Below are 115,343 nucleotides of genomic sequence, written 5' to 3' on the forward strand. Positions count from 1 at the left end.
CCGGAGGCGGAGGTAGCGCGGCTCCATGGTATTGGCCCCAATGCCCTGGTGCTGCTGAAACAGGCCATGCAGGCAAAAGGGCTGACCTTTGCCAAAGCAGGGAACAGCAAACGTTAATCCCGCGCTTTTTCCCCGGCGGTCTTTGAGCTGAGCCACAGGCCGGCCAGCACCAGCAGACCGCCGGCTATCTGCCAGCCCGTTACCTTTTCCCGCAGGAAAATAATGGCGATAACCGCACCGATAACAGGGTCCAGGTTCAGAAATGCGCCTACCTGTGCGGCAGGCAACAGTTGCAGCGCTTTATTGTAAAGGATATAGCTCAGGGCGGAAGCAAACAGCCCCAGGTAGGCAATAGCCGCCCAGCCCTTCCAACTGATGCCGGAGATAATATGATCTCCCGGCTCCAGGGCCAGCGCGGGCAGCAGCAGCACCGTTCCGGCAAATGTGCTGAAAGCGGTGACCAGCACCGGGTCTATATGACGGATACTCCTGGAAAGAATGGTATATACCGTCCATGAAAATACGGACAGTATCATCAGCACGCTTCCCAGCAGCGGGTTCCTGCCGGCAGCATGGCCATTGGTAAAGCCTACGAGCACTACACCTGCTACAGACAGCACAATGCCCAGCGCCTGCGTGCGGGTGAGCCTTTCCCGCAGGAACAGTACCGCCGGCAGGGCAATGGCTACCGGCAGTATGCCCTGTACCAACGCGCCGGCAGCAGCGGTGGTATATACCAGGGAGCTGTTAAAGAATGCGTAAAAAAGTGTGATGCCCGTTAGCCCCATAAAGCTCATTTTTACATAAGGCAGGGGCCGCGTGGCCTGCCTGATCTTCACCAGGAAAAAAGGCAGCAGGCAAACGGAGGCGATCCCGTTCCTCAGGAAAGCCAGCATGAACGGCGTTACTTCCTCCACCGCTATTTTGGTAGCAGTAAAGGCGCTGCCCCAGATCAGCATGACCAGCAGTATGTTCGCCAGCCCTTGGGTGCCGGGGTCTTTCAATGAAATGTTCATAACAAGTACATTAGGACAAATATAAGCTGCCGGTCTTATACCCGCACTACATCAGGCACGCTAATTGCGGCTGCTTTACTCCGCATGCAAATCAAACACAAGGTCCTGATGATGAATAGAATAGTAGCGCTACTGGCAGTGCTTTGCTGTAGCCTTTCCTGCCTGGCGCAGTTCAGTGACTCTACCTATTACTTTCTCAAGTATGCCTCTACGGGTTCTATCAATCACACGAAAGACGGTAATTCCTACCTCCTGAACAATGCCTTTGCCTTTAAGATCAGTAAGGAAAAAGTGTCGCTCAATGCCTCCGCCAGCTATGTATACGGCAAGCAGGACCATAATCCCACCAACGACGATCTTTCTGCCGCCCTGGATTTCAATCTCTATAACGATAACCGGAAATTCTATTACTGGGGCCTGGCCAATTATGACAAAAGCCTGTCCCTGAAGATCAACAACCGCTTCCAGGGAGGGCTGGGCGTGGGCTACGACGTGATACACCGCCCCAATGCCACGCTGAACCTGAGTAATGGCATCCTGTTCGAGAACAGTGACCTGTTCCTGAAAGACACGATCCCGGATGTGTACCACACCTTCCGGAACTCGTTCCGCGTGATGTATAAATGGGTGATCCGGGACATCGTGGTCGTTGAAGGGTCCAACTACCTGCAAAACTCCCTTTCCAATGGTAGCGATATCATTATTAAAACCAGCAACAGCCTGTCCCTGAAACTGCGCTCCTGGCTGCTGCTCACCGCGGCCGTTACCTACAACAAGCTGAACCGTACCGACCGGGAAAACCTCCTGATCACCTACGGCATTACAATGGAGAAATATTTTTAGGTGGCACAATATTTTATTTATATTAAGTTAAACGTTCCACTTAAAGTATGTATAGCCGCTCACCCAAAAAGCCGTTCACTTATATCAAACAGATACTGCTGCTCCCATTCCTCCTGCTGCCATGCTGGGTGGCGGGGCAACAAAAGGAAACGGACCTGCAGAAGCGGAGATATTATGAAGAGGAGGAAGACTCCGTATTAAAACGGGATATTATCGGGATATTAAAGCACACATTCCACATTAAGCGGGGAAATGTCCCCAAAAAAAGCGACAACGGGAAAATATACTATTCCCTGATACCGGTGCCCACCAATATACCCGGGGGCGGCACGGCGCTGATCACTTCTACCAATGCGGCCTTTTACCTGGGCCCCCGGCGCAGCACCTTCCTGTCCAACGTATCGTTCTCCCCTTCCTTCTCCTTTAGCGGGCGCTTTTCTTTTTCCTTCCATTCCAACCTGTGGCTGGAAGGCAACCAGCATAATATCACAGGCGACATGCGCTTTATCGTGAACCCGCAATATACCTGGGGACTGGGCAAAGGTGTGCCGGATAATGAAAAGCAACTGCTGGACAACAACTACGTGCGCTTTTACCAGACCTTTATGCGCAAGATCGGGCCACGGCTGCTAGCGGGACTGGGCTACCACCTGGACTGGCATTACTCCATAGAGCTAAAGAACAACGACTCCATGTACCTGCCCACTTTTGTAAAATACCGGTACGGCACGGAGCCAGGCAGCCACTCCCTCTCATCCGGTATCTCCCTGAACCTCCTGAAGGACAGCCGGCAAAACTCCATCAACCCGCAGTCCGGGTACTATGCCAATGCCGTGCTGCGCCTGAACCCGCGCTTCCTGGGCAGCGATGACTACTGGTCTTCCCTGTACGTGGACTACCGGAAATATTTTCATTTCGGACCTTCCTGGCAACAGCATGTGCTGGCCTTATGGGGGTATTACTGGACGGTGCTGGGCAACAAAACCCCGTACCTGGACCTGCCCAGCATTGGATGGGAACCTAATAACCGGAGTGGCCGGGGCATCGAGCAAAACCGTTACCGGGGCAAAGGGCTTTTTAATCTGGAGGCGGAATACCGGCGGGATATTACGGCCGACGGCCTGCTGGGCTTTACCGTTTTTGTGAACATGAATACCGTTACGCAACCGGATAAATACCGGTTCACCGGTTTCCATCCGGCAGCCGGCGCAGGCCTGCGCATCAAGTTCAACAAGCGCTCCAATACGAATATTGCGCTGGACTTTGGCATCAGCCGGCACGACCGGATATTTTACATTAACCTGGGAGAAGCATTCTAACAATGCGAGGCTGCATTCCTGCTTAATAAGTTGGCTCGATGGTAGGCGCCCTGGCTTCTTCTACCTCCAGGCACCTTCCTTCTACGTTCCTTCCCTGTAGTTCTTTCATAGCGGTCATTGCTTCGTCATCCTGCTGCATGGTCACAAATCCAAAGCCACGCGAAGCACCGGTGAACCTGTCGGAAATAACCCTGCAGGAAACCACAGGACCATATTCGGAAAACAACTTTTTCAGGTGATCTGCTGTAATGTGTGACATTAAATTTGATACATACAGGTTCATAGTACACTAATTTAAGAAATGAACAAATGGCCGGTCTTGTGTTACTTTACCACTCTTTGTATAGGAATGTATGATGGCCGGAACATGCACTTGCCGGCAGTTAGCTGTCAGAAACCAGCTATAAGAAAAGCATCCAGTAAATGGCTATGACATCCTAAAGGTACGGATAATCTTTTTAACCGGCCATGTTGTTTTGAATGCTCGGCCTGCCTGTACGTGGCAGTATTTTTGTGGCGCATGCACCAAAAGAACGATATGGAAACCGGCATCACCGCTACCATTACCGTACAAACCCCGCCGGAGAACGCCTTCCGGGTATTTACCGGTCAACTGGCCTACTGGTGGCCCAAAGCATATACCTGGAGCCAGGACAAACTGGAACATATAGAGATTGAACCACGGGAGGGTGGAAAATGTTATGAAACAGGGCCACATCATTTCCGCTGCGACTGGGGCCGTGTACTGTCTGTGCGCCCGCCTTCCGCTATTACTTTTACCTGGCAGATCAGCCCGGCCCGTGTACCGGAACCGGACCCGGGCAAAGCAGGTAAAGTAAGCGTCAACTTTGAGCCCGCCGGAAACAATGCTACTACCGTAAAACTGGTGCACAGCGGTTTTGACCGCTACGGCGAGGGCTGGGAAGACTATACAGCCGCCATGGGCAGCGAACAGGGTTGGCCCTACATACTACAGGCGTTTAAGGATGCAGTGGAGCGTTAACCTGTTACTACGCTTATGAATTAACTATTAAAATAACGCTTATGAAAACGAAACAACTATTCCTTTTGTCCGCCCTTTGCCTGCTGGCGGGCAATAGCCTCTTTGCACAGGATCGCCGCCACGAGATCAGCCTGGGTTACGGGCTGGGCACTACGAGCGATTTCCTGGATGCCTTTTCCGATGTGCTCGCCACCGCTGTAAGCGGCGGGGAGATCAGCCAGGATAATGAGAACTATTCCGGCGCCGTGCATCTCTCATACAAATACCTGGTGATGGGGCGGCTGGGAGTGGGCGGCACATTGGTGTATGAGCATGCCAACGCGGACGCCTGGCAGGACGGCGTGCACACCGGCCGTATCAAAAGGGACTATTACACCATTGCCGCAGAAGTGGACTACCGTTATGTGCGGCGCCCCTTCTTCACCCTGTACTCCGGCCTGGGTCTGGGCTATACCTCCCATAATGAAAAGTACCAGCCGGGCGGCGGTGCGGAATCATCGGAAAGCACAGGGCATTTCAATTTCCAGGTCACCGGCATCGGGGCTCGGTTTGGCGCCCGTGTGGGCGGCTTTGCGGAAGCCGGCTTTGGCTATAAGGGACTGTTCTGCGTAGGCGCCTATGCCCGGTTTTAAGGCATAGTGAAATTCGTGTAAATTTCACTATTTTAACCAGCCTAAACCACTACCCATGAACACGTCAAGAAGAGACTTCCTGAAAAAAGGCGCCGTGGCGCTGGCAGGCAGCGCCCTGCTGCCGGGCGCCGGCAGGCTGCTGGCCACCGCAAAGATCAAAGCCATCACCGGCGTACAGTTGTACTCCGTGCGCGATGATATGAAGCGGGACCCTGCCGGCACCCTGCAGCAAATAGCCGGTATGGGATATAAGTACGTGGAACATGCCAACTACGTGAACCGCAAATTTTACGGCTGGGCGCCCAAAGCATTCAAACAGCGGCTGGACGACCTGGGTCTGCTGATGCCCAGCGGCCATACGGTGATGGCTAAACGGCATTGGGATGCAGCAAAGAAGGATTTTACAGATGAATGGAAATACACCGTGGAAGATGCCGCCACCGTGGGTCAGCAATATGTGATCAGCCCCTGGCTGGACGAAGAGCTGCGCAAAACCTACGACGGCTTCATGGCCTATATGGACGTGTTCAACAAAAGCGGGGAGCTGTGTAAAAAGTCAGGCATGAAGTTCGGCTATCATAACCACGACTTTGAATTCAGCGTAAAGCTGAACGGCCGGCAGCTCTTCGACCTGATGCTGGAAAACACCGATCCCTCCCTGGTGGCCCAGCAACTGGATATCGGCAATATGTACCATGCCGGCGGCATTGCGCTGGATATAGTAAAAAAATACCCCGGCCGTTTTGAGCTGATGCATGTAAAGGATGAGATCAAATCAACCAAAGGTGAAATGGGCGGAGACTATGAAAGCACAGTGCTGGGCAAGGGCGTGATCCCGGTAAAAGAAGTGATAGACCTGGGCAAAAAGTCCGGCGGCACCACGCACTTTATTATAGAGCAGGAGTCCTACCAGGGCAAAACGCCGTTGGAATGCGTGAAGGAAGACCTGCACATGATGCAGCAATGGGGGTATTAAACCCTCCATTGCTTATTCATATACCCGTATCACCTGCCCGTTGATCACTCCTTCCACGCTCTTCAGGTAGGCGTTCACCAGTTTCTGCATCGGCACCGGGTTAAAGCCCGGAAAGAGGTGGCCAATGGCGGCATAGGAATCCGCCGCCAGTCCCGGGCTTACGACGTTGATCCGCAGGTTCCTTTGCAGTTCCGCAGCAGCCGCCATCCCAAAGCTGTGTATGGCCCCGCTTACAACGGATGCAGCGGCAGTACCGCGCGCCGGCTCATCCGCCAGAATGCCGGAGGTTAGCGTAAAAGATCCCCTATCATTCAGGTAATGCTGCCCGATAAGCACGAGGTTCACCTGCCCCAGCAACTTACTCCGGATATCCGGCAGCAGGCTTTCCTCCCTCAGCGTTTGAAAGCTTTCCATGTGGGAGGAGCCGGCGGTAACAATACAGGCATCCAGCGCCGGCGCCTGTTTGAACAGGTGCTCAATGGAGGCGGCATCGGCAATGTCCACCTGCAGGTTGCCGCTGCTGCGGCCCGCGGTGATCACCTCATGCCGGACCTCCAGGGCTGCTTTTACCTGCCTGCCGATGGCGCCGGTAGCGCCTACCAGGAGAATTTTCATATGTGATCAGTTTAGTAAGCACCTACAGTAAAAACCGGTTCATTCACAATATCGCGCAGGCGCTGCTGCCAGTTGTCCAGTTCCTGCCGGCGGCCGTCCTCCGTCATCCTGGCCGGGCCATACACTACCTGCGGAGGCAGTACGGAAAAGCCGTTGAACTCAAGTATGCCGCGATGCAAGGGGCGCAGTATCCCGGCCAGGTCACCATGTAAACCTCCCTCAATATAGGTTTCTTCCGCTCCGCCGGTCGTGAGGCTTAGCATGGCCTTCTTGCCATTCGAAATACCGTTCTCATAAAAATGCCCGTTCCCATACATACGGCCCATGGCAAACACCCGGTCCACCCAACCTTTAAGGATGGCCGGTACACTAAACCACCACAGCGGGAACTGCCAGATCATCAGGTCGCACCATTCCACTTTCTGCTGTTCCGCGTCGATGAACGATGCAAAGCCATTCACCTCCGTAGCGTGCACCTCTTCCAACTGCTGTTTGAAGAATGCCGGGTTATGCACGCTGGTAAAGTTAGCACGGTCGGAAACAGGATCAAACTGCATGGCGTACAGGTCGGAGGTCTGCACCTGGTGACCGGCGGCTGTCAGCGCCTCTACGGCGGCTTTAAACATGGCATTGTTCATGCTTTTGGGCTCCGGGTGCGCATATACGATTAACACATTCATAGTAGTATTATTTTATTAACCGGGGCAAAATTATCCTCATATGGTTAATTTTGCAGCGAGGCAACCCGTTGTACGCCACACACAAAAATGTAAGTAATGGCAAAGAGAAAGATGACGTCTACGAACAGCATTAACCGCGAAAAACTGAATGACCTTTGCGGCATGGAATACGCCATAGACCTGCTGGGCGGGCGCTGGAAGCTGCTGATCCTGTACAAGCTGGAAAACAGGGCGCTGCGTTTCATTGAGCTGAAAAAGATACTGCCCGGCATTACGGACCGCATGCTTACCCTGCAACTGCGGGAGCTGGAAAAGGACGGGCTGCTTCACCGCACCGTTTACCCGGAAGTGCCGCCCCGGGTAGAGTACCGGCTGACTGACAGCGCGGAAAAACTGATACCGGTGTGGAAAGCGCTGGAGCGGTGGGGTGATGCGCACAGGGAGGTGCAATTGCCTGGGTAAGGACAATAAAAAAGCCCTGGCTCGATTGCCAGGGCTTAAAGATGTCGGTGTTTGAAAGGTCCATCGCAAAAAATTACTCAGCATACACATGTATGCGATTTAATTCATTCCCAATACGGTGAATTGCTTCTTCTATTTTCTTGGCTTGGCTTACAGAAGGGTGTTTAACACCTGTCACGTATTGGCGCAGCAAACTAGCATTGAGTCCTGCTAATTCAGCCACAATTGAAATTTTCAAATAATTAAATTTCTCAAATAAAGCGGAGAGGTCATATTTACGTTCAAATTTGACGTCCTTCGGGTTTAAGCCGTGAAATTCCTTCAGGGCCTTTTTAATGTTTTCTTCTAATGTTTCAAGGTTATCCGCTTCATCGATGATCAGATTATCTTCGCAATGTACTCTTCCAAGAAAGCCTACATCTGCTTTTTCGATAATCAATTCCATTGCATGCATAATTTTCTCCTCCTTTTGATTTAGGGCAGATTTTTCAGTTTTTGGTAATAGATAAACGGTTTAGTTAATTCGAGCTTACTTTCAAAAAAATTGAAGATTCAGAATTAAGCGTTTTATATAAGGAGCAAGCGGGCTATTTCAGCCCCGCTTGCTTCCAAATTTCATTCAGTGTACCAGGGGGAATATCTTTTTTCCCATGTGCAGGTACCGTAACCTTCTTTGGTTTGGTTGGGTGGACTAACTGGATATGACTACCCTTCTGTACTTTTATTATCCAACCATCTTTCTTTAAGATTGATAAAACTTCCTTGAAATGCATCTGTAATTTTTTTGCTAACTATATATATCCTTTCTTCCAAAAACATAGACAGCAGATCATCCAATGCATAACATGCACTTCATGCCGGCCCTGGTTTTTCTGCAGTAGCGACCAAAGCCGATTTCCAATATTTCAAAGAACCTTATCAAAGGTAACAAAATTGTTACCTTCCGCCAAATTTTTTTATTCTTTTACCTCCCCATTCCTCCTGTAACTATACACCGTCAGCACCCCGCCCAGCAGCACGATCAGCGCACCTATCCACGGCGTAGCCCCCAGCCCCAACGCTGCATGGTCTACTACAAAACCACCCACATAAGCGCCAATGGCCACACCCAGGTTAAAAGCAGAGATGTTCAGGGAGGACGATATGTCTTCCGTGCCCGGCAGGTATTTTTCCGCCAGTTGCACAATGTACAATTGCAGTCCCGGCACATTGGCAAAGGATAACAGGCCCATGGCAAACAGGGTGATAACAGCCGGCGCCTGGTAATGAACGGTGAATGTGAACAGCAGCAACACCAGCGCCTGCAGCATAAACAGGCGGATCAGCACCCGGGCCGGGTTGATGTTGGCCACCTTCCCTCCTATCATATTGCCCAGTGCAATAGCCACGCCGTAGACCAGCAGCAGCCAGCCCACCGCGCCGGCGGAAAAACCGCTGATCTTTTCCAGCAGCGTAGCCAGGTAGGTAAAGGTCACGAAAGTGCCGCCGTAACCCAAGGCCGTAATGGCCAGCACCAGCAATATGGGCCCGCTTCTCACTACCTGCAACTGGTCCTTCAGCCGCAGCGGCGGACCTTGTTTAAGATTCCCGGGCAGGAGCAGCAGGGTGGCAAAGAAACCGATCACGCCCAGCAAGGCCACGCCCACAAACGTAGCGCGCCAGCCAAAATGCTGCCCGATGAAAGTACCCAGCGGCACGCCGGCAATAATGGCGATGGTAAGCCCGGCAAACATAATGGCAATGGCCGTGGCCTTCTTATCGGGCGCTACCAGTGTGGCGGCAATGGTGGCGCCCACGCCGAAGAAAACGGCATGCGCAAAACCGGAAATGAACCTGGCCGCCAGCAGGGCGGCAAAACTGGGCGCCAGGGCGGAAGCAATATGCCCCGCAATGAAAAGTCCCATCAATCCCACCAGCAAAGGCTTCCGGGGCAGCTTACCCGTCAGCACGGTGAGTATGGGACCGCCAAGGGCCACGCCCATCGCATAAATGCTGACCAGCAGGCCGGAGGACGATATGCTTACGTGCAGGCTTTGTGCAATAGTGGGCAAGATGCCTACCGCCACAAATTCCGTGGTGCCAATGGCAAACGCGCTGATGGTGAGCGCCCACAATGCCGCGGGCAATCCTTTCCTGGCGCGGGTTTCCGCAACAGGCATACTTGTTACTACATCCATATGCTAAAAGTTTTTGTATTGCGGGAACAAAACTACCGGCATCTTAACTATTAGCATAATAAGTTAAATGATATATTTGCATCATTAAAATAATAGATTATGCTGCTCAATATGGAATGGTTCCGCACTTTTAAAACCATTTATGAAACCGGCTCCCTCACCGCCACGGCGCAGGCGCTGTATGTATCCCAGCCGGGCGTAAGCCTGCACCTCAACTCCCTGGAGAACTACGTGGGCTACAAACTGTTTGACCGTGCAGCCCGCAGGATGGTGCCTACGGAGCGCGCCAAAATGCTGTACAATTTCATCATTGAAGCAGTGGAGAAGCTGGAAGCGGCGGAACAGCATTTTCACAAAAGCGGAGATACCAATAAAGCCACCATCAGCATCGGCATGTGCCTGGAAACCTTCCAGTTCACCCTGGAGCAGTACATCGCCTCCCTGCCTTTTAACGTGACCATCAAATTCGGGGAATACCCGGAGATGCAGCACGACCTGGACAACGGCCTGCTGGACCTCATTATCTGCCCGCAGAAAGGACAGCAGCCCAACCTGGAATACGTGCCATTTTCCAGGGAAAGGATCATACTGGTAGGCGGCGGACAGGAAGACAGCCGCCCCTTTCAGCAACTGATCAGGAAAAAGAAGATCGCGGAGGCGGAAGAATGGCTCAAACAGCAGGTGTGGTACAGCACCGCGGCAGACATGGAAAACCTGCGCAGGTTCTGGCACCTGAACTTTAACCGGCACCCGGATTTCAAGCCCAATTTTATTGTGCCCAACAAATGCTCCATCGTGCGCTGCCTGAGCAACGGCAAGGGCTTTTCCATCATGCCCGATTTCCTGTGCAGGACAGAGCTGCAGGAGGGCAAGCTGAAAGAAGTGTGGGAAGGGAATCACCGCATAGAGAACACGCTGTACTTCGGCAAACGGAAAAAGACCATGTTTGCCAGGGAGATCGGTATCCTAGAAGGCTTCTTCCGGGAGCAGGCCGTAGAGCAGCAGGACATGCTCCAACCGGCCTAAGACCGCAAGAACCGGGTTTTCACGCGCCCCGCGCCGGCATAGCTTTGCAGTGTTCATGTAAAACATGCTTTGCTATGCACATAAAAAGTGAACCACCCATTTTATACTTCGGCACGCCCGTAGTGCTGATCAGCACGGTGAATGAAGACGGCTCTTACAACCTGGCGCCCATGTCCTCCGCCTTCTGGCTGGGCTGGCGCTGCATGCTGGGGCTGGCCGCCCCTTCCAAAACCACGCAGAACATTATTCGGAGCGGGCAATGCGTGCTCAACCTGCCATCCGTAGCGCAGGCCGCCGCGGTAAACCGCCTGGCGCGCACTACCGGCAGCAACCCGGTACCGGCCGGCAAGCAGCAGAAAGGCTACCGTTACGTGCGGGAAAAATTTGCATTGGCCGGCCTTACCCCCCTGCCTGCTGAAACCGTGGCCGCGCCCCGCGTACAGGAATGCCCGGTACAGATGGAGGCCGGCGTGGCGGCCGTGCACCCGGTAGCGGCGGACAACCCGCTGCAGCAGGGCCGGATCGTAACCATAGAGCTGCGCATACAGCGGGTATACCTGGATACTTCCATCCTGGCGGAAGGGCATACCAACCGCGTGGACCCTGACAAATGGCGGCCGCTGATCATGTCCTTCCAGCAGTTCTACGGGCTGGGCCCGCAGGTGCAGCCTTCCACGCTGGCGCAGATACCGGAAGCGCTGTATTACAGTCCCGATATAGACCGCGCCCGCGAGCTGGCCGTATGATCACAGCGCTGCCAGTTGCGTCACTTTTGCCTGCATATCGTCCTTCCCGCCATTCATACTATCTGCTTTCACCGCGTTGTCACAGGCCCACCTGAACAGCGCGGTATCCTTTTTTTGTTGCGCGATCTGCGCAATGCGGTAATAGGTATAAGCCAGTTGCTGCGGCAGGCGGTAAGGGCATTGCAGCGCGCGCTGGTAGTATTGCAGGGCTTCCCCGTGCTGCTGCTGTATGCCTTTCATACGCCCCAGGTAATACAGCAGGGAAAATTCCACGCCAAAGGTATCATCCGGCAATCCCTTGTCCAGGAAAGACTGCGCCAGCGCTGCCGCCTCCTGGATCTTTTGCTCCGTGAACAGTTTCAGCACCTGCTGTACCTTGCCCATGGCCAGCGCCTGCGGCCGCAGCGCTTCATCCCAGTGGATCACTTTAAAAAAGGGATCTACCTGCACCTTGCTGACTTCACCGTCTGCCGGCAACGTTATGCTGTTGACGCTGTTCCGCACCTCGATCTTTTCCAGTGCAGTGCGGCCGTCAGCATAGGTAACCAGCACTTCCAGGGGCAGGCGGTACAGGCTGTCCTTTTGCGTGAGCGTAAGCATTAGTTTGTTTTGTTGCTGCTCCCACCGGGTTTCCCAGGCAGGCGCACCGGTGCGCTCAAACCATTGCCGGTAGAACCACTGCAGGCTGCCGCCGTGCGCAGTTGCTACCTCCTGCAGGAAATCGCTCCAGCGCAGGCCCGTGCGGCTGTACCGCTCCCCTATGTGGCGCAATGCCTGGTGAAAACGCGCTTTACCCACGGTGGCCGATAGCAGCTCCAGCACCAGGAACCCCTTGCTGTCGCCCAGCAGGTGACCGTTGCTGCCATGCAGGTCATCCAGCGGCTCATCATTGCCCGCCGCTATATTCTTGAGGTAGCCAAAGCCGGACTGGTCCGGGATATAGCCGGGGTAGCCCGTTCTGCGGTACAGGATGGCCCGGCTGCTGTCAAAATGCTGCACCACCTGCAGGGAGCCGTACTGCGCCAGCCCTTCTGACAGCATATCCGCGCCTTTCCGTCCCTTGGAGATCACTTTGTTGCCCCACCACTGGTGCGACAGCTCGTGCCCGAACAGCGCGTAATTAAATTCCTGCAGCGCACGGGAAGGCATCAGTATACCGCCTTTGATACTGGCCCCTCCTATGCCGGTGCGCTCGGATACATAGTCCGGGAATTCCACGATGGAAAAACCGGGAATATCCAGGGGGCCAAACTGCCTTGTCAGGAAATGCAATACCTCCGATGCCTTGCGGGCCAGCGTATCCCCGTTCACGTTAGCGCTGAGCGTATAACAGTAAAAGGGAACATCCCCGCGGCTTTCCTGCCGCGCATAGTTCCCGATGTAAAGCGTGAAAATATCCGGCTGCTCATAATCGAAGGCGGATACTTTATAGCCGCCGCTGAAAGCAGTGTCCAGCGTGGCCGCCGCCATTACAGGTGTCAGTTCCCTATTGGTGGTAACGGTAATGCGGCCTTTGCCACGCGTGTATTTGGTGCTGCCATCCTCCGCGCGGGAAGACACCTGCGGGTACCAGGCGGACCCGTATCCGCAGGCCATCACAAAATTGCTGTCAATATAATACTGGAACGAGGGCCTGGCGCCGCGGTCGTATGCATAGGCAAACTCCAGCCGGGTGCCGGGGGCCTGTTTTTCCGCGAATTTAAAACGGTAGGCCATATCGCCATGCCGGTTCTGCGCCGTATCCATCACGGCTATTTTCACGCCGGCAGTGAGCAGGCGCAGCATGGGCGGGGCTTCACATTGGCTGATCACGATCTCCACGGAATCGGTGGCATAGGCAGCGGTGAGGAAAGACAAGGTACCCTTTACCGCAAAGGAGCGCTGCTGCAGGCTGGCCTGCACCTGCAGGTCGTAGTGCAACTGCTCCTGGGCGGACAAGGCAAACGGACAGCATAGCAGCAAAACGCTGCATAGCCTGACCAGGAAAATAGAATGGCGCATACTTTTTTACTGCAAAGGAACAATGGCTGAGGCAGGAAAAATTGAACCGTATTAACTTTTCAGGGCCATCCTGAACTTGTGGGGAGATACCTGGTAGCATAGCCGGAAAGAGCGGATCAGGTGGGCGGCATCGGCAAAGCCCGTAGCATAAGCGATAGCGGAAACGGACTGCTGTGTGCGGAAGAGCAGCTCCATGGCTTTTTTCACCCGTACCTGCAAATGGTACTCACCGGGCGTCAGCCCTTCCCGCTCCTTAAACGCGCGGGCCAGGTACACGGGATGCACATGTACCCTGGCGGCCAGGGAAGCAATGCTGTGATGCACATCCAGCTCATTTTCCAGGATGGCCTTTACCGCGGGCAGCCAGCGCAGGCGGGCAGGCACTTTAACAGCCATGCTTTCCGCCAGCCAGTGAAACAGGTATTCCTCCGGCAGCCCGGGAGCCAGGTCATTCACAAAACAGTACAGCAGGCGGTACAGGCCCGCAAAAGCGCCGGGCGGGTACAGGGTGGTTTTAGCGGGTAATACCCGCGCAGGCGCCAGCTCCTGCAGCGCCTCCCGCCGGAACTCGATGTTGAGGCAACTGCCGCCCTGCCCCCCGAAATGATTGGCATGGTCATAACCGGCAGGCCGGAAGATCACTTCGCCGGGCGCCACAATACGGTCCTCCCTCTTGTGCCGTTCCTGGTAATGACCGTTGATCAGCAGGCTGAGGTAGGCATTCTCATGATAGTGCTCCCGGATGCCGGTGAGCGGCTCGTAACGGGTAATATTCACCCGCAAGCAGGCATTTTCCTCCTGCTTGCGTTCCTCCCCGAAATAAGTACCTGTGGGCAATACAAGGGCCATGACCGTAAAATAAGCATTCGCGCCGTTTCTGCAAAAAAGGCCCTCGTAAATGGCTGCATGGAAGGGGGTGTAAATGCGACATCTGTACGGGTTGATTGTGACAACCTTCCCGCTTACCTTTACTGTATGATACACATATCCATCATCGTGCCCCACGGGGCCGTATTAGGCAGCGTAGAAGGCCCCCGGCAGGTGTTCAGCGAAGTGAACGAGCTGCTGGCCGCCTCCGGCAAAGATCCCATGTTCAAGGTACAACTGGTGGCCCTGGCCAGGGAAGTACCGGTATACAAGGGCATGTACACCGTGTTTGCAGATGCGGTGATTGCCGATGTCGCCAAAACGGATCTCATTATTATTCCTGCCCTGCAGGGTGACATGGAAAACGCCTTGCAGCAAAACCAGGGTTTTATTCCCTGGATACAGGACCAGTACAAGAAAGGGGCCGAGGTGGCCAGCCTTTGCGTAGGCGCCTTCCTGCTGGCTGCCACGGGGCTGATCACGGGACGCAAGTGCGCTACGCACTGGATGGCGGCCAACGATTTCCGCCGCATGTTCCCGGAAGTGAACCTGGTGGAGGACAAGATCATAACGGATGAATACGGCATTTATTCCAGCGGGGGCGCTTTCTCCTACCTGAACCTGGTCCTGTACCTGATAGAGAAATATGTTGGCCGGGAAATTGCCATGTTCTGCTCCAAAGCCTTCCAGATAGATATCCAGCGCGACAGCCAGTCGCCTTTTATTATGTTCCGCGGGCAGAAGGACCATGAGGACGATGCCATCCGCAAGGCGCAGGAATTCATTGAAGCGAACTTCGAGGAAAGGATCACCGTAGACCAGTTGGCCGGCATGCTGGCGCTGAGCCGCCGCAACCTGGAGCGCCGTTTCAAAAAGGCCACCGCCAACACCGTGGTGGAATATATACAACGGGTAAAAGTGGAGGCCGCCAAAGCCAGGTTTGAATCTTCCCGCGAAAATGTGAACGAAGTGATGTACAAGGTGGGCTACACCGACCCCAAGGCTTTCCGTGTAACATTCAAGCGCTTTACCAGCCTGTCGCCCGTACAGTACCGCAACCGGTACAACCGGGAACTGAGCGGCAACCACGTAAAAACCGGCGTGGCTTAAGCTTACACCCGCTCATTATGCTGTTCCCTTAGCTTGCGCAGGTAGAAGATCACCTGGTGATCCGTTACCTGGTGAAAATCTTCGTAAAATGCCCCTACTCCCCAGAACACTTCCGGCACCCGCAGGCAAACAATCTCGTCTGCCGCATCGGATAGCTGCAGGAAAGCTTCTCTTGATGCCACCGGGACCGCCACTACTATTTTGGACGGGCGCTCCCGGCGCAGCATTTCAACCGTGGCCAGCAGGGTATTGCCCGTAGCGATCCCGTCATCTACAATGATCACCGTTCTCCCGCTGAGCGGCTCCTGCCGGCTATGATCCTGGTAAGTGTGCTGCATTTCCTGCAGCCGTTCCCGCACACGCGCTACAGTAGCGTCTATATAGCCGGACGATACCCCTTCATGCGGGATTACATAGCTGTCTGCAAGGCTGGCTGCGCCAATGGCATATTCCTTATTACCCGGATGCCCTATTTTCTTTACCAGCGCCAGGCTCAGCGGCAGGTTGAGCTCTTTGGCCACCACGTAGCCCACCGGCACTCCTCCCCTGGGTATGGCCATTACTACGCCGTCGCCATCCCTGAATTTTTTCAGCCGGGATGCCAGTTCGTATCCGGCTGTTATCCTGTTGTGAAACATAACGTTGTTTTTTAAGTCCCGTACCTATGTTCCTGCAATTGGGATGCCACCCTTTTGTTGCGCGGGCTTAAAAAGGGCCGCCTCCTTTGGGGGGCGGCCTCTTTGGCTGTTGTCGGGGGTTAAAAAATAGCATACGTATCATCGATGGGTAATAAATACAGGGATGCGATGATCATTGATCACTTCCGTTATAAAGCTGCGCCTGAATGCCTGCGACATACCGGAGCGCCCGAATGAGCCGCATACCAGTATCGGGTTTTTGATATCGCTGATCCAGGTGTCAAAATATTTCTTCGGGTTCGCCTCCAGCACATGCAGGGTAAGGTCGCTGAAATGGCGGGCAGACAGCTCCTTGATATATTCCATATCCGGTATTTCCGGCCTGGGTTTTTCAGTAGCATACACCAGGATGGTCCTGTTATCGCACAGCTCGGGGAGCACGCAACTGAAGCTCTTGATAGCGAAAGCCGCATCTTCACCGCCGTCGTAGGACAGCACATTACTTTCCGGGAAATTGAACGTTTCGGGCGCTATGATCACCGGGCACTCCGCATTGTGCAGGGCCATCCGCAGGTATTCGTTCGGCGTTTCCGTGCCCAGGTTGGCGTAGAACATTTCACTGCCCAGCAGCAGCAGGTCGGCAAAGCGGGTTTCCTTTTTCAGCTCCGGCATGGCAAAGTCATAACGGTCCTTGTGCACGCGGTACTCGATGTGGTGCCGCACGCAGGCTTCCTCAAATGCCTTCACTTCCTGCTCCACTGTTTCCGCATTATAACCTTCCACCAGGGGAAGAAAGGCAGACGCACCTCCCTGCGCATAGCTGAGAGCGCTGGAATAGTCCACCTGCGGTAAAAAAACGCCGGTAAGCAAAATGGGCTGTAATTCATTCAGCCGGCGGGCAAATTCAAAAGCGCCTTTGGAAAAATGAGCCCCGTCAAAGGCAATGAGTATTTTCTTCATACCATTCGTTTTAAATAAAGTTAGGCAAGGAAAAAGGCGGCAACGATGATCTATGGCAGCAGGAAATATGATCCTCGTCAGTTCAGGGTCTGCTGATCCTTCACGTGGATAGCCTGCTGTTTCCACTCATCCAGCACCTGGATGGTCTTGAGCTGCAGTTCCCGGAATACGCCTATCGTCTTGAGCAGGTCCTGGAGCGCTTCCTCCTCGTTTTTCAGCAACTGCAGTTTCCGGAAACCCGGCAGCTTGTCCAGGCAACCTTCCAGGAAAGAGCAGATAATATCGGTGCTGCGCAGGAACTCCTCTGCAATGGCCTGTATCTGCCGGATATTGTCCGTGCTCACATCTTCGTAACTTTTATTATCCCGGGTGCCGGGCATCGCCGCCAGCTCTGCCGCAATATGCTGCTGCACATGATGCTGGTACACCGCCAGTATACGGTGATAGGTTTCCATCGTATCCAGCAGTTGCATATTCACAACCGGGCATCTCTTCAGCGCGTTAAAGCGTTTTTCCAGCCCATAGCCGGTAGATTGCAGCTTGTAAAGCAGTTCCGCCGCAATCGGGATATCTCTTTGCTGCAGCTTCAGCAGCAGCACCTGCGCATGCAGGCTGCCAGGGTCAAATGACCTGCTGTGCAGATCCAGTATCCTGGGCGTACCGTCTGAAGGAGCATAGTTCTTATAAATAAAGCTGCCATATTGTTCCAGCTCCTTAAAAGGATAGAAAACAAAGCCTTCGCAGAACTTTTTCTGTAATTCGGAATAGGAATACGAGGGAGACATACTGGTTCATTTTTTACAAAAGTGGGGGTAAAAAGCAGCGGAAATCAATGATTTCCATCAAGGCAGGCAGTGATAGTGATCAGCCGGTATATTTACCACGCTCAGCTTCACGTAGCGCAATAAAGCTTAACATTGTAATACGTAAAATACCCTTATATGACCTCCCCCCAACAAACGGTTGCTTCGGTGACAAAGCTGTTGCAGCTCGTCTTTTTTGCGGCTGCCATCCTGTATTTCGGCAAAACCTTGTTCATTCCCCTGTTCTTCGGGCTGCTGGTGGCGATGGTGATGTACCCGGTATGCAAGGGCCTGGAGCGCAAAGGCTGGTCCAGGACCCTGGCCACCACGGTGTCCTTATCCATCGTGGCGCTGCTGTTCCTCATGCTGCTGGCCTTGCTGGCCTGGCAGGTAAGCGCCTTCTGGCACGACTGGCCGCAGATAGCCCGCAAGCTGGAGATCCTTCTCCTGGACGTACAGACCTGGATCGCGGAACAGGCAGGCGTTACGCTGGATGTACAAACGAACTGGCTGCGCAACGTGGCGATGAACGCGGGGAACATTGTCAGCAACATGCTGAGAGGCACGCTCAGCACCACGATGAATGTTTTCTTCATGTTGTTCATGGTACCGGTGTTTGCGGCATTGTTCCTGTACCACCGCCGGGTTTTTGTGCAGTACCTGCGCGTAGTGGTGGGACCGGCATACCGCGAACGGCTGGACAGGATCCTGCAGGAAGTGATCCATACCTATTTTAACTATATCAAGGGCATGATACTGGTATATATTATCGTGGGCGCGCTGAACAGCATCGGGCTGCTGGCCCTGGGTATACGGCATGCCGTGCTCTTCGGGATGCTCACCGCTATTATGACCATTATCCCGTACATTGGCATTGTTGCCAGCGCCCTCCTGCCTATTTCCGTAGCCTGGACCACCAAAGGCTCCATCTGGTACCCGCTGGGCGTAGTAGGTGTGTTTTCCTTCGTGCAGTACCTCGAAGCCAACGTGATCTTCCCCAAAGTGGTAGGCGCCCAGTTGAATGTAAGCACCTGGGCCACACTGGTAGCGATCCTGGCTGGTGGCATCCTGTGGGGTGTTTCCGGTATGGTGCTGTTCATTCCTTTTGTGGCCATCCTCAAGATCGTAACAGACCATGTCGGGGAATGGAAGGGACTAAACCTGCTGCTGAGCAGAACCCCATGACCGGCATCATCGTTCCCATTGTCAGCCGTCATTTTTTAAGGGTGCCTGATCGTATAGCTTTGACGCTATCAAATACTTTCAGACGAATGAAAAAGATACTGCTGGCCTTTGATGGCACCCAATTTTCCCAGGGCGCATTTGAATTTGCCCGCCGCCTGCACGAGGCAGCGCCCATCCTGCTTACCGGCGCTTTTCTGCCCCAGGTGGATTTCTCCGCTGCCTGGAGCTATATTGCCGGCGACGGACCGCTGAATATTCCCACCGTGGAGCCTGCCACTTCCGAAAAAGTAGCGGCCAATATCCTGCAATTCGAATCGCTGTGCAAAGCAAACAACATTGATTTCAGGACACATAAGCATTTCCACAACCTGGCGCTGGCTGAACTGAGGAAAGAGACCCGCTTTGCCGACCTGCTGGTACTGGGCTGCGAAAGCTTCTTTGGCGGGCATACCGGTTACCTGACAGATATGCTGCACGATGCCGAGTGCCCCACGGTGGTGGTGCCTGAACAATTCCGGTTCCCGGAACAGCTTGTTCTGGCATATGACGGCAGTGCATCTTCCGTTTTTGCCATCCGGCAGTTTGCCTGCGTGCTGCCCGAGCTATGCAGGCTCCCTGCCACGCTGGTGTACGCCGGCGGCGAAACGGCCGCCCCTATCCCGGACGAGGATTATATTACGGAACTGGCCGCCCGGCATTTCAGTGATCTTGAGATCATGAACCTGGAGTTACCCGCTAACGGCGAATTCGCTTCCTGGCTGAACCGTATGCCCGCAGCCCTGCTGGTTGCCGGCGCTTTCGGCCGTTCGCTGTTCTCGCAGGCATTCCATGAAAGTTTTGCAGGAGAAGTAGTGGACCGTTATGCCACTCCTGTATTTATAGCGCATAAATAAAAAGCTATGCAACATCCGTTATCATATCCGCAGCCGCATCCACACCCGCATTTTCTCATCATGATGGAAAAGGCGCTGGCATGGGTATCCGCCATCGGGTTGCTGGCAGCCGCCTATCCTTTTTTAAAGGAACTGTACCAGTACCTCATGTGGCGCCTGTATGAAATATTCATACAGCACCAGCACCTGTTTTAAGGAGCGCTCATACCGTTTTCAGCCATTCATACAAGCGGTATACATCCTCCTTTCTGAACAATTGCGTGCCGGCGCTCATAGTAGCCGCCGTGCCGCAGGCCACGCCAAAGCGGAGCATGTCCGCCATGCTGCCGCCCTGCTCCAGCATCCACACCATTCCCGCCACCATGCTGTCGCCGGCGCCTACGGTGCTCAGCTTTTTTACTACCGGTGCCGGTACGGTGATGTGTTGGTCCCTGGTGATCAGCAAGGCGCCGGAAGGTCCCATGGACACCACCAGCACTTCGCAATACCCGTTGTCCAGCACCTGTTTGGCGGCAGCATACACTTCATCCAGTTGCAGGAAATCCTTGCCTACCAGGCTGCATAATTCGGAGAGGTTGGCCTTCAGCAGGTACAGCCCCTCTTTAGCCATCAACTGCAGGGAGGGGCCGGAAGTATCTGCGATGAAACGGGCGCCCATTTCCCTGGAGATATGCGCCAGCCGGGCGTAACAGTCATCCGGTGCGCCGGGCGGCAGGCTGCCGCTGGCTACAATAATAGCGGGAGCCGGTTGCAGCTCCTTTACGGCGGCCAGCACTTTTTCCAGCTCATCGCCGGTCAGCTCACCGCCCGGCATTACAAACCGGTACTGGGTATTGGTAGCGCGTTCGGTTACCATCACATTCTCGCGGGTGTTGGAGGCAACAGGAATAGCCGTGTAGCGGATACCGCTACCGGCTAACAGCTCCTGTAATATCGTTCCGTTGGTGCCGCCCGCAGGGAAAAGCGCCAGGCTGTCGCCGCCCAGTTCATGAAGCGCCTTGCTCACATTGATGCCACCGCCGCCTGCTTCAATCAACGGCTTTTCACAGCGCAGCTTTTTCTCGGGCACCAGTTTGTCTAGCGTGGTGCTTTTGTCTACTGCAGGATTAATGGTGATAGTAACGATCATTGTTTTAAAAGGTCAGTTTCATGTTTCAGCGCATCCACCAGCGGTGTGATATGCTCCCGCTTTACATCATTGTAATCTGTTACGGATATTTCGTCCTTGCTGCCTTTTGACAGCCGGGCGCCTATTTTCAGCAGCAGTTTGTCGCTCCAGCTCAGCTTGCTGAATTCAAGCTTGCCGGGGAAGAAATAGCAGCGGCATCTTTTATAAATATCTTCCGGTATGCTGGCCTTGATATAACCGGTCAGCCTGGCCGTTTCTTCCGGCTTCGTGCCGGACACCAGGAACAGGAAAAGCTGCTTCCCGGCCAACAGTTCCCGGTGCCGGTATATCCAGTTGCGCAACTGCAGCTTACCGATATACACGCTGCTGCCCAGGATAATATATTCCGCTGCCAACAGTTGTTCCTTCATTTCGCTACCGGCCGGCTCTACTGCACAATCCAATGCCGCACCCAGCCATATGGCGTACTGGCGTGTGGCGCCGTACTTGCCTTTATAGATGATCAGCCCTTTCATAAATATAAGTTAAGGATGGGTGATAAAAATGGGGATATCGGTGGTACGCAGCACACTGTCTGCATCGCTGCGGTGGAAGAAACGGGACATCCGGCTTCTGCCGTAGGCGCCATAGGTTACGATGCAATCTCTCCTGTGCATGAGCAGCGCCAGCATTTCCGGCACCGGGTCGCCGTTCAGGATGGTGTATCTTACCTCATCGTAGTGATGTTCCATATAGTCCTTGATGGAACTGTCCTTTGGCAGCTCGCTGTTGCCGCCTTCCGTTACATATATCACATTTACCGGCATATCAGAGAGACCGGGAAACAGTTGGGAGAACTGCCGGATGGCGTACATGGAGGAAAAAGTGCCGTTATAGGAGAAGATCAGCTCTTTCAGGGGATGTACCTTGTCCGGCAGTACCATTACGGGGCATTGCGCGTCTGCCAGCACATCTTTCACAAACTTCGGGGGATTGCTTTCGTACAGGAACGCAAAGGACGTGTTGTTGTTGATCAGCAGCAGATCCGCAAAACGGCTGGCGGCAATTACATCCGCTACCGGGAAACCGATGGTTTCGTATATCCTGATATCCTCGCCCCGGTTATCACAGGCGCGGTATACCCTGTCCACATGCTCTTTTCTCAGCCTGCGTCTTTCCTCCATGCTTTCCCGCACGACCTGCTCATACTGGAAAGTGGAAGTGCTGGCCACCGGCACCTGTTGCCCTACAATATCTTCCAGCAGTACAATGGTCAGCCGTCCCTGGGCCTCTTTGGTGATATACAGGAAACTATCCAACTGGTCTTCGGAGAAGTGCATGGCGTCAATAGCCGCAATTATTTTTTTCATCGTGATTGGGTTTTATCCGGCTAAGTTACCGGCCAGCCCCGGCGGAAAGAATGACACCGCTCAAAGCAGGCGCTGATTGTTGTCATGATGCTGTTTAGATAGCCGTACTGAACAATTGTGCTTCGGGCACTTTACGCCATAAACGGGCATCAAAGGCCATGCCTATATTGCGGATAAACGGGCGGCCTTCGGGGGTTACCTGTACCCTGCCAGGCCGTATTTCCACCAGCCCGTCCTTTTCCAGCTCCCGCAGCCGGTCCATGCTCTCCTGCAGGGCAATGCAGCGGATGCCCACAGGCTCCCAGGAGGTCTCAAACCGGCATAGCAGCGCCTGTATGTGCCGACGCAGCAGCAGGTCCTCCGCGTCCAGCAAATGTCCCCGCACTGCCGGCAGTGCACCATTGTTCACCATTTGTTGATAAGCAGCCACATTTTTTTCATTCTGCGCATACGCATTCCAGCAATCGCTGATGGCGCTGGCGCCCAACCCCAGCAGCAGGGAGGTACGGGCGGCTGTATACCCCATGAAGTTACGGTGCAGGCTTCCTTTCCTGAACGCGTCGTGCAATGCATTACCCGGCAGCGCAAAATGGTCCATACCAATCTCCGTATAGCCATGGGCGGTAAACAGCCGCTTGCCCAGCTCATACAGCGCGCGCTTCTCGTCATCGGCCGGCAGATCGGCTTCGGAGAACCGCCTTTGTCCCACTCCTTTTATCCAGGGCACATGGGCATAGCTGTAAAAGGAAATGCTGTCGGGCTGCAACTGCATGACCTGCTGCACGGTGCTTTCCATACCGGCCGGCGTTTGCAGCGGCAGGCCATATATCAGGTCAAAACCTATGGAGGAAAATCCCACCGCCCTGGCGTTATGCACTACCGCTGCCAGCGTTTCATAAGGCTGTATGCGGTTAATAACGTACTGCACCCGTTCATCCAGGTCCTGCACGCCCAGGCTGATTCGCCGGAAACCCAGGCTGTATAGCATTTCCAGGTGCGCAGGGGTGGTATTATTGGGATGGGCTTCAAAACCAAGCACCGCATCCGGCAGCAGCTCGGCGCTCCCGTAAATACCATCCAGCAGCTCTGCCAGGTGGCCGGGACTGAAAAAAGCGGGCGTACCGCCGCCCAGGTGGATCTCCCGTATGCGCGGCTTCTCACCGAACAACTGCAGGTACAACTGCCATTCTTTTAACAGCGCACGGATATAGGGCGCTTCCACGGCGTGATTCACGGTGATGTGCTTGTTGCACCCACAATACATGCACAGGCTTTCACAGAAAGGCAGGTGTATGTACAGGCTGATGCCGTCTTTTTCATTGGCAGCCCGGAAAGCGCCCTGCAGCCGGTGTTCCCAGTCCTGCACGGTAAAACGCGCCGTATCCCAGTAAGGCACTGTGGGATAGCTGGTATAGCGGGGGGCCGCTACATTATATTTCTGAATGAGGTTCATAATGGTATTTATTTATGACAACAACGTTCCACTACTTTGGGAGCGTCCGGATGCATGGAAGGACTGATATAGGGGATGCCAAGATTCATGCCGCGCATGATCAGCAGCAACCCCATGGCAGTGATCACTACCGGTACCAGCCGTTTTACACGATTGCGCAACTGCAGGCTGATGAGATGGCGGGCGCCGGTCACGGCGGCCATAGCCGGCAGGGTGCCGGCCCCGAAAGCAGCCATGAACAGGGCCCCTTCATAAGCGTGCGCGGTAGCCAGGGAGCCGGCTATGCCTAGGTACACCAGTCCGCAGGGCAGCAAGCCATTGAAAAAACCGATCGCGTACAGGGTGCTGAACTGCTGCCTGTGCAGCAGGCGGCCCAGCACCTTCCGCACGCCGCCGGTGAGCCAGCCAATACGCGCTGCTACCGGCATATGCCGGCCGGCCACATACTGCAAGACCACGATCAGCAACAACACGGTCCCCAGTGCAATAGACAGCCACTGTTGCAGCCCGCCCAGGTAGAACTGCCGCCCCAGCCAGCCGAAAAACAATCCCAGCAAGGCATAGGAAGTGATACGTCCTCCATTGTACAATAGGATGCCGGCCATTTTACGGCCACCTGCCAGGTGCTGTACCGGCAATGCCAACGCAATAGGGCCGCACATGCCAATGCAATGAAAACTGCCCAGAAAACCCAGTGAGAGGGCGGATAAAACAAGTGGCCACATTTTAATTAATTATTAATTCGCTTTCCTGAAAATAGGGCCTGCCATCCATCTCCCATTGCAGCTTCACCTGGTAACGCCCGGCAATGAAGCGCGCACGGTCCATTACCAGCCGGCCCTGCTCATCCATTTGTAAAGGCACAGAAAGGTCCTTCCCCGCATCTGCAGGACGGTAAAACAGTACCCGGCCCTCGAGCGAACGGCCGTGCAGCTCGCCGGGGAACAACAGCTCCACGCGGTTGCCGGCCTGCGTTACTTTCACCGGCGCCGACAAGCGGGCGGCATTCTCCCGGCCGTCTATTACCTCCTGGTATCGCAGCTCCGCCGCATAGTAATCCGGCGTAACCATGTCTATGCGGGTACGCATGCTTTTGATCACCAGCGTCAGCATGCCGGCGGCAAATAGTATGAATACAATAATGATCTTGTAACCCCAGTTCATAATGATGAAATATTTTGTTTGTTAATGACTACCGGCTGCTACCGGCCCCAGGAAAGTGGTCTTCAACTGTCCCACTTTTTGATGGCCGGCATACATGGTGATATGCACGGTGGATTTGCGCCGGGTGATGGCCTGGCGCGGCAGCACAATAAAGAATGTGCCTTCTCCCTGCCCGTCTGCCTTCACCGGCACCCGGTCATGGCCTACCATGATCAACTGCCCTCCTGCGTCGGTAAGGCGCAATTGCAGTTGCAGGTTATGCGCCGTTTTATTGACCAGCTTGATGCGGTACAGGTTGGAAACGCTGTCCACTCCCCGCTCCTGGTACAGCATGCCAGCCGCGCGCATTACGGTGCCGCTTACCGGCTGCCGGCTCAGCAGCAGGTAGCCGATAGCGCCCAGTATGGCGGTCAGCACCAGGGTATACACCTTCAAGCGCGGTGTAAAGCGCAGCGGCTGCTTCTCCGCAATCCCATTCTCAGAGGCGTACCGGATCAGGCCTTTGGGCAGGCCGGTTTTCTCCATCATGAAATTGCAGGCGTCTATGCAGGCGGTGCAGTTCACGCACTCCAGTTGCGTGCCGTTCCGGATATCAATACCCGTAGGGCATACTTTTACGCACTGCATACAGTCAATGCAGTCGCCAATCTGCCGCTCCTCGTTCTTTTTGAATTTTCCCCGCGGCTCTCCCCGCCTGTAGTCATAGGCTACTATCACGGAGTTCCGGTCCAGCAGCACGCCCTGCAAACGCCCGTAGGGGCATACGGTCGTGCATACCTGTTCCCGCATAAAGGCGAACACGCCATAGAACACCCCGGAGAAAGCGACAATTGTAATGAAGCCGCCTACATGCGCGGACAATGGGTCGCGCACAATATGCCCCAGTTCCTTCATGCTGATGATATAGGCCAGGAAAATATTAGCGATCCCGAAAGAGAGCGCAAAGAACAGGATATGCTTGAACGCTTTTTTGCGCACCTTGTCTGCGGTCCAGGGACCTTTGTTCAGCAGGCGCTGTGCAGCGGCATCGCCTTCTATCCAGTATTCTATACGGCGGAAAAGCATTTCCATAAAGATGGTCTGCGGACAGGCCCAGCCGCAAAAAAGCCGCCCGAAGGCCATGGTGAACAGCGCAATGAACAGGATGAACGCCATCATGGCCAGTCCGAAGAGGAAAAAATCCTGCGGCCAGAAGATGGCGCCGAACAGGATGAATTTGCCCTCCACCACGTTGAACATAAACAAGGGCCTGCCGTTTACCTGTATAAACGGCAGGCTGAAAAACAACACGAAGTATACATAACTCAGCATCACCCGGTAACGGTACAACTTCCCTTTGGGTTGTTGCACGTAGATCCAGTTGCGTTTCCCTTGTTTATCAACAGTGGCTATACTATCCCTGAACGTGTCTGCCTGTGCTTCCATGATCGTTATTCCATTGTGCCCTGGGGTTCCTTGCCATCCGGCGGGTGGGTGCCCTGCAGGGTTTTAATAAAACTGGTGAGCTGCGCGATCTGTTTGGGAGAGAAATCATCCTTCCAGGCTTTCATCCCTTTTTCGGGCACACCGTATTTGATGGTGCTGAACACCTGGTTCACCTTACCCCCGTGCAGCCAGTAAGCATCGGTCAGGTTGGGGCCTACCATGCCCTGGCCGGCCGCGCCGTGACAAGCCGTACAGTTCACCGCGAACAATTTCTGCCCGCTGGCAATATCACCGGCATCTGTCAGCAGTTGCACATTATTTTCGTCAATATTATTGGCGGCATTGGCCAGGTATTCCTGCCGGGCGGCTTCGGCTTTCGCTTCCGCAATGGCCAGTTCCTCCAGTTGCAGGGGCGCGCTGTGCGATACATGGTATACCCACAGGTATATAACGGCAAAGCCTATACTGAAATAAAAGCCCCATTTCCACCAGGGAGGCGTTGGGTTGTTCAGCTCCCGGATACCGTCAAAATCATGTCCCATGTCCTGCTCCTGCTCGGAGGCAGCGTCCACGGTGCGGGTCTTGTTCAGCTTCTCCCACCAGCTAATGGAGGGTTTACCGGGCGCCGGCGCCGGTTTGGGCTTACGCTTGCGCTCAATGCCTACCAGGTGCCGCAGCATCCACAACAAGGCAAAAATGACCAGCAGCTCCAGGGAAATAACAGATACCAGCAGGTAAAAAGATACCGGCGACATCCCGCTGATCGTAGTGGCGGCAACGGCTGTTTGCGCCTGCGCTTCCTGTGCCATACCCGTATTGCTAAGCAACAGACCGGTGATGATAATACCGGTGGCCATGGCAGCCGCTCCTCCACCTCCTTTCTTCATGCGCTCACGATAAATATCCATGGCGCCTATCACGGCATTAGCCAGCACGGCAATCGCAATGAGCAAGCCGATAATTATGGCCAGCAGCAACTGCACTACCGGGTTGTCAAGGGCGCCGGGCGGCTTGGGCTGCCCCTGCGCCGCGGCCGGCAGCACAATGCACAGTAAAAATGTTGCAAACAGGTATAAAGACTTACGGTTCATACGGTAACTGGTTTATAGCACTTGTGTATTATCATTATCCAGGGGAATGCGGCTGTTGTGCGCAATGGTCCTTTTATCTGCTTTCAGCGCCCACAGGGAGGCCAGCAGGAAAAAAGCGGTAAACAGCACCAGGGATACCATCGGGTACAGGCTTACGCCATCGATGCTCTGCAGGTAGTTAATGAATTTCATCTTGTTCTTCTTTTGCCATTAAAGATTTTTTCGGTTCGCCTTTGATATCTTTCCCGATCCTTTGCAGGTAGGCGATCAGCGCCACTATTTCCCGGTCGGGCAGCGTTTCCAGCTTATCGTTCTTCAGGGAGGCCGTTATTTCCCTGGCCTGCTTTTCCAGGTCGGCGTTGGCCTGCAGCTCGTAATTATGCGGGTAAGGCACGCCCAGTTTGCGCATGGCATGGATCATGGCCGGTGTCTTCGCTTTATCTATGCGGTCGTCCAGCAACCAGGGATAGGCGGGCATGATAGAGCCGGGCGACATGGACGTCGGGTCCAGCATGTGATTGTAGTGCCAGCTATCGGGATACTTGCCGCCTATACGCGCCAGGTCGGGACCGGTACGCTTGGACCCCCACTGGAAGGGATGGTCGTATACAAACTCGCCTGCTTTGGAATATTCCCCGTAACGGGCCACTTCATCGCGGAAGGGCCGTACCATCTGCGAGTGACAGGTGTAGCATCCTTCGCGGATGTACACATCGCGCCCGTGCAGTTCCAGGGGCGTGTAAGGCTTTACGCTGCTGATGGTGGGGATATTGCTGCGCACCAGGAAAGTGGGCACCATCTCAAAGATGCCGCCTATGCCTACTACGATCAGGCTGAAGACGGTCATTTGCACCGGCCTTCTTTCAATCCAGTTATGCCAGTGCGTTTTGCCGTATACCGGTATCACTTTGGGCAGGGGCGCTGCCTCTGCAGGCTCATTGGCCACAAAGGTGCCGCGGCGCACTGTTTTCGCCAGGTTCACGATCATCAGCACCATACCGCACAGGTATAAGGTACCGCCCAGGCCGCGCAGCGCGTACATGGGCACAATAGTAGTTACCGTTTCCAGGAACTGGTATTTGAGCTGTCCTTCCCCGGTAAAGGCTTTCCACATCATGCTTTGGGTAAAGGCCGCCCAGTACATGGGGATCACGTAAAAGATGATGCCCAGGGTGCCCAGCCAGAAGTGCGTGTTGGCCCATTTGCGGGAATAGAGCTGGGTGGAGAAAAGACGGGGCATCAGCCAATACAGGATGCCAAAGGTGAGGAAACCGTTCCAGCCCAATGCACCTACGTGCACATGCGCAATGGTCCAGTCGGTGAAATGGCTCACAGCGTTCACGTTCTTGAGCGACAGCATAGGCCCCTCAAAAGTGGCCATCCCGTAACAGGTAAGCGCTACTACGAAGAATTTCAGGATCGCGTCTTCCCTTACCCGGTCCCATGCGCCGCGCAGGGTGAGCAGGCCGTTCAGCATGCCGCCCCAGGAAGGCGCAATGAGCATGATAGAGAATACCGTGCCCAGGGACTGCGCCCATTCCGGCAGGGACGTATATAACAGGTGGTGCGGACCGGCCCATATGTAGATGAATATGAGCGCCCAGAAGTGTATGATGGACCAGCGGTAGGAATAAACCGGGCGGTTAGCGGCCTTGGGTATAAAATAGTACATCAGGCCCAGGTAGGGCGTGGTCAGGAAAAAGGCCACGGCGTTATGCCCGTACCACCATTGCACCAGCGCGTCCTGCACACCGGCATACCAACTGTAGCTTTTGAACAGCGACACCGGCATCTCGAAAGAGTTTACGATGTGCAGCATGGCCACGGCCACCCAGGTGCCGATGTAAAACCAGATGGCCACATACAGGTGGGCCTCCCGGCGGCGCAGGATGGTGCCCAGCATGTTGGCTCCGAATATCACCCATACTACGGTAATGGCTATGTCAAAAGGCCATTCCAGCTCGGCATACTCCTTGCCGGTGGTATAGCCCATGAGCAGGGTCAGCGCGCCGCCGGCAATAATGGCCTGCCAGCCCCAGAAATGCAGCTTGCTCAGCAGGTCGCTGTACATACGGGTCTTACACAGGCGCTGCAGGGAATAATAAACGCCCATAAAAATGCCATTGCCCACAAAGGCAAAGATCACGGCATTGGTATGCACCGGCCGCAGGCGGCCAAAAGTAGTAGGCGCATAGTCCAGGTTGAGCTGAGGAATGGCCAGCGACAAGGCTATCCACAGCCCGGCCAGCATGCCTGCCAGTCCCCATCCTACAGTGGCGTAGGCAAACCATTTTACCGTGCGGTTGTCATAAGAGAATTTTTCGAGCGACATAAGAAGATCTATTGTTTTGTTATTGCGTTGTGTTGTTTTTCTTCGGTGGCCGGCGCGTCATCAAACAGGATACGGCGGGCCGGGGAGTAATCATCCTCAAACTGGCCGCTCTTCACAGACCAGATGAAGGCCGCCAGGAAAGTGAGCCCTACCGTAAGGCTGGCTCCGAGTAATAATATGATGACACTCATGGTTATATTGATTAGATGGTCACAAAAGTATAGACCAGGTATCCGGGGAATGATGATCCTGCTCAGCCGGGCAACTGATCCTTGTCAGCCATTAGCGGCAATGGCTGCCGCAGCTTTCTGCCGGCCCATTCGCTCAGCCCCCAGGTAAGCAGGATGATGCTGATGGAGCTGGACGGCATCAGTATGGCGGCCGTTAGCGGCGACAATGCGCCCTGCACGGCAAAGAACAGGCCGGTGATGTTGTAGGCCAGGGAAATGATAAAGCTGGCCAGTATAATGCGCTTGTTGGCGCGGCACAACTGTATAAAGCGCGGCAGCAGCAGTAGCTGGCCCGCTTCCAGGATGCCGTCGCTGGCCGGTGTGAAATTGTTGCTGTCCTCCGTCAGCGACAGGCCGGTATGGCTTTGCTTTAAAGCGCCGGCATCATTCAGGCCGTCCCCGATCATCAGCAGCCGCTGCCCCTTTGCCTGCAGTTGCAGCACATAATCCAGCTTGTCCTGCGGCTGCTGGGAAAAGCGCAGTGTGGCTCCGGGGCCCATCAGCTCCTGCAACGTGGCTGCTTCCCCGTTATGATCGCCGGACAGCAGGCTTAAGGCATACCGTTCCCGCAGTTGTCCGAACAATTGCCTGATGCCGGCACGGTACCCGTTGCGCACGCTGAAACGCCCGCGCACCTGCCCGTTCACAGCCAGGTATACCACGCTGCCGGTAAAATCCCCGTCTGCACCGGCCCCGGTGAAGGCTGCATCGCCCAGTTGTATGCTGTTGCCCTGCACCTTCCCGCTGATACCCTTACCGGTATGGCTGGCAAAATCCGTCACCGGCAGCGTGCTTTCCCCGCAGTAAGCCCTTACCATCCGGCTCAACGGGTGGGTGGACTGTGCGGCCAGGGCCGCCACCTGCAGCCGCTCCGCTGCGCGGAGCGGCTGGCCGTAGAACACTACTTCCGCGCTGTGCTTACCGGTGAGCGTGCCTGTTTTATCAAATACAATGTGGTCTGTATCCGCCAGCCGTTCTATAGCGGCTGCATTGCGCAGGTATAAACGGTGCCGGCTTAATATGCGCAGGATATGCCCGTTGGTAAAGGATGCCGCCAGCAGCAATGCGCAGGGGCAGGCCACGATCAGGATGGCCGTTACGGAAGGCCATATGCGGGCCGGGTTGTAAAAAGCCCACCAGGCGGCGGTAACAATAGCAACCAGCAGCACTACGGCTGTGAAGTTCCGGCCCAGCAGGTGTATGAAAGAGGCGGGCTTGTCCTCCGCCTGCTGCAGCTCCTGCCGGTTCCATAAGCTGGTCAGATAGCTCTGCGCCACTTCCTTGATGGTGAGCACCTCGATATTGCCCTCCAGTTGCCAGCCGCCGGCATATATGATCTCGCCGATGGAACGGCGCACCGGGGCGGATTCCCCGGTTACAAAGCTGTAATCGATCAGCGCCTCCCCTTTTACCAGTATACCGTCAGCCGGTATCAGCTCATTATGATGGATGCGCAATGTTTGCCCCGTCCGGATATCCGGTAATGCTACCGGCGTTTCCTGTTCTTCGTTAATAACGGTAACGGCTACGGGAAAATAAGCGGTGTAGTCGCGGTCAAAGGAAAGGCCCTGGTAGGTTTTCTCCTGCAGGATGCGCCCGGCCAACATCAGGAATACGATGCCCGTCATGGCGTCGAAATAACCGGGACCGCCGGCGGACAATACATCCACCAGACTGCGCACAAAAGTGACCCCGATAGCCAGCGCCACCGGCACATCAATGTTCAGGAAACCATGGGTAATACCCTTCCAGGCGGAACGGAAGAATACCTGCGCGCTGTAAAAGAAAACGGGTAGGGACAGCAGCAGGTTCAGGTAGCGGAACAGCACGGTATCCATCCCTTCCGGTCCTGAAAAATACTCCGGGAAGCTAAGCAGCATGATATTGCCAAAACAAAACCCTGCTACACCCAACTGGTAAACCAGGCTGCGGTTGACACCAGGCCGCTTTTTATGCTGCAGGTCCTGCAGGCTGATATAAGGCTCATAGCCAACAGCCGCCAGCAGCTCCACCACCTTGCGCAGGGAGGTTTGCGCCTGCAGGAACACTACCTGCACCTCCTTACGGGCAAAATTGACCGTGGAACGCTGCACCCCGGCATCCAGGCGATGCAGGTTTTCCAGCAGCCACAGGCAGGAGCTGCAATGAATATGCGGGATATAAAAAGTGATATGCGTTTGCGTGTCGTCCCGGAACTGTACCAGTTGCTGCCGGATCTGCGCATCTTCCAGGAAAGCATATTTATCCCTGCGCACCTGCATGCGCTGCGATACGCCCGGCTTGTCGTTCAACTGGTAGTATTCGCAAAGGCCGTGCTCGTGCAGCATTTCATATACCAGCTTGCAGCCGTCGCAGCAGAATATCTTGCTGTCCAGCGCAATTGCATGGTTGTTACAGGTTTCGCCACAATGATAGCAGGCAGTTCTTACAGCGGTCATGAGCAGGTAGTTATTTCCAGGTACAGGGCAAAAGTAGCGGAGACCGGGCCGGGCAGGAATGATAAATGTCAAAGCGCCGGCTGATATATATCAGGCAGGTAACTGATTTTTGTCATTTAATCCAGTGCAGGCAAACGCCTATACCTGCTACGGTCACTGGTTTCCATGATTTTTTCATAGCTCAACATCTATCCCTCCTACTTCATACCTCCCACTTCATACCTCCTTCCCCATCGTATCCGGGACAGGATAGCGCCAAACACCAGGCATACCACTAGCAGCATCACCAGCCAGCCTACGAATGGAATAAGGGAAAGCAGCTTCAGGATAACGAAAATGCCCAGGGCTACCCATACCAGCCGCCACATTCCCCAGTGCTTTTCATACCGGCTGTTGAGCCAGTTGGCGATCACTACGGCCGACAACGCCGTGGCCAGCATCAACACAAGTATGTAGAGGATCAGCAGCAGCAGGCCCAAAGGCAGGCCCACCAGGGATGCGATGGCAATAGCAACGGCGATGGGCGTAAGCACCAGGAACAAAAAGCCATATCCCATTAGTTTGGGAACATTACTGCTAATGGCGGCGCCGGCCCTTTGCACGGTAGTGCTGAACAGGTACTGGATCAATAAGATAAACAGGAATGCCACCGCCAGGTACCACAGCAGCGCCAGGAAGGAAGCAAAGCCCAGGAACATCCAGTTGGGATCATCCATTTCCAGGGACTCATCGTACACCGCCTGGCCCTGTTTAACGGATTGCCGGAAATCCGTTTTGCCGCTGCTCCAGTAGCGCACCTCTTCCTCAAAAGCTGCTGAAGGGCCTATATTGATCTGGCGGGCAGATAAGGTGGACGGGCCGCCTACCCTGCCATTAATGCTCACTTCCCCGCCGCGGGCGTCCAGCGCGCCATTAATAATGCCGTTCATTTTCAGGGAGCCGGAGCCGGACCTGGCATATCCTTTTACGGTGCCTTCCATGCTCAGCTCTCCCCCGCTGGCCAGCAGGCTGCCGCCTATCACGGCCGCCCGTTCCACATGCACGGTGCCGCCGGTGATCACCAGGTCGCCGGCTATTGGCTGGCTGATGCGCAACTGGCCACCCGCACAGCGGATATCGTCCCCGGCATAGCCGTTATAGACGATCTCCCCACCGGCTACCAGTATATCGCTGGTAACGGAATCATTGATGAACACCTTACCGCCGGCCACTACCAGGTCGCCATGCACCGGCGCATTAATGGTAACAGTGCCGCCGGCAATATACAGGTCTTCATGAACGGGGCGATCGATGTTCACCTGCCGTCCGTATTGCAGTTGCTGCCCCGTGGCCAGCACCGGCAGCAACAGGCATAGTACAGGAAATAGCTTTTTCATATTGCATGGGTTAATGATGTGCAATAAAAACCGGCTGCGTCACCACCTTTACTACAGGTGTAGCATGGCTGGGCGAAAAGAAACTGGACATCATGCCCCGGCCATAGGCCCCCATCACGATGAACACCCGGTTCCTTCCCAGCAGGTACTCCAATAATCGCGCCCGCGTGTTGCCGTCTTCCAGCACTACCTGGTCTGTATGATCGTAATGCGCCTTCAGCCATTCCTTCAGCTTGTATTTATCACTGTTCGCGGCTTTGCCCGGTTCCGTTACGCTCAGGATAAGGGCCCTGCGGTCGCGCAGCTCGGGGAACAGGTAGGTGAACTGTTTAATGGCAAATACGGAAGAACGGCTGTGATCGCAGGTAAAGACGATCTCGTCAATCCCTTCAAAGCTTTCCGTTGCGATCACTACCGGGCATTCCGTATCCTGCAGCACTTCCTTTACAAAAGCAGTGGGCACCGTTTCCCGCTCATCGCTGAAGGAGGTGCTGGCGTCTATCACGATCAGGTCGGCAAAGCGGCTTTCCGCCACTATTTCCGTAATGGGCACGCCCCGGTCGCGGTGCACGGTGCTGTTAACGCCCCTGGCCTCGCAGGCGCGCTTAAAGGCCAGGATATTTTCTTCACAATAATTTTCCTTCAGCTCCCGCACGGAGGCGCCCGGTATGGCGGAGCTCACGGCCCTTTCCCGGATCGTTGCAACGGAACGGGCCTCCTGCTCCAGGTTCTCCAGGAAAATGCCGGTCAGCTTTGAATGGGTAAGGTTGCAGAGATAGCAGGCAAAATCCAGGCACTGCATATTCAGTTTCACTGCATCCGTTACATATAACATCTTTTCCATAAAAATCAGTTTTACAGGGTGTAAAAAAGCCCTGCCCGCATTCGCAAGACAGGGCATAGCATGCAAACCATCCCTATTTATTTTACATCGATATGCAGGCTGGTTTCCTTCTTTTTGGCTTCCTCCTTTTTGGGGAGCTTCAGCTTCAGCACACCGTCTTCGTAATGCGCGTCGATCTTGTCCATGTTCACGCTGTCCGGCAGGTTAAAGCCGCGGGAAAAGCTGCTGTAGTTATACTCCTGGCGGCTGAACTTTTCGCCTTTCTCTTCCTTTTTCTCCTCCCTTTCTGCGCTGATGGTGAGCACGGAGCCGTCCACATCAATTTTAAAGTCGCTCTTTTTTAATCCCGGGGCTGCCAGGGATACGTTATAACTGTCCTTATCCTCGCTTACATTCACTGCCGGTATGGTCAGCGCCGCAAAGGAACGGCCGCCGTTGAAGTCAAGGCCCCACTCTTTCCAGGGTTTGAAGAAATCATCAAATAAAGAAGGGAACAGGTTGCTGGCTTTGGATAATCCTTGAGATGCCATAATTACCTCCGTTTTTTTAAGGTTAAAAATTTTATGTAGCTAAATTATACCGCGCTGCGGCCTGAAAGAATGATCCCGCTCAAGCAGGAGGATGATTGTTATCACCACCGGTAACAGCCCGCCACAATCATGCCGTTGGCTGACAGCGATCATTGCCGCCGGGCGGGGCGCCGGCTATTTTTGAGGCAAAAAAGCATTATCATGGAAAAGATATTATTAGTGGTTTTCGGACCGGCGCCGGCGGCCAATTCACTGGACTTTGCCTGCTACCTCTCCGGCATGACCCGCTCCCGCATAAAAGGCTACTTCTTTGAAAGCAGCCAGTATGCGGACCGGCCGGTAATGAAGCAGGTGTATGGCATGCCCTACGTGGAAACGATCGTGTCCGGCGACCTGCCCGGCTACGAGACCATGCGGAGAACCATCGAGGACAATATCCGCAGCTTTCAGCATACCTGCGAGGAAAAAGGCATTCCCGCATCCGCCCACTATGTGCATACGCCCGTGCTGGACGAGATCATTACGGAAAGCCGCTTCGCCGACCTGATCATTGTAGATGCGGCCGCTTCCGATGTGCCCGGCTTTGAAGAAATGCCCGGTCCCTTCCTGAGGGACCTGATGATAAAGGCCCAGTGCCCGGTCATTATTGCACCGGCCGGCCATATGCCCGTGGAAGAGATCGTGTTCTGTTATGACGGCAGCCCTTCTTCCTATTTTGCCATGAAACAGTTCTCCTACCTGCTGCCGGAGCTTACAGAAGCGCGCGGCACCGTGGTGCAGGTAAGCAGGTCCGAAATACCGGCCGGGGAAAAGAAGCAGGTGATGGACTGGCTGAGCCGGCACTTCAACTATACCGACTACGTTACACTAAAAGGGAACCCGGAGGACGAACTGCTGGGTTACCTGCTGACCAGGCGCTATGCCATGGTGGTGATGGGCGCTTACAGCAGGAGCATGATATCACGCTTTTTCCGGCACAGCCATGCGGACCTGCTGATCAAAACGCTGGCCTACCCGGTTTTTATTACGCATTATTGAGGTAGCAGCGTGATTCACAAAAGGGTGAATAGGAAGCAGGCAGGATTAATTTTTTGAAAATGTAACCGATTACATATCTTTATTGAACAAATCGCATTATTTTCCACGTTTATAAAGATGTAACCGATTTCATGAAATTCGTTTATCTGTCTTTACTGCTATTCACCGTGCAAACGCTTGCCGCACAAAGTTTTATCAGCACCCGGGCGACAGGCAACAGCTTCCCCATAGTAGCCGCTACCGCCACCCCTATTTATGTAGATACGCTGGACGACTGGCTGGTGGGAAAGGCTGCCTTGCTTTTGCAGGCGGACATTGAACGGGTAACCGGCAAAAAACCCGCGATCATCCATGAACTGCCGGCCTCCGCTCCCCACCTCATCATCATCGGGACACTGCAAGGCTCCGCCCTGCCGGGCCGGCTGCAGGCGGCGCAAAAAACAGACCTGTCAGGCCTGTCCGGTCAATGGGAAGCCGGCCTGCTGCAAACGGTGGAGCAGCCGGTGGACGGCATCGGCCGGGCGCTGCTGATTGCCGGCAGCGACAAACGCGGCGCTGCCTATACCGCGCTGGAACTGTCCAGGCAACTGGGTGTATCGCCCTGGTACTGGTGGGCCGATGTGCCGGTAAAAACAAAAAGAACCGCCTTTGTAAAGGCAGGCGCCTACCATTTCCCTTCCCCTTCCGTAAAATACCGCGGCATCTTCATCAATGATGAAGCGCCGGCCTTCTCCGGCTGGACGAAAGAAAAATTCGGCGGGGTGAATCATCTTGTCTATGAAAAAGTATTCGAGCTATTGCTGCGCCTCAAAGGAAATTACCTCTGGCCGGCCATGTGGGGCAATGCGTTCAATGATGATGATACGCTGAACCCCGTGCTGGCAGATAAATGGGGCATCGTGATGGGTACCTCGCACCATGAGCCCATGCTGCGGGCGCAGCAGGAATGGAAGCGCTACGGCAAAGGCCCCTGGGACTATACGAAAAACGCGCCTGCGCTGCGGGACTTCTGGCGCACAGGCATCGAACATATGGGCGCACATGAAAGTATTGTCACCATCGGCATGCGCGGGGACGGCGACATGCCCATGACCCGGGGCACCGCTATTTCGCTCCTGGAAGATATTGTGCGGGACCAGCGGCAGATCATTGCAGCAGTGACCGGCAAACCCGCGGCGCAAACACCGCAGATGTGGGCGTTGTACAAGGAAGTGCAGGATTATTACGACAAGGGCATGCGTGTACCGGACGACGTTACCCTGCTGCTTTGCGATGACAACTGGGGCAACATCCGCCGGCTGCCAAAGCCCGGCCTGCCGCCCCGCAGCGGCGGCTACGGCATTTACTATCATTTTGATTATGTAGGCGGTCCCCGGAACTATAAATGGATCAACACGAATAACATTGCCCGCGTCTGGGAACAAATGCACCTGGCTTACCAGCACGGCGTGGACCGGGTCTGGATAGTGAACGTGGGCGATATCAAACCCATGGAGCTGCCCATCTCCTTTTTCCTGGATTATGCCTGGAATACCGCGGCCTGGCAGGCGGATAACCTGCCCGATTACTTTACCCAATGGGCCAGCGAACAGTTTGGCCCGGCACATGCTCCGGCCATCGGGAGCATATTACGCCGCTACGCGCAGTATGCCTCCCGCAGAAAACCGGAACTGCTGGACGCCGGCACCTATCACCTTACCCACTACGATGAAGCAGACCGTATACTGGCCCAGTGGAATGAGCTGGAGAACCAGGCGGAAAAAATAAATGAAAAGATCGCGCCGGCATACCGCGACGCCTATTCTCAACTGGTGCTTTATCCCGTAAAAACATTTACCAACCTGCACCGCCTATACCATGCGGTGGCAAAGAACCGGTGGTATGCCGCCCGGAAAAGCGTGCTGGCCAACGAGTGGGCGGATAAGGCAAAACAATACTACCTTAACGATTCCCTGCTCTCGCGCCAGTACAACCGGGAACTGGCAGGCGGCAAATGGAACCACATGATGGACCAGACCCATATCGGCTATACTTACTGGCAGCAGCCGGAAAAAAATACCATGCCGGCTGTAAGCTATGTAGGCACGGACACTGCGGCCGGCGCACCCGTTACGGACCCGGAGCCCCGTAACGGGAAGCCGGGTTACGTATCCCTACTGGCAACACAGTACGCCAAAGCGGTGAGCACGCCCGCCATCCAGTGGAAAGCCATCCCGGACATCGGCCGGGAGGGCGGTGGCATGACCAGCTTCCCCGTTACCGCTGCGGTAGATGCTATCGGTCCGCAAACGCCTCACCTGGAATACCAGGTGCAGGTAGCGGATACCGGCATGATGCAATTGCGGGTCTATTTCTCTCCGTCGCTGGACTTTTACCATGAGGGAGGATTGCAATACGGTGTTTCCATTGATGATGAACCTCCCCAGCTCCATACGCTCAACGCTGAGGAAGCCAACCAGCGGGTATGGGGCGCCTGGGTGGCCAACAACATCATTGTGAAAACATCCCGGCACCACATCGCCACTCCCGGACGGCATGTTATCAAATACTGGATGCGTTCCCCCGGCGTGGTACTGCAAAAGCTGGTGCTGGATAGCGGCGATGCGCTGCCCTCCTACCTGGGACCGCCGGCCAGGCATCCCTAACTATTATTTCATATATTCACTAAACAAAAAAATAAATTACCACTTTATGAACCTGGTGAAAGACACTGTCCGGATGGCCCCTGCCGTTTTAATGGCATTGCTGATGGCCGGCTGTGGCGGGGCCGGCTCCGGCAGCGCCACTGATTCCACTACCGCGAACGCCGAAGGAGACACGGCCCAAAAGTACCTGTCCCAACCGCTGGTGCAGCACATTTACACGGCAGACCCTTCTGCCCATGTGTTCAACGGGCGCATCTACATCTACCCTTCGCATGACACGGCTACCGGCACCCCGGAAGATGACCTGGGCAGCCATTTCAATATGATGGATTATCACGTGCTGTCCATGGATTCCGTTGGCGGCCCGGTAACGGATCACGGCGTAGCCTTGTCTGTCAGGGACATTCCCTGGGCGGGCCGGCAGCTCTGGGCGCCGGATGCCGCTTATGCCAATAACATGTATTACCTCTATTTCCCGCTGAAGGACAAACAGGATATTTTCCGCATCGGCGTGGCCACCAGCAACAAGCCGGAAGGGCCTTTCACCGCGGAGCCGCAGCCCATCAAAGGCAGCTACAGCATTGATCCCTGCGTGTTCCGCGACGATGACGGCACTTTCTACATGTATTTCGGCGGTATCTGGGGCGGGCAACTACAGCGCTGGAACAACAACCAGTATGATTCCACCAAAGGCAACCGGCAGCCGGAGGAAACGGCCATCCTGCCACGCGTAGCCCGGCTGGATGCCGGTATGAAACAGTTTGCGGAACCGGTGAAAGAGGTGAAGATCCTGGACGATACCGGCAACCTGTTCAAAGAAAAAGACAATGACAAACGTTTCTTTGAAGCCTCCTGGATGCACAAATACAAGGGCAAATATTATTTCACCTACTCCACCGGCGACACCCATAACCTCTGCTACGCCATTGGCGACAGTCCCTACGGCCCCTTCACCTACAAGGGCGTGATCATGACACCCGTGGAAGGATGGACCACCCATCATTCCATTATTGAGAACGGCGGCAAATGGTATCTCTTTTACCATGACGTGCAACTGTCCGGGAAAACGCATTTGCGCAATGTAAAGGTGACGGAACTGCACTATAATGACGATGGCACCATTCAAACCATACATCCTTAAGATGAGCAATACTATCCGCCTGCTCCCGCTGCTCCTGCTGCTGGCGTTCAAAGGCTACCCGCAGTCCCCGGGACTGAAAACCTACTACCAGGATTATTTTCCTATAGGCGTAGCCGTGTCCCCACGGGCTTTGCACAGCGACGAGGCCAAACTGATCCGGCAGCAGTTTAACAGCCTGACCGCAGAGAATGCGATGAAAATGGGGCCGCTGCATCCCTCGGAAGATACTTATTACTGGAAAGATGCAGACAGTATTGTAGCTTTTGCCTTGCGTAACGGTATGCGTATCAGGGGCCATAACCTTTGCTGGCACAACCAGGCGCCCCGCTGGTTCTTTACTAACAGCGCGGGCGACACCGTTTCAAAGGCGGTGCTGCTGCAGCGGCTCAAAGCGCATATCACCGCGGTGGTCAGCCGGTACAAGGGAAAGATCTACGCCTGGGACGTGGTGAACGAGGTCATTTCCGACAAGCCGGAGGAGTTTTACCGCAATTCTGAATTTTACCGCATCTGCGGCGAGGAATACATTGCCAAGGCCTTCCAGTACGCCCATGAAGCAGACCCGGACGCTTTGCTTTTTTATAACGATTACAACGAGATCGACCCGGTAAAAAGAGAAAAGATATACCGGCTGGTAAAAAACCTGCAGGCGGCAGGCGTGCCCGTTCACGGCCTGGGGCTGCAGGCGCACTGGGCCATCAACGAGCCTTCGGAATCGCAACTGGACAGCACGCTGCAGCGCTTTTCGGAACTGGGCGTGCAATTGCAGATCACGGAGCTGGATATTTCCGTATACCCGAAAGAGCATAGCGCCCGGAAAGCGCGGCCGGCAGACACGGCCACTACCCTTACACGGGAAAAGGAAGACAGGCAGGCGGCGGTATACAGGATGTGCTTTGCCCTGTTCCGCAAATACCGGGATGTGATCACGGGCGTTACTTTCTGGAATGTTTCAGACCGCCACAGTTGGCTCGACAATTTCCCCGTGCGGGGCAGAAAGGACTATCCCCTGCTTTTTGATAAAAACCTGCTGCCCAAAAAGGCATTCCGTGAAGTGGTGGAGTTTTAAGCAGATCCCTGTGATTTTCCCGGAAATTTGTTTAAGTTGCCGGCCGGTTTAAAAAATATTCCTATGCGCCTGAGACTCGTACATTGCCTGCTGGTTTTCATGACCTTGCCTGCCCTGGCCCAGACACCGAAGCAGGAACTGCATTTCAAGAGCAGCAAAAACCAGCTTATCACGGTATATAAAGGCACCATTTTCGTGAATGGCAACCGCACTTACCAGATGCAGGCGGACAGCATTATCTACAAAAGCAGGCGCAACCGCCTCCTGGAAGATAAAGGCAACGTATTCCTGTTCCTGGATGTAAAGGGAAGCACTGATAATGAAATGTATGTATTCGCCGTCAACAACTCCCAGGTGGATTCTATTTTGACGGCCATCAGCTCCAACATACGGGATATGGACCATGACGGTTTCCCCGAATTTGGCGGCCGCGCATCTACGCCGGCCTATCCCGCTGCCGATTCCGTGTATTACACGCCCTCCCGCTATTATGAAATTAAAAAAGGGCGCATTGAGCTGGATGCCGCCTATACCGAAAAGATGGAGAAAAGAATAAACGGCGTGTACCTGCCGGAGCCCCTGGACGGAAATGGCCGTTGCTGCAAAGTGATCCCGAAACGTTCCTGATCATAGTGTAAACGCCGCATAATACAGCGCGTGCGGGTAGTCCGGGTAAATGCCCGCTACCAGCACGCGCCCTTTGTAATACCGCAGGGCGTTAAAGAGGTCTTCCCGGCTGCTGACCGGCTGGTTATTCACTTCCAGTATGATGAATCCCGGCTCTATGCTGGTGGAACGGAAGATCCTGCCATGGCGCACCTTGATCACCCGCAGGCCGCCTTTCAACTGCAACTGCTCCTTTTCCTGCCGGAAAATGTCCATTACTTCAATGCCCAGCAACTGCAGCAGGCCCTCCGGGTCATTCGCTACACCGGCCGCGGTTTCCTCCTGGCCGTTGAGCGCCGTTTGCAACTGTATTTCCCGCTGCTTCCGCACTACGGTCACGATCACCTTGTCGCCCGGGTGATGCAGGATCATGGTTTCATGGAAAGCCGCAACGGATTCCACGGTCTTAGCGGCCACGCGGGTAATGATATCCCCCGGGCGTATACCGGCCTGCATAGCCGCCCCCTCCTTCACCAGGCTGTCTACATATACCCCGTACCGGTCCGGTACATCTTTCAGGAAAACACCCATGTAGGCACGATAGGCAGCGCCGTAGCGCAACAGGTCATTGCTTACTTTCCGCACCACTTCCACCGGGATGGAAAAGGCGTACCCCGTATAGCTGCCGTTCGGCGTAATAATGCCGGTATTGATACCGATCAGTTTACCATCCAGGTCCACCAGGGCGCCGCCGCTGTTGCCGTTGTTCATTACCGCATCTGTCTGTATAAAGGAAGAAATGCCGCCTTGCTCCTCCAGGGTGTTAATGTTCCTTGACTTGGCGCTCACGATACCTGCCGTTACCGTAGATGCCAGGTTAAAGGGATTGCCCACTGCCAGCACCCAATCGCCTACGGCAATGGAATCCGTACTGCCAAATGCCACAAAGGGCAAACGGGCTGCCGGTATCTTTAGCAGAGCCAGGTCCGTGAGGGAATCCATACCGATTACCTGCGCCTCAAAGCTGCGCTTGTCATGCAGGATCACGGCTATGGAACGGGCGTTTTGCACCACGTGACAGTTGGTAACGATATACCCGTCCCCGCTCAGCAGCACGCCGGACGCGCTGCCTTCCGGCGCACGCACATTCCGCCGGGCATTCGGCCACATATCATTGTTATAAAAAGTGGAAAAAGGATTTAAAGGCTGCCCCCGGAAACCCGGTTTGTACACCGCCACAATATGCACCACGCCCGGTATCACCTTTCCCGCCGCATAGCGGAAGCCGGGTGTTTGGGCGGCCGGCCCCCGTGAGGGCGCGGGCTGTTCCCCCGCAAGCGCCTGTTGCTGTCTTTCCTCCAGCGGTACAAAAGGCAGGCGGCCGGAGCTGATACGTACCTCTTTTTCCTGTGCAAGTCCCGGCAGGGCAGGCAGACAGGGCAATAAGAACAGGACGGATATAACCAGGGCTTTTTTCATAAAACATCAATTTGAGAATAAAACTACCCTGCTGTGCAGCCCCTTGCAATGATCCCTGTCAGCGCCGCTGCTGATACTTGTCAAAAACGGGCGCAGTGATAAGGATCAGTTATGCGCCTAATGAAGATCATTGCAGCCGCCCTGCCTGCCTGGCTATATTTGGGTACACTTATGGTATACTTAAAATATCAGTATATGAAAACAGATATCGAATTGCAAAAGGATGTCATGGATGAATTGCAATGGGACCCCGTGCTGCAGGCTGCGGAGATCGGTGTAGTGGTGAAGAACGGTATTGTTACATTAATGGGACATGTAAATAATTATAGCGAAAAGACCGCCGCCGAAAAAGCAGCCAAACGTGTGAAGGATGTAAAGGCGGTAGCCATGGACCTGGAGATCAGGCTGCCGTCTGAACATCTGCGCAGCGATGCAGATATTGCCGCCGCCGCCCTGAATGCGCTGAAATGGAGCAGCTTTGTGCCGGAAGACCGCATCCGGTTAAAGGTGGATGACGCCTGGATCACCCTGGAGGGAGAAGTGGAATGGCAGTTCCAGAAAGAATCCGCCTACCGCGCCGTGAGGGACCTGATAGGCGTGCGTGGTGTGGTAAGCCATATCAGCGTACGGCCCAGGATCACCCCCATCCTGGTGAAGGATGTCATCAAAAAAGCGCTGGAACGCAGCGCCGAAATAGAGGCCGACGGCATTAACATTATTACTGACGGCGGCCGGATCGTGCTCCGGGGCAAAGTACGCTCCTGGGGAGAACGCAACGAGGTGGAGCGCGCGGTATGGGCTACCCCCGGCGTCACAGAGGTAAAAGATGAGCTGATCATTGCGCCTTAAGCATACCTGGTCATGGAAGCTGCATATAAGATACGGACCTTTTTCGGGACGGCAGCAATGAACGACCCGGCCACCGCTACCCGCCGCGAGTACCTGCAGGTAGCGGCCCGGGGCGCCTATGCCGCCTCCACGATCTGCGGCTGCAACAGCAGGAAATACCACGGCTTGCTGGTAGCGCCGCAGCCGCAGATAGATAACGACCATCACGTACTGCTGTCAGCGCTGGAAGAGACCGTCCTGTGCGAAAACACCGCCTGGCGGCTGAACACCCAGCGCTATACCAGCGTCTACTACCCGGATGGCTATCGCTATATCCGGGAGTTTTACGCCAGCCCGATACCACAGTGGATCTATAGCTGCGGGCACGCCACCGTAAAAAAAGAGCTGCTGTTTGCCGCTGCGGAAAACACCCTGCTGATCCGGTACACCCTGCTGGAAGCCCCCTGCCCCGTCACCCTGCGCCTTACGCCTCTGCTGGCCTTCCGCAATATGCACTGGCTGAGTAAAAAGAATGAGCATGTCAATCACCACGTGACGGCAGTAGCGGGCGGCATTGCCACGGCCATATACCCGGCCTACACGCCGGTGTACCTGCAAATGAGCAGCCAAGCGGAGTTTACGCATGCGCCGGACTGGTATTACAACGTGGAATACCCGGAAGAGCAGCAAAGAGGTTATGATTTCCACGAAGACCTGTATACCCCCGGGTATTTTGAAGTACCGCTGGAACCGGGACAATCCGTGCTCTTTGCAGCAGGCACCAGGGAGATCCGCCCGGAAGCCTGCGGGGAACAGTTCCGGCAGCTCATTTCCGGGCAAACCGTTCCGCATACCACTCAAGAATATTTACTGAAAGCTGCACGGCAGTTCATTTTGCATCTGCCGGCCGGTCCCACCGTCAAAGCGGGCTATTACTGGTTTGGCGCCTGGGGGCGGGATACCTGCATTTCCCTGCCGGGACTGACCCTGCTAAGCGGCGATGTATCTTATTTCAGGCAGGCGGTGGATACGCTGCTGGCTGACCTGAAGGACGGGCTGCTGCCTAATGCCGGCACGGGCGAACGCGCCATCTATAATACCGCGGATGCATCGCTCTGGCTGGTATGGGCGCTGCAGCAGTGGGGCCGCTACTATGGGAACGCCGCAACGATATGGGAAACATACGGCGGCCACCTGGCCTCCATCCTGCAGCACTACCGGCAGGGTACGCACTATGGCATCCGGATGGACGAAGATGGCCTGATCACAGCCGGGCAGGAAGGATACGCGCTGACCTGGATGGATGCAGTAACAGATGGTATACCGGTAACACCGCGCAGTGGGAAATCCGTGGAAGTGAACGCGCTTTGGTACAATGCCGTATGCTGCTGCCTGCAACTGGCCCGTGCAGCCGGCGATGAGGATTTTGTGCAGGCATGGGCGCCCTTCCCCGAACGGATACGCATCGCCTTTACCCGGTGCTTCTGGGACGATGATAAAAAGTACCTGGCGGATTGCGTACAGCATGCGCAGCAGGACTGGAGCGTACGGCCCAACCAGTTGTTCGCTGTTTCGCTGCCCTTCTCGCCGCTGACGCCGGAACAGCAGGCCGCCGTGATGGACAAAGTGCGGGATGAGCTGCTGACCCCGCGGGGGCTGCGCACCCTTTCCCCGGAAGATGAGCGCTATTGTGGCCACTACGGCGGCGACCAGCCCACCCGCGACCGGGCTTACCACCAGGGAACCGTATGGCCCTGGCTGCTGGCCCACTTTGCCGAGGCCTACCTGGAAGTATACCAGGAGCATGCGCTGCCACTGCTTGAAACGATATTTGAAGACATGGCGCCTGCGCTGCAGGAATGCTGCCTGTATTCGGTAGCCGAAGTATTTGACGGCGATTATCCCTATAAGGCCGGCGGCGCAGTAGCGCAGGCCTGGAGCGTAGCAGAGCTGCTGCGGTTCAAGTACATCATCGACACTTTTAAAATGAACCGGGGCCGCCATGAGCTGTACCCGGCCGGCATGGAGCAAAACACGATATTATGCAGGTATTAATGTTCGGATGGGAATTTCCTCCGCATATTTCAGGAGGTTTAGGCACTGCCTGCCAGGGGATTACCACCGGGCTGGCTGCCAATGATGTAAATGTACTGTTCGTAGTGCCCAAAGCATATGGCAATGAGCCTGCGGAAAAAATAAAGCTGGTGAGCGCAAGCGATATCGCAATTCCTGCACCCGGGAGGCAAACACAAAAAGTGCAGGAAGCGCTCACCTTTTTTGAAGTCAACTGCCCGGTAGTACCCTACCTAAGCCCCGAAGCCTTTGCTGCGCACAGTGAGCCGGAGCATGGCATCGCCACTACCGTGGAGGGAACAGACATCCCGGTGATGCGCTATGCATTTCGCGGCGGCTACGGAAAAGACCTTATGAAAGAAGTATGGCAGTATGCCCTTACCGCCTCCACCATTGCGGAGCAGCATAACTTTGACATTATCCATGCGCATGACTGGCTCTCCTTCCCTGCAGGCATCATGGCCAGGGAGGCCAGCGGCAAACCGCTGGTGGTGCATGTGCATGCCACCGAATTTGACCGCTCCGGGGACAACATCAACATGCAGGTGTATGAAACGGAAAGACAGGGCATGCTGAAAGCCGACCAGGTGATCGCCGTCAGCGAGCTGACCCGGCAAACCATCATTCACCGCTACCATATTCCTGCCGCCAAAGTCACCACCATCCACAATGCGGTAGCACCGGCAGCTAAAGCAGCCGCACCTGCAGGCGAACGCATGTTCCCGGAAAAAACAGTATCATTCATAGGCAGGGTCACTTACCAGAAAGGACCGGCCTTTTTTATAGAAACAGCCGCCAAAATACTCCGGCAGGACAAAGGCTTCCGTTTCATCATGGCCGGCAGCGGCGACCTGCTGCATGCCATGATAGCGCATGCCGCACGGCTGCGCATCTCTTCCCATTTTCATTTTACCGGTTTCCTGAAAGGCGCCGCGCTGGACAGGGTGCTGTCGGAGAGCGACGTATACGTGATGCCCTCTGTATCGGAGCCTTTCGGCATCTCGCCGCTGGAGGCTGTCCGTGCAGGCGTGCCCGTGATCGTATCCAGGCAGTCGGGCGTGCAGGAAGTATTGCAGTACGCGCTGAAAGTGGATGGCTGGGACACAGACGCTATGGCCAACGCTATTTATGCGCTGGCCCGCTACAAAGGGCTGTCCTCCATGCTGCGGCGCGAGAGCGCGCGCGAGGTAGCCGCCCTGCGCTGGGAAACGCAGGGAGCGTTGATCAGGACATTATATAACGACGTTATAGCATCATTCATTTCATAAACACCATATCAATAATGAAGCATGTCTGCCTTTATTTCCAGGTGCACCAGCCTTTCCGCCTGCGGAATTTTTCCTTTATGGAGATCGGTAAGGGGCACGCCTACTTTGATGAGGATATCAATTACGATATCCTGCAAAAGGTAGCCCGTAACTGTTACCTGCCGGCCAACCAGTTGCTGCTGCAACTGATAAAGGCCCACCACGGCCGGTTCCGCGTGAGCTTCTCCATTTCCGGCACGGCGCTGGACCAGTTTGAGCAATACCTGCCGGAAGTAACGGACAGTTTCCGGGCGCTGGCGGATACCGGCTGCGTGGAGTTCCTGGCGGAAACCTACGGGCATTCCCTGGCAGCGCTGAAAAGCAGGGAGGAATTTTCCCGCCAGGTAAAGGCCCATGCCGATAAAATAACAGGCCTTTTTGGGAAAAGACCGGTAGCGTTCCGCAATACGGAGCTGATCTACAACGACGCCATCGGTGAAATGGCCGCCCGCCTGGGATTCACCACCATACTTACCGAAGGCGCATCGCAGGTGCTGCACTGGAAAAGCCCGCATAACGTGTATGCCAGCGCCGCCAGCCCGGACCTAAGGCTGTTGCTGAAGGATTTCCGCCTGAGCGATGACATCGCCTTCCGCTTCTCCGACCGTAACTGGCCGGAATGGCCGCTCACGGCCGCCAGGTTTGCGCACTGGCTGAATGCCAAGCCTCCCGGGGATGAGATCGTGAACCTGTTCATGGACTATGAAACGTTCGGGGAGCATCATGCGCAGGGCACCGGCATATTTGCGTTCCTGGCGGACCTGCCCGGGCAACTAGATGCGCACGGCAACCGTTTTGTAACCCCTTCGGAAGCAGTGGAGCTGCTGCCCCCAGTGGCTACCCTGTCCATGCCGCAACCTGTTTCCTGGGCCGATGAAGCCCGTGATCTATCCGCCTGGCTGGGCAACGACCTGCAGCAGGATGCCTTTGACTCGCTGTACGCGCTGGAAAAGAAAGTAAGGGCCTGCAACCATGCGCAGCTCCAGCAGGAGTGGCTGTACCTGCAAAGCAGCGACCACTTTTACTACATGAGCACCAAGGCGCTGGCAGACGGCAGCGTGCACAGTTATTTCAGTCCCTATAACAACCCTTTTGACGCCTTTGTGAATTATATGAACGTGCTGACGGATTTTTCGCTGCGCCTGGACAGATGGCTGGAAAGGAAAAAAACAGTCAATGATGAGCGACACACCCTGCAGGCCGGACTACATCTTTGAAGTAAGCTGGGAAGTATGTAACAAGGTGGGCGGCATACACACCGTGCTGTGCACGAAAGCCCGCCTGCTGCAGCAGGAATGGGGAGACCGGCTGATCATGATCGGCCCGGACCTGCATACCGATACCGGCAGCAACCCTGCGTTTATTGAAGACAAAAACCTCTTTACCACCTGGAAAGCGCATGTGCAACAGGAAGGGCTGCACGTAAGAACGGGGCGCTGGAATATCCCCGGCCAGCCCATTGCTATCCTGATAGATTTCACGCCTTTCTTCCTGCAGAAGAACGAGATATTGACCCACCTGTGGGTCAAATTCCACCTGGATTCCCTGAACGGGCAGTGGGACTATATAGAGCCCGCCATGTTCGGCTATGCCGCCGGCCTGGCCATTGCCGGTTTTTACCGCTGCCACCTGAACTCCACGGACAAGATCATCGCCCAGTTCCATGAATGGATGACGGGCGCCGGCATCCTGTACCTGGAGGAAAATGTACCGCAGATCGCTACCGTTTTTACCACGCACGCCACGGTGCTGGGCAGAACCCTGGCCGGCAACGGGCAACCCTTCTACAGCCGTTTTAGCACTTTTAACGCAGAGCAGGCAGCGCGGGACTTTAACGTGGTATCCAAACATTCCCTGGAAAAGACCGCCGCCACTACCGCCGACTGCTTTACCTGCGTAAGTGAGCTTACGGAAAAAGAATGCGAAAAATTCCTGGACAAACGCCCCGATATCATTACCCCCAACGGCTTTGACCCATCGTTTGTACCGGACGCCGCTTCCTTCGCCGGCAAAAGAACCGCAGCGCGGCAAAAAATATTATCCGTAGCCACCGCCCTTTTACAGCAGCCACTGGCAGACAATGCCCTGCTGCTCATTAAAAGCGGGCGTTATGAATTCAGGAACAAGGGGATTGACGTGTTCATTGACAGCCTGGCGGAGCTGAATAATGCGGATACGCCGGACCGGGATATGGTGGCTTTCATCTTTGTGCCCGCCCACCATACCGGGCCCCGGAAGCTGCTGCTGGACAGCCTGGAGCTCCCGGCCCCCGCGCAGCCCAGGACCGGCGAAGTGCTGACACACAACCTGCAGGGAGCGGACAACGACCCTATCCTGCAGCGCATACGGCTGCGGAAGCTGGACAATGCGCCCGGCAAGCGGGTAAAGATCATTTTTGTGCCCACTTATCTCAACGGGAACGACGGCGTCTTTAACCTGCCTTATTATGATGTGCTGATAGGTTTTGACCTGGCCATATTCCCCTCTTATTACGAGCCCTGGGGGTATACGCCGCTGGAAAGCCTGGCCTTTCACATACCGGCGGTCACCACGGGCGTTTCCGGTTTCGGCACCACTGTAAGCCGGCTGCCGGCCTATACCGGCAAAGGCATGTACATTATTGCGCGTAGTGACGACAATGCACCCGCAGCCGCAGCCGCTATTGCCACCATCATCCGGGAATATGCCGCGCTGCCGGAAACCGAGATAGCCACCATGCGCGAAAGCGCCGCCGCCATCAGCCGGCAGTTCCTATGGGAACAACTGATCACCCGGTATTACCAGGCTTATGACCTGGCCCTGCAGAAAAGCCTGCAACGGGAAGAGCTGTTCTATACCAAGCCGCAGGCGGCGCCTGCGGAAACAGCCGGCCGGCGGCCGGAGGCGCCACCGGTATGGAGAAGCCTCCGCGTGCAGCCGGGCCTGCCGCCTGCCCTGCAGGCCTTGCAAAAGATCAGCAGTAACCTCTGGTGGTCCTGGAATGCGGATGCAGCCGGCCTGTTTGCTGCCGTAGACCCGCTGCTTTGGAAACAGTGCGGGCATAACCCGCTGCTGCTTTTAAAGGAGCTGAGCCTGACCACCATTCGCCGGCTGGAAAAGGATACCTCGTTCCTGGATATGCTGGCCCGGGTAAGCACGGCCTTTGACCAACACCTGCAGGCGGCAGATACCAACACGCCGCTCATCGCCTATTGTGGCATGGAATACGGGCTGCATGCCGGCCTTAAGCTCTATGCAGGCGGCCTGGGCGTACTGGCAGGGGACTACCTGAAAGCCGCCAGCGACAGCAATATACATTTGGTAGCCATCGGGCTGCTGTACCGGCAGGGATACTTCAAACAGAAAATATCCCCGCAGGGCGAGCAACTGGCCCTGCCGGATAACATAGACATGGACAGCCAGCCCCTTTATCCCGTGTACAACGACAAGGGGGAGCCGCTCCTGGTGCAACTGGCGTTTCCCGGCCGTACGGTACATGCCGGGATATGGAAGATCATGGCCGGCCGCGTGCCGCTGTACCTGCTGGACACGGACGTAGCGGCCAACAACGCCGCAGACCGGCAGATCACGGCGCAGCTATATAACGGCGATCCCGACCTGCGCCTGCAGCAGGAGCTGCTGCTGGGTATAGGCGGCGTGCGCATGCTGGCCGCCCTGGGCATACAGCCGGCTATCTACCACATCAATGAAGGACATGCCGCTTTTACCGCCCTGGAAAGGATACGGGAGCTTATGCATGCCGCACACCTGGATTTTGAGGAAGCGCTGGAAATAGTCAGGAATACAACCCAGTTTACCACCCATACGGCTTTGCCCGCCGCCATGGACCTGTTCAGCGAAGAGCAGTTGCGGGCCTACCTGTCTTACATGGCGCAGGATCTCAACATCACCTGGGAACAGGTCATGAGCCTGGGAAGAGCGGATGCGCATAACAGCAGCGAACTGTTTTCCATGATGTACCTGGCCGCCCGCTGCAGCCAGGAAATAAACGGCGTGAGCCGCCTGCACCGGATCATTTCCTGCCGGCTGCTCCAACCGCTCTGGAAAGACTTCAGGCCCGCAGAGTTGCACATTACACATGTGACCAACGGCGTGCACTCCCCTACCTGGCAGGCCGGCCGCTGGCAGGCATTTTTCAACACGGAAAAGCAGGAGGTAACAGACAACGAGCTATGGAGCATACGGCAGTCATTAAAGAAAGACCTGGTACAGGCAGTAAAGGTAAGATTGCGCAACTCCCTGGTAGCCGTGCACGAAAGCCCTGAAAACATCCGGGAGGCGCTTGATCACCTGGATGAGCAAACCCTGTTCATTGGATTTGCCCGCCGCTTTGCTCCTTACAAAAGGGCCGGGCTGCTCTTTACCGATATGGACAGGCTGGCCGGTATCATCAACAACAGCAACCGCCCCGTACAGGTGATCTTTGCCGGCAAGGCGCATCCCAAGGATGAGCAGGCCAGGTCCATCCTGAAAGCGGTGGTCAACAATTCACGAACCCCTGCGTTAAAACATAAAGTGCTGTTCCTGGAAGATTATGATATGGAGATGGCCGCCATGATGGTGCAGGGAGTGGATGTGTGGCTCAACACGCCGCAACCCGGCAAGGAAGCATCCGGCACCAGCGGCATGAAGGCCGTGCTGAACGGCGCCCTGCACTGCAGCGTACAGGATGGCTGGTGGGCCGAAGCCTATCGTGCAGACGCCGGCTGGGCGCTGGAAGAGGAAGTGGTATACGAACATGAAGCGCTGCAAGATGAACAGGATGCAGCATTGCTTTACAGTATGCTGGAAAATGAGATCATCCCGCTTTTCTTTGAACGCAACCGCGACGGCGTGCCGGAAGCCTGGGTAAAAATGATCCGCAGCGCCATGCTGGAAATGGCGCCGGCATACAGCATGCAACGGGTAGCCGCGGAGTACAGGACCCGCTACGAACAATTGTATAAACGAAGTGAGGTTTTAGGGGCAGACCATTACCGGGCGGCCCGGGAGCTGGCCGCCTGGAAAAAGAAAGTGCGCGCTGCCTGGAGTCAGCTCCATGTAATGGCCATTGAGCAGCCCGGCAGCGACCGGCCCGTGCAAACGCTGGGAGAAACCTTCGAGGCAAGGGTACTGCTGTATACCGGCAGCCTGGCTGCGGAGGATATAGGCGTGGAAGTGGTCTTCTCCGGTAAGGGCAGCCCCGATGACTATGTTATGGCTGCTCCCCTGGCCTTAAGCAAGGTGAACGGGCGCCGGGCCGCTTTTACCTGCAGCCTGCCCTTAACGCTTACCGGCGCTTATACCTACAGTTTCCGGGTGTTTCCAAAGCACCCGCTCCTGCCCCACCGGCAGGACTTTCCCTTAATAACCTGGATCTGATAACGTTTAAAAACAAATGATATGTTAGGCACTTTAAATACCGTCCAGATAGATGAGCTGCTTGGCAATAATATTACCGGCCGCATTGGCTGCACGGATGGTAAGAAAATGTATGTGGTCCCCGTCAGCTATGCGTTTAACGGCACTTACCTGGTCATCCACTCCAGGGAAGGCATGAAGGTGAATATGATGCGGCAGCACCCGGACGTATGTTTCCAGGTGGATGAAATTGACAACCACGCCAACTGGCGCAGCGTGATCCTGTGGGGCCGTTACGAAGAGTTAACAGACCCCAAGGAAAGATATTACGCCATGAAATTCCTGGTAAGCCGCTTGATGCATGTACCGGTGAGCGAAACCGCCGGTGTGGAAGCCATGCACCAGGAAATGGCGCAACAGGACGAAGCGCCCGTCATCAAGCCCATTGTATACCGTATCAGGATCACGGAAAAAACCGGCCGGTTTGAAAAACATTAAGCCCGGATACGATCTGACTTCAAATTGGTTTTATACAGCTCAAACCAGGCGATGCTGATAAAAGCAGTGGCCAGGCATATCATGAAAGCGGCAAAGCTGATGGCCGTAAGCCCGAACAGCTGCCGCACCGGCGCCACGAGGTGGATCAGCACCAGGAACAACAGGGAAACGATCAACACCAGCGGCGCCAGGCTGTTCTTATAACGCATGGTATGCGCAACATTTTCGGTAAAGGAGCGGTTGGTAAACGTGAGGAAAATATTGCTGATCAGCAGCGTGGTAAATACCATGGTGCGGGTCATCTCCAGGGAAAATGCCTGCATGAAATAGTAATAGATCCCCAGCACGCCTGCCGTAATGATCAGTCCCTGTGTAATAGTGATCAGCAGTTCATCCGTGCGGAACAGGCTTTCGTTGCGCCGGTTACCGGCAGCGCTCATATCTGCAGCTTCCACCGGTTCCCTTTCAAAGAAGATAGAGCAGGTAGGCCCCATGATCAGCTCCAGGAAAATAACGTGTATGGGGGTGAAGATAACAGGATACTTCCAGCCCAGGAGCAGGGGCAGCGCCGCGGTAAGGATAATGGGAATGTGGATGGAAATAATATACCGCACCGCCTTCTTCAGGTTGCTGTACACCTTCCTGCCCTGGTACACCGCTTCCGGTATCTTTTCCAGGTCATCGTCGGTGATCACCAGGTCGGCAGCCAGGCGGGCGATCTCCGTTCCCTTTTTTCCCATGGCGATGCCAATGTCCGCCGCTTTCAGCGCCGGGCCGTCATTCACGCCGTCGCCGGTCATGGCCACGATCTCCCCTCCTGCTTTCAGCGCGTTGATCACTTTCAGCTTGGCTTCCGGGAACATGCGCGTGTATACGCTCACCAGGTTCACGGTACTTTGTAATTGCGTATCGCTCATCGCCATCACTTCCTCGCCTGTTATACTATACAGGTGATTGCGGATGCCGGTTTGCTGCGCAATATACCGCGCCGTTTCCGGGTAGTCGCCGGTGATCAGCTTTACCCGGATGCCGGCGTCGTATACCTGTTCTATTACGGCAGCCGCATTTTCTTTCGGGGGATCGTACAGGCATATAAAGCCTTCAAACTGCCAGTTGAAGCTGTCCTGTGCGGCCGGCAGCTCCCCGCCTGCATGCAGAGCGGTAGCTACGCCCAGTACCCGGTACCCGCGGGAGGCCATTGTTTTCAGTAACCCGTTCAGCTCCTGCACCGCTGCTTCCTCCAGCCGGCATACCTGCATTATGCGTTCGGGCGCGCCTTTGGCGGCAGCTATCAAACTGCCGTTATGCGGGTACACATGCGTCATCATGGGCGGGCGGCCTTCCAGGGGGTATTCATGCAGCATAAAAGGCAGCGGGGCATGCAGGGGCTCCTGCTCGGTATAGGCTTCGAAGATGGCCTTTTCCATTGTGTCGAAGGGCTGGCGCTCGCTGGCGAGCGCCGCATAGAATAACAGCCGGGAGTCGCCCGGCAGGCTTTGCTGCGTCATATCCGTTTGCCGGCCGGTACGGTGGTCATACACCATTACCACCTTCATCCGGTTCTCCGTAATGGTGCCGGTCTTGTCCAGGCACAGCACGCCGATGGCGCCCAGGTGTTCTATCACCTGCGGCTGCCGGGAAATGATGCCTTTCCCGGACATGTAATAGGCGCCCAATGCCATGAAGGAGGAAAAAGCCACGGGAATCTCTTCCGGTATGGCGGCCATGGCCAGGGTAAGCCCCAGCAGGATGCTGGCCGCCAGGCCATTTCCTTTGATAAAGCTCACCACGCAAATGGCAATAAAAGCAACGATGCCAAACAGGGCCAACCTGCGCACCGCACGGTTTACCTGCCGCTGCAGCAGCGTGGGCGGCGTTTCCACCGTGGCAATAGCCTGGCCCATTTGGGCCAGGGCCGTCTGGTTGCCGGTAGCCGCCACCTTTACCATACAACGGCCGGTATTGATAGTGGTGCCCTGGTAAAGCAGGTTATTCCCGGGCACTGGGCCCTTTTCCACCGGCAGCGATTCGCCGGTCATCAGGGATTCATTGACCGTAAGGTCATTGGCTGAAATAATGATACCATCAGCAGGCGCCAGCTCTCCCTCGCTCAGCAGCAGCAGGTCACCGGGCACCAGCTCTTCCGTATCCACCATCTTTTCCCTGCCGTCGCGGATCACGGTGGCCCTGGGCGCGGTGTACTGGCGCAGGGCTTCCAGCGCGCGGGAGCTTTTCACCTCCTGGTACAGGGAAATGGCGGTAACCAGCAGCATGGCCAGCAGTATCATGCTGCCTTCAGCAAAGCTGCCCAATATAAAATAGACCAGGCAGGCCGCCAGCAGCAGCAGGAACATGGGTTCCCTTACAATGCCCCATACCATGGAGCGCCATTTGCCGGAGGAGGCCGCCTGGAATTTATTTTTGCCGTGCAGGGCCTGCAAACGGGGAACGTCCGCCTGCCGCAACCCGGAATATTGTACAGGTGTTGATATGTTCCTGATCATGCCCATGCTGATATATTGTTTACCTGGCTGCCGGCGTATAAGCGTTACCGTTTACCGGTTCCGCCAGCTCGTAGCGGGAAGGCTGTTTCTTTTCCCAGCAGTGAAGGTTATAGAAAGTGGTTTCTGCTATATTGGCCAGGGCTTCGCGGGTGGCAAAGGACTGGTGCGGCGTGATCATCACATTGGGCATGCGCAGCAGGCGGCACAGCAGCTTGTCCTCCATCTTTTTCCCGCGCAGGTCCTGGAAGAAAATACCCTGTTCATGCTCATATACGTCCATACCGAAATACCCGATCTGCCCTTCGTCCAGCGCATCCGCCACATCAGCGGTGTTTACCACGGCGCCGCGGGCGGTGTTGATCAGCATCACGCCTCTCTTCATGCCAGCGATCTGCTCCTTGCTGATCAGGTATTTACTGCGGTTGTTCAGGTTGGCGTGAATGGTGATAATGTCCGCTTCACTGCAGAGCGTGGTCAGGTCTGTGTACTGCAGGCCAAGCTGGGCGGCCAGGTCCCTGTTCCGGCTGATGTCATATCCCAGCAGGCGGCAGCCAAATCCGCGCAGGATGGACGCTGCAGCAGCGCCGGTTCTGCCGGTGCCGATGATGCCTACCGTTTTGCGGTGCATATCAAAGCCCACCAGGTTATGCACGGAAAAATTGTATTGCTGCACCTGTTTCTGGGCCAGCACGGTTTTGCGGTTCAGCGCCAGCATCAGGCTCACGGCATGCTCTGCGATAGCATAGGGCGAGTAAGCGGGCACGTTGGCTACTTTTATATTCAGCTGGCGCGCCTTCTGCATATCCACGTTGTCATAGCCGGCTGCCCGCACGGCCAGGTACCGCACCCCGTTCTTCGCCAGCTTTTCCAGCACCGGCGCAGATGCATCATCTGTTGTAAAAACACAGGCGGCCTCGCAGTCGCGGGCCAGCACGGCGGTATCTGCCGTGAGCCGCTCGCCGGTCATTACCAGGCTGTGCTCTTTTACATTCGCTTCTTCGATATAAGGACGCTCAAAGTCTTTCATACTGTAGAAAAGTACTCTCATAGTGATCTGGTTTCAGGAGGTGTGTATGCTTTTCAGATCAGCACAGGCAGCGGTTTGTTACCGGTGGCGCTGTTGCGCTCTTCTGCCCTGCGTATGTTGGCAATGCCCTGCAACAGGGCATCGTGGTTAAAGGAAATGCTGTTAATGCCCTGCTCCACCAGGAAGGCGGCAAAGTCCGGCAGGTCGCTGGGCGCCTGCCCGCACAAGCCCACCTGCACGCCGGCCTCTTTGGCGGCCGCTATCATCATGGCGATCATACGGCGGGCGGCCGGATCGTTCTCGTTAAATATGCCTGCTACCAGCGCAGAGTCCCGGTCTATGCCCAGGGTAAGCTGCGTCAGGTCATTGGAGCCAATGGAAAACCCGTCGAATATTTTTGCGAAGGCGGCCGCCTGCAGCACGTTGGAAGGCAGCTCCGCCATCACGTATACTTCCAGCCCATCAGTTCCCTGCTGCAATCCAAAGGAAGCCATTACGTCCAGCACTTTACGCCCCTCTTCTACCGTACGGCAGAAGGGAATCATCACTTTTACATTGCCCAGGCCCATGTCTTCCCGCACTGCTTTAATGGCCGCACATTCCAGCGCAAAGCCGTCCTTATACAGCGGGTGGTAATACCGGGAGGCGCCGCGGAAGCCCAGCATGGGATTTTCTTCCGCCGGCTCAAAAGCTTTGCCGCCGATCAACTGCGCATATTCATTGGTCTTGAAATCACTCAACCTTACGATCACTTCCCTGGGATAAAAGGCGGCGGCAATGGTGCCAATGCCCTGGGACAGCTTGTCAATAAAGAACCGGCGCTTGTCGGGGTACTGGCGGGTAATGGCGGCTATCTCGGCTTTGGCCGCGGCATCTTCCAGTGCATCGAAGCGCACCAACGCCATAGGATGTATGCGGATGGCATGGGTAATAATGAACTCCATGCGCAGCAGCCCCACACCGTCGTTAGGATACATGGCCAGGCGGAAGGCCTGGTCCGGATCACTGATAATGAGCTTGGCTTCCGTGCCTTCCGGCATCACCAGCTCACCGGGATCTATTACGGTGGCTTTAAAGGGCAGTTGGCCTTCATATACGTAGCCTGTTTTTCCTTCGCAGCAGGAAACGGTGATGTAAGCGCCGTCCTTTATCTGCTCCGTGGCGCCCAGCGCGCCTACAATGGCCGGCACGCCCAGCTCCCTGGCCACAATGGAGGCATGGCTGGTCCTTCCGCCGGTGTTGGTAACAATAGCGGCGGCCTTTTTCAGCAGCGGGTCCCAGTCGGGGCTGGTGGTATGGGTTACGATGATGTCTCCCGGCTGGAGGCGGCCGGCTTCCGCCGGCGACTGCAGCACACGGGCAATACCTGTGGCCGCCTTGTTGCCGATCGCCTCTCCTTTTACCAGGCACACGCCCTTTTCCAGCAGCGTATATTCCTGCTGGTGATCCGCATGCTCCCGGGAGTGAATGGTTTCCGGGCGGGCCTGCAGGATGAACAGCTCCCCGCTGATACCGTCCTTCGCCCACTCTATGTCCATCGGGCGTTCATAATGCGTTTCTATGGCCATGGCCCAGCGGGCCAGTTGAAGCACTTCGGCGTCGCTCAGCACGAATTGCTCCCGCTTTTCCGCCGGGGTGGCCTTGTTCACTGTGCTCTCTCTATCATTGGCATTATCTGCATACACCAGGGTATGGGCTTTGTCGCCCAGTTTCTTTTGTATGATCGCCTGTTTGCCCTGCAGCAGCGTGGGCTTGAACACGTAAAATTCATCCGGCATCACGGCTCCCTGCACAATATTCTCGCCCAGCCCCCATACGCCGGAAAGCAGCACCACATCCCGGAAGCCGGATTCCGGCTCCAGGGTAAAGCCTACGCCGGAGCAGGCCAGGTCGGCGCGCACCATGAGCTGCACGCCCACGGAAAGCGCCACTTTGCTATGCTCAAAACCGTTATCCTCGCGGTACTTAATGGCCCGGTCCGTGTACAGGGAGGCAAAGCAGCGGCGCACGGCTTCCAGCAGGGCGGCTTCGCCGGTCACGTTCAGGTAGGATTCGTGTTGCCCTGCAAAGCTGGCCTGCGGCATATCCTCCGCCGTAGCGCTGCTGCGCACGGCCACTGCTGCCGGCACGGTACCGCCCAGTGCGTGATAGGCCGCCAGTATCTCTTCCGTGATCACCTGCGGAATAGCCCCCCGCAGTACCAGGTTACGGGCAGCCGCGCCAATTTCCTGCAGGTTGGAAAAATCGTTGCGGTCCAACTGTTGCATCAACTGCTGCAAATGTTCCCACAGCTTGTTATAATCCAGGTAGGTCCAGAAAGCATAGGCGGTGGTAGCAAAACCATCCGGCACGCGGATGCCGTCGCCGGACAGGTGGCTGATCATTTCGCCCAGGGAGGCGTTCTTCCCCCCTACTGTTTCCACATCGGACAAGCGTATATCTGTAAACTTCCTTACAAAAGGTTCCATGAGGTAATATTTATTCTGCCGGTTCTTCCGGGTAATAGAAAATATGGCTTTCCGCCAGCTTCCCTTCTTCGTTCAGTTGTGCCAGGGTCCAGTTATCGGTTTTGGTGGTTTCCAGCCACAGGTCGCCGGATTTACGCAGCACCTGTACGCTGAGCCCGAACGCGTGCCTGAAATCATGTTCCAGGTCTGCGGCGGTGCGCTGGTGGCTGATGTCTACCCAGCCAAAGGTGTGCATCATGCGGATATCCTCTATGGGGGTATCAGGTGCAATCTTTTCCTCCACCCGGGAGCCCTGGCCAATTTCGTGCGGCTGCCGGTAAAACTCCAGCTTCAGGTAAGGGTATGCTTCCTGGAATTCACGCTGTATCTCCGCGATGATGGCTTCTTCACTTATATAGATTTCCATGACTGACTGTTTTGGTAATACAACTGCAAGATTAAGCCGGGCCGGCTTGCACAACAATGAGGGAAATCAGCAGTTTTTATGACTATCATCATATTATGAGGCGGCAAACTGTTGCAATTTGGGTTGAAATAATCAGCCTATGCGCGCAGCAAACGTAAGCACGGAGGCGCCGGTTACCGGCAATGGCGGGTTCCCGCATAGCGAGGAACAGTACTTCCTGGAAGGCCCGCGATCCAGGGCCAGGGAGCTGTATTTTTCCCTGCGGGTGTTATGGGAGTTCATCCGCGGCTTCCGGGTGTTCCATTTCCCGGGGCCCTGTATAGCGGTATTTGGTTCTGCCCGGGTAAAGCCCGGCTCACCCTATTATGAAACGGCCCGGGAAATGGGCGCCGGCATTGCACAGTTGGGCTTTACCGTGATGACCGGGGGCGGCCCCGGTATTATGGAAGCGGCCAACCGCGGCGCCATGGAATCCGGCGGCGGCTCTGTGGGATGTAATATCCGGCTGCCAAAGGAACAAGCGCCCAACCCTTACCTGGACCTGTACTTCACCTGCCGGTACTTTTTTGTACGAAAGGTGCTCATGTTCAAATATGCCTACGGCTTCGTGATCATGCCGGGCGGCATCGGCACCATGGACGAATTCTTTGAAGCCCTTACTTTGATACAAACCCATAAAATACTTAACTTTCCGGTGGTATTAATGGATAAAAGCTACTGGGAGCCGGTGATGCCGCTGTTCCATAAAATGCTGAACGAGTACATGGTAGACCCCGGGGACCTGAAATACATGCTGTTCACGGACTCCACGGAGGAAGCGCTGGCCCACATCCGCCAGTTTGCAGTGGAAAAATATCGTACCAAACGCAGGCATATATTCAGAAAACTGCTCCTGCTGGGTGAGTAGCGCTGCATTCAATCACCGATACCTGACACAACCATATGAGCATATCCATCAACGATCTTGGTAAAGACTTTCAATTGTCCATTTTTGCCGCGGCCATGGAAAGAGGCGCCGGCCTGGTAGCCGTGCGGGAGCTGGCCAGCGGCAAACTGCTGTACATCAATGAAACCGGCATGCAGATGCTGGGCACCACGGACTACGCAGAACTGGAGGCGCTGATGCAGCAGAACAACCTCGGGGATTGTGATGCGACGATTGCCGCCCCTGGCAACGGCGGCCGGGAGGAGCGGGAATGGGTCAATAAAAAGGGAGAAAAGCAATGGGGCGTTTATGAAAAGCTGCCGTTCAAACATGCCATGCAGCACTACTGTTTTTTCCGTTTGTCCACCGGCATTGTGTCCGGCAGCTATTACCGGCAGCAGATAGAAAAGGAGTTGGAGCGCTTTGGCGCTTTATTTGATTACGCCAGCATCGGCATACTGGTGGCCAACCGGCAGGGCCTGATCACCATGATCAATGATTTTGCCCTGGAGCAGTTCGGCTACAAGCGCAAAGAGCTGCTAGGCCACGCGGTAGAGCAACTGCTGCCGCAGCGGGTGCGGGACAGGCATGTGCAGCACCGGGAACGCTACAACGCCCATCCCCAGAGCCGGCCGATGGGCATAGGACTGGACCTGTACGGCATCCGCAAGGACGGCACGGAATTCCCGGTGGAAATAAGCCTGAGCCACTACCAGAACGAGGAAGGCACTTTTGTGATCGCTTATATCAACAACATTACCGAACGCAAGAAAGCGGAAGAAAAGATCGAGAAGCTGAACAACGAGCTGGAGCAGATGGTGGAGGAACGCACCCTGCAGCTAAGAAAGGCCATGGAAATGCTGGAGGCTTCCAAGGAAGACCTTACCGTGGCGCTGGGCAGGGAAAAGGAGCTGAGCGAGCTGAAATCCCGCTTTGTATCCATGGCTTCCCACGAGTTCCGCACCCCGCTGAGCACCATCCTTTCCTCCGCGTTCCTGGTAAAGCAATACGATGCGGAAGAAGACCAGGCCAAACGCAGCAAGCACATACAGCGTATTGTATCTTCCGTGAACCTGCTGACGGACATCCTGAACGACTTCCTGTCCGTGGGCAAAATTGAGGAAGGCAAGATACAGGTGCGCCCGGTCAATTTCCAGGTTGAAGAGCTGGTCCACAACGTGATACAGGAAATGCAGGGCATTTCCAAAGATCAGCAAATCATTGACTACCAGCACAGCGGCCAGCCGGAAGTGGTGCTGGACCCTTCCCTGCTCAGGCATATCGTAATGAACCTGCTGGGCAACGCCATCAAGTTCACCGCTGCGGACGGCACCATTAACGTGCGCACCCACCGGGATGAAGAGCAGTTCAGGCTGATGGTGGCAGACAATGGCATCGGCATGTCCGAAGAAGACCAGCAGCACCTGTTTGAACGGTTTTACCGCGGCGCCAACGTAAGCAACATACAGGGCACGGGCCTGGGGCTGCACATCGTCAGCAAATACAGTGAGCTGATGAACGGCAGCATTTCCTGCGAGAGCGAGCTGGGCGTGGGCACTACATTTACAGTTACTTTCCCTTTTAATAACAATCACACAGCAGCAGAGTAATGATTATGAAAACGATCCTTTTAATAGAAGACAATGATGATATCCGGGAAAATACCGCCGAGATACTGGACCTGGCCGGGTACAAAGTACTAACCGCCGAAAACGGCAAAACCGGCGTGGAGCTGGCACTGGAGCACAAGCCTGATCTCGTGATCTGCGACATCATGATGCCCGTGCTGGACGGCTACGGGGTACTGCACATGCTGCAGCGGAACGAGGAAGTGCAGGACATTCCCTTTATATTCCTGACCGCCAAAACAGAGCGCAGCGATTTCAGGAAGGGCATGGAAATGGGGGCGGACGACTACATCACCAAACCTTTCAGCGGTACGGACCTGCTGCATGCCATAGAAAGCCGGCTGAAAAAAGCCTCCCTGCGCCAGCAGGAATTCCAGCCCAACCTGCAGGGACTGAACAAGCTGATGCACGCTGCTACCGGCAAGGAATCGCTGCAGGCGCTGGCGGAAGGCAGGAACATTGATAAGTTCAAAAAGAAACAGGCCATTTACATGGAAGGCAATCATCCTACCTGCCTGTATTATATACAAAAAGGGAAAGTAAAGACCTTTAAGCGGAACGAGGACGGCAAGGAGCTGGTTGTGGAACTGTATAACACCGGCGATTTCCTGGGATATGTAGCCCTGCTGGAAGGCACCTCCTATAAAGAAACCGCAGAGGCCCTGGAGCCCAGCGAGATCGCCATCATTCCGCGGGACGATTTTGAAGAGCTGCTGAACAATCACCAGGAGGTAGCGGCGCAGTTCATCCGTATGCTGGCGCACAACGTAACCAGCAAGGAACAGCAGCTACTGGGACTGGCCTATAATTCCCTGCGCAAGAAAGTGGCGGAGGCGCTGGTAAACCTGCACAACAAGTACAACGAGCGCAGGGAGGCGCCGTTCGCCATTGACATCAGCCGGGACAACCTGGCTACGATCGCCGGTACGGCCACTGAATCGCTGATACGCACGCTGGGGGATTTCCGGGAAGAAAAGCTGATCGATATCCGGGACGGGGCTATTGTGATCCTGAATGAAAAGAAATTGTCCAATATCCTTTATTAAGGAAGGGGGAAATGTTCCTGGAGGTAGCCATTGAACTCCGTGCTTAGCTTGCTGAAGTTTTCATGGACGATAATGATCTTTACCTCCAGCCTTTTTTGCAGGTCCTGCACTTTTTTGAACTGGCCGTTCTGGTGCATACCTGCCTGGGACAACAGGTATAGCTGCTCCCCTACCTCGTGTCTTAACAAACTCAATTGTTCGTCCATTTTAAGGAACCTGTTCTGGAAATATTCCAATTGTTCCAACTGGTCTTTCCGGAAATCGTGTCTTAAAATACCGGCCAGCCGGGTTTTGAAGTGAATGTTCTCATCCTCCAGCAACGCCAGTTGCCTTCTCCAGGCCTCGCTTTCCTCAATTAGTGCTGCGCGTTTTCCGTTTGTCATTTCTGTGATATCCATGTTTATCCGGCAATATTAGGCCGCCTCCCCTCCAAAAAACATGACGACGGTCAGTAATGTACCTGACGATGGTCAGTCTTTGTGTATTCTTGCTATGTTATTTATTGTGCGCTATAAACAGCGGCAATGTCAATGTTTTCATCAGCACATCTGCCATACTGGCACGAAACCAGCGGGAAACCGTTCCACGCCGGTAAGCGCCCAGCACCACCAGCGTACCCGGCGGCTGGTATTGCAGGTAAGTGAGTATCTTGTCTTCCGGCTGCCCCTCCATTACCTTGTAGGTGACAGCGGGGAAATGCCTTTTCATAAACTCCTTCATCAGCCGGTTATCGTCCAGGTGCAGGCCGGCGCCGGGGTCATTAACGGACAGCACTTCCGTTTGCAGTTCATCCAGGGGCGCCAGCGTATAGCTGTACATCTTGATGGCGTGCACGGAAGACGGCTCCCCGTCATACAGCAACACCGCCTTCGATATCTCCTGGTAGACCGTCGGCACCAGCAGCACGGGGCATTGTACATCCGTCAGCAGGTCGCGGATAAAACGTGTAGGCGGCGGGGCGGTATCCCTTGTCATCGTTTCCCGCACGTTCACGATCAGCAGGTCGGCGTATATGCTTTCATGTAATACTTCCTGGATGGCAATGTTGCGGTCGTGGTGGATGGTATAGTTCAGGCCGGCTTCCCGGCAGGCGGTTTCAAACAACCTGGCGGCGGCATCCCGCTTACTTTTATCCCGTGCTTCAAAATCATAGATCTCGTTGGGCGTGGCGCCCTCTTTCAGCAACTGGTACATGCTGAAGCTGTTGTAGGTAAAATCATCCAGGAAAAGCCCCACCAGGTGCGCGGCCTGTTGTTTGGCCAGCCTGGTGGCGTATTGCAGGGCGCTTTCCGATATCCTTAATCCATCAAAAACGGCGATTATCTTCTTCATCAGTAGTGCTTGATTTCGATTACAACTCAAAATTAAGCACATGAAAAAGAAGGGACTATGATAGCTGTTAGCGCGGGGGATGATTTACGTCACTACTCTTCCGGCTGCAGCACCATCCTGAATTTGATGCTGGCATCATCCGGCTGCTGCGGGTTAAACACGTGGAGCAGGTAGTAATTGCCCTGCACCCAGTCCGCCACACTGTTATCATACCAGGGACTGCCGGGGTTGCCGCTTTGTCCGCCGGGATAAATGCCGTAGGCTTCCGTAGTAGCGCCCAGTTGTACTACCATGCGCCAGGAAGGCCCGTGTGTGGCCTTGGTGGCGTTTACAATATGCGTGCCGCCGCCGGTGTACAGGTGCATATGGCTGAAGGCCGGCAGGCCGCGGCTCAGGTGGCGGATATCCGTGCCCCGGAAACGGCCCCATTCCAGGCGTCGCTGCCGGTCCAGTTGCTGCGCGGAGTCTGTCACCTGGGCAAAGGTCTGGCTGACCAGGTCGGAAAGGGATTCTTTTTGCGGGGTATGCATGTCGTCCACGAAATGCATGGCGGAGTCGCGGAGCAGCCATAACAGGGAGGCATTGTCGGGCGGATACACCATGATCAGACTATCCTTCCGGTCCATCAGCTCATCATCCCAGATACGATGCTTCAGCCCTTCCCAGAGCAGGAAAAAAAGCGTGGCTCCCTTGCTGTCAGGATTGTTCGCCAGGTCCCACTGCTGCAGGAGCTGCCAATAAGGCTGCTGCGCAGGGGTAAGGGACTGCGCGGGCAGATGGGCGCTCAGCAGCGGCATGGCGGCGCGGGCAAAGAGGTTGGCGTTATCGTTCTGCAACTGCTTCATGTCCTGCACGGTGACCTGGTCCATGGCGGCCAGTTGCTCATTAATGCGCTTGCCGCGATACAGGTCATAATACCCGAAATAATAATAAGGATAAGTGCTGTCCGTAGGCTGCTGGTTGGCGGAGCTGACAAAACCCCGCTCCGGGTTCCTGGTATGCGGGTTGTCCTGCCAGGGAATATATCCCTGCCAGGCAAAAGTACTGTCGCTGCCCGGCATGATCCATTTCCCCTGGTCCTTCCAGCGCAGCGGGAACTTACCATTATGCCAGAGGGCGATATCGCCTGTTTTGGAAGCGAATACGAAGTTCTGGGCCGGGCATTCAAAATGGCGCAGGGCGTCCAGGTAATCCTCGTAGCTGCGGGCATGATTGAGCTTGTTGAACGTGAGCAGCTCGTTGGAAGGGTCCAGCGCTTTCCAGCGCAGGGCCAGGAATGGCTGTCCCGGCACATCATCATGGAAAGTGTTATCGTACATCACCGGCCCCCATACGGTATAAGCCACGGTATCATAAAAAGGCTGCTGCCCGTGTATCTCTATCTCCTCTATCCGCAGTTTGGCGTTGCGGTACTCCCCGTTGAACAGGTATTGACTACGTCCGTTGCGGAACTGCACGGCATAGTAGTCCTTTACATCCTCGGAACCATTGGTAACGCCCCAGGCTATATGATCATTGAACCCGATGATGACGCCGGGCGCGCCGGGCAGGCTTACGCCGTATACATTCATCTGCGGCGTATGCAACTGCACTTCGTACCACAGGGAAGGCAGGCTGAGGCCCAGGTGCGGATCATTGCACAGGATGGGTGCGCCGCTGCGCGTTTTGCTGCCGCTTACCGCCCAGTTGTTGCTGCCATTGTCCGGGTCCGGTTTATCCTCCCGGAAGTGCAGGGCCGTGCCCAGTTGCCGCAGGGCGCTGTCGGCCGGCGGCACCGCATTATGCAGTGGCTTGTCAAAAGGCGTGCCCCTGGGGATCACGGGGTCCAGGCTGTCATTACGGTCGGGGTACATATTGTTAAAATCAGCGCCGCTGAAAATACGGCGCGCATTGGTATACTCCAGGTCATCGGCCCGGCCGGTAAGATCGTAGGACATGTACTTGAGCAGCGCCCCGCATTTCACCACGGACCAGGCCTCCGGGCGGTAGCCCATCAGCTTGTACTCCACGGGCAGCTCGCGGTAGGACAGGCTGCTGATATAAGCATTCACGCCGGCGGTATAGGCTTCCACGGCGATTTTGGTGGCGCTGTCCTTCTCCATTTCCGCCGCCGCGATCTCGGCTGCATATCCCATACCCATCCGGCGCTGCCGGCGGTCGTATTCCAGCAACTTCGGCCCCAGTATCCCGGAAAGGCGGCCCAATGAAGCCAGCACCTGCAGCTCCATCTGCCAGAGGCGGTCGCGGGCATGGAGATAGCCCTGCGCGTAATATACATCTGCTTCCTTCTCGCCAAAAATATGCGGCACCATGCGGTCATCCAGCCATACTTCCACCCTGCCTTTAAGACCGGGCAGGGACAGGGTCTCATTAAAGTCCCGGCCGATCGGGTCGGCATTCTCCCAGAATCCTTCCTGTGGGCTTAAAAATTTACCCAGGGGCGGAATGGAGCCCCACTGGCGGTTCAGTACAAAGATCAGTGCGAGGGTGATAAAGGCGGAGATAGCAAATTTCATCATGTGCAAATATGCGAATGTGCAAATGAAGTTAAGGTAAAAAGAGGAATTACCTCAGCACTTCCACACATTTATCCACTTCCTCCAACGTATTAAAACTATGCAGTACCACGCGCAGGCGCTCCTGCCCTTTCGGCACCGTAGGATGCAGGATAGGCCTTACATCCAGGTGGGCAGCCTGCAGGGTAGCCGCCAGGCGGCGGGCGGCATCATTGCCGGGCGTAAGCACAATCTGTATGGGCGTTTCGCCGGGCAGCACCTGCAGGTGGCGGGTATGCCTGCGGAAATGCGCGATCAGGGCCGACAGATGGGCCCGGGCTTCCGTCATGTAGGGGAACAGGCTATAGCTGGCCATTACCGCCGCGATGGCGGTAGGCGGTAACGCGGTCGTATATATGAAAGAACGGGAAAAATTGAGCAGGTACTGCCGCAGGATGGCGGAGCCCAGCACAATAGCCCCGTGGCATCCCAGCGCCTTGCCAAAGGTATGCACCCGGGCAAAGCAGGCCGGCACTAACCCCAACGCCTGTACCAGCCCTTCTCCCCTGCTGCCGATAATGCCGGTAGCATGGGCCTCGTCCACGATCAGGCGGGCGCCGGCCTGTTCACAAACAGCCGCTATTTCCTGCAGCGGGGCCATATCCCCGTCCATGGAATATACCGATTCTACGGCCACGAAAATGTTGCCGCCTGCGCGGGACAGCTTCTGCTGCAGGTCCGCTACATCGTTGTGGCGGAAAGAAAAGGACTGTGCATAGCTCAGCCGCAGCCCGTCGCGGATGGAGGCATGTATCAGTTGGTCATAGATTACGGTATCTCCTTTTTGCGGCACGCAGGAGAACAGGCCCAGGTTGGCGTCATAGCCGGAGTTGTAGATAAGGCCGGCAGGAGCCTCGTGGAAAGCGGCCAGGCTTTCCTCCGCTTCCATGATCCAGGCATAGTTACCGGCCAGCAGGCGGGAGCCGGCGCTGCCGTGCATGTACGGCCTTTCCATGAGCAGGCTGTGCACCGCCTCCTGCATGGCCGCACTGCGGGCCAGGCCCAGGTAATCGTTGGAGCAGAAGTCCGTGATGTGCGGCGGGGGCAGCTTCAGCTCCCGCAGGGCATGCTGCGCTTTACGCTGCGCTAAGGATGACAGCAGGAAGTCGTCGTTCATGCCGTAAAGCTAAGACATCCTTAATAAATGATCCGCAGCATGGAACGGCGGTTCTCCCGGTGCTGCTCCTCGCTGCAGGGCACTCCGTCGCGGCAGGGATTTACCGGCTCCTGCTCCCCCAGGTTCTCGTAATACAGGCGGCGGGGAGATAATCCTTTTTTGATCAGGTATTCGATCACGGCGTAGCAGCGCATGGCAGACAGGTCTGTGTTGTAGCTGTCGGAACCGCGGCTGTCCGCATAGGAGCGCACCATCAGCTTCCAGTCCGGGTATTGCAGCAGTACCACTGCCACCCGGTCCAGCAGTTCCCGGGATTCCGTGAGCAGTTGGGCGCTGTTGTAGTCATAGTAGAAACGCAACTGCTCCAGCTTGTTCACGATAGCGCTGTCTGTTTTACCAGGCGGAGTAGCAGCGGTTGTAGCCGTATCGCTGCTTGCCGGCCGCCGCGCTACCGGTGACGGCGCTGCCGGCGCAGGTTCTTCCAGTTGCGCTTCGATATGGGTATCCATAAAGTGGTAAATATCATCTCCCCCGCCACCACCGCGCCGGTTGGAGGCGAAATATCCTTCGTAGCCATTGTCCTGCATCACAAAACCCAGGTCGTCGGAGCCGGAGTTAAAAGGACGGCGGAGGTTGCGGGGCGGGCTCCAGTCCGCACGATTGCCCGTACTGCGGAATATATCAAAGCCGCCCATGCCGGGATGCCCCCTGCTGGAAAAATAAAGCGCACTATCCGGGTTGATGACGGGGAACGCTTCTTCAAAAGGGGTATTGATCACCGGGCCGCAGTTAACCGGCGCGCCCCAGTGGCCGTCCGCCTGTTTTTCGCTGTACCAGATATCTGTTTTGCCTTGTCCTCCCGGCCGGTCAGACACAAAGTACAGGATGCCGCCACCACCCGCCAGCACGGGATGACCGGTATAGCTGCTGGCCAGGTTCAGCCCCGGTACCGGTTCGGGCGTGCTCCAGCCGCTGTCCCGTTTTACAGACCAGAATACGGACATCAGGCGCCAGCCGTTCACCGGTCCCTTTTTTGTCCGTCCGGACATATCTTTTTCCCAGACATTCAGGGTCACGTAAAGGGTATCCTCTCCCTTGCTGAAGCATACCGGGCCGATATGGTAAGGGATGTTTCCCAGCAGTTCCGGCGCTACTTCTTCCAGGATGCTGTTCTCCACCCCGCCCTTTTTGTATTGTTTGAACAGGTAAGCCTTGAAGAAAGGCTGGTTCACGCGAACATCCGTTGCGGGCCGCCTCTCCGCGCCGGTGCTTAGCGCCATTTTCCGGTACCCGTTGGATACTACCAGCAGTCCTTCGTCCGACATGCCGCTTACCCACTCCGATCCCAGGGAGCTGAGCTCCTTCATATTTTCCACGGCCATGGCAGGGGTTTCCTGCATCCATTGCAGGGCGCTGTCGCAGCCGGCCAGCAGCAGGTTTTTCCACCGTATGCTGTCCGCATCCGAAGGATTAAAGCGGCTGAGATGCGCTTTGGCCGTATCATAGGCCTCTATATTCATCTGGATACAGCCATACAGGGCCTGTATTGCCGCGGGACAGTCCGGCCGCCCGAGCATGCGCTCATACCAGTAGCCGGCTTCGGCAAACTGCGCCATCTCTACATAGCATTGCGCCGTTCTCCCCAGCAATTGGAGGGGCGCACGCTTTCCCTTCCGTTCCACCAGCCGGGTGTACAGGCGGGCCGCTACGGCGTATTCCTGCCGTATAAATGCTTCTTCCGCCAGTTGCGTCAGGCTTTTCTGCTCCTGCGCGCATATACCGGCGGCATGTAATACTGTTGCTAATATGATCCCGTAAAAACCTCGCATATCCATACTAAAAATACCGTGGGTTGGCCGTGCTGTACTTCTTTGACAGGAACAGCAGCCCGATGGAGATCTCGTGCGAGCCGCCCTGCGTGCCGGCCAGTTTATTAATGTTCAGGTCATAGGCATAGCCAATGCGCAGCTTTTCCGATGCGTAATATTCTATGATGGCGCTGGCGGCGTTCGCCGTTTCCAGGTTGTCCGGCAGCCCCTTCCAAATGGGCACGCCTGTACGAAAAGAGCCGCCTATCCAGATAATGCGGTCTATCATCAGCATGGCGTTCAGGTCAATATTGGAAGGCCCTTTAAAATCATCCTTGATCATGATGGAAGGTTTGAGCTGCAAGTGGGCCGACAGCGGCAGCATACAGCCGGTGGACAGGTAGAGGTGCTGCGTTTTACGGATATTGCCATAGTCAAATCCCTTCCAGGAATAGCGGCTGCTGGTATACCGGGAAAAAAGATCCAGCACGGACAGGCTCAGGAAAAAAGCGGGCGTATGGTAATAGATGCCGAAGCGGGCGTCCGGCGCCATCGCATTCACACCACCGCCCGGGAAAACAGGATCATCCACATCCAGGTACTGCAGGGCCTGCCCGTCCAGCCGATATTGCGTCACGCCCAGGCCAATACCCAGGCACAGGCGGCGGGTATTATCCGCATCCAGCGGGATACGGTAAGCGTAAGAGCCCCAGATTGCAAACGACTGTTGCGGCCCCTGCATGTCTGCCATAAACTGCCCTCCCAGCGCTACCCGGGCGCCGTTGTTGCGCATACGCACCGGGCCGTCGGCCGAAATGCCGGCGGTGCGCGGCGCCCCGGGGAAACCGGTCCACTGCTGCCGGTAAATACTGTTCACATACCAGGCATCCTTATAGCCCGCATAGGCCGGGTTCACGCTTAACCCGTTAAAGGCGTACTGGCTGAACTGCACGTTCTGCTGCGCCTGTGCATTGGCGCAGGTCAGCAGCAGTAATACGATGTACCATTTTATCATTGATCGCATACCTTTTAAAATTCCAAAACCCAAATTCCAAAAAAAATGATTGGATGCTCAATTCCGTTTTATCACCACCCATCCCTTGTATAATTTCGTACCGCTCCCTTGCTTTATCTCCAGCCGGTAGTAATAGGTGCCTTCGCTGAGGCCGGCCCCGTTCCAGTCATTCCGGTAATCTTTTGCCTGGTATACCATGCTGCCCCAGCGGTTAAATACATACAGGGAGGCGCCGGGATACCGCTCCAGTCCCCGGATGACGAAATATTCATTCCTGCCGTCGCCATTGGGGCTCATGGCATTTACAAAAAACAAGCCTTCTTCCGCAGGCGCCGTTTCAATAGAGGTACCCGGCAGCCCGTTACAGCCCGGCTGAGCGGGATCACAGCCCGAAGTGGGCACGGTCACATTGCCATCCGTTACCGTTGCGGTATTGATGATCACCGGCACGCTGTCCAGTTCCTGCTCCACCCGCACCTGGAAGGAGACAGTAGCTACCGATTCCACGGCCAGGTCGCTCACGGTCCAGTTGACAGTATTGGCGGCCTGGTTGAAAGCGCCGCCATCCGCCGCGCTGATGAAAGTAGTATGGTCCGGCACCGGGTCTGTAACCTGGATGGAAGGGATGGCCACATTGCCGGTATTGCGCAGGTGGATCGTATAAGTGAGCACCTCGCCGGGTTTGGCCTTCGGGTCCCCGCTTTGAGTAATGACGGTTTTCCAGGTATCGAAGCGTATCACCGTATCCACCGGTATGTCGGTAGAAGGATCGTTGGGATCGGGATGCGGATGCGGTTCATTTGGATTGCCGGGATCCGGCGGCGTGGTAGGACGGCTGCCGTTGCCATTGCCGTTGTCCACCGCGGCAGTGTTGACAATGCTGGTAGCGCCGGTGAGGTCCCTGGCCACCCTTACCGTATAGCTGCGGGTCACATCCGCGCCGCCCACCGGTATAGCAGGAATGGTCCAGGCCAGCCGGCCGGCGCCGTCCGGCGCAATACCCTCTTCCGCGCTTACAAACTCCGTATAGTCAGGTACGTTATCCGTTACCAGCACGTGGGTCAGCGTTACGCTGCCCGTGTTCCGCACATGCATGGTATAGGTGATCTCATCGCCGGTGGTAACGCTGCCGCCCTCGCCGGTGCCGGTATAGCTGGCGCTTTTCCAGTTGGCGGAGCTTTTGCCGTTGTCTACCGGTATTTCGGTAGCCGGGTCATCGGGGTCCGGGTTAGGATGCGGATCACCGGGATCAGCGGGGTCCGGTGGCGAAGTAGGATGATCGCCGCTGCCATCGCCATTATCCACCCAGCCTGTATTGATAATATGGATCGCATGGGTGAGGTCATTGACCACCCTTACGGTAAAGCTGCGGGTGATGTCCGGGCCGCCCACCGGTATTCCCGGGATGGTCCAGGTGAGCCGGCCGGCAGCATCCGGTATAATGCCTTCTTCGGCGCTGATAAATTCCGTATAAGCCGGGATGCTGTCCATGATCCGCACATCATGCAAACTCACGTAACCGGTATTTCGGATATGGATGGTATAGGTGATCTCGTCTCCCGGCCTTACGGCGCCACTGGCGCCGGAACCGGCGTAGGCGGCGCTTTTCCAGGCGGCGGACCGTTTAAAGGTATCCACCGGCACATGGGTGGAAGGATCGCCCGGGTTGACAGGACCGGGATGCGGCTCGTTGGGATTACCGGGATCGGGCGGCGTGGAAGGTTGCTCTCCCGATCCGTTGCCATTGTCTATCCCGGCGGTGTTCAGGATGCCCGCAGCGCCGGTAAGATCATTTATTACCCGGACGGTAAAGCTGCGCGTAACATCGGCGGCGCCCACCGGCACCAGGGGAATGGTCCAGATCAGCCGGCCGGTGGCATCCGGAACGATACCATCGTCCGCACTCAGAAATTCCGTATAGGCGGGCAGGTTGTCGGTGATCAAAACATTATCCAGCCGCACATGCCCGGTATTGCGCACGTGCACGGTATAAACGATCTCATCGCCCGGCCTGACTGTTCCGTTGGCGCCGGTGCCCGTATAGGCCGCGCTTTTCCAGTTGGCGGATTGCTTGCCGCCGTCGTCTGCCGGGATATCTGTAGACGGGTCGTCCGGGTCGGGCCCGGGATGGGGATTGCCCGGATCACCGGGACCCGGCGGGGATGTAGGATGACCGCCCGTACCATCCCCGTTATCTACAAAAGCGGTATTGGTGATGTTGGTAACACCGGTAAGATCGTTGACCACCCTTACGGTAAAGCTCCGCACCACATCCGCCGCGCCGGCCGCAATAGCGGGAATGGTCCAGGTCAGCTTGCCGTCCGCATCCGGGACGATGTTTTCGTCCGCGCTGACCAGCTCCGTGTAAGCGGGTATGGTATCTGCGATCTGCACGTTCGCCAGGCTCACGTTACCCGCATTTCGCACATGCACGGCATAGGTAATAAGGTCGCCGGCCGTCACCGCGCCGCCTGCGCCAGTACCTGTGTAGCTGGCGCTTTTCCATTGCAGCGAGGACATGATGTCATCATCCGCAATGGTGACGGTGGCAGTGTTATTCGGACCTATGATAAGCGGAGGTACGCCAGCACCAGGCGTTAGCCCGGTAATGGTAAGCACAACGGTTTCGGCGCCTTCTACCAGCAGGTCGTTCAGCACGGTAACAGGAATGGTTACACTGCTGGCGCCGGCCGGTAACAACCGGGTTACCGGGATGGTGGTATAGTCGGCATTAGCGGTAGCCGTACCGGCAATGCTCAACCGGACAATAATGCTACCGGTAGCGGACAGGCCGTTTGGCCAGCCGATGGTGAAGCTGCCGTTACCGGCGGCCCCGCCGGGCTCCGCGCCATCCACTGTGCTGAGTATATTCACCGGCACCCGGGCATCATCATCGTCGATGATCATTACTGCGGTAGCCTGCGCCGGATCAAAAGTAAATTTCATACCGGTGACGGCAGACAGGTTGTTATCCTGCACGGTGATCTGCACGGTTTCATCATGCTCCACCAGCAGGTCGTCATTGACAGCGATTGGCAGCACAATGCTGTTGGTATTGGCAGGCAGCACGATCTCCCCGGTCAACATCACATTATCATAATCGTAGGTGGCGCCCGGCCCGCCGGTGGCAGAGCTGATCCCGTCTATGGTATACCTGACCGGGATGTCCTCGTTAAAAGTGAGCGTTCCCGGCAGGCTGATAAGGAAGCTGCCGTTGCTCGCATTGCCGTTTCCCAGTTCCGCTCCGTCCGTAACTTTTGTGATGCTGATCCGGTTATCATTGTCTATTACCCTGGTGGTAAGGGTCCTGTTAGGGTTGAGATAATTGTCGCCTACCTGGTCTACTGCCGACAAGAGCGTCAGCTCAAGGTTTTCATCCCCCTCTATCAGCAGATCGTCCGTGACCACGATGGGCAACTGCACTTCCGCTGCGCCGGCGCTCAGGGTAATCGTACCAGGCAAAGCAGCGTAATCCACCCCGTTATCCGCCGGGGCAGACACGGTAGCATTGACCACATAGGTAATACTGATATCGCTGGGCGCTACGGCTCCATTCAGCAACCGGAAGGCGATAACGCCATCTGGCCCGCCTTCTTCCGGCCGCACCACTTCAAACATCTCCAGCTCCCCTGCAACAACAGCTCCCCTGCCGGGAGACGGCATCCGCGGAACAGGCATCCAGCTACCGCTGAGCATACACAATGCCAACAACATGATAACAAGACGCCCTCTTTTTGCATACAAGGTTTTGACATTTATCATAGGATTCCAAATAAATGCTTCCATAATACCTACCTCACCAGTATCAGTTTACCGGTATACATCCTGCCATTGGCCCGGATTACGCACAAGTGCATGCCGGATGGCAGGCCCGCGCCGTCCAGCACCAGTTTGTACACCTGTTTAGCCTGCACCGGTCCATTGAACAGTACGCGCTCCAGTGTGCCCTGGCGGCCGCCATAGATCTCTACCGTTACCTTTCCGCTTAGCGGGGAGCTGAACGTAATGAACATCTTATCGGTGAACGGGTTGGGATAGGTTTTGTATTCCAGCGCAGGCGCCTGTGCAGCGGCCTTACCTGTATTCACCAAAGCCGATGCAGTGGCGGTTAATGTCAGTTGCGCCGTGTTCTGGCAGCCATTGCCCCTGTCGGTCACCAGCAAGGCGAAGGTACCGGACACGCCGGCATTACCGGCCTGGTAGATCACGGTGGCGGTACTGCTTCCGTCTATGATGGCCCAGCTATTGTCTGCCGACGTAAGCGTCCAGGCATAGGTGGCGTTGGCCACGCTTTGCGCAGTGAGCAGGTCTACGGACAATGGCGCCGGTGGTGCAGCAGGTGGATCGATCACGGCTGCCGGTAATGTTTTGTTCTCCATGACGGGCGTGTTGGTGATCGCTACACAACCATTATTCGGGTTGGTAACATACAAGGTATAGGTGCCGCGAACCATTGTAGTGGCTGTAGCCGTGTTGGCCCTGAAGTTTTCCGGTCCTTCCCACCTGAACGTAGCACCTGGTGTGGCAGACGCCCCGGTTATGGTCACCAGGGTTTTGGTGCAGGTCAGCGGACCATCGTTGGAGGCCTGTACATTGGCAGGCGGCGTAATGTTCTGCTGTACAGGCGTGCTGGTGGTGGCAGCGCAGCCATTGGCCGGATTGGTCACCGTCAACAGGTAGGTATCTGCCGTCATAGTGGTGGTCACTGCGATATTGGCGCTGAAGCTGCCCGAAGCATTGGACCAGCGGTAAGTTACGCCCGGCGTGGTAGAGCTGCCGGTGAGTGTTACGGTAGTTCGCGTACAGGTCAGCGGGCCGTTGTTAGAGGCCTGCACATCTGCCGGCGGTGTGATGTTTTGGGTGACGGTCACGCTGTCTTTGCTGATGCAGCCATTAGGACCGGTGGCCGTTACATAGTATTTGCCGGCTGTAACGGTGCTTACCGGGTTCTGGCCGGCGGTGAAGCCAGTCCAGGTGATGGTGGTACCCGGCGTATTGGAAACAGCCGTTAAGTTGACGGCAGTAGTAATACAGGTCAACACAGGTGGCTGCGTTACCATAAGATTTGGTTTAGTGATATCCTGGGTGACAATGACGCTGTCCTGCTGTGTACAGCCATTCGGCGCTGTAACTGTGACATAGTATTTACCAGGAGCGCTCACGCTTACAGCGTTTTGGCCGGCAACAAAACCGGTCCAGGTGATGGTAGCACCAGTGGTGGTAGATGCTGCGGCCAAATCAACCGTAGTAGTAGCGCAGGTTAATACTGCAGGCTGGGTAATGGTCAGGTTCGGTTTAGCGATATCCTGCGTTACTATCACACTGTCCTGCTGCGTACAGCCATTCGGCGCAATCGCCGTTACATAGTATTTACCCGGAGTGCCCACGCTTACGGGGTTTTGACCTACAGCAAAGCCGGTCCAGGTGATGATGGCACCGGTAGTTGTGGATGCTGCAGTTAAGTCAACTGTGGTAGTGGCGCAGGTTAATACTTCCGGTTGTGTTACAGTAAGATTCGGTTTAGCGATATCCTGCATTACTATCACACTGTCCTGCTGCGTACAGCCATTTGGCGCAGTAGCCGTTACATAGTATTTACCCGGAGCGCTCACGCTTACCGGGTTTTGGCCAGTAGCAAAGCCGGTCCAGGTGATGATGGCACCGGTGGTGGTGGATGCTGCGGTTAAGTCAACTGTAGTAGTAGCGCAGGTTAACACTGCAGGCTGTGTTACTGTCAGGTTTGGCTTAGCAACATCCTCGGTAACTGTTACACTGTCCAGTTGAATACACCCATTCGGCGCAGTCGCCGTTACATAGTATTTACTCGGAGTGCCCACGCTTACTGGGTTTTGACCTGCAGTGAAGCCGGTCCAGGTGATGATGGCGCCGGTGATGGTGGATGCTGCGGTTAAGTCAACTGTGGTAGTGGCGCAGGTTAATACTGCAGGCTGGGTAATGGTCAGGTTCGGCTTAGCAACATCCTCGGCAACTGTTACACTGTCTAGTTGAGTACACCCATTCGGCGCAATCGCTGTTACATAGTATTTACCCGGAGCGCTCACGCTTACCGGGTTTTGACCGGTTGCAAAACCGGTCCAGGTGATGGTAGCACCGGTGGTGGTGGATGCTGCGGTTAAGTCAACTGTAGTAGTGGTGCAGGTTAATACTTCCGGTTGTGTTACAGTAAGATTCGGCTTAGCAACATCCTCGGTAACTGTTACACTGTCCAGTTGCGTACACCCATTCGGTGCAGTCGCTGTGACGTAGTATTTACCAGGAGTGCTCACGCTTACTGTGTTTTGACCGGTGGCGAAGCCGGTCCAGGTGATGGTAGCACCGGTGATGGTGGATGCTGCGGTTAAGTCAATTGTAGTAGTAGCGCAGGTTAATACTTCCGGTTGTGTTACAGTAAGATTCGGTTTAGCGATATCCTGCGTTACTATCACACTGTCCTGCTGTGTACAGCCATTCGGCGCTGTAACTGTGACATAGTATTTACCAGGAGTGCTCACGCTTACCGGGTTTTGACCGGTGGCGAAGCCGGTCCAGGTGATGGTGACGCCGGTGGTGGTGGATGCTGCGGTCAAATCAATTGCAGTGGTAGTACAGGTCAACACTGCAGGCTGTGTTACCGTCAGGTTTGGTTTGACAATATCCTGGGTAACTGTTACACTGTCCAGTTGAGTACACCCATTCGGAGCCGTAGCGGTTACATAATACTTGCCTGGAGCACTAATGCTTACCGGGTTTTGACCGGTGGCGAAGCCAGTCCAGGTGATGATGGCACCGGTGGTGGTGGATGCTGCGGTTAAGTCAACTGTAGTAGTAGCGCAGGTTAATACTTCCGGTTGTGTTACAGTAAGATTCGGTTTAGCGATATCCTGCGTTACTATCACACTGTCCTGCTGTGTGCAGCCATTCGGTGCAGTCGCTGTGACGTAGTATTTACCAGGAGTGCTCACGCTTACCGGGTTTTGGCCGGTGGCGAAGCCGGTCCAGGTGATGATGGCACCGGTAGTAGTAGATGCTGCGGTTAAGTCAACTGTGGTAGTGGCGCAGGTTAATACTGCAGGCTGTGTTACTGTCAGGTTTGGCTTAGCAACATCCTCGGTAACTGTTACACTGTCCAGTTGAGTACACCCATTCGGAGCCGTAACTGTGACATAGTATTTACCAGGAGTGCTCACGCTTACCGGGTTTTGACCGGTGGCGAAGCCGGTCCAGGTGATGGTAGCACCGGTGATGGTGGATGCTGCGGTTAAGTCAACTGTAGTAGTGGTGCAGGTTAATACTTCCGGTTGTGTTACAGTAAGATTCGGCTTAGCAACATCCTCGGTAACTGTTACACTGTCCAGTTGCGTACACCCATTCGGTGCAGTCACCGTTACATAGTACTTACCCGGAGCACTGACGCTTACCGGGTTTTGACCGGCAGCAAAACCGGTCCAGGTGATGGTAGCTCCGGTGGTGGTGGATGCTGCGCTCAAATCAATTGCAGTGGTAGTACAGGTCAACACTGCAAGCTGTGTTACCGTCAGGTTTGGTTTGACAATATCCTGGGTGACCATCACACTATCGAGTTGCGTACACCCATTCGGTGCCGTAGCGGTTACATAATACTTGCCCGGAGCACTAATGCTTACCGGGTTTTGACCGGTTGCAAAACCGGTCCAGGTAATGATGGCACCGGTGGTGGTAGATGCAGCGCTCAAATCAATATCTGTTACGTTACAAGTAAGTGCACCCGGCTGGGTCACCGTCAGGTTCGGCTTAGCAATATCCTGCATTACTATCACGCTGTCCATCTGCCTACACCCGTTCGGCGCAGTAGCCGTCACATAATATTTACCCGGAGCACTCACATTGATCACATCACGCCCCTCCGCAAATCCCGTCCATGTAATGATAGCTCCGGCAGTAGCAGAAGCGGCTTTTAACTCAACAGCAGTCGTTACACAAGTAAGCACACCAGGTGACTCCACTGCCAGGCCGGGAAGAGCAATATCCTGCATGACCGTTACACTGTCCATGCTGGCACACCCGTTCACGGTATCCCTGGCCGTTACATAATATTTGCCCGCTGCGCTCACATTTACCGGGTTTTGCCCCGCCGCAAAACCGGTCCAGGTAAGCACGGTACCAACAGTGGTGGTAGCGGCGCTTAATTGAATGGCCGTCGTGGTGCAGTTCAATGTTGCAGGCGGGGTGACCGTCAGGCCCGGTTTAGCAGTATGCTGCACCACTGTAACCGTTGCACTGGCAGTACAGCCACCCGAAGCGGTAACCGTTAGGGTGTAAGTACCCGGTACAGTCACCATAGGATGTTGTTCCGTAGATATGAAATTGTCAGGACCTGTCCAGTTATATGTAACGCCCGCAGTAGCAGAGCTGCCGGAAAGCGTTACAGCAGTTGTTTTGCAGGATAGCGGGCCGCTCACGGCAGCCACGGCGTCCACATTTCCGCCCGCCCCCCTCACGTTCACATTGTCCACAAAATAGAATTCGTCTGTGCCCGTAGCCCTGGCCCGGATCACGATCTGTAACGTAGCGCCGCTCAGATCATCTACAGATATCGACGTATGGGCAGCGCTGTGATTATTGATAGCGGCCTTCTTCTCCGCAAACAGCACCTCGCTGCCGCCATTCAGCTTATAGTAGAAACGCAGGTAATCTGCATAAGTGCCGGTTTCATTCATCACCGCCCCGCCGGTAATAGCGCTTCTTACCAGCGCTGTAATACCAATACCTGTTTTCCCGCTAATATTGATCACGCCGGATGTCCATACGCTCTCGCCGGTGGTGCCTTGTCCGCTGATCCGGAATTCGTTATTGTTTACTGCAAAGGTGCTGCCGGAGGGTGTCTGAGTAGTCCAACTCGTGGCGCCGTTATCCACGGTAGTGCCATTGCCGAGTGCAAAATCTTCCAGCCAGAGATTCGTGGTGGTAGCGGTGTTATTGATCACCGGTACGGTTTGCATGCTGGAACAGCCGTTCACCGGGTTGGTGACGGTAAGTGTATAGGTACCTGCCTGGCTGACCACAGGATTTTGCTCGTTGGAGGTAAATCCATCGGGACCGGTCCAACTGTAAGTAACGCCAGTGGTGGGCGAACTGCCCTGCAGCGTTACAGCAGAGGTTGCGCAGCTTAAAGGGCCGCTGACCCCGGCGGCGGCGCCCGGCACAGCAGTATTTTGCCGGACCGTCACGGTGTCCCTACCCGTACAGCCGGTAGCCGGGTTGGTCACGGTCAGTATATAATCACCGGCAATGCTCACCGCCGGGTTTTGTGCAGTGGATGTAAAGCTGCCGGGACCTGTCCAGCTATAAGTAGCGCCGGTGATGTTGGAGCCGCCGGAAAGAGTGACGGAAGTACGCGCACAGGTGAGCGAATCCGTTACAGCAGCCTGGGCCTCCACAGATTCACCGGGGTCCGTACCGGTCAGTTTTACATTGTCAAAGAAATAGCGCTCCGTACTATGCGAGTTCCGGGCTTTAATGATCACCTGCAGGGTACTTCCATTCAGCGCAGCAGCACTGATGCCGGTCCCGGCGGTACTGTTAGTGGTGTTTCCAATACCTGCCGCATCATCATATACCAGTACTTCGGCTCCCCCGTTCAGTTTATAATATACCCGGATGTAGTCGTCCGATTCAAGATAATCATCGGAAGAAGCAGTTTCACTGCGCAGGTCCGCCGATATGATAACATTGCGCTTACCGGAAATGTCAATCACCCCGGAATACCATCTTGCTTCCGCCGCTGCATCGTAGGACACCTTGAACTCGTTGTTCTGTACAGACGCTACACCAGCGCCGCCGCTTTCCAGCGTCCAGGCAGTAGCACCATTGTCAACGGCCGTGCCGTTAGGAAGCGTAAAATCCTCCTGCCAGAAAACAGCCGGCGCCGACGTACCGGCGCTTACCTCCACGGATTGTGCATTCGTACACCCGTTGGCGGGGTCCCTTACGGTAACCGTATAAGTGCCTGCTGCACTGACCACGGGATTCCTGGCGGTGCTGGTAAACCCATTGGGCCCCGTCCAACTGTATTGCGCACCGGCAACGGAGGAACTGGCATTAATGGCAACACTGCTCAGGCAGCCCAGTGCGCCGCCGCTGGCTGTTACGTCCGGTACGGCTTTGTTCTCCGTCACCGTTACCGGCGCGGATATCGTACATCCACCCGGTAAGGCCGCCGTTACAGTGTACTGTCCGCCGGCTGTCACTACGGGGTTTTGCTGGGTAGATGTAAAGCCGTTGGGGCCGGTCCAGGACCAGGAGGATACCGTGCCGCTGGGCGTTACCGTGATCTGTGCATTGCTGGTACAGGTTACCGGTCCGCTGACAGCCGTAGTAAGCGTCACCGCCGGCTCCACTCCCGTTACCGTTACATTGTCAAAATAATAGAACTCATCGGAGCCGGTGGCCCTGGCCCGGATCACGATCTGTACCGTAGAGCCGCTTAAGCCCGCCACGGATACAGTGCTATTGGCGGTGCTGTGGTTATTGATGTTCCCCGTCCTTTCTGCGAACTTCACTTCGGCCCCGCCATTCAATTTGTAATAGAAACGGATATAATCCGCGTAGGTGCCCGAAGTATTCATGTCCACACCGGAGCTGCGGGTGTTAATGGATATGCTTACATTGGTTTTGCCGGCAATGGAAACAGCGCCGGATGTCCATACCCCATCGCTGCCGGTACCGGTACCGCTCACGCGGAACTCGCTGTTGTTTACGGCAAAAGTGCTGCCGGAAGGCCTTTGCGTGGTCCAGGCTGTAGCGCCGTTGTCACTGGTAGTACCATTAGACAATGCGAAATTCTCTACCCATACATTCACGGGAGCGGCTGTACCGGAAGTCACCTGTACGGATTGTGAATTCGTACAGCCGTTAACGGGATTCCTTACCGTAACGGTATAGGTGCCGGCAGCGCCCGCTACCGGGTTTTGCTGCGTGGAAGTAAATCCATTGGGACCGGTCCAGTTGTAGCTCACGCCTGCTGTACCGGAACTGGCCCCTAAGGTTACGCTGCTGCCGCAGGCCAGGCTGCCGCCTGTTGCGGACAGGTCGGGCGGTGTTTTGTTTTCCGTCACCGTTACCGTAGCGCTGCCGGAACCGGCGCTGCTGGCGCCTGTTACCGTATAAGTACCTGCCACGCTCACCACTGGATTTTGCTGCGTGGAAGTAAACCCGCCGGGACCAGTCCAGCTATAACTCACACCCGATGCGGAGGAACTGGCGGACAGGGTCAGGGAAGGGTTCGTGCAGGTCAGCAAGCCGCCATTTCCCGCAGTAGCCGTCACCGTTATGGCTGAGGAGCAGGGACCTTTTTCCTTGAACACCCGATACTCTTCGATGTAGTATTTGGAGGTCTGGGAACCGCCGTTATTATAATTATATATCTTCACCACAAGCTGCACATTGCTTCCGTTCAGCACCGGGGATATAAAGTCAATAGTCCCGAAATTACCTGTACGCTGATCCAATAAAACCTCGCTGCCGCCATCTATCTTATAGTAGATCTTCACATACTCCGAGCTGTTCATATCCCCTTCTGAGCTGACTTTTACCGCTACCTGCCACCCGGTATACCCGGCAGTGGAAAATACCCTGGAATACCAGATACCTTCGCCTCCCAGTTCCTGGGCGTGAAACCGGTTTGATTTCACCGCGAAATAGCCGGCGCCGGCTACATTTGAGGCATCCAGGTACCACCCGGTGGCGCTATTATCCGCGGTGGTGCCATTCGGCAATGGGAACCTGGCCGAAATGATCGGGCAATCCGGACTGGCGAAAAGGGTGTTGGCAATAAACAGCAACAGAAGCAGGACAAATGGCATGACATGGCCAGGTCCTTTCGCAGGTAGAAATTTCACGATAAGGCTATTGTTTAATGGTGATGGTGATCTTAATGAATAAAGGCGCTTACTACAGAAACATTAAATCATACCGTAATATTATAAAATATTACTATAGTGTGTATCGAATGAATGTCGTATGTACACTTAATTTTTCATTAACAGGATCACCGGCGGGACACCACAAAACCGGGTATTCCGGAAAAGAAGGGTTGCAATCTCCTGATTACTAATTAAAGTAAAACGCCGCAGCAAAAAGTGAAGGGTCGTGGTCAACTTCATTGACAACAAGTAAAAAGCTGATATGGACAAGAAATAATTTCACCGGGTTGTACAATAATGCCCCTTAAGAATGTAAAATTTCAAATGTAAAACGCTAAATGTAAAAGTTAGGAGCGCTGTATGATTACGGCGACCATGTATCCTTGAAACAGCGCCTCCAACTTTTACATTTGATATTTAGCGTTTTACATTTTACATTTCCATTTGTTCGTAACTTGCGGAACACAACAAAGGCTTTATATTTATTGTCTATGTCCAAAGTATCCATCCTGGGGCTGCAACTACCAACCGATCCCCGCTGGGTAGACCTGGCCTCCATATCGCTGGAAGCGATCCTCACCGACCATGCTTTCTGCGAACAGAAGGCGGCCACGGCCTGCATTTCGCTGATACAGCGCTACCCGGAGAAAAACCGCCTGGTAGAAGAACTGGCGCCCATTGTAACGGAAGAATGGGGACATTTCCGGCAGGTGCTGGCGGAAATGAAGAAAAGAGGCTTTACCCTGGGCAAACAACGGAAAGACGCCTACGTAAATGAGCTGATGCAACACCAGGTAAAAGGCGGCACCGCGGCGGACCAGTTGCTGGACAAACTGCTGATCTGCGCGCTGATCGAGGCCCGCAGTTGCGAGCGCTTCCGCCTGCTGAGCGAAGGGCTGGAAGATGCCTACCTGCGCGATTTTTACCGGAAGTTCATGATATCCGAGGCCGGCCACTACCGCCTGTTCATAGACCTGGCCCGCGAGTATCTCCCGGAAGAACAGGTAACCCGGCGCTGGCAGTACTGGCTGCAAACAGAAGCGGCCATATTAAAGGAGATGGAGGTAAGAGGGGATAGAATGCATTAAAAGCTGAACCCGATATTCACATAAGCCCTTAAGCGCCCGTCCTGGTCGCAGTACATCAGCGAGCCTTCTATAGGGCCCAGGCGGGAGCTGTAGCCGGCCGTCAGCGCATAGCCGCTCAGGTACTTGTAGCGGCCCTGCACATCCCCGTTAAAATCATACAATGCTACGCCCACCCGGGGCACCAGGAATACGTTCCGCATCACTTCCCGCTGGTACCCCAGTTGCACAATGGCGGCGCTGGAAGTGATCACTTCCCCTTCATAAATGCCCGGAAACTGCAACTGGTGATGCGCCACCGTGTTCAGCCCGCCCAGTATGTACCCGTTGCTCAGGGGCTGGTTGTAATTGTAATTGATGCCGCCTGCAATGCCTAGCTGCAGCGCACTGGCAGGCCCTGCCGGCAGGTGGTACTTCATCTGCAGCATGGCGTGCTGGTAGTTGCCGAAGGCCAGCCCCAGGGTATCCAGCGGCACCTCGTGCCCATCCCGGTAAGCGCGGTAGCCGGGATGCTGGTTGTATACCCAGCCGGCTTCAAACTGCAGGTCCATGCCCTTGCGGGGATATATTTTGCGGTCCAGAGAGTTTACGCCGTAGTACACATAGTTGTTCATCTGGTTGCTGTTGCCCCGGATCTCCTCTGTGGCGGCAAAGCTGGGCCGGTAATTGAAATACTCCCAGCGCGTGCCTACGCCGATGGCCATCGTGAGGTTCAGCATGTACTGCATATGTATCTCCGCATGGGCGTATTTGCTGCGGTACTGCTGCTGGCGCTTGAAGTTCTCGTATATATTCAGGCCGTTATTCTCATAATACACGCCCATCCCGAAGCCGAAATTTCTTTTCCGCCCCAGGTATTTAAAATACTCGCCCCGCAAACGGGGATTCTCGCTGATGGCGGCCGTAACGGAAGAACGCGAGTTGCGCACCGCAAAATTGCGCTGCGTCAGGTTCACGATGGCGCTGGCATTGGTGAAGGTGTTGTAGTGCAGCGCAAATTTCACATAGGTCAGCGGGTTTTCTTCCGCTTCAATATGCATGCTGCTTTTGGCCGGCCCTTCCGGTATCAACTCATAAGTGATCTGTTTGTAAAAACGGGTGCCGAATACATTGCGCACCGCCTCCCGGAGCTGCTCCGCGTTGTAGCAGCCATCGGTCTGCAGGTTCAGCCTGCCACGGAAAAACTTTTCGTCGGAGTGCACCAGCCCGTCTATATTAATGGACGTCAGTTCCACGTCGGGCGTGAACGGCAGGCGGTCCTTAACGAAAGGAGGGGCGGCAGGATACAGCGCATTCAGGGAGTCCGCCAGCTTTTTGAACACGGGGTACATTTCCCGGCCCCTGACCTTGCCCAGTTCAATTATGGAATCCACGCTGCCAAAGCTGGCCGCAGAATAATCCTCCAGCTCATGCTGGATATAGATATCGCACAGTTTGCGGGCCTCCCTGAAATCAACGGCATCCTTGTAAAAGCCCAACTGGTAAAGGATATCGATGGGCGTTACCAGTTCGTCCGCCTTGCGCAGGCCGCCGCTTACATTGGAACCGATCACGATGTCGGCGCCCATTTCCTTTGCCGTGATCACAGGGAAATTGCGTACCACGCCGCCATCCACCAGCTTGCGGTCCCCGATCTTCACCGCGGTAAAAATGGAGGGAATGGCCATGCTGGCCCGCAGGCAGGACACGATATACCCTGTATCCAGGGTCACAATATCGCCGGTAGCCACATCGGTGGCAATACATTTAAAAGGAATACTGAAATCGGAGAAGTCGCGGACATCCTTTACCGGCCAGCAGAGGCGGGCCAGCTCCAGCCACAACTGCTCCCCGGTGATCACGCCGGAAGCCAGCTTGGGCTTGCCATATTCAAAAGGTATTTCAACGATGTATTTGTTATACTCACTTTTTTCTTCGTAGGAAATTTCGGTGAGGGCAGGCTGGTTGGCAAAGAGGTTGTCCCAGTCCAGTTGGTCGGCCAGTACCTCTATGGTGTCGCCGGAATAGCCCATGGCATAGAGCGCGCCCACTATGCTGCCCATGCTGGTACCGGTTACGTAGTCGATCTTCAGTCCCGCGCTGTCAATCGCCTGCAGGATGCCGATGTGGGCCAGTCCCTTGGCCCCCCCGCCGCTAAGCGTCAGCCCTATTTTGGGCCGCTCGCCGCCCGACTGCGCAAAGATCCCGGCAGGGTAAAAACAAATTCCAAGCAGTAAAAAGGCCAATAATATTGTGCTGTAGCGCTTCATTCCAGTGTCCTGATCCAGATGAGCCGATATTAACGCATCCTATATTGCTAAAGTTAACGGATTCATCTGACAGTATAAACGGCCATCTGTTTTATTTCCCCTATAAAAGCTTAAAATATTATAATAAATTTTCTATCTTCTCCCCTTCTATTATAAACGAGCATAACACATTATTCCCGAATGAAAAACTTGAAAACCGCGCAAAACATCTGGCAGGTGATCTTCGCCTCCTCTGCGGGCACCCTGATAGAATGGTACGATTTCTACATTTTCGGCAGCCTGTCTGCCATTATCTCCGAGAAATTCTTTCCACCCGCTAACCGGGAGCTGGCCTACATTGCCACCCTGGCCACCTTTGCCGTGGGTTTTATCGTGCGCCCTTTCGGCGCCATTGTTTTCGGGCGGCTGGGCGACCTGGCGGGACGTAAGTACACCTTCCTGCTAACCCTGCTGATCATGGGCGGCTCCACCTTTGCTATCGGGCTGGTGCCGGGCTATGCCAGCATCGGGATAGCGGCCCCCATTATCGTGCTGTTGCTACGGCTGCTGCAGGGCCTTGCGCTGGGCGGGGAATACGGCGGCGCAGCCACTTACGTGGCAGAACATGCGCCGGCGGAAAAACGCGGCTACTATACCAGCTTTATACAAACCACGGCCACGCTGGGACTGTTCGTTTCGCTGGCCGTTATCCTTATTACCCGGAACCTGATGCGCCCGGAAGAGTTCAATAGCTGGGGATGGCGCATTCCTTTCTGGCTGTCCGTGCTGCTGGTCATCATGTCCTATTACATCCGGATACGATTGAAAGAATCTCCCCTGTTCGCGCAGCTCAAGGCGGAAGGCAAAACCTCCCGTAACCCCATCCGGGAAAGCTTTGGCAAAAAGGAGAACCTGCGGCTGGTGCTGCTGGCCCTGTTTGGCGCCGCCATGGGGCAGGGCGTGGTATGGTATACCGGCCAGTTCTACGCGCTCTCCTTCCTGCAAAAAACCATGCAACTGGAATTTGTGCAGTCGAATGTGATCATTGCCATTGCGCTGGTGCTGGGCACTCCTTTCTTTATCTTTTTCGGCAGACTGTCCGACAAGATCGGGCGTAAAAAGATCATGATGGGCGGTATGCTGCTGGGCGCCCTGGCCTATTACCCTATTTACCATGCCATGGATAGTACGGTGAACCTGCAGCAGAAGCAGGAACTGGCCGGGCAGTACCGCATTGAAAGCAACATGACCCGCAACAGCGACGGCGTAAGCACGGAAAGGACCGCCCGCGTGCATACCTATACGGACGGCACCCGGGTAAGGGACATTACTACCGTTACCAATGGCAAGACCGAAAACAGCAAGGAGATCCTGGTCAGCACGCCCACACTGGCCTGGCTGGTATTCCTGGTGTTCATCCAGGTGATATTCGTGACCATGGCTTACGGCCCCATTGCCGCTTTCCTGGTAGAGCTGTTTCCCACGCGCATCCGCTACACCTCCATGTCGCTGCCCTATCATATCGGCAACGGGGTGTTTGGCGGCCTGCTGCCTACCATCTCCACCCTGCTGGTAACACAAACGGGCAACCACCTGGCCGGGCTGATCTATCCTATTGGCATTGCGCTGATCTGCTTTTTCATAGGTACCTTCTTTATTAAAGAAAGGAGCGGTATTAATAATTAAAATGCTTCCGCATTTCCTCCCATTGCAGGTAAGGATGCTCCTGCTGTAATTGCTCCACCTTGCGCGCATAGGTCTGCAGGAACTGGCGGTGCTGCGGGCTATCGGGGTTAAAAGGCCGGTGCCGGGCCGCGCGGTTTATACCGGCAATGGCCTGCAGGAGCTGCCGGCTGCCGGGGTGCACGCAGTGCTGCACAAAATGCTCCCACACGTAATTGACGGCGGTTTCATTGGGGTGCACCAGGTCGTCTTTATAAAAGCGGTAATCACGCAGGTCGTCTATCACCAGCTCATAGGCCGGGAAATAGTGCAGGCGGTCAAATTTATGGACCAGGTGATGCACGGCCTGCAGCAGCACGGCCTTGCTGAGATTATTCTCCACTACCCCGTCGCGGGCATAGCGCACCGGGCTCACGGTAAAGAGTATATGTACTTCGCGGTTGCTGAAGAAAAGGCGGTGCATCATACTGTCCAGCGCCGCAATGATCTCGTCCGCGCCCAGCAGCTTTTTCTGAAAAGCCGCCATAGGCACTTTATGGCAATTGGCCACTAACTGCCCGGTTTCCTTTAACACATAGGCATGCGCCGATCCCAGGGTAATGACCAGCCAGCGGGCTTCCTGCAGGCGGCGGGCGGCCTGCTGCTGCAGGGTATTGATCTTTTCCAGCGCAGCAGCCGGCGTGAGCGCAGAGAAGCGGCTGTGATGGTCCCAGCTATGCCAGCCGTCGTTGTGCATAAACAGGTCCGCTTCCGTATACTGCTTTTGATCCAGGTAACTGTGCACGGCTTTGGCAATGCTGAGGGGATTGTACAGGATGCCATGCGGGTTGACCAGGGCGGGAAACAAATGTTCCTGCAGCTTTCCGCCCATCTCTTCTGCAAAACAGGAGCCCATCAACAGCAGCGGGTCCCGGTATTCCAGTGCCGGTTGCAAAGGAGCGATGGGAAAGGTGAGGCGAAAGTCCATAGGCCGTTATTCGTTGTTTATGGCATGAATATCTTGTCCGCCAGGCGTTGGGCGGCTTGTAACGCAGGTTGGTTCAGGGTAAGCGGTTCCCTGTGCTGCTCGCAGAACCACAGCAGGTTTTCCGTGGCCAGGTTGCCCACCAGGTCGTCCTTGGCCATGGGGCATCCGCCGATACCCCGGATGGTGCTGTCAAAACGCCGGCAGCCCTTTACGTAAGCCGCGGCTACCTTTTCCTCCCAGTTGTGCGGGGCCGAATGGAAATGCGCGCCAAACTCCACACCCGGGTAAGCCGGCACCAACTGCGCAAATAACTGCGTGATGGTATCCGGGCTCGCCACTCCTACAGTATCTGCCAGGGAAATGATCGAAATATCCAGGGCTGCCAGCTCCTCCACCCATTGCAGGGCGATCCCGGCATCATAGGGATCGCCGTAAGGATTGCCGAAGCCCATGGAAATATATACCACCAACTGTTTCCGGTTCTTGATGCATAGCTCCTGCAGGGTTTGCACCAGTTCCAGTGATTCGGCGATGGTCTTGTTGGTATTTCTTAGCTGGAAAGTTTCAGAGATGGAAAAAGGATAGCCGAGGTAGGTGATCTCATCGAACATCACGGCCTCTTCGGCCCCGCGCTGGTTGGCCACAATAGCCAGCAGCCGGCTCCCCGCCGCCGGTAGCTGCAGCTTTGAGAGCACCGCCGCCGTATCGGCCATCTGCGGCATGGCCTTGGGCGATACGAAGCTGCCAAAGTCGATCGTGTCAAAACCTACCTGCAGCAGGGCGTTGAGATAGTTTACCTTATCAGCAGTGGAGATGGGATGGTACCATCCCTGCATCGCATCACGCGGACATTCGATCAGTTTCATTTTAATTAAGAATTAAAAATTAATAATTAATAACCGTACCCCCAGTGCCTTAATGCAACATTATTGTTACAGAAATTATTAATTATTCATTATTAATTATTTAATTGCTCCGCTGCTTCATCCCTTCATATAAAATAATACCCGCAGCCACGGAGACATTAAAGGATTCAAAGTTGTTCTGCATGGGAATATGGAAGAGCACGTCCGCGGCTTTTAACAGGGCCGGGTATACGCCTTTGTCCTCCGATCCCATGATCACGGCTACGGGCTCTTTCAGGTTGCAGTCATAGAGCTTTTCTTTGGCCTCCATTTCGCTGGCCATCACTTTGATGCCATTGAGGTGCAGGGTGTCTACGGCTTTCAGCAGGCTGTTCACCCGGCAGACCGCTATTTTTTCCAGCGCCCCGGCGGAGGATTTCACTGCTTCCTCGTTCAGCGCGGCAATGCCCTTGTCTGGGATGATGATGGCCTGCGCGCCGCAGCAAACGGCGCTGCGGGCAATGGCGCCGATATTGCGCACATCGGTAATACCGTCCAGTATCAGGAACAGGGGCGTTTGTCCCTGCTCTATGGTATGCGAGATCACGTCCTGCAGGTCCAGGTAGCTGACGCGGGCGGTAATGGCAATGCAGCCCTGGTGGCTGGCCTGTGTAAGGCCGTTCAGCTTTTCTACCGGCACCAGGTTCACCGGGATGTTGTATTGCGCCGCCAGTTGTTTGATGCGGGGGATGATGTCGCCGGTAGCGTTGCGCTGCATAAAAATACGCTCTATCGCCTTGCCTGCCTGTATCGCTTCCACCACCGGCTGCCGCCCTATCACCATAGCCGAGGCTTTGGGCCGGGGGGCGTGTTTCTTAAAATTCATGCTGCAAAATACGTCAAATCTCCCCTTCCAGCATCATCAGCTTTATCTTCATAATGGCCGCTATGGAAATGGAATCTGTAATGCGGTGGTCTTTCACCATCTGGTAGGCCTGTTCAAAAGGGATGCGCTGCACGGTCAGTTGCTCGGTCTCCTCGGGCTGTGCGGCATGCTGTTCCAGGTCGCGGGCCAGGTATACGATGCCGGTTTCATCGGAAACGGAGTTGGAAAGGTGCATATGCACAATGGGGGTCCAGTGGTGCGCCACCAGGCCGGCTTCTTCCAGCAGCTCGCGTTTGGCGGATACCAGCGCATCCTCCCCCAACGGGCCGCCACCCTCGGGTATTTCCCAGGAGAACTGTTCCAGCGGGAAACGGTACTGTCCTACCAGGTAGATATGCTGCGCTTCGTCCAGGGCCACCACGCCAATGGCCAGGTTCTTGAAATGCACCACGCCGTAAATGCCCTGGCCGCCGTTGGGATTGATCACCTGGTGCTCCGTGAGCCGTATCCATTTATTGTCATACTGTACCTCGCTGGATAGTATTTTCCAGGGATTATTGTGCATTGTTTCCATCCCATAAAGATATCAAACGCCCAGGTAATAGTAGTCGCAGGCACTGTCTATCTCAAAGCCCATTTTTTCGTACAGGGCCTTTGCGTTGGCATTGCTGGAATAGGTCTGCAGCATGATCCATTTGGCGCTGGTATCCTGCGCCAGCTCCCTGGCGGCGTTTATTAATGCGCGGCCGGCGCCCAGGTTGCGGTATTGCGGCAGCACAAACAGGTCGTTCAGTACCCAGGCGCGCTGCATGCCTACGGAGGTAAAAAAGGGATACAATTGCGTAAAACCCACCAGTTCCCCGCCTTCCATCGCCATAAAGATCACGCTTTCCCGGTTGCGCAGCCGCTCTGCCAGGAAAGCCTCCGCGCCCGGCAGGTCCGGCGCCTGTTCATAGTATACGCGGTACGCGTCAAATAATACCGCCACGGCGGCGGCATGTTCGGTGGTAGCTTGTTGTATGGTCATCGGCGTAAAATTAATGGCAAAAAAAAGATGCCCGCCCCGGTAAATACCGGTGGGCATCTGTTCTATACTTCTATCTAAATCGTCGTTGTTAATCATGCGCCTGCAGTTGGCGCAGGTGGTGCTGCAGGTGGGCCAGGTAATCCTGCACCCAGTATTCCAGGGTGGCCGGTGCGTTGTTGCCTATTTTGCAGGTTTGTTGCAACGCTTCAGCCGGGATCAGCGCCATCGCACGCGCCAGGTTGCGGTTGATGGCCGCCCAGGTGTGGATCAGGGTGTCCCAGCCGGCCTCCCGGTATTGCTGCGCCTGCACCCAGAAATCCTGGTCATAGCCCGGCGCTTCCAGCGGCCCCTGCTGCGCGCGTATAAAACGCACATGGTTGTTCAGGGCGGAATCTATCAAATGGCCCAGTATTTCCTTCTTGCACCATTTGCCGGGCGCAGGGGCGATGGCCGCCTCCTCCCCTGTAAACTGCTGCAGGCGCGGCACAGCCGCCGCTATCGTTTGTTCCAGCCCGCGGGCCGTTTGTTCAGCTAAGTTCATAAGTCGCTTTGTTTTTGTTGACTGCCGTATTCACCATATAAACACCGGTCAGCGTAACAAGGCATGACAGGCCGGTGATCCAGTTCAATTGTTCGTCCAGCACCATCCAGCCCAGCAGCACGGCTACAATGGGATTGATGTAGGCATATACGGAAGCCAGTGAAGGCGGCAGGTTATTTAAGGTGTATACATAAGCGGAGTACCCGAGTATGGAACCGAAAAAGATCAGGTACAGCAGGCTGCCCCAGAGCTCCCCGGTAAACTCCGCCTGCCGGAACTCCCCGGTGAGCAGGGTGATCACCAGCATCACGATGCCGCTGAACAGCATTTCAAAGCCGGCACCGTAGAGATAGTTCACCTCCAGCGCCCACTTGGCCGTCAGCACGGAGCCCATGGACCAGCAAAGACAACTGATCAGTATCAGCATGATGCCGAAGCGGAAGTCCGGGTTCATCAGGTCGCCCAGGTAATCGGAGAAGATGCCCGCCACGCCTACAAAACCGATGAACATACCAGCTACCAGCAGGGGCGACAGCCGGCCCTTCTGCTGCACCATGAAAAAGCTGAAAATGGTCATCCAGATGGGTACCGTAGCGGCGATGATGGCGGCCAGCCCGCTGGGAATGTACTGCACGGCCCAGGTCATCAGGCCGTTGGCCCCTACCAGCATCATCAGGCCGATGAAGAACAGGCGCGACAGCACCTCTTTCCCCGGCAGCCTGAATCCCTTCAGCAGGAAGAAGCCTGTGATCAGCAGCCCCGCCACCGTTTGCCGGATGCCGGACAGCATGAGGCCGTGCATGTGCTGTACCCCGATGCGGGCGGCCAGGTAGGTGGTACCCCAGAAAATGCTTACAATGGCCAGCGCCAGGTAAGCTTTTGTTGTATGATTAGATGCTTGCATATACTGTTTCCATTTCCTGCCATACCTTTTGCACATCCGCATCCGTTGTGCGCCAGTTTACAATGGCCGCGCGGATGGCGGGCATGCCCTGGTATACGGTAGGCGTCATAAATACGGCGCCGCGTTCCGCCAGCGTTGTCAAAAATTGCGCCGTGGCGGCTTCCAGCTCCGCGGCCGGTTTTTCCAGCGTAAAACATACCACGCAGAGGTTCACGATGGCCAGCAGGCGGAAATGCGGGCTTTCATCTACGAGCGTGCCCAGTTGCCGCGCCTGCCGCACATTATCCTCCACCATGTCCTGGTACCCCTGCATACCGTATGCCATCAGCGAGCACCAGGCCGGCAAGGCGCGCAAACGCCGGGAATTTTCCGGCACATGGTGAATGAAGTTGAAGTCCTTGGCGGGATCGCCCAGGTAGGCCGCGCCTACATTCTTGAACACCGCCGCCTGCAGCTCCTGGTGCCGGCAGAATATCATGGCAGCATCGTATGGAACGTTCATCCATTTATGCGCATCAATGGTGATGCTGTCTGCCGCTTCCCATCCCCTGAGCCAGTGCCGGTGCTGCGGGCTGCAGGCGGCAAACCCGCCAAAGGCGGCATCTATATGCAGCCAGAAATGATAGCGCTGCTTTAAGGCTGCCAACGCTGCGATATCGTCAAAGTCTGTCGTATTCACCGTGCCGGCATTGGCCACGTATATGACCGGCTGGCCCTTGTGCTGTTCCAGCCAGGCTTCCAATGCGGCCACATCCACCGCTTCGCGCTGGGGCTGTGCCGGCAGCTTTACCAGGGCATCCCGCCCGAAGCCAAGCATGGACAGGCATTTGGGGATGCTGGAATGCGGCGTGCAGGAAAGCACCTGCGCCTGCTGCAGTACGGCCATGCCCTGCTGCCCTACGTCCTTTCCCTGCTGCAAGCCCAGCCATTGCCGCGCTACGGCCAGCCCGGTAAAGTTGGACATGGTGGCGCCGGATACAAAGCTGCCGGCAAACACATCCGGCAGGCCCAGCAACTGCCGTAGCATCTGCAGGGCCGCTATTTCAATATTAAAAGCAGCGCCGCCTTTGTCTGCCGCGTTCATGTCCACCGTGGCGGCCAGCCAGTCGCCGGCCAGGGCGGCAGGTGTTACGCCGCCTGTTACAAAGCCCCAGTACCGCGGCCCTGCTCCTGCTGCCAGGTAAGGTCCGTACTGCTCCCGGAAATGCTCCAGGGTAGCCGCGGCGCCTATCCCCTCCCGGGGCAGCTCCGCTACCGGCAACTCCGGCATCGCCATGCTGGCGGGCCATTCCTCCATACCCGATAAAAAACCGCTGCTCAGCGCCTGCGTAGCGGCCAGTAATTCATCCAGTGCAGTCAGGTCTTGTTCCAGGCGAGCATTCATGATGGTGCGTTTAGAAGGTATCAGTTTGAGTAGACAAAATTCAAACAAAAAACCAAACTAAAACAGATGCAGTTTTGTAAAAAATAACCAGATCAGATGGAAACGGCAACTCAAAACAGTTCCTGCGTACCGTAGCGATGTTTCCACTCATGCTCCAGCAGCCATTTCTTGCGCCAGATGCCGCCGCCGAAACCGGTCAGCGAGCCGTTGCTGCCGATCACCCGGTGGCAGGGCACCACAATGGGCAGGTGGTTGCTGCCATTGGCGCTGCCTACCGCGCGGATACTCTTTGGATTATTGATCTGTTTGGCCAGTTGCATATAAGAGATGGTGGTGCCGTAGGGAATGGTCAGCAATTGCCGCCATACCGATTGCTGGAAGTCCGTACCGCTTTGCTGCATGGGGAAGCTGAAACCCTGCCGGCTACCGGCAAAATAGGCATCCAGCTCCTGTATGCAGTGCAGGAACACCTCCGGCAATGCCTCCGTTACCTGCATTACCGGCGGTTCAAAAAGAATGGCATTGATCTTACCGGCAGTGCCCGCAATACCCAGCGGGCCAACGGGAGAATGGTAGATGTGATGAAAGATATCCATAAAAAAGTCTTTTTGATGTGCGCATCAGCTCAGCGCCCGCCATAAATAAAATGTTGCGTAAGCCGCATGTTGCCGCCAGTGCTCCGTATAGCCCCTGACCTCCGCCAGCGAGGGTTTGGCCGGGAGTTGCAACTGCCTGCGCAGGGCATTGTGCAGCCCGGCATCTTCCAGCGGCAATGCTTCCGGGAAACGGCTGTATTTCATCAGCACGTAATTGGCAGACCAGTTGCCGATGCCCTTCCACTGCAGCAGGTAGGCTTTGGCGGTTTCGTAATCCAGTTTCGCCAGCTCGGTGGCGTTCAGCCGGCCATCCGCCATGGCAGCGGCTACCTGTATAATGTACTGCGCCTTGCTGCGCGAGAACTGCATACTGGTGAGGTCTTCCATCCGCAGACCGGCTATTACGGCCGGGTGGGGGTAAGTATAATGATCCCTGCCGTCCATTACCTGGTGATAACCGAAAGCTTCTACCAGGCGGCGGCGCAGCGTGTAGGCAAAAGGCAGGCTGATCTGCTGCCCGGTAATGGTCCAGGTAATGGACTCAAACAGGTCCGGTATACCGATCAGGCGCAGGCCGCTGTAGCGCTGCACCAGCGGCGCCAGCACGGGGTCCTGTGCGGCGAAGTCATAAAAGGGTTGCAGGTCCGCATCCAGGTGCAGCCAGTGCGTAACAAAGCGGTGTACCGCAGCTTCATCCACGGCAATATTCCAGGGATTGACCACCGCTACTTCCAGGGCCTGCCCGCCGGCAGTTTCGCGGATCTTCAGCAGCAGCGGCGCGCCGTCCTGCACCATCATGCGCTGCAGGAAACCATCCTGCACAAAATGCAGGCACTCCCGGTCAGAGCGGCCCAGGAACACCAGGCATTCCGCGAAGGAAAACTGCTGCGGGTGGCGTATCGGAACACGGATCATGGCCTGCATCTTTTACACGCCCTGAAGCCGTGTTTCAGGGCCTCATCGCGGGTGGGATAAAAAATAACATTGTCGGGGCGCGGGTTGGCGGAGCAGGAAGGTTTGCAGAAGATGCCGGTGGTCTTTACCGCGTTGAAGAAAAGGCCGTCAAAATCCTTGTCCTTGCTGAGCATGGCCTGCAGCATCACCGGGTAGGTAAGCGGCGTGCCTTTTTTATAGGTGGCGCGTTCCAGGAACACGCCATGGTCATTGTGCAGGGAGCGCCTGTCCATGCTGAGGTAGTCCTGCAACCAGTCTTTCAACTGGTAAAAGGCGGCTTTATTAAGATAGCCGTAGCGTTCCCTGCCGGCCTGGTAGATCCTGATCCAGCCACATTCTTCCAGCACATTGATATGCCTGGACACCGCCTGGCGGCTGATATCATTGAAATGCCCGTTGATCTGGTTCACATTCAGCGGCTGTTGCAGCAACAGCTCCAGTACCTGCCTGCGTACCGGGTCAGCGAGCCCCCTGAACAAATCATCCATTTTGCGCAACTAATTTGTTGCTAAAATTAATGCAACTTTTAAATTGCGCAAAATAAAAATCACGCCCCCCGTTCCAACGGTAGCGTTCTTGTTGTCACTACAATACGGTTCCAGCCGTTGATGGTCACGATCAGCAGGATCAATTCCACCAGCTCCTTTTCGGAAAAATGCCGGGCCGCTGCTTCGTATACATCATCCGGCACCTGGGTGCCGGCCACCAGGGTAACGGCTTCTGTAAGCGCCAGCGCCGCCCGCTCCTTTTCCGTGAAAAAAGGCGCTTCCCGCCAGCCGGCCAGCGTGTACAGGCGCTGTTCCGTTTCGCCGAGCCTGCGGGCCTCAAAAGCATGCATATCCAGGCAAAAGGCGCAGCCGTTGATCTGCGAGGCGCGCACCTCTACCAGTTGCACCAGTTGCTTATCCAGGCTGCTGTTGCGTACATACGTTTGCAACGCGCTCATGGCAGTATAAGCCGCCGGGTCTACTTCTTTCCATTTCATTCTTGTTTGCATCTCTTCCTGTTTTTTTATTATGCCGCAAAGTAACGGCAGCTATGCACACCAAAACAGATACAGATTTTGTTATTTTTGACCATAACAGTATATGGAATGCAAAAGGGAACAGATTTTCTATACCTGCAGTTGGCCGATAAAATAGCGCAACTGATCGAAAAAGGCGTATATGCCGTTGGGGACCGCCTGCCCTCCGTGCGGGAGCTACGGCAGGAGCATGGCGTCAGCATCAGCACGGCGCTGCAGGTATATGCGCAACTGGAAAAGAAAGGATGGATCACCGCAAGGGAAAGATCAGGATATTTTGTGCAGCCCAACCCGCGGCAGCGCGCACAACTGCCCGCGGTTACCGCGCCGGCCGCCGCCCCTGTTGCCGTAAAGGTGAACGAGCAGGTGCGGCGGATACGCGAAGGACGCCGGCAAAAAGGACTGGTAGCACTGGATGCGGCAACGCCTGCCGCCGCGCTGATGCCGCAGCACAAGCTGCATAAAGCAATGCTGCATGCCATCCGCCGGCACAGTGCCTCCTGCGTTCCCTACCACGACGTGAGCGGGTATGAACCCCTGCAACGGTTAATTGCGCAGCGCAGCCTTACCTGGAAAGACGCCGTTACTGCAGCCGACGTAACCATCACCAATGGCTGCCTGGAGGCGGTGAGCCTGTGCCTGCGCGCCGTGGCCCGGCCGGGCGATACTATTGCCATTGAATCCCCCACCTTCTTCGGGTTGCTGATGACCATTGAAAGCCTGGGCATGAAAGCGCTGGAAATAGCCACGGACCCTGTTACGGGCATTTGCCTGGACAAGCTGGAAAACGCTTTCCGCAAGAAAAAAGCGGCTGCCTGCCTGCTGGTCAGCAACTATAACAACCCGCTGGGTAGCTGCATGCCGCCTGCTCACAAACAGGCTTTGGCGCAATTGCTGCAGCGGTACCAGGTGCCGCTGGTAGAGGACGATGCCTTTGGCGACCTGCACCATGGGCCGGACAGGCCGGATAATATAAAGACCTACGACAGCGAGGGCCTGGTGCTGCTCTGCTCCTCCTTTTCCAAAAGCCTGGCGCCCGGTTACCGCCTGGGCTGGGCCATTGCCGGCAGGTACCGGCACAAAGTAGAGCAACTGAAATTCATGACCTCCATTCATACCAGCCTGATGCCCCAACTGGCCATTCACAGCTACCTGGAGCACCAGCGCCTGGACCTGCACCTGAAACAATTGCGCCATGCGCTGGCATTGCAAACGCAGCAAATGGCCAATGCCATCCAGCAATATTTTCCTGCCCATACCCGCATCACCCGCCCGGAAGGCTCATTCAACCTGTGGGTGGAGCTGGGCCCTCATACTGATGCCTGGGAACTGTACCGGCTGGCCATGGAGCAGCGCATTGCCATTATGCCCGGCACCCTCTTTTCCAGCCAACCCAGGTACCGGAACTGCCTGCGCATAAGCGCGGGCCTCCCCTTTAACGAGGATATGGCCTGGGCCGTGCAAACAGTGGGGCGGCTGGCAAAAAGGATGAATTAACGCTTATGCGCCAGCTTGAAAATAGTGAACAGGTGATGCGCCTCATGCAGCAGGAAAAATTCCGTCCAGTCCTGCACGGTCAGCCGGCCATAATGCATATGCGTGCCGGTGCGCTGCAACTGCTCCGGGCGCAGCCCCTGCAGCAGCGCAATGATCTGCTGCCGGTCGGCCTCCAGCTCGTGCAGCAGGGTGTCTGCCGATTGCCGGCGCCAGTACAGGAACACGGGATCTTCATCCCCTACATAACGCTCAAAAAGCGGGTCGGGCGTATCCAGTATGCGGTGCAGGCGGCTCAGGAACTGCGGCTGGTAGCTGACCAGGTGGGCCAGGTTCTCCTGTATGGACCAGGTACCCGGCCGGGGCTGCTGCAGCAACTGCTCCTGTGTTAGCGGCTGTATCAACTGCGGCAGCGCCTGGTGCTGGGTATGCAGACGTTCAGATAAAGAAGGATAGAACATAACGGCGGAAGGAGTTGTGTAATAATGCCTGCAAAATAACAGGATTTAATCAACCTAAAACAGATACAGTTTTCTTAATTTTGACCGGATCAGATTTTACCGTCATGCTAAAGACCGCCGAACATCTTTACCTGCAGATAGCAGACCGCATAGAACAGCTCATTGAAAAGGAAGTGCTGAAAATTGGCGACAAGCTGCCTTCCGTGCGCACGCTCAGCAAGGAGCAGGGCGTAAGCCTCAGCACGGCCTTCCAGGCCTACTATCACCTGGAAGCCAAAGGACTGATAGAGCCGCGGCCCAAATCCGGCTACTACGTGCGCTTCAGCCCGCGCAAGCTGCGGGACCTGCCCAAAACCTGCGAGCCGGTGAAAAAGGCCTCGGAAGTAACGGTGAATGAAATGATCGCGCGCGTGTTCCAGCACATGACGGCAGACAATATCCTGAAATTCTCCATTGCCGCTGCGGCAGACAGCATGCTGCCTGCCGCCAAAATATCCAAGTCCATGGTGCAGGCCATGCGCAAGGCGCCGGACGGCGGCATCGGCTACGAGTCCCTGCAGGGCAACCTGGACCTGAGAAGGCAGATCGCGCGGATGAGCATCCTCTGGGGCGGCGTGGTGAGCGAGGAGGATGTGGTGACCACCAACGGCTGTACCGACGCGCTCACCCTGAGCCTCTGCGCCACCACCCAGCCGGGCGACACCATTGCGCTGGAAAGCCCTGCTTACTACGGCTCCCTGCAACTGGCCGCCAGCCTGGGCCTGAAAGTGCTGGAAGTGCCTACCAACCCGGTCACCGGCGTAGACCTGGAGTACCTGGACAAAGCCATTCCCCGCTTCAATATCAAGGCCTGCCTGTTTGTGACCAACTTCAACAACCCGCTTGGCTCCTGCATGCCGGACACCCACAAAAGAGAACTGGTGCGCATCCTGGAGAAATATGATATTCCCCTGATAGAGGATGATATTTACGGGGACATTTACTTTGGCCGGGAACGGCCCGCTCTCTGCAAAACCTTTGATGAAAGCGGCATCGTGCTGGCCTGCAACTCCTTCTCCAAATCCCTGGCCCCGGGCTACCGCGTAGGCTGGACCCTCCCCGGCAAATACAAGGAGAAAGTGCTGCGCCTGAAACGCAATCACTCCATTGCCTGCCCTTCCCTGCCCCATGCCGCTATCGCACATTTCCTGGAAAACGGCCGCTATGAGCACCACCTCCGCACCCTGCGCAAGCAACTGCACACCCAAAGCCTGCGCTACCTGCAGGCCGTAGCGGATTATTTTCCCGAAGACACCCTCGTGACCCGGCCTATGGGCGGCTTTGTGCTATGGGTGGCGCTGAACGAGCAGGTCAATACCTTTGAGCTGTATGAGCTGGCGCTGAAACATAAAGTGAGCTTTGCGCCGGGCCGCATCTTTTCCCTGCAGGACCGCTACCGCAACTGCCTGCGCATCAGCTACGGCAGCCCCTGGAGCAGGCAGGTGGAAGAAGGCATTAAAACGCTGGGAAAGCTGATCAGGAAACTGGGGAATTAACCAGGTTCAATGAAAATAAGGAAAAGGAAGCCCCTTGCCGGTTTCGCACAACAATCGCAGGCTTCTCAGGAAAAGGGCCCAGTCATAGCTGCATGAGGCATACCCCGGTGTATAATCTTTCCAGCCGTCATGACGGAAAAACAACACGGTGCCTTTGTCGCCTGGCTGCAGCTCAAACGTGATCGTTGTACCGATCCAGTCCTCATAACCTTTAACGCAAAGCCATTCCACCCTGCTTGCCGGTGCAAGTTGCGTGATCTTCATTTCCTTGAAATAATCCGGGCCAAAGGCAAACCGGGCAATACTGCCTGTCTCCGGTTTTGCTTTTGTTTCAGGCGTCCACCACCCTGACAAACCTTCCTCCAGGCTTAATGCGTCATAAACCGTTTCAGGCGAGGCTTTAATTGATAGCCTGTGACAAATGCTTTTCATAACAAGTAATTGTATGGTGAATAATCAACCACAAAGTTATTTTCCTGGATCCACTCCGGGTGGCGGTAAAATAGACTTTATGACGGGGTGATATGGACAAAACAACGGCCGGAACAGGAATGCTCCGGCCGGACTGTTTAAACCTACAATTGTTACACTGTAACAATAAAACGTTAAGAAGTTTTGCGGTAGTTCCAGATAGCAATGCCGTTCATCACCAGCGCATAGCCCAGCATTACCAGCAGGAAGAACTGTATATCCGCCCAGCCGCTGCCTTTGAGCAGCACCATGCGTATCACCTTTACAAAATAGGCGATGGGATTGAACCAGGTGATCACCTGCGCCCAGTGCGGCATATTCTCCACCGGGGTGAACAGGCCGCTCATCAGCATAAAGATGATCACGAAGAACCAGGCAATGAACATGGCCTGCTGCTGTGTTTCCGTAAAAGTGGAGATCAGCAGCCCCATGCCCAGCATCACCCACAGGTACACCGCGGCAAACAGGAACACCAGCCACAGGCTGCCCGCCATGGGCAGGCTAAACACCAGCTTGCCCACCAGCAGCCCAAAGGCCAGCTCAAACAGCGCTACGATCCAGAAAGGGATCAGCTTGCCCAGGATGAAATGATGTTTGCGTATAGGCGTTACATTAAGCTGCTCAATGGTCCCGATCTCCTTCTCTTTTACAATGTTCATCCCGGACAGGAAAGCGCCGATCATGGTTACCAGCACCACCAGTATGCCCGGCACCATGAATATTTTATAATCCAGCCGCGTGTTGTACCAGTTGGAGAAGGTCACCGCTATCACGGGCGGGCCGTTGCGCTCGTCCAGGGCCAGCCATTCTGTGCGGATGTTCCTGTTAAAGTCGCGGATAATGCTGCCGGCGTAAGCGTTGGCCAGGCCGGCCTTGCTGCCGTTAATGGCATTCACCAGCAACTGCAGGGTCACTTTATCCTCCCGTACCAGGTCCCGCTCAAAATGCGGCGGGATCACCAGTACAATATCGGCCTGGTCCCGCTGCAGGTCCCGGAACCCGTCTTCCCGGTCAAACGTCTGGCGGTTCAGCCGGAAATAGCCGCTGGCCGTGAGCTTGTGCGTGAGCCGCCGCGACCAGGAGGAAAGATCATGGTCCACTACATCGATGGACAGGTCCTTCACTTCATAGTTGGCCGCATTGGACAGTATCACCAACTGCACGATGGGGATAATGAGAATGATGCGGAGCATGGACCTGTTACGGAATATCTGCAGGAACTCCTTTTGCAGTAGAAAGAAAATGGTACGCATCAGCTTAAACGGGTTTTAAAGTTACGTATGCTCATCGCCACAAACAGCAGCGTCATGCCGCACAGCACCAGGGTCTGGAGCCAGATGACTTCCAGCCCCGCTCCTTTCAGCATTATATCTTTCAGGATGATGATGAACCATTTGGCGGGCATGAGATTGGACAGCCACTGCAGCGGCAGCGGCATGCTTTCTATGGGAAAAATAAAACCGGACAGCAAGGTGGTGGGCATCAGCAATCCCATCATGGAGGCCATCATGGCTGTTTGCTGCTTGTCCGTTACCGTGGAGATCAATATGCCCAGCGACAGGGAGGTGAGCACGAACAACACGCATTCCATTAACAGCAGCACCATGCTGCCCCGGATAGGCATGCCGAACAGGAACACGCCCAGGGCCAGGATCATCAGTGCGTTGATGAACGACAGCACGATATAAGGCACCACTTTTCCCAGCACGATCAAAGGCGGCGGCAAGGGCGATACCAGCAGTATTTCCATGGTACCCAGCTCTTTTTCCCGGGCGATGGTGATGGAGGTCATCATGGCGGACACCAGCAGCAGGATAAGCGTCATAACACCTGGCACGAACAGGAATACGCTTTTAAGGGCAGCGTTGTACTGCATGGTTACCGTAGTATCGATGGTCAGCGGCAACTGCGTTTGCCCGTTCAGCTCCTGCTGGTAATTGCCGATAATGGAACTGGCATAGTTGATCAGCGTGGTGGCGGTGTTGGGATCGCCGGCATCGGCCAGCAACTGCACCTGCGCCTTCTTGAGGTGAAAGAAGGACTGGCCGAACTCCGGGGGTATCACCACGGCCATTTTAATGCGGCCTTCGCGGAAAGCGTCCTCGATGGTCCGGTGGCTCTGCAGGCGCCGGTCTATGCGGAAATACCCGCCTGCCGTGAGCTTTTGCACCAGGCGCGTGCTGTAGTAGTCCCTGGACTGATCCAGTACGGCGATATCCGCATTTTTGATCTCGTTGGTAATGGCAAAGCCGAAAAGAATGATCTGCACTACCGGCATCCCGAAGAGGATGAGCAGGGTGCGCTTATCACGGAAAATATGATAGAACTCTTTCCTGGCAAATACGAAGAACTGGCGCATGTTTTAAATATGAAGTGTGATGTATGAATTATGCAATACGATGATTAATGTTTGCTACTTCCCCCTCGCCAATTTCAAAAACACATCATCCATAGAATCCGCCCCGAACTGTGCTTTGAGCTGCCGGGGCGTGTCCAGCGCCTGTATGCGGCCGTCTACCATGATCGACACCCGGTCGCAGTACTCCGCTTCATCCATATAATGGGTGGTGACAAAAACCGTAACGCCGCGGCTGGCTGCTTCATAGATCAGGTCCCAGAACTGCCGGCGGGTAATGGGATCTACCCCGCCTGTCGGCTCGTCCAGGAACACGATGGAAGGATCGTGCAGGATGGCTACGGAAAAGGCCAGCTTCTGCTTCCAGCCAAGGGGCAGGGCGCTCACCAGTAGGTCCGCCTCTGCCTCCATTTCCAGCTTCTGCAGCAACTGGCGGGTCTTTTCCCGGATCGCTTCGTTGCCAAGGCCATAGATACCGCCGTAAAAGCGGATGTTCTCCTTCACCTTCAGATCCTCGTACAGTGAAAAGCGCTGGCTCATATACCCGATGTTCCTTTTCACTTTATCCGCCTGGGTATATACATCGTATCCCGCTACCCGGGCTTCGCCGCTGGTAGGGCGCAGCAGGCCGCAGAGCATGCGCATGGCCGTGGTTTTACCGGCCCCGTTGGCGCCCAGGAAGCCGAATATCTCTCCCTGCTTTACCTCGAACGTAATGGCGTTGGTGGCGGTAAAGTCGCCGAATTTTTTTGTGAGCGCGTTGGTAACGATCGGTTGCATAACGTTGATTTTATCGGTGGCTTTTCATCAGCTCCATGAAACAATCTTCTATACCGGCTTCAATGGGCTCCATGCTGAACTGCTCGTGCTGCTTTGGTTGCAGGTAAGCCTGCAGTTGGTCTACACGCTCGCGGCCATGCTTCAGCGTAAGGTGCAGGTGCTCCCCGAACGCATAGCAACTGTCCGTATCCTCAAAGGCGCGCAGGTCCTGTATCAGCCGGTACATTTCTTTGGCCCTTACGGCCCACAAGGGTTTGCTGAATTGCCGGATAATGGCCTGCGGCGGGTTGATGTTCAGCAGTTCCCCGTTCTGTATCAGCGCTACCCGGTCGCAGAGCATGGCTTCATCCATGTAAGGCGTGGACACCAGGATGGCGATCCCCTTTTTCCGCAGGCGCTGCAGCATTTCCCAGAACTCCTTGCGGGAAACCGGGTCCACACCGGTAGTAGGCTCGTCCAGGAACAATACGGCCGGCTTGTGCACCAGCGCGCAGCACAGGGCCAGCTTCTGTTTCATACCACCGGAAAGCTTGCCTGCCGGGCGCTTTTTAAAAGGCTCGATCTGTACGTATATTTCCTCTATCAGCTCGTAATTGGCCTCCACCGTGGTGTTGAAGATGGTGGCAAAAAAATGCAGGTTCTCCGCTACCGTCAGGTCCTGGTACAGGGAGAAACGTCCCGGCATGTAGCCTACTACCCGGCGGATGGCCTTGTAGTCCTTCACCACATCCAGCCCGGTCACGGAGGCCTGCCCCTTGTCCGCCAGCAACAGCGTGGTGAGGATGCGGAACAGGGTGGATTTGCCGGCGCCGTCCGGGCCTATCAGGCCAAACAGCTCTCCTTCATTCACGGTAAAGGAAATGTTTTGCAGGGCCTGTACCGTGCCGAATTTTTTATGAATGTCCTGTACAATAATGGGTGCTGGCATGGCTTAGCGGTTTGACAGTTTCAGTTCTGCCGGCATGCCTATTTTCAGGCTGCCGTCGTTCTCCACTTTTACTTTCACCGCGTATACCAGGTTGGTCCTTTCCTCCTTGGTCTGTATCACCTTGGGAGTGAACTCCGCTTCGGCAGACACCCAGGTAACGGTACCTGGCCACTGGCGGTATTTTCCTCCCGGCTCGTCGGTGCGCACCGTTACCTGCTGGCCTACCTTCACATGGCCCAGCAGTTCCTCTCCCACGTAGGCGCGCAGGATGAGGGAAGAGAGGTTGGCGATCTTATACAGGGGCTTGCCATAGTTCACCACTTCCCCCGGCTCTACATACTTGGTGAGCACGATGCCGCCTACGGGGTTGACTATACGGGTTTGCCGGAGCTGGTCGTTGAGCTGCAGCACCTGAGCTTCCAGGGGCTGCGTTTCGCTGGTGTAGCCGCTCACCTGCGTTTGCAGGGAGGAGGCCAGGGAGCGGTACTGCTTTTCCAGCACAGCTATCTGCGCGTTCACATCGTCCAGTTGTTTGGTAGTGGCGGCATTGGCCTTTACCAGGTTCTGAATGCGCCGCTGCTCTACTTTTTGCGTGGCGATCTGCTGGCGGATCACTTCCAGTTGCGGGCCGGTTTCCGGCACCTTGCTCAGCACGGCGCGGATATTGGCCTTCAACTGGGACTTTTTAAGGGAGAGCTGGGTGGAGTCTATCCATCCCACAATGGTGTCTGCCGGAAGCGTCATGCCCTCCTCCACGGTAAATGACAGCAGTTTGCCGGTGCCCTCCGCGGATACCACGGTTTCCACGGCTTCAAAATTTCCGTAGGCGTCGGCGTTATCATCATTGGACCGGCAGGCGGTGAGTGCGGCGGCCAGCAGTATAGCGGTAATTGCGCTGCGCATAGTGATCCTGTTTTTAAATACGGGTAGCATGTGTTAATAACCTTTTATAAGTTGATAATTGATGCGGGCAAGGGCCAGTTGTATCTGGTGCGTGCTTTGGTCTATCCGGGCCTGGGTAACGGCGTTGAGGTCTGTAATATAGTCATGCACGGTGATCACGCCGTTGTCCAACTGTGCGGCGCTGGCGGCCTGCACACGGGTGCGCAGGGCCACGATGCCGTTATCCTTTTCCAGCGTTTCCCGCAGGCGCTCTATTTCCGTGCGCTGCTGCGCCAGTTGCACATTGGTATTGAGCGTGAAGGTCTCTGACTGGTGCGCAATATTCTTTTGCTGCAGGCGCAGGATATCCTGCTCTTTGCGGTGGTAGCGCCAGTTCCAGAGCGTCCAGTTAAGCCGGATGCCGCCCATGTAAAAAGCGTCGAAATCATTGTTGAGCATATTCAGCCCGGGCCGGCCGTAGCCGCCCTGCACAAAGGCGCTGATGCGGGGCATGGGTTTGGTGGCGGCCAGCCGTATTTCGCTGTTGAGCGCAGCGGACTGCAGTTGGTACAGTGCCAGCTCCGGCCGCAACAAGGTGTCTGTTTGCCGGGCAGGCGCCGGCTCCTGCGGCAGTTCCAGCTTAATGGCAGCACCGCTGTAGCCGGTAAGCAGTTGCAGCACGGCCAGGTTGGCCCTGCGGGAGGCGGCGGCCGACAGCTCCTGCTGTTCTGCGCGTAGCTGCTCCGCCTGCAGCATGTCCACGTTGGAGGGCAGCACGGTGCCATTCTCCACCCCGGCCTTTAAACGGTCTATGCGTTGCCGTATATCCGCCTGCGTTACCCTGGCTGCCTGTACATAGGCTTCCGCCAGCAGGGCGTTGAAATAGGTTTGGGTAACCTGCTGCCTTACCTTGTACAGCTCCACTTCCACGCGCTGCTGCTCCGTAAGCTGCCGGGCGGCCTGCAGCTCCCGCTGCCGCCGGGTAGCGCCGCCATCGTACAGCAACTGGTTCACATCCAGGGTAGCGCGGTACTGGTCCTTTGCAAACTCGGGGATGTCCACGCCGGGCACTTTAAAGGGGAACTGCGTTACATCGCTCTGGTAAGTAGCCTGACCGTTCAGCGCGGCTTGCGGCAGATAGGCGGAATTGGTGTTCCTGACCTGCAACTGCAGGATACTGTCCAGCACCTGCTTTTGCCGCAGCAAGGGGTAGTGGTCCCGGGCCAGTTGCTGGCATTGCTCCAGGGTAAGCAGGGTGCTGTCCTGCGCCTGTACCCGGGCGGTGGCCAGCAGCAGTATCCAAATGAAATACTTCATCTTTAACTGTTTTATTTAACTAATTGGTTAATATGGGTGCAAAAAAATTTACGGCGCTATCGCCCTTAAAACAAAATCGCTTACCAGTTGCCGGCGTTCTTCGATCAGCATCCGGAACTGTACATCATCCATCCCGAACACGGCCTGCGCCAGTGGTTTGGCTACAAAGGGAAATATGCACATGGAGAGCACATTCAACAGCAACTGGATCGGGCTTATTTTCCGGATTTCTCCTTTTTCCCCGGCCACTGCTATCTCTCTCAGAAACCGTTCCAGGTCGGGGAAGTCCGGCCGCGATCTGAATTTTTTTATCAGCAGCGCCGGGTTCTGCTGCAGCTCGTTCAGCACAAACAGGGGAATGTGGGGGTATTGGGACAAGCCTCCTATATAGCTGTCTACCACACCCCTGATCTTTTCCGGTAAGGTCAGGTCATTACTGATCACGCTGTTCAGCCGGGACACCAGCTTGTCCAGCGCTTCGTCAAATACCAGGGCAAACAGCTTGTCCTTGCTGCGATAGTAATAATGCAGCAGGGCCTTATTGATCCCGGCTTCATCGGCAATGTCCTGCATACGCGCTCCTGCCAGGCCTTTCTGTAAAAACACCTTCTTGGCGGCGGCAATGATCTGTTCTTCTGTGTTCCTTTCCCGGGCCATAACTTTAAAGTTTAACCATTTGGTTAATACAAAGGTATAAAAAGATATTTACCGGCAAAATTTATTTTTCAGGGCGCTTTGTCAGGTTTTATAATCAATATAGTCCGGTATTTCAGCAGGCGCTTTGCCAGCCGGGGAATGACGGTGAGGACCTGGCGGTGCCGCTGGCAAGAATTGAAAAGGCGGGAGGGCAGGTATTGATGCCCAAAACTTCAATAGGCGAGAACGGCTTTTAGGTGATGCACCCACCATCCCCCCTGCCGGCCGGCGGGTGGGATGGCGGGTACAGTATTATCTGCCCCGGCGTTTACAGGGTAGCTACGGGGTGCACCATAATGCCGCCGTCAATGTTCACTTCCGCACCGCTGATGAACTTCGCGTCATCAGAAGCCAGGAAGGCTACCAGCCTGGCCACTTCTACGGCCTCGCCGATCCGCTGCAGGGGGATAGCCTGGCCCAGACGTCCCTTGGCTTCCTCCAACTGCTCGGCGGGCAGCCCGATCTTTTCGAAAATAGGGGTGGCAATGGGGCCGGGGTTCACCACGTTTACACGGATATTGCGCGGGGCCAGTTCCCTTGTCAGTGTCCTGGCCAGGGAGTTCAGGGCCGCCTTGCTGGCGCTGTACACGGCATTGCCTACCATACCTGAAATAGCTGAAATAGATGACAGGAACACAATGGTGCCGCCATCTTTCAACAGGGGCAGCAGCTTTTGCGCAGTAAAGAAAGCGCCTTTGAAGTTGATGTTCATAACATCGTCAAAATGCTGCTCGCTGGCATCCGGGAACGGGACCATCTGCGCGATGCCCGCGTTGATGAACAACACGTCCACCTGGCCGTATTCCGCTTTAACATGCGCGGCCAGCGCATCGGCGTCGGATAGCTTACCCTGGTCGGCCACAAAACCTGCGGCCCCGCTGCCCAGTGCAGCCACGGCCTGGTTCACCGCCGCCTCCTTACGCCCGGTGATCAGCACCCTGGCGCCATTGGTTAAAAATACCTGTGCAGTGGCAAAGCCTATGCCGCTGTTCCCGCCGGTGATCACGGCTACCTTGTTGAGTAACTGGTTCATTTGTTGGATATATTTTAAATTGATGATAGAAGATTATTAATAGAATTATTTAAAAACTTCAATATATAAGCGCATAGTCCTCCCTTGCAGGCCTGTATGCCTGCTTTCTACATCGAAACATTTAAAATAATCGATACTTTATTGTAAAAAAAATCAGCTCAATCCCTGGAAGAAGGCGGACAGGTATTTCATCATCTCCCTGTTCACCGTCAGTTGCACCGTGCGGCCCGTCTTGTCGTAGATCAGCACGCCCGCGTCCACCAGTATTTTTACATGATGCGAGATCGCCGGCTGCGACAGCCGGGTAAGCTGGCTGATGTCAGCGCATACACAGGTCCCTTTCCGCACTATTTCCAGCAGGATGGCGAGGCGGTGCCTGTCCGAAATGGCATTGGCCGCTTTTGCTATAACCGAAGCATCCATGACACAAAGATAAGGGTTTTTTATCAATACATCGAAATATTTCGATGTATTATTAATGCCATGATCCCGGGAAAAAACTTATCTTGACAACAGGGAATAAAGAAAAGGGCTAACAAACAACGGTCAGGCATGCGTTAACGGCTGCTGCCGTTACGTTTTGGGGTTAGTCGCTATATGCAGAGAAAAGTAGCGGCGTTTTGATACAGACAAAATTACCACCGGCCGGCGCAGGGGACAAGCGCAGTAACTCCTTAAAATATCAGGTATTTCTACCTGTTTTTTCAGGCAATTCTACGAAGGAAGGTGTGGGGCGCATCGGCTAATTTGCAGCTCAGTTCACCAAAAAACCTCAGAATATGAAACAAAACCGCTTTGCTTACGCTACTGCTTTGCTGGCATCCGTACTGTTCGCTGCCTGCCAGCAGCCACCGGACAACAAAGGTGGCAAAGACATTCCCTTTGATACTGCGAAAGCGTGGGTGCACGCCATTCATATAGATACCGCAGCCCAGCTTACCCGGGACTTCCGGGCGGCCCGGGAAAGGCTGAGAAAGCTGGTGGGCAGCACCCAACAAAACCTGGACAGCATCCTGCAATTGCCCAGCGCCGAAGCCTTTAACCGGGACGCCATCGCCGTGTTGCTCAACCAGGAGGACGCGCAGGGCATCCGCATTTACTATGGCCGGGGCAGTAAGGGAGAAGTCAAGCTGGTGCTGGTGCCTATTGACTCCAAAGGCAATGATATTGTTACTACCCTGCTGGACAGCACCAGCAATCGCAGCGAACAGGCCGTAGGCTACATACCGGGCATTTCCACCGCCAGGGCCGGCGCACGGCGGGCGGCAGCACAGGCCATGGAAAACGGCCAGCGTTGTGATCCCCCGCCCTGCGGCACCAGCAAATTAACCGAATAGTCACCTTTATACCTGCCCATGCAACCCAACCACATCGCCAATTTCCTGCTGAGCGAATTAGTAGCGATCCCATTGATCATAGGGGCGGTACGCTTTTACCGGATCAATACCAGCTACCACCCTTTCATCCTTTTATTGCTGATGGCTTTCACCTCGGAAGCCATCAGCTTTATCTGCATCCATTTCTTTCATTACAACAATGCCATTACGGTCAACATCTACGCATTGATCGAATCCCTGATCCTGCTGTACCAGTTCCGCGCCTGGGGCTTCCTGCACCGGAAACAGCGGCTGTTCTATACCCTGGTGGCCGTCTTCATCCTTTTATGGACCGTGGAGAACATTGTTTTCTTTAAAATAGAGACCTACTCCCCTTTCTTCAAAGGCGCCTATTCCTTCGTGATCGTGCTGCTGAGCATTAACGAGATCAACTACATGATCGTGCAGGACAGCCGGTTGCTGTTCAGGAACGCCAAATTCCTCATCTGCCTCGGCTTCATCATCTACTTCATTTACCAGATCATTTATGAAGCATCCTACTATGTGTTAGGCAAAGATGATGTAGTAAGCGTAGCTACCAGGATCATCAGCCTGTTCGGGTATGTAAACGCTTTTGTAAATTTGCTGTACGGCGTAGCTGTGTTTTTGATCCCCGAAAAAAAGAACGATCTTTATTTTAACCGTCACTTTGAGCCGTAGGAAGATGGAAGTAAGAGGCCGGATGTAAGATGCCTGCCTCCTGCTTCATACGTCTTACGTCATACATCTTACATCATATTTATGGGTGACAAGATATTTTATACCACTGTCTTTGTTTCTTTACTGATCGCCATCATTATCATTTACTTCGTGGTGTCCATCATCCTGTATCACCGCCGCTACATCCGGCTGCAGCGGGAACGGATCACCGCGGAGATCACCATACTGGAGAACGAGCGCAAACGCATTGCCACCGACCTGCACGACAGCGCCGGCCCCCTCCTCTCTACCGTAAAGCTGATCCTCAACAGCATAGATGTGCAAAGTGAGCACGACAAAAAGATCATCGAAAAATCCAGCCGCTACATCGACGAGACCATTACCAACCTCCGCCAGATATCTCATAACCTGCTGCCCAACGCCCTGGAACGCAAAGGGCTGGTAGAGGCTACCCGCGAGTTCATCCAGCAGGTGAGCGAACAGCAATCCCTTGCCATTGAGCTGCGCTGCAACGGCGATATCCGGGTACAGCCCGAAAAGGCCATCCATATCTTCCGCATTATCCAGGAAATTATACAGAACACCCTCAAGCACGCCAGGGCCAGCCAGCTCCGTATCTCCCTCAGCCAGGACGACGGGCAGCTACTGCTGCTGGTACGGGAAAACGGCGCCGGCTTTGACGTAAAAAAGGCCAAAACCACTTCCGCCGGCCTGGGCATGAAAAGCCTGGAGATCAGAACAGACATCATGCATGGCTCCCTGGCCATCGAATCCGCACCCGGGCAGGGCACCCAATACTTTATAAAGATCCCCGCCTGAATCAATGCATAATAATTTGTATATTTACCTCGCAGGAAAGGCGTTTTTCACCCCATTTAAACAAGTCGGAAGCAGGCAGTTGACAGTCAACGGGAGCAACTACAGAACTGGATAAACGACTGCAAACCACCGGCTGCAGGCTACCGATTACAAATCACTCCGGGACAATGGATCAATCAATCAGATTACTGATAGCAGACGACCATGAGATATTCAGAGACGGGCTGGCATTGATGCTTTCAAGACAGGACAACATACAACTGGTAGGCCAGGCTTCCGACGGCAGGGAGCTGGTAGAGCTGCTGGACACGGTGCAGGCCGATATCGTTATGACGGACCTTAAAATGCCGCGCATGGACGGGGTAACGGCTACCCGCATCCTGCTGGAAAAGCATCCCGGCCTGAAGATCATTGCCCTTTCCATGTTCGATGAAGAAGACCTCATCGTGGAAATGCTGGAAGCCGGCGCTAAAGGCTACCTGCTGAAGAACGCCGATAAGGCCGAGATACTGGAAGCCATCGCCCAGGTATACGACGATCATATTTTTTACTGCCGCCAAACCTCCGCCCGGCTGGCTTCCATGATCGTGAAAAGCCGCTTTGACCCCGCACGCGAAAAAGAAAAGATCGCCTTTACCGACCGCGAAAAAGAGATCATCCGCCTCATCTGCCAGCAGTATACCGCGCAACAGATCGGGGAAAAGATCTTCCTCAGCAAACGCACCGTAGAAGGACACCGCACCCGCATCCTCGAAAAAATGAACGTAAAGAACACCGCCGGCGTAGTGGTGTTTGCGCTGAAGCATAACCTGATCAAAGAAGAGGAGCTGTTGTAACATTTTTTGCAACATAGTTACATTTTACAAAACTTGTGGCTATATTTGCTATATGCGCACAACACAGCTTCACCATATGCGTTCCCTGCTGGCCATGTTCTTCATGGCCCTGCTGGTGTTTGTACAGGGAGTGAAGCTGCTGCACCGGCACGGCGATACGCTGTCGAAACAGCGCTATGCGGCGGACCGGCATGCGGTGGACCAGCGCTTTAACGCCGCCCACTACTGCGCCGTATGTGATTACCAGCTCACCAAACATGCGGAGCTGCCGCCCACCGTTGAATCGTTACAGTTATTATCCTTCCGTTATATCACTTACGCCTTCCGCCCCTCTACGGCCTGTTCCGGCGCCGCGCAGGCGCCTGCCGGCAGGGGACCGCCCACCACCTGCATTGCATAATGCCCCGTACGGCGCTTTCTCTTTATCGTATTCATTGACAGACGTTCCCTCTTATTATTATGCTGCAAGCTATTGCACTGACCTGCACATTCGGTCAGCACACGGCGCTGCACGCGCTGGACCTGGAAGTAGGCAAAGGCGAGATCTGCTGCCTGCTGGGACCTAACGGCGCCGGCAAGACCACCACCCTCAATTGTTTCCTGGGCTTCCTGCAACCAGCCGGCGGCACAGCGCTGGTAAATGGTATCAACGTGGCCCAACACCGGCAGGAAGCCCGCCGGCACCTGGCCTACATACCGGAAACCGTCATGCTCTATCCTTACCTGAGCGGGCTGGAGAACCTGCAGTTCTTCAACGCGCTGACCGGGCGGGAGCTTTCAAAGGAGCAGTACATACAACTGCTGCTGGATGCAGGATTGCAGCAAGCCGCCATACATCGCCGCGTGCAAACCTATTCCAAGGGCATGCGGCAGAAAGTGGGTATTGCCATTGCCACCGCCAAAAATGCCGGCGCCCTGCTGCTGGATGAGCCTACTTCCGGGCTGGACCCCAGGGCCAGCAACGAGTTCTCCGACCTGCTCCGGCGCTTCAGCAACGAAGGACGCGCCGTGCTCATGGCCACCCATGACCTCTACCGCGCCAGGGAAGTAGCCACACGTATCGGCATTATGAAAGAGGGCCGCCTGCTCACCATGATGGATGCCGCCGCCGTAGACCACTATGCGCTGGAAAGCATTTACATGGAACATATGACCGCAGAACTGTAGTAACATGCTTAGAATATTAGCCGCAAAAGAATGGCGGATGGTATGGCGCAGCGGTACGCTGGCCGCCATCCTGTTAGCCCTGCTGGTATTGACGGGCATTGCCTTTGCCAGCACCCGTATACAGTACAAGCGCCTGTACCTGGAACGTACCGCCGCCAATGCACAGTTCCGGCAGCAATGGGAGCAGCTCAAAGCCGGCGATCCGCACAGCGCCGCCCACTTCGGCACCTGGATTTTTAAGCCCGTTACGCTCCTGGGCAGCTTTGACAAAGGGATTGATAATGTAGCCGGGTATACGATGCGGGTGGAAGCGCATGTACAGCACAACCTGGCCACCTCTCCCCTGCGGCCGGCAGATACCTACCTGCGCCTTGGCGAGCTGACGATGGCCAATGTGCTGCTGCTGTTTTTCCCACTGTTCATACTATGCTACTGCTTTAACAGCTATACACAGGAAAAAGCCTCCGGCACGCTGCAACTACTGCTGTTGCAGGGAGCAAGCCGCCCCGCTGTACTCAGGAGCAAGGCGGGGCTGCACCTCGCAGTAGTGAATACCATGCTGCTGACCATGATGCTGGCCTTTCTGCCAGCCCTGCTACTCGGCGGTGGCGGCCCGCTTAACAGTGGTGAGCTGCTGCGCATACTGCTGCTGTTGGCCTGCTACGCCTGCTACTGCAGCATATTCGTACTGCTGGGCGTCATCCTGTCTGCCATAGCCGGGAATGCCCGCCAGGCCCTGCTTATAGGCTGCGGCATCTGGCTGCTGTGGAATGTGCTGCTGCCCCGGCTCTCGGCTGCGGCGGGCGACGTATGGCATCCCCTGCCCTCACAGCACGCTCTGGAAGAAAAAATAGAGAAAGCCATCAAGACCGGCATTAACGGCGACGATCCCCGGGAAGCGCGGCTGGAGCGGCTCACCCGGCAGGTGCTGAAAAAATACAATGTTACGGACATCAGCAGCCTGCCTGTGAACTTTGACGCTATCCGCCTGCAGTCCAATGAAGACTATGCCCAGATGGTATATGGTAAATACGCAGCCGAAACCGACAGCACCATGCGCAGGCAAAACAACATTACCCGCTATGCAGCACTGGCAGACCCCTTCCTGGCTGTCCGCAGCATTTCCATGGCGCTGTGCGGCACAGACTATGACCATCATTGGCATTTTGATGCGGCAGCCCGTAGCTACCGCCACACATTCATCCGCCGGCTGAACAACCAGCAGGCGTATGGCGGCGGATCGTCCGATCAGGACTTTTACCGGCAGATGCCCCGCTTCCATTACGAGCCCCCGGGACTTGCCGCAGTGCTGCGCAGCCAGTTGTTGCCGCTGCTGTCGC

General features: G+C 55.4%; 101 protein-coding genes and 2 pseudogenes (2 of these 103 running past the window's edge). 39 read left to right on the plus strand and 64 right to left on the minus strand.

Annotation, left to right across the window (positions count from 1 at the left end; all coding sequences use genetic code 11):
- On the plus strand, window positions 1–117 hold the 3' portion of the coding sequence (locus LX66_RS22025; protein WP_145717621.1) for a helix-hairpin-helix domain-containing protein. 93 nt of this gene lie to the left of the window's left edge; only the last 117 of its 210 coding nucleotides appear in the window; its start codon lies beyond the left edge, outside the window; its stop codon occupies window positions 115–117.
- Here LX66_RS22025 and LX66_RS22030 read toward each other — a convergent pair.
- On the minus strand, window positions 114–1,016 hold the full coding sequence (locus tag LX66_RS22030) for a DMT family transporter (RefSeq protein WP_145717622.1): 903 nt from the start codon (window positions 1,014–1,016) through the stop codon (window positions 114–116). The genes LX66_RS22025 and LX66_RS22030 overlap by 4 nt on opposite strands.
- Before the next feature lie 108 nt (window positions 1,017–1,124).
- Between LX66_RS22030 and LX66_RS22035 the strand changes: the two genes are divergently transcribed.
- Window positions 1,125–1,859 (plus strand): DUF481 domain-containing protein, encoded by a 735-nt coding sequence (locus LX66_RS22035; protein WP_244620484.1) that lies wholly within the window; start codon window positions 1,125–1,127, stop codon window positions 1,857–1,859.
- Window positions 1,860–1,906: 47 nt separating this feature from the next.
- Window positions 1,907–3,178 carry a BamA/TamA family outer membrane protein gene (locus LX66_RS22040; protein ID WP_145717623.1) on the plus strand — a complete coding sequence of 424 codons (1,272 nt, stop codon included), beginning with the start codon at window positions 1,907–1,909 and terminating at the stop codon, window positions 3,176–3,178.
- A gap of 22 nt (window positions 3,179–3,200) precedes the next feature.
- Here LX66_RS22040 and LX66_RS22045 read toward each other — a convergent pair whose 3' ends face one another.
- Window positions 3,201–3,461 (minus strand): RNA recognition motif domain-containing protein, encoded by a 261-nt coding sequence (locus LX66_RS22045; protein ID WP_145717625.1) that lies wholly within the window; start codon window positions 3,459–3,461, stop codon window positions 3,201–3,203.
- Between the two features lie 237 nt (window positions 3,462–3,698).
- On the opposite strand from LX66_RS22045, the gene LX66_RS22050 reads away from it, so the two are divergent.
- From LX66_RS22050 to LX66_RS22060, 3 genes are read left to right on the plus strand one after another with little or no spacing between them, the layout of a single operon-like run.
- The gene (locus LX66_RS22050) at window positions 3,699–4,181 is read left to right on the plus strand and encodes an SRPBCC family protein (RefSeq protein WP_211366473.1); all 483 of its coding nucleotides are present in this window, start codon (window positions 3,699–3,701) and stop codon (window positions 4,179–4,181) included.
- Window positions 4,182–4,222: 41 nt separating this feature from the next.
- A complete protein-coding gene (locus LX66_RS22055; protein ID WP_145717626.1) occupies window positions 4,223–4,813 on the plus strand; it encodes an outer membrane beta-barrel protein in 591 nt (196 codons plus the stop codon).
- 55 nt (window positions 4,814–4,868) lie between these two features.
- Window positions 4,869–5,789 (plus strand): TIM barrel protein, encoded by a 921-nt coding sequence (locus LX66_RS22060; RefSeq protein WP_145717627.1) that lies wholly within the window; start codon window positions 4,869–4,871, stop codon window positions 5,787–5,789.
- A 12-nt stretch (window positions 5,790–5,801) separates the two neighbouring features.
- On the opposite strand, the gene LX66_RS22065 is transcribed toward LX66_RS22060, so the two are convergent.
- Entirely contained in the window at window positions 5,802–6,404 is a 603-nt protein-coding gene (locus tag LX66_RS22065) for a short chain dehydrogenase (protein ID WP_145717628.1), read from the minus strand.
- A gap of 11 nt (window positions 6,405–6,415) precedes the next feature.
- Window positions 6,416–7,084 carry an NAD(P)H-dependent oxidoreductase gene (locus tag LX66_RS22070; protein ID WP_145717629.1) on the minus strand — a complete coding sequence of 223 codons (669 nt, stop codon included), beginning with the start codon at window positions 7,082–7,084 and terminating at the stop codon, window positions 6,416–6,418.
- A gap of 96 nt (window positions 7,085–7,180) precedes the next feature.
- Here LX66_RS22070 and LX66_RS22075 point away from each other — a divergent pair, with 96 nt between their 5' ends.
- Window positions 7,181–7,546 (plus strand): winged helix-turn-helix transcriptional regulator, encoded by a 366-nt coding sequence (locus LX66_RS22075; RefSeq protein WP_145717630.1) that lies wholly within the window; start codon window positions 7,181–7,183, stop codon window positions 7,544–7,546.
- Between the two features lie 73 nt (window positions 7,547–7,619).
- On the opposite strand, the gene LX66_RS22080 is transcribed toward LX66_RS22075, so the two are convergent.
- Both LX66_RS22080 and LX66_RS22085 read right to left on the minus strand, forming a co-directional pair.
- Window positions 7,620–7,991 (minus strand): hypothetical protein, encoded by a 372-nt coding sequence (locus tag LX66_RS22080; RefSeq protein ID WP_145717632.1) that lies wholly within the window; start codon window positions 7,989–7,991, stop codon window positions 7,620–7,622.
- A gap of 142 nt (window positions 7,992–8,133) precedes the next feature.
- Complete coding sequence (locus tag LX66_RS22085) at window positions 8,134–8,319, minus strand: type II toxin-antitoxin system HicA family toxin (RefSeq protein ID WP_145717633.1); 186 nt, start codon at window positions 8,317–8,319, stop codon at window positions 8,134–8,136.
- 159 nt (window positions 8,320–8,478) lie between these two features.
- Between LX66_RS22085 and LX66_RS28665 the strand changes: the two are divergent.
- Window positions 8,479–8,628 (plus strand): annotated as a pseudogene (locus LX66_RS28665) (hypothetical protein); the annotation flags it as partial.
- Here the strand turns inward: LX66_RS28665 and LX66_RS22090 are convergent.
- Window positions 8,557–9,723: pseudogene (locus LX66_RS22090) on the minus strand (MFS transporter); the annotation flags it as partial. The pseudogenes LX66_RS28665 and LX66_RS22090 overlap by 72 nt on opposite strands.
- Window positions 9,724–9,822: 99 nt before the next feature.
- Here LX66_RS22090 and LX66_RS22095 point away from each other — a divergent pair.
- Together LX66_RS22095 and LX66_RS22100 are read left to right on the plus strand one after the other, a co-directional pair.
- Window positions 9,823–10,749: a LysR family transcriptional regulator gene (locus LX66_RS22095; RefSeq protein WP_145717634.1), complete on the plus strand. Its 927-nt coding sequence runs from the start codon at window positions 9,823–9,825 to the stop codon at window positions 10,747–10,749.
- A 74-nt stretch (window positions 10,750–10,823) separates the two neighbouring features.
- Window positions 10,824–11,495 carry a flavin reductase family protein gene (locus LX66_RS22100; RefSeq protein WP_145717635.1) on the plus strand — a complete coding sequence of 224 codons (672 nt, stop codon included), beginning with the start codon at window positions 10,824–10,826 and terminating at the stop codon, window positions 11,493–11,495.
- Here LX66_RS22100 and LX66_RS22105 read toward each other — a convergent pair whose 3' ends face one another.
- Window positions 11,496–13,496 (minus strand): M1 family aminopeptidase, encoded by a 2,001-nt coding sequence (locus LX66_RS22105; RefSeq protein ID WP_145717636.1) that lies wholly within the window; start codon window positions 13,494–13,496, stop codon window positions 11,496–11,498.
- A gap of 51 nt (window positions 13,497–13,547) precedes the next feature.
- Window positions 13,548–14,345 carry a helix-turn-helix transcriptional regulator gene (locus tag LX66_RS22110; protein WP_145717637.1) on the minus strand — a complete coding sequence of 266 codons (798 nt, stop codon included), beginning with the start codon at window positions 14,343–14,345 and terminating at the stop codon, window positions 13,548–13,550.
- A 126-nt stretch (window positions 14,346–14,471) separates the two neighbouring features.
- Here LX66_RS22110 and LX66_RS22115 point away from each other — a divergent pair, with 126 nt between their 5' ends.
- The gene (locus LX66_RS22115; protein WP_145717638.1) at window positions 14,472–15,473 is read left to right on the plus strand and encodes a GlxA family transcriptional regulator; all 1,002 of its coding nucleotides are present in this window, start codon (window positions 14,472–14,474) and stop codon (window positions 15,471–15,473) included.
- Window positions 15,474–15,475: 2 nt separating this feature from the next.
- Here LX66_RS22115 and LX66_RS22120 read toward each other — a convergent pair whose 3' ends face one another.
- The 3 genes from LX66_RS22120 to LX66_RS22130 form a co-directional block, all read right to left on the minus strand.
- Window positions 15,476–16,111, minus strand: a complete 636-nt coding sequence (locus LX66_RS22120; protein ID WP_145717639.1) for a phosphoribosyltransferase — start codon at window positions 16,109–16,111, stop codon at window positions 15,476–15,478.
- Window positions 16,112–16,249: 138 nt separating this feature from the next.
- Window positions 16,250–17,071, minus strand: a complete 822-nt coding sequence (locus LX66_RS22125; RefSeq protein WP_145717640.1) for an adenine nucleotide alpha hydrolase family protein — start codon at window positions 17,069–17,071, stop codon at window positions 16,250–16,252.
- A gap of 77 nt (window positions 17,072–17,148) precedes the next feature.
- Window positions 17,149–17,856, minus strand: a complete 708-nt coding sequence (locus tag LX66_RS22130) for a hypothetical protein (protein ID WP_145717642.1) — start codon at window positions 17,854–17,856, stop codon at window positions 17,149–17,151.
- A gap of 156 nt (window positions 17,857–18,012) precedes the next feature.
- Here LX66_RS22130 and LX66_RS22135 point away from each other — a divergent pair, with 156 nt between their 5' ends.
- The 3 genes from LX66_RS22135 to LX66_RS22145 all read left to right on the plus strand — a co-directional run bounded on the left by LX66_RS22135 (window position 18,013) and on the right by LX66_RS22145 (window position 20,147).
- Window positions 18,013–19,059, plus strand: a complete 1,047-nt coding sequence (locus tag LX66_RS22135) for an AI-2E family transporter (protein ID WP_145717643.1) — start codon at window positions 18,013–18,015, stop codon at window positions 19,057–19,059.
- 86 nt (window positions 19,060–19,145) lie between these two features.
- Window positions 19,146–19,952, plus strand: coding sequence for a universal stress protein (locus tag LX66_RS22140; RefSeq protein WP_145717644.1), 807 nt, complete (start codon window positions 19,146–19,148; stop codon window positions 19,950–19,952).
- 6 nt (window positions 19,953–19,958) lie between these two features.
- Complete coding sequence (locus tag LX66_RS22145) at window positions 19,959–20,147, plus strand: hypothetical protein (RefSeq protein ID WP_145717645.1); 189 nt, start codon at window positions 19,959–19,961, stop codon at window positions 20,145–20,147.
- A gap of 7 nt (window positions 20,148–20,154) precedes the next feature.
- Here LX66_RS22145 and LX66_RS22150 read toward each other — a convergent pair whose 3' ends face one another.
- From LX66_RS22150 to LX66_RS22220, 15 genes are all read right to left on the minus strand, one after another.
- Window positions 20,155–21,081: a 1-phosphofructokinase family hexose kinase gene (locus tag LX66_RS22150; protein ID WP_145717646.1), complete on the minus strand. Its 927-nt coding sequence runs from the start codon at window positions 21,079–21,081 to the stop codon at window positions 20,155–20,157.
- Window positions 21,078–21,596, minus strand: coding sequence for a flavodoxin domain-containing protein (locus tag LX66_RS22155; protein WP_145717647.1), 519 nt, complete (start codon window positions 21,594–21,596; stop codon window positions 21,078–21,080). The genes LX66_RS22150 and LX66_RS22155 overlap by 4 nt, the downstream gene beginning before the upstream one ends.
- A gap of 9 nt (window positions 21,597–21,605) precedes the next feature.
- The gene (locus tag LX66_RS22160) at window positions 21,606–22,430 is read right to left on the minus strand and encodes a universal stress protein (protein ID WP_145717648.1); all 825 of its coding nucleotides are present in this window, start codon (window positions 22,428–22,430) and stop codon (window positions 21,606–21,608) included.
- 94 nt (window positions 22,431–22,524) lie between these two features.
- A complete protein-coding gene (gene hemN / locus LX66_RS22165; protein WP_145717649.1) occupies window positions 22,525–23,883 on the minus strand; it encodes an oxygen-independent coproporphyrinogen III oxidase in 1,359 nt (452 codons plus the stop codon).
- An 8-nt stretch (window positions 23,884–23,891) separates the two neighbouring features.
- Window positions 23,892–24,608: a sulfite exporter TauE/SafE family protein gene (locus LX66_RS22170; RefSeq protein ID WP_145717650.1), complete on the minus strand. Its 717-nt coding sequence runs from the start codon at window positions 24,606–24,608 to the stop codon at window positions 23,892–23,894.
- A gap of 1 nt (window position 24,609) precedes the next feature.
- Complete coding sequence (locus LX66_RS22175; RefSeq protein WP_145717651.1) at window positions 24,610–25,047, minus strand: FixH family protein; 438 nt, start codon at window positions 25,045–25,047, stop codon at window positions 24,610–24,612.
- Between the two features lie 21 nt (window positions 25,048–25,068).
- The gene (gene ccoG / locus LX66_RS22180; protein ID WP_145717652.1) at window positions 25,069–26,472 is read right to left on the minus strand and encodes a cytochrome c oxidase accessory protein CcoG; all 1,404 of its coding nucleotides are present in this window, start codon (window positions 26,470–26,472) and stop codon (window positions 25,069–25,071) included.
- Between the two features lie 5 nt (window positions 26,473–26,477).
- Window positions 26,478–27,563 (minus strand): cbb3-type cytochrome c oxidase N-terminal domain-containing protein, encoded by a 1,086-nt coding sequence (locus LX66_RS22185; protein ID WP_145717653.1) that lies wholly within the window; start codon window positions 27,561–27,563, stop codon window positions 26,478–26,480.
- 12 nt (window positions 27,564–27,575) lie between these two features.
- Window positions 27,576–27,755 carry a CcoQ/FixQ family Cbb3-type cytochrome c oxidase assembly chaperone gene (locus tag LX66_RS22190; RefSeq protein ID WP_145717655.1) on the minus strand — a complete coding sequence of 60 codons (180 nt, stop codon included), beginning with the start codon at window positions 27,753–27,755 and terminating at the stop codon, window positions 27,576–27,578.
- Window positions 27,742–29,895: a cytochrome-c oxidase, cbb3-type subunit I gene (gene ccoN / locus LX66_RS22195; RefSeq protein WP_145717656.1), complete on the minus strand. Its 2,154-nt coding sequence runs from the start codon at window positions 29,893–29,895 to the stop codon at window positions 27,742–27,744. Before ccoN ends, LX66_RS22190 begins: the two co-directional genes overlap by 14 nt.
- A gap of 8 nt (window positions 29,896–29,903) precedes the next feature.
- Complete coding sequence (gene ccoS, locus LX66_RS22200; protein ID WP_145717657.1) at window positions 29,904–30,086, minus strand: cbb3-type cytochrome oxidase assembly protein CcoS; 183 nt, start codon at window positions 30,084–30,086, stop codon at window positions 29,904–29,906.
- 62 nt (window positions 30,087–30,148) lie between these two features.
- The gene (locus LX66_RS22205) at window positions 30,149–32,563 is read right to left on the minus strand and encodes a heavy metal translocating P-type ATPase (protein WP_145717658.1); all 2,415 of its coding nucleotides are present in this window, start codon (window positions 32,561–32,563) and stop codon (window positions 30,149–30,151) included.
- A 197-nt stretch (window positions 32,564–32,760) separates the two neighbouring features.
- Window positions 32,761–33,939, minus strand: a complete 1,179-nt coding sequence (locus tag LX66_RS22210; RefSeq protein ID WP_145717659.1) for a DUF342 domain-containing protein — start codon at window positions 33,937–33,939, stop codon at window positions 32,761–32,763.
- Between the two features lie 10 nt (window positions 33,940–33,949).
- The gene (locus LX66_RS22215; protein ID WP_145717660.1) at window positions 33,950–34,783 is read right to left on the minus strand and encodes a universal stress protein; all 834 of its coding nucleotides are present in this window, start codon (window positions 34,781–34,783) and stop codon (window positions 33,950–33,952) included.
- 77 nt (window positions 34,784–34,860) lie between these two features.
- Window positions 34,861–35,313, minus strand: a complete 453-nt coding sequence (locus tag LX66_RS22220) for an Hsp20/alpha crystallin family protein (RefSeq protein ID WP_145717661.1) — start codon at window positions 35,311–35,313, stop codon at window positions 34,861–34,863.
- A gap of 201 nt (window positions 35,314–35,514) precedes the next feature.
- On the opposite strand from LX66_RS22220, the gene LX66_RS22225 reads away from it, so the two are divergent.
- The 5 genes from LX66_RS22225 to LX66_RS22245 all read left to right on the plus strand — a co-directional run bounded on the left by LX66_RS22225 (window position 35,515) and on the right by LX66_RS22245 (window position 41,833).
- Complete coding sequence (locus LX66_RS22225) at window positions 35,515–36,351, plus strand: universal stress protein (RefSeq protein ID WP_145717662.1); 837 nt, start codon at window positions 35,515–35,517, stop codon at window positions 36,349–36,351.
- 131 nt (window positions 36,352–36,482) lie between these two features.
- A complete protein-coding gene (locus tag LX66_RS22230; RefSeq protein ID WP_145717663.1) occupies window positions 36,483–38,996 on the plus strand; it encodes a glycosyl hydrolase 115 family protein in 2,514 nt (837 codons plus the stop codon).
- A 46-nt stretch (window positions 38,997–39,042) separates the two neighbouring features.
- Window positions 39,043–40,137 carry a glycoside hydrolase family 43 protein gene (locus LX66_RS22235; protein WP_244620486.1) on the plus strand — a complete coding sequence of 365 codons (1,095 nt, stop codon included), beginning with the start codon at window positions 39,043–39,045 and terminating at the stop codon, window positions 40,135–40,137.
- Window position 40,138: 1 nt separating this feature from the next.
- Window positions 40,139–41,206, plus strand: coding sequence for an endo-1,4-beta-xylanase (locus LX66_RS22240; RefSeq protein ID WP_145717664.1), 1,068 nt, complete (start codon window positions 40,139–40,141; stop codon window positions 41,204–41,206).
- Window positions 41,207–41,269: 63 nt separating this feature from the next.
- Window positions 41,270–41,833, plus strand: a complete 564-nt coding sequence (locus tag LX66_RS22245) for a hypothetical protein (RefSeq protein ID WP_145717665.1) — start codon at window positions 41,270–41,272, stop codon at window positions 41,831–41,833.
- Here the strand turns inward: LX66_RS22245 and LX66_RS22250 are convergent, their stop codons facing one another.
- Window positions 41,834–43,291 (minus strand): trypsin-like peptidase domain-containing protein, encoded by a 1,458-nt coding sequence (locus LX66_RS22250; RefSeq protein WP_145717666.1) that lies wholly within the window; start codon window positions 43,289–43,291, stop codon window positions 41,834–41,836.
- Window positions 43,292–43,486: 195 nt separating this feature from the next.
- Here LX66_RS22250 and LX66_RS22255 point away from each other — a divergent pair, with 195 nt between their 5' ends.
- From LX66_RS22255 to LX66_RS22280, 6 genes are read left to right on the plus strand one after another with little or no spacing between them, the layout of a single operon-like run.
- Complete coding sequence (locus LX66_RS22255) at window positions 43,487–44,140, plus strand: BON domain-containing protein (protein ID WP_145717667.1); 654 nt, start codon at window positions 43,487–43,489, stop codon at window positions 44,138–44,140.
- A gap of 12 nt (window positions 44,141–44,152) precedes the next feature.
- Entirely contained in the window at window positions 44,153–46,174 is a 2,022-nt protein-coding gene (locus LX66_RS22260) for an amylo-alpha-1,6-glucosidase (RefSeq protein ID WP_145717668.1), read from the plus strand.
- Window positions 46,162–47,460, plus strand: coding sequence for a glycosyltransferase family 4 protein (locus LX66_RS22265; RefSeq protein ID WP_145717669.1), 1,299 nt, complete (start codon window positions 46,162–46,164; stop codon window positions 47,458–47,460). The genes LX66_RS22260 and LX66_RS22265 overlap by 13 nt, the downstream gene beginning before the upstream one ends.
- A 14-nt stretch (window positions 47,461–47,474) precedes the next feature.
- Window positions 47,475–48,716 (plus strand): glycoside hydrolase family 57 protein, encoded by a 1,242-nt coding sequence (locus tag LX66_RS22270; protein ID WP_145717670.1) that lies wholly within the window; start codon window positions 47,475–47,477, stop codon window positions 48,714–48,716.
- Window positions 48,676–52,860 carry an alpha-glucan family phosphorylase gene (gene glgP, locus LX66_RS22275; RefSeq protein WP_145717671.1) on the plus strand — a complete coding sequence of 1,395 codons (4,185 nt, stop codon included), beginning with the start codon at window positions 48,676–48,678 and terminating at the stop codon, window positions 52,858–52,860. The genes LX66_RS22270 and glgP overlap by 41 nt, the downstream gene beginning before the upstream one ends.
- Window positions 52,861–52,881: 21 nt before the next feature.
- Window positions 52,882–53,337, plus strand: a complete 456-nt coding sequence (locus LX66_RS22280) for a pyridoxamine 5'-phosphate oxidase family protein (protein ID WP_145717672.1) — start codon at window positions 52,882–52,884, stop codon at window positions 53,335–53,337.
- Here LX66_RS22280 and LX66_RS22285 read toward each other — a convergent pair.
- The 4 genes from LX66_RS22285 to LX66_RS22300 are packed head-to-tail and all read right to left on the minus strand — an operon-like array spanning window position 53,334 to window position 59,742.
- On the minus strand, window positions 53,334–55,841 hold the full coding sequence (locus LX66_RS22285) for a cation-translocating P-type ATPase (protein WP_158642710.1): 2,508 nt from the start codon (window positions 55,839–55,841) through the stop codon (window positions 53,334–53,336). The two genes, LX66_RS22280 and LX66_RS22285, sit on opposite strands and share 4 nt — an antisense overlap.
- 19 nt (window positions 55,842–55,860) lie before the next feature.
- Window positions 55,861–56,889: a 2-hydroxyacid dehydrogenase gene (locus LX66_RS22290; RefSeq protein ID WP_145717674.1), complete on the minus strand. Its 1,029-nt coding sequence runs from the start codon at window positions 56,887–56,889 to the stop codon at window positions 55,861–55,863.
- 32 nt (window positions 56,890–56,921) lie between these two features.
- Window positions 56,922–59,336 carry a phosphoenolpyruvate synthase gene (gene ppsA, locus LX66_RS22295; protein WP_145717675.1) on the minus strand — a complete coding sequence of 805 codons (2,415 nt, stop codon included), beginning with the start codon at window positions 59,334–59,336 and terminating at the stop codon, window positions 56,922–56,924.
- 10 nt (window positions 59,337–59,346) lie between these two features.
- The gene (locus LX66_RS22300; RefSeq protein WP_145717676.1) at window positions 59,347–59,742 is read right to left on the minus strand and encodes a hypothetical protein; all 396 of its coding nucleotides are present in this window, start codon (window positions 59,740–59,742) and stop codon (window positions 59,347–59,349) included.
- 139 nt (window positions 59,743–59,881) lie between these two features.
- On the opposite strand from LX66_RS22300, the gene LX66_RS22305 reads away from it, so the two are divergent.
- The 3 genes from LX66_RS22305 to LX66_RS22315 are packed head-to-tail and all read left to right on the plus strand — an operon-like array spanning window position 59,882 to window position 63,341.
- On the plus strand, window positions 59,882–60,649 hold the full coding sequence (locus LX66_RS22305; protein ID WP_145717677.1) for an LOG family protein: 768 nt from the start codon (window positions 59,882–59,884) through the stop codon (window positions 60,647–60,649).
- A 35-nt stretch (window positions 60,650–60,684) separates the two neighbouring features.
- Complete coding sequence (locus LX66_RS22310) at window positions 60,685–62,277, plus strand: sensor histidine kinase (RefSeq protein ID WP_244620487.1); 1,593 nt, start codon at window positions 60,685–60,687, stop codon at window positions 62,275–62,277.
- A 5-nt stretch (window positions 62,278–62,282) separates the two neighbouring features.
- A complete protein-coding gene (locus LX66_RS22315; protein ID WP_145717678.1) occupies window positions 62,283–63,341 on the plus strand; it encodes a response regulator in 1,059 nt (352 codons plus the stop codon).
- Here the strand turns inward: LX66_RS22315 and LX66_RS22320 are convergent.
- The 8 genes from LX66_RS22320 to LX66_RS22355 all read right to left on the minus strand — a co-directional run bounded on the left by LX66_RS22320 (window position 63,338) and on the right by LX66_RS22355 (window position 83,008).
- The gene (locus LX66_RS22320) at window positions 63,338–63,724 is read right to left on the minus strand and encodes a hypothetical protein (protein WP_145717679.1); all 387 of its coding nucleotides are present in this window, start codon (window positions 63,722–63,724) and stop codon (window positions 63,338–63,340) included. The two genes, LX66_RS22315 and LX66_RS22320, sit on opposite strands and share 4 nt — an antisense overlap.
- Window positions 63,725–63,836: 112 nt before the next feature.
- Complete coding sequence (locus LX66_RS22325) at window positions 63,837–64,673, minus strand: adenine nucleotide alpha hydrolase family protein (protein ID WP_145717680.1); 837 nt, start codon at window positions 64,671–64,673, stop codon at window positions 63,837–63,839.
- Window positions 64,674–64,765: 92 nt separating this feature from the next.
- Window positions 64,766–67,192, minus strand: a complete 2,427-nt coding sequence (locus LX66_RS22330) for a penicillin acylase family protein (protein WP_145717682.1) — start codon at window positions 67,190–67,192, stop codon at window positions 64,766–64,768.
- A 46-nt stretch (window positions 67,193–67,238) separates the two neighbouring features.
- Window positions 67,239–68,345 carry an aminotransferase class I/II-fold pyridoxal phosphate-dependent enzyme gene (locus tag LX66_RS22335; protein WP_145717683.1) on the minus strand — a complete coding sequence of 369 codons (1,107 nt, stop codon included), beginning with the start codon at window positions 68,343–68,345 and terminating at the stop codon, window positions 67,239–67,241.
- Window positions 68,346–68,365: 20 nt separating this feature from the next.
- Window positions 68,366–70,174 (minus strand): OmpA family protein, encoded by a 1,809-nt coding sequence (locus tag LX66_RS22340; RefSeq protein WP_158642711.1) that lies wholly within the window; start codon window positions 70,172–70,174, stop codon window positions 68,366–68,368.
- Between the two features lie 7 nt (window positions 70,175–70,181).
- Window positions 70,182–71,177, minus strand: a complete 996-nt coding sequence (locus tag LX66_RS22345) for a PorP/SprF family type IX secretion system membrane protein (RefSeq protein WP_145717685.1) — start codon at window positions 71,175–71,177, stop codon at window positions 70,182–70,184.
- A gap of 48 nt (window positions 71,178–71,225) precedes the next feature.
- Entirely contained in the window at window positions 71,226–74,930 is a 3,705-nt protein-coding gene (locus LX66_RS22350) for a DUF7507 domain-containing protein (RefSeq protein WP_158642712.1), read from the minus strand.
- A gap of 29 nt (window positions 74,931–74,959) precedes the next feature.
- Window positions 74,960–83,008: a hypothetical protein gene (locus LX66_RS22355; RefSeq protein WP_145717687.1), complete on the minus strand. Its 8,049-nt coding sequence runs from the start codon at window positions 83,006–83,008 to the stop codon at window positions 74,960–74,962.
- Between the two features lie 551 nt (window positions 83,009–83,559).
- Here LX66_RS22355 and miaE point away from each other — a divergent pair.
- Window positions 83,560–84,156, plus strand: a complete 597-nt coding sequence (miaE, locus tag LX66_RS22360; protein ID WP_145717688.1) for a tRNA-(ms[2]io[6]A)-hydroxylase — start codon at window positions 83,560–83,562, stop codon at window positions 84,154–84,156.
- Here the strand turns inward: miaE and LX66_RS22365 are convergent.
- Complete coding sequence (locus LX66_RS22365) at window positions 84,153–86,402, minus strand: patatin-like phospholipase family protein (protein ID WP_145717689.1); 2,250 nt, start codon at window positions 86,400–86,402, stop codon at window positions 84,153–84,155. The two genes, miaE and LX66_RS22365, sit on opposite strands and share 4 nt — an antisense overlap.
- A 180-nt stretch (window positions 86,403–86,582) precedes the next feature.
- On the opposite strand from LX66_RS22365, the gene LX66_RS22370 reads away from it, so the two are divergent.
- On the plus strand, window positions 86,583–88,067 hold the full coding sequence (locus LX66_RS22370; protein ID WP_145717690.1) for an MFS transporter: 1,485 nt from the start codon (window positions 86,583–86,585) through the stop codon (window positions 88,065–88,067).
- On the opposite strand, the gene LX66_RS22375 is transcribed toward LX66_RS22370, so the two are convergent.
- From LX66_RS22375 to LX66_RS22430, 12 genes are all read right to left on the minus strand, one after another.
- Entirely contained in the window at window positions 88,057–89,031 is a 975-nt protein-coding gene (locus LX66_RS22375; protein ID WP_145717691.1) for a GSCFA domain-containing protein, read from the minus strand. The two genes, LX66_RS22370 and LX66_RS22375, sit on opposite strands and share 11 nt — an antisense overlap.
- Before the next feature lie 17 nt (window positions 89,032–89,048).
- Window positions 89,049–89,897 carry a hydroxymethylglutaryl-CoA lyase gene (locus tag LX66_RS22380; RefSeq protein WP_145717692.1) on the minus strand — a complete coding sequence of 283 codons (849 nt, stop codon included), beginning with the start codon at window positions 89,895–89,897 and terminating at the stop codon, window positions 89,049–89,051.
- 100 nt (window positions 89,898–89,997) lie between these two features.
- Window positions 89,998–90,762, minus strand: a complete 765-nt coding sequence (gene rlmB / locus LX66_RS22385; protein WP_145717693.1) for a 23S rRNA (guanosine(2251)-2'-O)-methyltransferase RlmB — start codon at window positions 90,760–90,762, stop codon at window positions 89,998–90,000.
- 13 nt (window positions 90,763–90,775) lie between these two features.
- Window positions 90,776–91,336 carry an NUDIX domain-containing protein gene (locus LX66_RS22390; RefSeq protein WP_145717694.1) on the minus strand — a complete coding sequence of 187 codons (561 nt, stop codon included), beginning with the start codon at window positions 91,334–91,336 and terminating at the stop codon, window positions 90,776–90,778.
- A gap of 12 nt (window positions 91,337–91,348) precedes the next feature.
- Window positions 91,349–91,789 carry a GNAT family N-acetyltransferase gene (locus LX66_RS22395; protein ID WP_145717696.1) on the minus strand — a complete coding sequence of 147 codons (441 nt, stop codon included), beginning with the start codon at window positions 91,787–91,789 and terminating at the stop codon, window positions 91,349–91,351.
- Window positions 91,790–91,877: 88 nt separating this feature from the next.
- Window positions 91,878–92,330 carry a DinB family protein gene (locus tag LX66_RS22400; RefSeq protein WP_145717697.1) on the minus strand — a complete coding sequence of 151 codons (453 nt, stop codon included), beginning with the start codon at window positions 92,328–92,330 and terminating at the stop codon, window positions 91,878–91,880.
- Entirely contained in the window at window positions 92,317–93,234 is a 918-nt protein-coding gene (locus LX66_RS22405) for an EamA family transporter (RefSeq protein ID WP_158642713.1), read from the minus strand. The genes LX66_RS22400 and LX66_RS22405 overlap by 14 nt, the downstream gene beginning before the upstream one ends.
- The gene (locus LX66_RS22410) at window positions 93,221–94,618 is read right to left on the minus strand and encodes a pyridoxal phosphate-dependent decarboxylase family protein (protein WP_145717699.1); all 1,398 of its coding nucleotides are present in this window, start codon (window positions 94,616–94,618) and stop codon (window positions 93,221–93,223) included. The genes LX66_RS22405 and LX66_RS22410 overlap by 14 nt, the downstream gene beginning before the upstream one ends.
- 110 nt (window positions 94,619–94,728) lie before the next feature.
- Window positions 94,729–95,214: a methylated-DNA--[protein]-cysteine S-methyltransferase gene (locus LX66_RS22415; RefSeq protein WP_145717700.1), complete on the minus strand. Its 486-nt coding sequence runs from the start codon at window positions 95,212–95,214 to the stop codon at window positions 94,729–94,731.
- Window positions 95,215–95,238: 24 nt separating this feature from the next.
- Window positions 95,239–96,129: a DNA-3-methyladenine glycosylase family protein gene (locus tag LX66_RS22420; RefSeq protein WP_158642714.1), complete on the minus strand. Its 891-nt coding sequence runs from the start codon at window positions 96,127–96,129 to the stop codon at window positions 95,239–95,241.
- Window positions 96,126–96,656 (minus strand): ArsR/SmtB family transcription factor, encoded by a 531-nt coding sequence (locus tag LX66_RS22425; protein ID WP_145717702.1) that lies wholly within the window; start codon window positions 96,654–96,656, stop codon window positions 96,126–96,128. Before LX66_RS22425 ends, LX66_RS22420 begins: the two co-directional genes overlap by 4 nt.
- Window positions 96,657–96,715: 59 nt before the next feature.
- Window positions 96,716–97,165 (minus strand): carboxymuconolactone decarboxylase family protein, encoded by a 450-nt coding sequence (locus tag LX66_RS22430; protein ID WP_145717703.1) that lies wholly within the window; start codon window positions 97,163–97,165, stop codon window positions 96,716–96,718.
- A gap of 96 nt (window positions 97,166–97,261) precedes the next feature.
- Between LX66_RS22430 and LX66_RS22435 the strand changes: the two genes are divergently transcribed.
- Window positions 97,262–98,689, plus strand: a complete 1,428-nt coding sequence (locus tag LX66_RS22435) for an aminotransferase-like domain-containing protein (protein WP_145717704.1) — start codon at window positions 97,262–97,264, stop codon at window positions 98,687–98,689.
- Here the strand turns inward: LX66_RS22435 and LX66_RS22440 are convergent.
- Window positions 98,686–99,147: a DinB family protein gene (locus LX66_RS22440; protein ID WP_145717705.1), complete on the minus strand. Its 462-nt coding sequence runs from the start codon at window positions 99,145–99,147 to the stop codon at window positions 98,686–98,688. The two genes, LX66_RS22435 and LX66_RS22440, sit on opposite strands and share 4 nt — an antisense overlap.
- A gap of 104 nt (window positions 99,148–99,251) precedes the next feature.
- On the opposite strand from LX66_RS22440, the gene LX66_RS22445 reads away from it, so the two are divergent.
- Window positions 99,252–100,682, plus strand: a complete 1,431-nt coding sequence (locus tag LX66_RS22445) for an aminotransferase-like domain-containing protein (RefSeq protein WP_145717707.1) — start codon at window positions 99,252–99,254, stop codon at window positions 100,680–100,682.
- A gap of 6 nt (window positions 100,683–100,688) precedes the next feature.
- Here LX66_RS22445 and LX66_RS22450 read toward each other — a convergent pair whose 3' ends face one another.
- The 10 genes from LX66_RS22450 to LX66_RS22495 all read right to left on the minus strand — a co-directional run bounded on the left by LX66_RS22450 (window position 100,689) and on the right by LX66_RS22495 (window position 109,568).
- Entirely contained in the window at window positions 100,689–101,114 is a 426-nt protein-coding gene (locus LX66_RS22450; protein ID WP_145717708.1) for an SRPBCC family protein, read from the minus strand.
- A gap of 173 nt (window positions 101,115–101,287) precedes the next feature.
- Window positions 101,288–102,406: an ABC transporter permease gene (locus LX66_RS22455; protein WP_145717709.1), complete on the minus strand. Its 1,119-nt coding sequence runs from the start codon at window positions 102,404–102,406 to the stop codon at window positions 101,288–101,290.
- Complete coding sequence (locus LX66_RS22460; RefSeq protein ID WP_145717710.1) at window positions 102,406–103,512, minus strand: ABC transporter permease; 1,107 nt, start codon at window positions 103,510–103,512, stop codon at window positions 102,406–102,408. Before LX66_RS22460 ends, LX66_RS22455 begins: the two co-directional genes overlap by 1 nt.
- Window positions 103,513–103,566: 54 nt before the next feature.
- Window positions 103,567–104,289, minus strand: a complete 723-nt coding sequence (locus tag LX66_RS22465) for an ABC transporter ATP-binding protein (protein WP_145717711.1) — start codon at window positions 104,287–104,289, stop codon at window positions 103,567–103,569.
- 10 nt (window positions 104,290–104,299) lie between these two features.
- Window positions 104,300–105,217, minus strand: a complete 918-nt coding sequence (locus LX66_RS22470) for an ABC transporter ATP-binding protein (protein WP_145717712.1) — start codon at window positions 105,215–105,217, stop codon at window positions 104,300–104,302.
- Window positions 105,218–105,220: 3 nt separating this feature from the next.
- Entirely contained in the window at window positions 105,221–106,120 is a 900-nt protein-coding gene (locus LX66_RS22475) for an HlyD family secretion protein (protein ID WP_145717713.1), read from the minus strand.
- 33 nt (window positions 106,121–106,153) lie between these two features.
- Entirely contained in the window at window positions 106,154–107,416 is a 1,263-nt protein-coding gene (locus tag LX66_RS22480; protein ID WP_145717714.1) for a TolC family protein, read from the minus strand.
- Window positions 107,417–107,464: 48 nt separating this feature from the next.
- Window positions 107,465–108,073 carry a TetR/AcrR family transcriptional regulator gene (locus tag LX66_RS22485; RefSeq protein ID WP_145717715.1) on the minus strand — a complete coding sequence of 203 codons (609 nt, stop codon included), beginning with the start codon at window positions 108,071–108,073 and terminating at the stop codon, window positions 107,465–107,467.
- Window positions 108,074–108,380: 307 nt separating this feature from the next.
- Window positions 108,381–109,145, minus strand: a complete 765-nt coding sequence (locus LX66_RS22490) for an SDR family oxidoreductase (protein WP_145717716.1) — start codon at window positions 109,143–109,145, stop codon at window positions 108,381–108,383.
- A 153-nt stretch (window positions 109,146–109,298) separates the two neighbouring features.
- A complete protein-coding gene (locus tag LX66_RS22495; RefSeq protein ID WP_145717717.1) occupies window positions 109,299–109,568 on the minus strand; it encodes an ArsR/SmtB family transcription factor in 270 nt (89 codons plus the stop codon).
- A 356-nt stretch (window positions 109,569–109,924) separates the two neighbouring features.
- Between LX66_RS22495 and LX66_RS22500 the strand changes: the two genes are divergently transcribed.
- The 7 genes from LX66_RS22500 to LX66_RS22530 all read left to right on the plus strand — a co-directional run.
- On the plus strand, window positions 109,925–110,482 hold the full coding sequence (locus LX66_RS22500) for a hypothetical protein (protein ID WP_145717719.1): 558 nt from the start codon (window positions 109,925–109,927) through the stop codon (window positions 110,480–110,482).
- 18 nt (window positions 110,483–110,500) lie between these two features.
- Entirely contained in the window at window positions 110,501–111,181 is a 681-nt protein-coding gene (locus LX66_RS22505; protein WP_145717720.1) for a hypothetical protein, read from the plus strand.
- 81 nt (window positions 111,182–111,262) lie between these two features.
- Complete coding sequence (locus tag LX66_RS22510) at window positions 111,263–112,000, plus strand: sensor histidine kinase (RefSeq protein WP_145717721.1); 738 nt, start codon at window positions 111,263–111,265, stop codon at window positions 111,998–112,000.
- Between the two features lie 167 nt (window positions 112,001–112,167).
- Window positions 112,168–112,836, plus strand: a complete 669-nt coding sequence (locus LX66_RS22515) for a response regulator transcription factor (RefSeq protein WP_145717722.1) — start codon at window positions 112,168–112,170, stop codon at window positions 112,834–112,836.
- 52 nt (window positions 112,837–112,888) lie between these two features.
- Window positions 112,889–113,236 (plus strand): hypothetical protein, encoded by a 348-nt coding sequence (locus LX66_RS22520; RefSeq protein WP_145717723.1) that lies wholly within the window; start codon window positions 112,889–112,891, stop codon window positions 113,234–113,236.
- A 59-nt stretch (window positions 113,237–113,295) separates the two neighbouring features.
- Complete coding sequence (locus LX66_RS22525) at window positions 113,296–114,003, plus strand: ABC transporter ATP-binding protein (RefSeq protein ID WP_145717724.1); 708 nt, start codon at window positions 113,296–113,298, stop codon at window positions 114,001–114,003.
- Between the two features lie 4 nt (window positions 114,004–114,007).
- Window positions 114,008–115,343: the 5' portion of a DUF3526 domain-containing protein gene (locus LX66_RS22530; RefSeq protein WP_145717725.1), read on the plus strand. 68 nt of this gene lie beyond the right edge of the window; 1,336 of the gene's 1,404 nt are visible here — the first part of the coding sequence; its start codon is at window positions 114,008–114,010; its stop codon lies off the right edge, out of view.

Origin of the sequence: Chitinophaga japonensis (assembly GCF_007830125.1) — a bacterium.
Taxonomy (GTDB): Bacteria; Bacteroidota; Bacteroidia; order Chitinophagales; family Chitinophagaceae; genus Chitinophaga; species Chitinophaga japonensis.

Coding starts and splice junctions, on each gene's coding strand:
- LX66_RS22030 (WP_145717622.1), bottom strand. CDS start 1,016: ATGAACATTTCATTGAAAGACCCCGGCACCCAAGGGCTGGCGAACATA.
- LX66_RS22035 (WP_244620484.1), top strand. CDS start 1,125: ATGATGAATAGAATAGTAGCGCTACTGGCAGTGCTTTGCTGTAGCCTT.
- LX66_RS22040 (WP_145717623.1), top strand. CDS start 1,907: ATGTATAGCCGCTCACCCAAAAAGCCGTTCACTTATATCAAACAGATA.
- LX66_RS22045 (WP_145717625.1), bottom strand. CDS start 3,461: ATGAACCTGTATGTATCAAATTTAATGTCACACATTACAGCAGATCAC.
- LX66_RS22050 (WP_211366473.1), top strand. CDS start 3,699: ATGCACCAAAAGAACGATATGGAAACCGGCATCACCGCTACCATTACC.
- LX66_RS22055 (WP_145717626.1), top strand. CDS start 4,223: ATGAAAACGAAACAACTATTCCTTTTGTCCGCCCTTTGCCTGCTGGCG.
- LX66_RS22060 (WP_145717627.1), top strand. CDS start 4,869: ATGAACACGTCAAGAAGAGACTTCCTGAAAAAAGGCGCCGTGGCGCTG.
- LX66_RS22065 (WP_145717628.1), bottom strand. CDS start 6,404: ATGAAAATTCTCCTGGTAGGCGCTACCGGCGCCATCGGCAGGCAGGTA.
- LX66_RS22070 (WP_145717629.1), bottom strand. CDS start 7,084: ATGAATGTGTTAATCGTATATGCGCACCCGGAGCCCAAAAGCATGAAC.
- LX66_RS22075 (WP_145717630.1), top strand. CDS start 7,181: ATGGCAAAGAGAAAGATGACGTCTACGAACAGCATTAACCGCGAAAAA.
- LX66_RS22080 (WP_145717632.1), bottom strand. CDS start 7,991: ATGGAATTGATTATCGAAAAAGCAGATGTAGGCTTTCTTGGAAGAGTA.
- LX66_RS22085 (WP_145717633.1), bottom strand. CDS start 8,319: ATGCATTTCAAGGAAGTTTTATCAATCTTAAAGAAAGATGGTTGGATA.
- LX66_RS22095 (WP_145717634.1), top strand. CDS start 9,823: ATGCTGCTCAATATGGAATGGTTCCGCACTTTTAAAACCATTTATGAA.
- LX66_RS22100 (WP_145717635.1), top strand. CDS start 10,824: ATGCACATAAAAAGTGAACCACCCATTTTATACTTCGGCACGCCCGTA.
- LX66_RS22105 (WP_145717636.1), bottom strand. CDS start 13,496: ATGCGCCATTCTATTTTCCTGGTCAGGCTATGCAGCGTTTTGCTGCTA.
- LX66_RS22110 (WP_145717637.1), bottom strand. CDS start 14,345: ATGGCCCTTGTATTGCCCACAGGTACTTATTTCGGGGAGGAACGCAAG.
- LX66_RS22115 (WP_145717638.1), top strand. CDS start 14,472: ATGATACACATATCCATCATCGTGCCCCACGGGGCCGTATTAGGCAGC.
- LX66_RS22120 (WP_145717639.1), bottom strand. CDS start 16,111: ATGTTTCACAACAGGATAACAGCCGGATACGAACTGGCATCCCGGCTG.
- LX66_RS22125 (WP_145717640.1), bottom strand. CDS start 17,071: ATGAAGAAAATACTCATTGCCTTTGACGGGGCTCATTTTTCCAAAGGC.
- LX66_RS22130 (WP_145717642.1), bottom strand. CDS start 17,856: ATGTCTCCCTCGTATTCCTATTCCGAATTACAGAAAAAGTTCTGCGAA.
- LX66_RS22135 (WP_145717643.1), top strand. CDS start 18,013: ATGACCTCCCCCCAACAAACGGTTGCTTCGGTGACAAAGCTGTTGCAG.
- LX66_RS22140 (WP_145717644.1), top strand. CDS start 19,146: ATGAAAAAGATACTGCTGGCCTTTGATGGCACCCAATTTTCCCAGGGC.
- LX66_RS22145 (WP_145717645.1), top strand. CDS start 19,959: ATGCAACATCCGTTATCATATCCGCAGCCGCATCCACACCCGCATTTT.
- LX66_RS22150 (WP_145717646.1), bottom strand. CDS start 21,081: ATGATCGTTACTATCACCATTAATCCTGCAGTAGACAAAAGCACCACG.
- LX66_RS22155 (WP_145717647.1), bottom strand. CDS start 21,596: ATGAAAGGGCTGATCATCTATAAAGGCAAGTACGGCGCCACACGCCAG.
- LX66_RS22160 (WP_145717648.1), bottom strand. CDS start 22,430: ATGAAAAAAATAATTGCGGCTATTGACGCCATGCACTTCTCCGAAGAC.
- hemN (WP_145717649.1), bottom strand. CDS start 23,883: ATGAACCTCATTCAGAAATATAATGTAGCGGCCCCCCGCTATACCAGC.
- LX66_RS22170 (WP_145717650.1), bottom strand. CDS start 24,608: ATGTGGCCACTTGTTTTATCCGCCCTCTCACTGGGTTTTCTGGGCAGT.
- LX66_RS22175 (WP_145717651.1), bottom strand. CDS start 25,047: ATGAACTGGGGTTACAAGATCATTATTGTATTCATACTATTTGCCGCC.
- ccoG (WP_145717652.1), bottom strand. CDS start 26,472: ATGGAAGCACAGGCAGACACGTTCAGGGATAGTATAGCCACTGTTGAT.
- LX66_RS22185 (WP_145717653.1), bottom strand. CDS start 27,563: ATGAACCGTAAGTCTTTATACCTGTTTGCAACATTTTTACTGTGCATT.
- LX66_RS22190 (WP_145717655.1), bottom strand. CDS start 27,755: ATGAAATTCATTAACTACCTGCAGAGCATCGATGGCGTAAGCCTGTAC.
- ccoN (WP_145717656.1), bottom strand. CDS start 29,895: ATGTCGCTCGAAAAATTCTCTTATGACAACCGCACGGTAAAATGGTTT.
- ccoS (WP_145717657.1), bottom strand. CDS start 30,086: ATGAGTGTCATCATATTATTACTCGGAGCCAGCCTTACGGTAGGGCTC.
- LX66_RS22205 (WP_145717658.1), bottom strand. CDS start 32,563: ATGACCGCTGTAAGAACTGCCTGCTATCATTGTGGCGAAACCTGTAAC.
- LX66_RS22210 (WP_145717659.1), bottom strand. CDS start 33,939: ATGAAAAAGCTATTTCCTGTACTATGCCTGTTGCTGCCGGTGCTGGCC.
- LX66_RS22215 (WP_145717660.1), bottom strand. CDS start 34,783: ATGGAAAAGATGTTATATGTAACGGATGCAGTGAAACTGAATATGCAG.
- LX66_RS22220 (WP_145717661.1), bottom strand. CDS start 35,313: ATGGCATCTCAAGGATTATCCAAAGCCAGCAACCTGTTCCCTTCTTTA.
- LX66_RS22225 (WP_145717662.1), top strand. CDS start 35,515: ATGGAAAAGATATTATTAGTGGTTTTCGGACCGGCGCCGGCGGCCAAT.
- LX66_RS22230 (WP_145717663.1), top strand. CDS start 36,483: ATGAAATTCGTTTATCTGTCTTTACTGCTATTCACCGTGCAAACGCTT.
- LX66_RS22235 (WP_244620486.1), top strand. CDS start 39,043: ATGAACCTGGTGAAAGACACTGTCCGGATGGCCCCTGCCGTTTTAATG.
- LX66_RS22240 (WP_145717664.1), top strand. CDS start 40,139: ATGAGCAATACTATCCGCCTGCTCCCGCTGCTCCTGCTGCTGGCGTTC.
- LX66_RS22245 (WP_145717665.1), top strand. CDS start 41,270: ATGCGCCTGAGACTCGTACATTGCCTGCTGGTTTTCATGACCTTGCCT.
- LX66_RS22250 (WP_145717666.1), bottom strand. CDS start 43,291: ATGAAAAAAGCCCTGGTTATATCCGTCCTGTTCTTATTGCCCTGTCTG.
- LX66_RS22255 (WP_145717667.1), top strand. CDS start 43,487: ATGAAAACAGATATCGAATTGCAAAAGGATGTCATGGATGAATTGCAA.
- LX66_RS22260 (WP_145717668.1), top strand. CDS start 44,153: ATGGAAGCTGCATATAAGATACGGACCTTTTTCGGGACGGCAGCAATG.
- LX66_RS22265 (WP_145717669.1), top strand. CDS start 46,162: ATGCAGGTATTAATGTTCGGATGGGAATTTCCTCCGCATATTTCAGGA.
- LX66_RS22270 (WP_145717670.1), top strand. CDS start 47,475: ATGAAGCATGTCTGCCTTTATTTCCAGGTGCACCAGCCTTTCCGCCTG.
- glgP (WP_145717671.1), top strand. CDS start 48,676: ATGATGAGCGACACACCCTGCAGGCCGGACTACATCTTTGAAGTAAGC.
- LX66_RS22280 (WP_145717672.1), top strand. CDS start 52,882: ATGTTAGGCACTTTAAATACCGTCCAGATAGATGAGCTGCTTGGCAAT.
- LX66_RS22285 (WP_158642710.1), bottom strand. CDS start 55,841: ATGATCAGGAACATATCAACACCTGTACAATATTCCGGGTTGCGGCAG.
- LX66_RS22290 (WP_145717674.1), bottom strand. CDS start 56,889: ATGAGAGTACTTTTCTACAGTATGAAAGACTTTGAGCGTCCTTATATC.
- ppsA (WP_145717675.1), bottom strand. CDS start 59,336: ATGGAACCTTTTGTAAGGAAGTTTACAGATATACGCTTGTCCGATGTG.
- LX66_RS22300 (WP_145717676.1), bottom strand. CDS start 59,742: ATGGAAATCTATATAAGTGAAGAAGCCATCATCGCGGAGATACAGCGT.
- LX66_RS22305 (WP_145717677.1), top strand. CDS start 59,882: ATGCGCGCAGCAAACGTAAGCACGGAGGCGCCGGTTACCGGCAATGGC.
- LX66_RS22310 (WP_244620487.1), top strand. CDS start 60,685: ATGAGCATATCCATCAACGATCTTGGTAAAGACTTTCAATTGTCCATT.
- LX66_RS22315 (WP_145717678.1), top strand. CDS start 62,283: ATGAAAACGATCCTTTTAATAGAAGACAATGATGATATCCGGGAAAAT.
- LX66_RS22320 (WP_145717679.1), bottom strand. CDS start 63,724: ATGACAAACGGAAAACGCGCAGCACTAATTGAGGAAAGCGAGGCCTGG.
- LX66_RS22325 (WP_145717680.1), bottom strand. CDS start 64,673: ATGAAGAAGATAATCGCCGTTTTTGATGGATTAAGGATATCGGAAAGC.
- LX66_RS22330 (WP_145717682.1), bottom strand. CDS start 67,192: ATGATGAAATTTGCTATCTCCGCCTTTATCACCCTCGCACTGATCTTT.
- LX66_RS22335 (WP_145717683.1), bottom strand. CDS start 68,345: ATGAACGACGACTTCCTGCTGTCATCCTTAGCGCAGCGTAAAGCGCAG.
- LX66_RS22340 (WP_158642711.1), bottom strand. CDS start 70,174: ATGCGAGGTTTTTACGGGATCATATTAGCAACAGTATTACATGCCGCC.
- LX66_RS22345 (WP_145717685.1), bottom strand. CDS start 71,177: ATGCGATCAATGATAAAATGGTACATCGTATTACTGCTGCTGACCTGC.
- LX66_RS22350 (WP_158642712.1), bottom strand. CDS start 74,930: ATGATAAATGTCAAAACCTTGTATGCAAAAAGAGGGCGTCTTGTTATC.
- LX66_RS22355 (WP_145717687.1), bottom strand. CDS start 83,008: ATGCCATTTGTCCTGCTTCTGTTGCTGTTTATTGCCAACACCCTTTTC.
- miaE (WP_145717688.1), top strand. CDS start 83,560: ATGTCCAAAGTATCCATCCTGGGGCTGCAACTACCAACCGATCCCCGC.
- LX66_RS22365 (WP_145717689.1), bottom strand. CDS start 86,402: ATGAAGCGCTACAGCACAATATTATTGGCCTTTTTACTGCTTGGAATT.
- LX66_RS22370 (WP_145717690.1), top strand. CDS start 86,583: ATGAAAAACTTGAAAACCGCGCAAAACATCTGGCAGGTGATCTTCGCC.
- LX66_RS22375 (WP_145717691.1), bottom strand. CDS start 89,031: ATGGACTTTCGCCTCACCTTTCCCATCGCTCCTTTGCAACCGGCACTG.
- LX66_RS22380 (WP_145717692.1), bottom strand. CDS start 89,897: ATGAAACTGATCGAATGTCCGCGTGATGCGATGCAGGGATGGTACCAT.
- rlmB (WP_145717693.1), bottom strand. CDS start 90,762: ATGAATTTTAAGAAACACGCCCCCCGGCCCAAAGCCTCGGCTATGGTG.
- LX66_RS22390 (WP_145717694.1), bottom strand. CDS start 91,336: ATGGAAACAATGCACAATAATCCCTGGAAAATACTATCCAGCGAGGTA.
- LX66_RS22395 (WP_145717696.1), bottom strand. CDS start 91,789: ATGACCATACAACAAGCTACCACCGAACATGCCGCCGCCGTGGCGGTA.
- LX66_RS22400 (WP_145717697.1), bottom strand. CDS start 92,330: ATGAACTTAGCTGAACAAACGGCCCGCGGGCTGGAACAAACGATAGCG.
- LX66_RS22405 (WP_158642713.1), bottom strand. CDS start 93,234: ATGCAAGCATCTAATCATACAACAAAAGCTTACCTGGCGCTGGCCATT.
- LX66_RS22410 (WP_145717699.1), bottom strand. CDS start 94,618: ATGAATGCTCGCCTGGAACAAGACCTGACTGCACTGGATGAATTACTG.
- LX66_RS22415 (WP_145717700.1), bottom strand. CDS start 95,214: ATGGATATCTTTCATCACATCTACCATTCTCCCGTTGGCCCGCTGGGT.
- LX66_RS22420 (WP_158642714.1), bottom strand. CDS start 96,129: ATGATCCGTGTTCCGATACGCCACCCGCAGCAGTTTTCCTTCGCGGAA.
- LX66_RS22425 (WP_145717702.1), bottom strand. CDS start 96,656: ATGGATGATTTGTTCAGGGGGCTCGCTGACCCGGTACGCAGGCAGGTA.
- LX66_RS22430 (WP_145717703.1), bottom strand. CDS start 97,165: ATGCAAACAAGAATGAAATGGAAAGAAGTAGACCCGGCGGCTTATACT.
- LX66_RS22435 (WP_145717704.1), top strand. CDS start 97,262: ATGCAAAAGGGAACAGATTTTCTATACCTGCAGTTGGCCGATAAAATA.
- LX66_RS22440 (WP_145717705.1), bottom strand. CDS start 99,147: ATGTTCTATCCTTCTTTATCTGAACGTCTGCATACCCAGCACCAGGCG.
- LX66_RS22445 (WP_145717707.1), top strand. CDS start 99,252: ATGCTAAAGACCGCCGAACATCTTTACCTGCAGATAGCAGACCGCATA.
- LX66_RS22450 (WP_145717708.1), bottom strand. CDS start 101,114: ATGAAAAGCATTTGTCACAGGCTATCAATTAAAGCCTCGCCTGAAACG.
- LX66_RS22455 (WP_145717709.1), bottom strand. CDS start 102,406: ATGCGTACCATTTTCTTTCTACTGCAAAAGGAGTTCCTGCAGATATTC.
- LX66_RS22460 (WP_145717710.1), bottom strand. CDS start 103,512: ATGCGCCAGTTCTTCGTATTTGCCAGGAAAGAGTTCTATCATATTTTC.
- LX66_RS22465 (WP_145717711.1), bottom strand. CDS start 104,289: ATGCAACCGATCGTTACCAACGCGCTCACAAAAAAATTCGGCGACTTT.
- LX66_RS22470 (WP_145717712.1), bottom strand. CDS start 105,217: ATGCCAGCACCCATTATTGTACAGGACATTCATAAAAAATTCGGCACG.
- LX66_RS22475 (WP_145717713.1), bottom strand. CDS start 106,120: ATGCGCAGCGCAATTACCGCTATACTGCTGGCCGCCGCACTCACCGCC.
- LX66_RS22480 (WP_145717714.1), bottom strand. CDS start 107,416: ATGAAGTATTTCATTTGGATACTGCTGCTGGCCACCGCCCGGGTACAG.
- LX66_RS22485 (WP_145717715.1), bottom strand. CDS start 108,073: ATGGCCCGGGAAAGGAACACAGAAGAACAGATCATTGCCGCCGCCAAG.
- LX66_RS22490 (WP_145717716.1), bottom strand. CDS start 109,145: ATGAACCAGTTACTCAACAAGGTAGCCGTGATCACCGGCGGGAACAGC.
- LX66_RS22495 (WP_145717717.1), bottom strand. CDS start 109,568: ATGGATGCTTCGGTTATAGCAAAAGCGGCCAATGCCATTTCGGACAGG.
- LX66_RS22500 (WP_145717719.1), top strand. CDS start 109,925: ATGAAACAAAACCGCTTTGCTTACGCTACTGCTTTGCTGGCATCCGTA.
- LX66_RS22505 (WP_145717720.1), top strand. CDS start 110,501: ATGCAACCCAACCACATCGCCAATTTCCTGCTGAGCGAATTAGTAGCG.
- LX66_RS22510 (WP_145717721.1), top strand. CDS start 111,263: ATGGGTGACAAGATATTTTATACCACTGTCTTTGTTTCTTTACTGATC.
- LX66_RS22515 (WP_145717722.1), top strand. CDS start 112,168: ATGGATCAATCAATCAGATTACTGATAGCAGACGACCATGAGATATTC.
- LX66_RS22520 (WP_145717723.1), top strand. CDS start 112,889: ATGCGCACAACACAGCTTCACCATATGCGTTCCCTGCTGGCCATGTTC.
- LX66_RS22525 (WP_145717724.1), top strand. CDS start 113,296: ATGCTGCAAGCTATTGCACTGACCTGCACATTCGGTCAGCACACGGCG.